The sequence below is a fragment of the Streptomyces vastus genome (assembly GCF_039532825.1).
In the GTDB taxonomy this organism is placed as follows: Bacteria; Actinomycetota; Actinomycetes; order Streptomycetales; family Streptomycetaceae; genus Streptomyces; species Streptomyces vastus.
This window is the reverse complement of record NZ_BAAASJ010000033.1, coordinates 54743-166855: the sequence shown is the minus strand read 5'-3', so window position 1 is coordinate 166855 and position 112113 is coordinate 54743. Positions and strand designations below refer to the sequence as shown.

The window sequence follows — 112113 nt, the reverse complement described above, 5'->3', positions numbered from 1 at the left end:
GCCGGAGGTCTACAAGGTCCAGGGCCAGAACCAGTACCTCATGATCGTTGAGGCTCGGGGTGTCAATGAGGACCGCTTCTTCCGCTCGTTCACGGCCTCCAGCCTGAACGGTTCGTGGACCCCGCAGGCCGCCACCGAAAGCAACCCCTTCGCGGGCAAGGCCAACAGCGGTGCCACCTGGACCAACGGCATCAGCCACGGTGACCTGGTCCGCAACAACCCCGACCAGACCATGACCATCGATCCCTGCAACCTGCAGTTCCTCTACCAGGGCTACTCCACCAACACACCGGCGGGCACTGACTACCTGAAACTGCCGTACCGGCCGGCCCTGCTCACCCTGCAGCGCTGACCCGCCTGATCCACGGTTCCTTGACACCCACGGAACGTGGTTCATCCACCCAGGGGCACCGGGTGTGGTTCAAAAGGCTCTGCCACTGATGGCTCGCACTGATTGGCCGCCCTGTGCCCCACGACGACTCGGCTGCCAATTAGTGCCCGGCCTCGGCGTCATCCTCGGCGCCGAGTTCCTGGCCGCCACCGGCGGTGACATGACGGTCTTCGGCAGCGCCCCGTAGCGCTCCTGATCGTCCTCGACATCCGCGTCCGCCCCCTGCGCCGTCACACCTGGCACCCCAGAGACGGCCCGGGCCCACCAAGAAGCCCCCTACCAGCGGAGAAACCGCGGGTAGGGGGCTCGTTCAGCTCTTCTTACTTCTTCTTGCCCTGGTTCTTGACCGCCTCGATCGCCGCCGCCGCGGCCTCCGGGTCGAGGTACGTGCCGCCGGAGTTCACCGGCTTGAAGTCGGCGTCGAGTTCGTACGAGAGCGGGATGCCCGTCGGGATGTTCAGGCCCGCGATGTCCGCGTCCGAGACGCCGTCGAGGTGCTTGACGAGGGCGCGCAGCGAGTTGCCGTGGGCCGCCACCAGGACCGTGCGGCCGGTGAGGAGGTCGGGGACGATGCCGTCGAACCAGTACGGGAGCATGCGGACGACGACGTCCTTGAGGCACTCCGTCTGCGGGCGCAGCTCCGGCGGGAGGGTCGCGTACCGCGGGTCCTCGAACTGCGAGTACTCGGCGTCGCGGTCCAGCGGCGGCGGGGGCGTGTCGTACGAGCGGCGCCACAGCATGAACTGCTCCTCGCCGAACTCGGCGAGCGTCTGTGCCTTGTCCTTGCCCTGGAGCGCACCGTAGTGGCGCTCGTTCAGGCGCCAGGTGCGGTGGACCGGGATCCACAGGCGGTCGGCGGCCTCCAGCGCGAGCTGCGCGGTGCGGATGGCGCGCTTCTGGAGGGAGGTGTGTACGACGTCGGGCAGCAGGCCGGCGTCCTTGAGCAGCTCACCGCCGCGGACTGCCTCCTTCTCGCCCTTCTCGTTGAGGTTGACGTCCACCCAGCCGGTGAACAGGTTCTTCGCGTTCCATTCGCTCTCGCCGTGGCGGAGGAGGATCAGCTTGTACGGTGCGTCGGCCATGCCCCGAGCGTAATAGACGCCCTCAAGCCGTCGTGTGGCTGCCCGGCAGCCGGACAGTCGACGGCGTTCGCTAATTGGGTGGCCGGGCGGAGCGGCGCACTTGTAAGGCACAGAAGTAGCCTAAGCCGCTTACATCCGGGGGATTCCGATGTCACGCGCCGCCATGAAACGCGCCGTCCGCGAATCCGTCTCCGGATTACCCCGCGCGTTCTGGTGGCTGTGGCTCAGCACGCTCGTCAACCGGCTCGGGGCCTCCGTCGCCACCTTCATGGCCCTGTATCTCACGCTCGACCGCGGCTACTCCGCCTCGTACGCCGGTCTCGTCGTCGCACTTCACGGACTCGGCGGGGTCGTCTCCTCCATCGGCGCGGGGGTGATGACCGACCGGCTCGGGCGGCGGCCCACCCTTCTCGTCGCCCAGTCGTCGACGGCCGCGAGCGTCGCGCTGCTCGGCTTCATGCATCACCCGGTCGCGATCGCCGCCGTCGCCTTCCTGGTCGGCGCGACCAGTAGCGTTGGTTACGGCTTCGGTCTCACCGCCTTCGCCGGGTCCGTCGGAGCCATCGCGCTCACGGTATGCGTCTGGTCCCTCGCCGAGATCGTCATCGCACCCACCCAGATCGGCCTCGTCGTCCGCCTCTCCCCGCTGCACGGCCGGGGCCGCTACCAGGGCGTCTACGCGTCGGCCTGGCCGGTGGCCAGCCTCGTCGCGCCGCTGATGGCGGGCGGAATCATCGACGGGTTCGGAACGTAGTGGCTGTGGGGGACGTGTGCGGTAGTGGGAACGGTGGCGGGTCTCGGGTACTGGGTGCTGATACGCCGGTTGCCGGAGGAGGAGCCTGCGACGGGGTCCGCCGCGTCGCCCGCGAAGCCAGGGGTCAGGGCGGCGTGAAGCACTCAGGGCGTACGACCATGGGGCTCCCGTACACCGGCAGGGGCACCCCGCGGGTCAGACACGGTCAGGTGCCCGGTGCCGTGGGGCAGCCAGGTGAAGGCCTTGCCATGTTCGGCGGAGCGGCGACTCCAGCTTGTCGGCGAGGGCTTCGGGGCCCTCTCGGAAGTGCTGTCGGCCTTCGTAATGGACCGACCGTCCTATTTCTCTAGCCGCTTCCACCAGACGTACGGCGCCACGCCCCGCGAATGGCGGCAGCTCGCTCACCATCGGGCCACTCTCCCGCCCCCTGCTGAGCTCTGGACGCAGCCCTGGACGCCCCCGCGCCCGGGACCCCTCCCCGCCCCAAACCCCCATAGTTCAGGGGCTGCTGGAAGACGGGTTGCGCCGGGTCGTCGGCGCTTACGGGAAGACGGGATGGGTGAGGGCCCATGGTCACTGAAGCTCCGGCGCGTATGCCGCTCAAGGTCAAGATCGCCGTGGTGGTGGTGTGGATTCAGGCTGTCCTCAATGGCCTCGGCGGGTTCTTCATCCTGGTCGAGGTGAACGACCGGCTCGACCACGGCCAGGACGTCGACGGTCTGATGCGGCCGCTGGCATACGCCTCCATCATCCTGGCGCTCATCCTGGTCACCTGCGCCGTGCTGGCGCGGAAGCGGTACGGCTGGGTGCGTAACACCGTGCTCGTCATCCAGGCGTTCGCGGTGCTCAGCGGCCTGATCGGGCTGGTCGCCTCGGGCGGCGCCCCCTCCTTCGCCGCCGGCGTTGCCTTCGCCATCGCGATCGCGTCCGGGTTCACCGGCGAGGGAGGGAAGTGGTTCGACCGCTGAGGGCCGGCAACGGGACCGGGGCCAGGACCTCAGGGATGCATCCGCGCCCCCTTCACCACCTTGTCCACGCCGTTGCGCGGCCCGTACACCGCGAGGCCCACCAGGTCCAACTCCCCTGCGGCGACGGCCCGTACGGCCGCGCGGTTGTCCCGGTCATTGCCGGTGGTGAACAGGTCGGATGTGAAGACCGAGCGGGGCAGGGCGCGGGTGAGGGCGCGACTGTGGGCTGCGGTCAGCGTCTCCTTGGACGCTTCGAAGATCATCACGGGCTGGCGGATCATCGGCAGGTACGGGGTTCCGTCGGCGTCCTCATACGGCTCCCCAATCACCTCGGGCAGCTCTGTCCCCAGGCCGCTGACCAGGAAGGCGGTCACATTCAGACGCTGCCAGGACTCCAGGTCGTCCCGCAGGAGTACGGCGATCTTTGTCTCGGTGGGGGTCCCCCCGCTCGAGCGAAGCCGAGAGTGGGGGCGGGTCGGTTCGTTGTTCATAGAACGAGACTCACGGCTGCCGTACGCCACCGTCTTGTACGTTTCTTGCATGGTGTCCCGGCAGGAAGTGTCCGCCTGGCGCCCGCATGTCCCGGGTGTCGTGGAGGTCTTCCACGCCCACTTCACCGAGTACGCGTACCCCATGCACGTACACGACGCGTGGACCCTGCTGATCGTCGACGACGGCGCCGTTCGCTACGACCTCGACCGCCACGAGCACGGCACCCCGCACGACACGGTCACCCTGCTCCCGCCGCATGTGCCGCACAACGGCTCTCCCGCGACCCCGCACGGCTTCCGCAAGCGCGTCATCTACCTGGACGCGACCCAGCTCGACGAGAGCTTCATCGGCCCGGCGGTGGACGGCCCGGACCTGGCGGATCCCGTGCTGCGCACCCGAGTCGGACAGCTCCACTCGGCCCTGAGGCATCCCGGTGACGAGTTCGAGGCCGCGAGCCGGCTCGCGCTCATCGGCGAGCGGCTGCGCGGGCATCTGCGGCCCCGGCTGCCCGGGGAACGGCCGCCGCCTGACCACGGCGTCGCGCACACCCTGCGCGAACTCCTCGACGCCCGCCTCGTTCCGGGCATCGCCCTGGACGAGGCCGCGCGGCTCGTGCATGCCCATCCGGCCCATCTGGTACGGGCGTTCAGCGCGGCCTTCGGTATCGCCCCGCACCAGTACCTGATGTCCCGCCGGGTCGACCGCGCCCGCCGCCTGCTCCTCGGCGGTGACCCTCCGAGCGAGGTGGCGACGGCGACCGGCTTCTACGACCAGTCCCATCTGACGCGGCATTTCAAGCGGTTGGTGGGGGTGACTCCGGGCCGGTACGCCCGTGTCGGCTCCCGTACTGCCTGATGTGGACCATGCGTCAGTCGCCGCGCGGTTTGGTGAGATGCGCGAACGCGTCCAGGTTGCGCGTCGATTCGCCGCGCGACACCCGCCAGGCGTACTCCTTGCGGATCGCGGACGCGAAACCGAGCTCGAGGAGGGTGTTGAAGCTGCCGTCGGCGGCCTCCAGGACCGAGCCGAGCAGTCGGTCGATCTCCTCGGGTGTGACGGCGGACAGGGGGAGTTTGCCAGTCACGTAGACGTCGCCGAGCGGGTCGACGGCGTAGCCGACGCCATAGAGCTTGAGGTTGCGCTCCAGGAGCCAGCGGTGGACGCCGGACTCGTTCTCGTCCGGGTGCCGGATGACGAAGGCGTTGAGGGAGAGGGAGTGTCTGCCGACGATCAGTGAGACCGTCGTGGACAGCTTGCGGGTGCCGGGGAGCTTCACCACGTAATTGCCGGGTTCGGGGCTCTCCCACTCCAGCTCGGCGTCCTTGAGGACGCCCTCGACGACCTGTGCGGCCTGCTGTACGTCAGCCATGGTGGGAGCGTACGCGACGGCGGTGGTCGTGGACCGCCGCCGTGTAGACGTCCGCCGTGGCCGAGGCCGCGGTGTTCCAGCCGAAGGACTTGGCGTGCCAGGCGGCGGCCTCGCCCATTCGCCCCGGGAGCGCGGGGTTGTCGGCGAAATCGCGCAGCACGCGCGCGTAGTCGACGGGATCGTGGCCGGGGACCAGAAAGCCCGTCTCCTTGTTGCGTACGGCGACGGGGAGTCCGCCCACCGCGGCCGCGAGCACCGGAGTGCCGGTCGCCTGCGCCTCTATGGCGACGAGCCCGAACGACTCACTGTAGGAGGGCATCACCAGGACGGACGCGGCCCGGAACCAGTCCGCGAGCTTGTCCTGGCCGACGGGTGGGCGGAACCATACGACGTCGGCTATGCCCAGGCGGGCGGCGAGTTTCTGCAGGCCCTCCGGCTTGGCGAGGCCGCTGCCACTCGGACCGCCCACTACAGGGACGACGATTTTCGAGCGGAGTTCCGGGCGCTCCTGAAGGAGGACGGCCACCGCACGCAGCAGTACGTCGGGGGCCTTCAGGGGCTGGATGCGGCCCGCGAAGAGGGGGATCAGAGCGTCCTGCGGGAGGCCCAGGCGGGCGCGGGCGGCGGCGCGGCCGTCGGCGGGGCGGAAACGGTCGAGGTTCACGCCGGGGTGGACGACTGCGACCTTGCCGGGGTCGGCGTCGTAGTGGCGTATGAGCTCGTCGGCCTCTTCGGATGTGTTGGCGATGAGGCGATCGGCGGCGCGGACGATCTGGGTCTCGCCGATGACGCGGGCGGCCGGCTCGGGGGTGTCGCCCTCGGCCAAGGCGGCGTTCTTGACCTTCGCCATGGTGTGCATGGCGTGCACCAGGGGGGCGCCCCAGCGTTCGGCGGCCAGCCAGCCGACATGGCCGGAGAGCCAGTAGTGCGAGTGCACCAGGTCGTAGTGGCCGGGACGGTGACCGGCCCAGGCCTGCATCACGCCATGCGTGAAGGCGCACAGCTGGGCAGGCAGATCCTCTTTGGCGAGGCCTTCGTATGGGCCGGCGTCGACGTGGCGTACGAGGACGCCGGGCGCGAGTTCCACCGCGGGCGGCAGGCCTCCGGTGGTCGCCCGCGTGAAGATCTCGACCTCGATGTTGATCGCGGCGAGGCGCTGGGCCAGCTCCACGATGTAGACGTTCATGCCGCCGGCGTCGCCCGTGCCGGGCTGGTGCAGTGGCGAGGTGTGCACGGAGAGCATCGCGACGCGGCGTGGCCTGCGGTGCAGCCTGAGCCTCGAGGGTGCCGCCGGGGAGCGGCGCCCGAGCCTGCTCACGTACTGGCTCACGTGGCGTTCCTCCTTGCTGCGGGCATGCCTGACCGGAGGACCTGGAGTGCCCTCCAAAGCCGGAACACCGGAGCACCCTGCTCCATTTCCTCTTTACCGAATCATTGCCGAATCTCGCTCAACCGTTCGAGGCTGCCGTGCGTAGACGTGGTGGCCGACACACTCCGGGCTCACTGTCAGAGCCGCCCCATACCCTCGTACGCATGACATCCCGCGCAGCGCCCCGCCCCTTGGGAACCGTGACGCGCGGAACCACCAACCCCAACCGGCTTCGGCGCATGGACCGCTGGATCGCCGCGGTGCACGGCGCCGAACTGCGCCGGGCCGGCGACGCGGTGGCGGTCGACCTCGGTTACGGAGCCGCACCCTGGACCCCGGTGGAGCTCCTCCAGCGGCTGCGCACCGTTGCTCCACGCGCGCGCGTGGTCGGGGTCGAGATCGATCCGGCCCGGGTCGCGGCGGCACGGCCGTACGAGCGCGAGGGGCTCGCCTTCCGGCACGGCGGCTTCGAGATCCCGCTCCCGGAGCGGCCCTCGCTGATCCGCGCGGCGAACGTGCTGCGCCAGTACGAGGAGGCGGAGGTGGCCGAGGTCTGGGCGCGGCTGTGCGCCCGCCTCGCACCGGCGTGCGCCAACTCGCGCGGGGGACTCCTCGTCGAGGGCACCTGCGACGAGATCGGCCGACGGCACGTCTGGGTCGCGCTCGGCGCCGAGGGCCCGCGCACCGTCACGTTCGCCACCCGCCTCGGCTCCCTGGACCGCCCCTCCGACCTGGCCGAACGCCTCCCCAAGGCGCTCATCCACCGCAACGTCCCCGGCGAACCGGTGCACGCCTTCCTGCGCGACTTCGACCGCGCCTGGGCGGCCGCGGCGCCCTACGCCTCGTACGGCGTCCGGCAGCGCTGGATACGCGCCGTACGCGACCTGACGGCCGACTGGCCGGTCACGGACGGCGCGACGCGCTGGCGGCAAGGCGAAGTAACTGTTCGGTGGGGGGCGTTGGCGCCACGCGGGTAGCCCCGGCTGCCATCCCGGCGCGCGATCCCGCGATCCCGCGATTCCGCGCCCGCGCCCGCGCCCGTGATCGGCGTGCGGCGATGCGGCAATGCGGCGATGCGGCAATGCGGCAATGCGGCAATGCGGCAATGGAACGATCTCCGTGAGTCGTTCGTCACATGGGCGGGGAGATCATCGTCGAGCGGGCAGTGAACCGAGGGGAGTTGCCGAGTGGGCGGTGACCCGAAGGGAGTTGGGGGAGTTCGCGTCTGCCTCTGTCGGATTGCGGGACGCCATGGCACCATCCCCCGAGGCATCCGTAAGTTACTGACGGTAAATCAGTTTGGGGAGCGGAGTATGGGAGCGGGCAAGCGGAGCCTGACCACGGTGACCATGGCCCTGGCCTGCGCGGCGGCCATCCTGGCCGCGCCCGGGGTGGCGTACGCGAATCCGACACCGAGCCCGACACCAACACCGACGCCGTCCTCAACGCCCGCGAGCACCAAGGACCTTGAGGCGATCCGCAAGAAGCTGGACAAGCTCTACCACGACGCGGCGGTCGCCACGGACGCGTACAACGCGGCGGAGGAGAAGACGGAGAAGCAGTCCGCCCAGATCGTGGAGCTGGCCCGCGCGATCGTCGAGGGGCAGGAGAAGCTGGACAGGCTGAAGGACCGGGCGGGTGCGGCGGCCCGCGCCCAGTACCGCAGCGGCGGACTGCCGCCCGAGGCGCAGCTGATGCTCAGTGACGACCCGCAGGACTATCTGGACGGCGCCGGCCGGGCACGCCAGGGCGAGCAGGCGACCAAGGGCATGCTCGCCGAAATGGCCCGTACGCAGAAGGACTTGAAGCAGTACGCGAAGGACGCCTCCGCCCAGTGGAAGAAGCTGGAGGCCAACCGCAAGGCCAAGGCCGAGGCCAAGAAGAAGGTCACGAAGCAGATCGCCGCCGCCGAGAAACTCGAGTCAGAACTGGAGAAGGAAGAGAAGGAGAAGCTGGCCGAGCTGGAGCGGGAGGCCGCGGCCAAGGCGCAGACGACCTGGCTGGATTCCGGCGTACTGGAGGAGGTCAAGGGCGAGGCGACGGCGGCGGGCAAGAAGGCCGTGGAGTACGCGACGGAGCAGCTGGACAAACCGTATGAATGGGGCGCAGAAGGCCCGACGACGTACGACTGCTCCGGGCTGACCTCGCAGGCGTGGGCGTCGGCCGGCCAGGCCATCCCGCGTACCTCGCAGGAGCAGTGGAAGCAGCTCGACCGCGTCGACATCAAGGACATGCGGCCGGGCGACCTCATCATCTACAACCCCGACGCCAGCCATGTCGCCATGTACATAGGCGACGGCGCGATCATCCACGCCCCCCGGCCGGGGCGGACAGTGACGATCGCGGGCGCGGGCTCGATGCCGATCCTGGGGGTCGTACGTCCGGCCGCGTGAGGGGACATGAGGGGATATGACGGAAGTGAGGATGCGGACGACGCCCTTGCCGCACCAACACTCCCGTGACTCATATCCCGTGAGCCACACTCCCGTAACCCCTGACACGTGACGCACACCACGTGACGTGCAGCACGTTCAGCGGCCCCGATCAACCCCGCCAACGTGACGTTCGTCATTACCGGGAGAGCCAATCGATGTCCAATTCCGTGAGGGGATGCGGCATATGACGGGGGCCGTTTTGCGCACCGGGTGTTTTTGGCCATTCCGTTGTGATGGCGGCGGACGCTATGGTCCCCGTCGGTGGGCGAGACCCCTTGTCCCACCGTGCCCTCGGGGGGAGGGAAGGAACCAAGACGATGCCCGTACCCGTACCGCGGCAGAGAGCGATCCCGGCCGTGGAAGGTGGTCAGGCTCGCGCCGCCTCCAGAGTCGGCGCCACGGCCGAAACCGCGTCCACACCGGGCGCCCCGGCCGGCCAGGCGCCACCCTCGGCCATGCGAGGTGCCGGCGACTCGGCCGGCAGCACCTCGCTGATGCTGCTCGTGATCGAGGACGATCCGGCCGGTTCGCTGAGCGTGCCCGAGCTGCTCGACTCGGCAGGCAAGCCGATCCGGGTCCGCACCGCCCGCAACCTCACCGAGGCCGAGCGGCTGCTCACCGACGACGTCCACTGCATACTGCTCGACCTCGCGCTGCCGGCGCCCGGCCGGGCCGCCGAGGGCGACGACGAGCTGGCCACGCTCAAGCACGTACTGCGGCTCGCGCCCCGGCACGCCGTCCTCGCGCTCACCGCGTCCGGAGACGCCGAGCGCGGCGCGGAAGCGGTGCGTGTCGGCGCCCAGGACTACCTCTTCCGCGATGAGCTGGACGGCCGGCTGCTCAGCCGCGCGATCCGGTACGCGGTGGAGCGAAAACGGTCGGACACCGCCGAGCGGCGGCTCGCCGAAGGCCGGGTACGCGCCCAGGAGAACCGCCGCCTGCACCGCGGCCTGCTGCCCACGCCCCTCCTGGAGGGCTCCTCACTGCGCTTCGCCGCGCGCTACCGGCCCGGCCGCTCGCGCGCACTGCTCGGCGGTGACTTCTACGACACCGTGCGCACCCCGGACGGCACCGTGCACGCCATGATCGGTGACGTCTGCGGGCACGGCCCCGACGAGGCGGCGCTCGGCGTGGAGCTGCGCATCGCCTGGCGCGCCCTCACGCTGGCCGGCCTGTGCGGCGACGAACTGCTCGGCACGCTCCAGCAGGTCCTGGAGCACGAGCGCTACAGCGACGAGATCTTCGCGACGCTCTGCACGGTGGACATCGCACCGGACGGCCGCCGCGCCGGCCTGTGCCTGGCCGGACACCCCACCCCGCTGATCGCCCGCGTCGGCCGCGTCGCCGAACTCCTCCCGTACGAGAGCGGCGGCCCGGCCCTCGGCCTGCTGCCGAACGCGCGCTGGCCGCGCCGACAGGTGGAGCTGGGCGGTGCGTGGAGCCTGATGCTCTACACGGACGGCCTGATAGAGGGCCGGATCGGCGCGGGAAAGGAGCGGCTGGGCCAGGAGGGGATGGTCGACATGGTCCGCCGCCAGCTGGCACAGGGCCTGAGCGGCGAGGAACTCCTGAGAGCGGCCGTGAACGAGGTCCGGGACCTCAACGGCGGAGAGCTGACGGACGACGTGGCGGTACTGCTGCTGGAGCGCCTGCAATAAACCCCGGACGCGTGCGGTCAGCGTCCGCCGTTATAGGGCCCGTACGGACCGTCACTGCTGCTGCCACCGCGACGGCCGCCGCCGCCCGTGACCCGCTTGAGCTCGGGGCGTACGTCCACAAAGAAGACGATCGTGGCGATGAGCCCGGCGATCTGCAGGAACAGGATCGGCACCAGCAGGTTCACGGCGACCGTGACGCCGAGGATGATCATCCAGAACATCTTGTTCTGCTTGTCCGCGGCGCGGTACGCGTCATCGCGGGCCATCGCCGCCATCACCAGCGCCACCACGGCGAGCACCAGCATGCCGAGGAAGAGCAGCGACATGAAGCCGCCGAATGCCGTCATCAACACTGTGCCCACCACCCGAGTCGAGTCGTCTCTACGCCGTCACCGTACCCGGAGAACGGGTCGGGGACTCCGATAGTGCCCGGAGTCCCCGACGGTTCTTGCTCTGGTGAATCTCTGTTTACGCCCTCCACGCCTGCTTACTTAGTGGGCGGCGTGGTCTTCTTGGCCGGGGCCTTGCGGGCGGCCGGGGCCTTCTTGGCCGGAGCCGGCTTCTTCGCCGCGGCGGGCTCGGACTTGGCCTCGGCGGGCTTCTCGTCCCTCACGTCGGAAACCGCAACCGGCTCCGGCTTCGGCTCGACGGCGACCGCCAGCTCCTCGATCTCCTCGGCGGCCTCGCCGCGCCAGGTCTTCACGGTCTGCTCGCCGTGCTCGGCGACCTTCTCGTAGGTCTCGCGCGCCTTCACGGCATACTCGGCCGCCACGCCGACGCTGCGCAGGGCGAAGTCCTGAGCGGTCTCACCGATCTTCTTCAGGTCGGTGTCGAGCGTGCTGATGAACTCCGTGACCTTGCCCTGAAGGGTCTCCTGCGCCTCCTTGGCGCGGGTGGTGGCCTTCTCCTGGACGGCGTTCGGGTCGATGTGCCGGACGGCCTCGATACGGGACGGGGCCTCGGTGCGGATCTGCTCCACGATGCTGGGCACCTTCTTGGCCTGCTGGAGGGCCAGGTCGGCGGTGCCGGCGGCGAAGTAGAGCGGGGTCGGGTCGCTGAAAGTCTTGCGCAGGTCGTGGGTGATGGTCATGGCTATGGTCCTCCGGAAAGCTGTGTGAGTGAGGGTTTTAGGTGAGGGTCTACGGGTCTGAGGGTCTACGTGTTGGTCTGCTCGGCCCCGCTGCCGTCGGCCGTGCGGGCCCTGTCAACGGCGGTGACCCGACCATCCGTTACGCCCTGAGGGTCCAGATCATCCTGAATGCCCTGGATTTCCTCGACATCCTTGATCTCGAAGCCGTTCTCCTTGCGGAACGACTCGTAGATCTGGAGCAGCACCTGTTTCTGCCGCTCGCTGAGCGTCGGGTCGGCGATGATGACGGCTCGCGTCTCCACCTCGTCCCGGTCCCGCTCGGCGTCGAGGATCCCGGCCCGCACGTACAGCGTCTCGGCGGAGATCCGCAGGGCCTTGGCGACCTGCTGCAACACCTCCGCGCTCGGCTTGCGCAGCCCGCGCTCGATCTGGCTCAGATACGGATTGGACACCCCGGCGGCCTCGGCAAGCTGCCGCAGGCTCAACTGCGCATTGCGCCGCTGTTCCCGCAGATACTCACCAAGATTGCCGACGTTGAGCGTTGCCATGCCCCCACTTTGCCCCAGCCGTGCTAACTATTGCAAGCGCCTGCTTGCAATAGTGCGCTACGCCACTGTGCCGGGTCGCTGTGGCTCGTCACGCCAAGTGTCGCGTCGGCGAGCCGAGAGACGCCGAAGCCGTGCCGGATTTCTGCTGTGCCCGATCCCGCGGTCCGCGCGGCGCTAGCGTGAGGTCACATGATCGTATGGCTCAACGGCACCCATGGCGCGGGCAAGACGACCACCAGTGCACTCGTGCAGCAGCTGATCCCGGATTCCCGGGTGTTCGACGCCGAGAAGGTCGGCGAGACACTCATGGACATCACGCCGGGGCTGCCCAGGACGGACAACTTCCAGCACTGGCCGCCGTGGCGGCCGCTCGTCGTCGAGACCGCCCGCCACGTACTCGACTACGCCGGCGGGACGCTGGTGATTCCCATGACCGTCCTGGTCGAGCAGTACTGGCGCGAGATCAGCACGGGCCTCGCCCAACATGCCATTGACGTACGGCACTTCGTCCTCCACGCCGACCAGGACACCCTCCGCGGGCGCATCGCGGGCGACACCGTTCTTGGCCCCAACTCCCCGTTCCGTCTCAAGTACCTCGAGCCCTACGCCGAAGCGGCCCGCACGTGGCTGCACGGCGAGGCCGAGGTCGTCGACACCACCCACCTCACGCCCGCCCAGGCCGCCCACGAGATCGCGGAGGCCGTCAGGAGTTGAGGTCCGCTCGCCACAGCCGGCGTGACGAGTCACACCCGTCGTGTCGGCCGGCTGCACAGCTCGTTCCGGCCAACGCAGCGGACTGGGCAGCGGCGACGGACTCCGCCAGCACTTCCATCGCGCGCTCGGCACCACTCCGGCCGCCTACCGCCGCACTTTCCGCATGCCGCACGGGGCTCCGCCCCGGACCCCGTTTCGGGGGCCGGCCCTCGAACCCCCGGTCTTCAAACGCCGGACGAGCTGATTTTCCGCCGGACGAGCTGATTTCAGCCCGTCCGGCGTTTGAGGACGAGGCCGTTCAGGCCGATGGGGGTCTGGGGGCGCAGCCCCCAGCGGGCTCCGGGGGCGGAGCCCCTGGTGGGGGTCCGGGGCAACACCCCGAGGATGGGACGGGTAGGGGCGGCGGGGGCGAAATCAACTCACTGGATCGAGGAGTCCGGCGGCGGCAATTGGACCGTGCGGTCCCGGTCGACGGCGTCGACGCCGTCGACCGCCTCCAGGGCCGGGATCCGGTCCTCCGCGACGGTCCCGGAGAGCGTGCCGAGGACCGGCTGCTCTCCGGTGACCGTCAGCCCGGCCTGCCGCAGAGCCTCGACCACCTCGGCGAACCGGTCGGGGTCGACCGCGAGGATGACCCCGACCGGCGCGGACCGGGACGGCTCGCTCACGGGGCCTGGAGCAGGCCCGAGCCGACGTCCCTGACGGGCTGCGCCAGCGGGAACGCGCCTGCCTTCAGACGGGCCACGAGATCGGCCGCGGACCCGTTGGGGTTCGCCTCGGCGAGCAGGGCGAGGACACCCGCGACGTGCGGTGTGGCCATGCTCGTGCCGTTCAGGTTCTGGTACCTGCCGCCAGGGGCGGCCGAGCGCACGTCTCTGCCGGGCGCGGCGATGTTGATCTCGCCGCCCTGGCCGTTGATGCCGCCGTTGGAGAAGAACGACGGAGTGAGTGCCCTGTCGAGGGCGGCCACCGCGAGGATCGAGGGACAGTTGGCGGGCCGGCTGACAGGGTGAATGACCGGGGGCCGCTCGCTGTCGTTGCCGGCCGCGGCGACGATCACGGTCCCGCGCTCGAGCGCGCGCTTGGCCAGGATCTCGTACGTCTGCGGGAAGAGCTCCCCCGGTCGGACCCGCGCGCCGAGCGACATGGAGATCACCCGCGCGCCGCGGGCGACGGCCCAGGCCATGCCCGCCAGGATCTGGCCGTCCGCGCCGCTTCCCCTGTTGTTGAGGACCTTTCCGGCGAGGACCCGGGCGTCGCAGGCAACACCGTACCGGGGTCCCTGCTGGGGTTTGGCCGGGCCGGCGACGGTGCCGATGCAGTGGGTGCCGTGGCCGTTGCCGTCCTCGACCGCCTCGCCGACCACGAAGGACATGGTGTCCTCGATGCACCCGACCAGGTCCGGGTGGGTGATGTCCACGCCGGTGTCGAGGACGGCGATCTTCACACCGCGTCCGGTCAGATGGGACAGGTTGGCCCGGATTGCCTGCAGGCCCCAGGTGAAGCTCTGTTCGTCCGAGGCCGGGCCCTGGGCGGCGGCGATTTCGGCCCTGGTGTGGCGGTCGACGATCTCCTCGTCACTGCGGTAGGCCGGGTAGAACTCTGTCGGCGCCTGCGTCGGGGCGGTGATCGGCATGGCGTACACCATGCGTTCCGGCTCCGCCGCGAGGATCGTCGGATCGGCCTCGGCCGCGGTCACCAGCGCGTGGCGCTGGTCGGGCCGCACCTCGACGACGGCGGCGGCGAGTTCCTCGAAGTGCACCGAGACGTCGGGGCGCTCCAGCAGTTCGGAGACGTTCCCCGCCTCGGCACCGCGGACACGTTCGACGGACGCGATGTCGGCGGATGAACGCAGTGCGTTCAGTCCGCTTTCCTGGTTGCTCGGGTCGAGCAGGACCACGTACCGACCGGTGTACTCCGCATCCTGGCCGGTGGCGGATGCGTTGGGTCGATTGGGCTGCCCGTCGAAGGCGCGCCTGTCCATGGGTCCGTTCACCATGTGGCTTTCCCGCTTTCTGTGCGCTCCCCCTGTTTCGTGGACGCACGCCGAGGCACGGGCTGTCGGACGCCACGGATCGCGGGGCGCGGTTCAGTCGTATATCGACGCGTACTGCCGTTGACCTGCAAGGTTGTCCATTGCGGGCCGTCGGCATTGCCCCCCGTTCACGGTGGCACCGGGCACGCGGACCGGCAACTCAGGACCGTCCACCGGGTCGTGGGGCTGGTTCGCAAGGCTTCGGGCGGCCTCAGTCGAACGGCAGCGCCCGACCGTGCACCACATCGAGCCGGGACACGGCCCGGGTCAGCACGACATACAACCGACGCAGCCCTCGCGCACTCGCCCCCGTGGCTCCCTCCGCCTCGGCCTCTGCCTGTGCGTCCCCCTCCGCGATCGCCGCCGGCTCCACGGCGACGACATGGTCGTACTCGAGCCCCTTGGCGACCCCGGCCCCCAACACCGCGACCCGCGCGCCCAGTTCGTCGGGCCCCGCCGACTCGATCCCCGCGGCCCCGAGCGCCTTCCGCACCCGTACGACGTCGGAGTCGGCCGTGATGACCCCGACGGACCCATCGCGGGCGAGCGCGTCCCGCACGGCCGCGACGGTCTCCCCGACGACGTCCGCGGCCTGCCGAATCCTCACCTCGCCGTCGCTCCGCAGTGATCGAGCCGCGGGCACCCGCACATCCAGCCGCGCCAGCAGCCGGTTCGTCAGCTCGACCACCGCCCCCGGCACCCGGAACCCGGTCGTCAACGGCACCACCGCCGCCTCCGGTTTCCCCAACTGCCCGAGCAGCCCGGCCCAGTCGCGCGCGGCCCACGGCGTCGTCCCCTGCGCGAGGTCACCGAGTACCGTCAGCGAGCCGAAGGCCGCCCGCCGCCCGATCGCCCGGCACTCCATCGGCGACAGATCCTGCGCCTCGTCGATCACCAAGTGCCCGTAACCCTCCGGGTGTTCGACCAGTCCCGCCACCTCGTCGAGCAGCACGAGATCGGCCGCCGACCACCGCGCCGACTTGTACGACCGAGGCGGCCGGGCCCACAGAATCGCCTTCTGCTCGTCCGCGTCCAGCACCCCGTCAGCCGCCGCAGCCAGCGCGTCCGGATCGGCGAGCAGCTCCGCGACGACCTCCTCCGGCCGCACCGCGGGCCAGGCGCCGTCGACGTACGCGCTGACGGCCCGCGCCCGCTCGATCTTCCGCACCCATGCGTTCGTCACCGGCCCCGCCCGCCGCTCGGCCTGCCGCTGAATGTGCCGCACGACCCGCGTCCTCACACGCTCACGCCCGACGGCGTACGGCGGCTCCTCGTCCCGTACGCCCGCCACGATCCGCGCCAACTCCCCACCGGATACCCGCCATCGGTACGAACCGTCCGGCACCGCGAGGTCGCCCGGACCCCCGGCCCGCACCCGGGCATGCAGCGCCCGGCGCAGCACTTCGGCCATCCGCACGTCGTGCTTCAGGACGGCCGCCGCTTCCGTGTCCGTGGCCGTCACGGGATGGCGGGCGATCTCGTCCGCGAGGGTCGACTGCCGTACGCCCGTCTCGCCGAGCGCGGGCAGCACCTGGGAGATGTACGAGAGGAAGGTGCGGTTGGGTCCGAGAATCAGCAGGCCGGAGCGCTGGATGCGCTGCGGGTGCGTATAGAGGAGGTATGCGGCGCGGTGCAGTCCGACCGCGGTCTTGCCGGTGCCCGGGGCGCCCTGCACACAGACGGAGATCGCCAGGTCGCCGCGTACGAGATCGTCCTGTTCGGGCTGGATGGTCGCGGCGATGTCGCGCATGGGGCCGACGCGGGGGCGCTCGATCTCGCCCGCGAGGATACGGCTCTGCTGCCGCGACTCCCCCGCACCGGGCCCCGCCCCGAATTGCTCGTCCTCCAGACCGGTGAGGCCGGCGGACTCGCCCAGGCTGCCCGGTGCCCAGCCGAACCGCCGGCGCACGCGGACGCCCTGCGGGTCGCGGGCGGTCGCCTGGTAGAAGGCGCGCGAGACGGGGGCGCGCCAGTCGACGACGAGGGGCGGGGCGGCGGGGTGTTCGCTGATCCTCAGCCGCCCGACGTGGTAGCTCTGCCCGGCGTGTTCACCGCCGTCGAAGTCCAACCGCCCGAAGAACAAGGGCCCTTCGGGCAACTCGCGCAACTGCTTTGCCTTGCTGCGCAGTTGATACCCGAGCACTTCGGCGTCCGCCCCGGAGGCGGAGACGTCCTCGCCGGTGACGACGTGCTCCTGGGCGTCGTCGATCATCGCCGCGAGGGCGGCTCGGCAGGTTTCGTGATGGGCGCGTTCTTGGGTGAGGGCCTGCTGGAGGGAGGGCTCAGGGGACGTCATTCCAGCAAGGATAACGACAAAAACGTTACTCGGTTAAATTTCTTATCGAGTCTCAGTGGTGGTGCCGGCAAGCCACGACCCCAATGCGCCTCATGCGTACCGCTTCAGCCCCGCCTCCAACTGCCGAAAGGCCAGCCCCGCCGCGGCGACGGCATCCGCCCGGACCTCCGCCACGCGCTCCCCCGCCGCCATCCGCCGTACGTTCTCCATCGCGAGGATCCGCCGCACGGCGACAATCTGCCCGGCGGCGAGCCGGGCCTCCAGGTCCCCGCCGAGGGCACGGGCGAGCGCCTCCTCGGACCGCTCCAGAAACCCGTACAGCCGGGCAACGAGCGAGGGCGTCCCATAGAGCAGCCGGTGAAAGGCAAGCACGGGCTCCGCGTCATTGAGCCCGGTGACGGGATCACACCGCTCCAGCCCATCGAGGAAGTGCAGCCGCAGCGCATCGAGCGGCGACTGCCCCTCGCTCCGCTCGTCAACGACCCGCGCGGCCTCCTGCTCATGACCGGCGAACCGGTGCAGGACCAGGTCCTCCTTGGCCGGGAAGTACCGGAAGAGGGTCGGCTTGGAGATCTCGGCGGCGGCGGCGATCTCGGCAACGGAGACGGCATCGAACCCCCGCTCCAGGAACAGCCCGATCGCGACCTCGGAGACGTCCTGGTACATCCGCCGCTTCTTGCGCTCGCGCAGTCCCGTGTTGCTCATGCGGACGAGCGTACGCACCAGAGGGCCGCATGCGAGCGGAGCGGCTGGGCGGCCGGTTGCGGCCCCTCGCCTCGGGCCGTCCGGCGACGTGTCATGCGCCTACAGTGAACCCGGCCCGACTGATGCCGCCATGGTCTCCGTACGGCAACGCGCGGGCAAGATAGGGGTTCGCGGTAGCGCGAGTAGGCAGTCCGAGTGACCCCTTGGCCACCGCGAGGGTCACAGCGTACGAGTCCACTGCCCTGCGGACGTTCGGTGCGTCGAGGCTGGCACCTGTGACCAGGCGGTCGAGATCCACATAGGCGGAGCGGACGCTCTCGATCCACCGGTAGACGCGCCAGTCCTGCCGCCAGTCCTCCGTGTACGTGCTGGAAAGCCCGCGCTCCCAGCGGCGGAACATGCGCTCGCGGATATCGGGCTGGGTCGGGGTGAGATGCATGTGGCGGACCAGGTCGTACAACGGGTCGCCGACCATCGCCATCTCCCAGTCGATGATGGTGAGGGCGAGCGCGTCATCGCGGCGCACGAGGTTCCAGGGGTTCAGATCACCGTGCAGCAGGGCCGGCCGGCGCGGTGTCACGCGGTGCCGAGACAGGATCTGCCTGAGCCGGGAGGCATCGGGCAGGCCGAGGTTGCGTGCCATCAGCTTCGATTCCTTGGGCAGTTCCCGGACGAGCGCCACCAGTTGCTCGCTCAGCCAGCCGTAGAACTCCGACGCGTCCGCGATCTCACCAATCGGGTCCAGAGGAAGGTAATCGACGCTGGTCAGCGCGCAGAGTTGGTCCACCAGCCCGTCCGCCTCATGAGGCAGCAGTCCGTGCACCGGATGACTGGGGGGTTTATCACCGTCTGGTGGACCGACGTAGGTGTGAATGGCGAACGGGTCGTTCTGATAGCTCGTGCCCAGGGCGAGCACCCGAGGTGCCGTCACCGCGACCTGCGACCGTTCGATGGCCCGGAGCACGGCGTGCTCGCTGAGAAAGCTGGGCTCACGGCGGCTGACCGATGCCACCTTGCGGCGTACGACGACTGGAAAGTCGACACCCGGAACCCGCACCACCGAGTTGAGGTGTGCGGTGCCCTTGAACACCCGGGTCGCGGGGGCTGCCCCCTCCGCGATCAACGCGTCGAATACCGCGGACTTCGGAAAATCGGGATGCTCCGGCACCCTCGGATCCGGATCCCAGCTGATGACGTTGACCGACCGGACACCCGAGAGCCGATCACGCCGGGACGCCTGCCACCGGAAGAGAACCCTCTCGATCTCCGTCTCGCTCGCCACACTGGCGAGCCGGAGAGGTTTCGCGGCGGCCTCCAGAGCACTGCGCACCGATGCCGTCGCCTCGTCCAGGCTCTTCTGGTCGAACGATTCCTCAAGGGACTTCGCCGCACGCATCACATCGGGATAGACGGACTGGGCCCGCTCGAAGTCGATGTAGTGGCGCAGGTCCTTGGCGAGGCCGTTGACGGCGAGAGGGCGCGTTGCCTGTACCGCCTCCGCCCACGCGTCGATGGCCTCGTCCCACTGGAACTCGGGATACCGCATGCGGACGAGGTGCGTGGCGAGATCGTGCAGAGGGTCACCGTAGGACGCGAGTTCCCAGTCGACGCAGATCAGGGGCGGGACACCGCTGTAGGTCACGATCACGTTGTCCCGGTGGAGATCCGCGTGCAGCAGGCTGTACGGGCGGCGCGCCATGGCGGGCACCCGGTCGGCCAGACGGGTCAGGGCGTCCCCGGGGATGCCCAGAGCCGTGAACAGTCCGCCGAAAGCAGGCCAATTGGCCTGACGGACCTGCCGGTCCGCCAAGCGCGCCAGCGTACGCAGGAACCCCTGGCTGTCCTTGTCGTTACGCGGCCAGGAATCGGGCAGCGGCGGCAACGCCTCTCTGCGCACCTGTGACATCTGTGCCAGCAGCTCGGCCAGCGCCTTGATCAGCAGTCTGTCGACTGGCTTGCCGTTCGGGCAGACGTTGGAGAGGGGGACGCCCTCCACATAGCTGTGGACGGCGGAGCCTCCGCGCTCGGCAAGGCACTCCGGTACGTGACGCAGGACGCCCCTGATGGCGTTCAGAATCTCCGACTCGTGCTGCCAGGTCCTGATCACGACCGGCAGTGCCTCGGGCTTGCGGATTCGCACCGTCACGGATGTGCCGGCATCACGCCGCACATGGCGGGCCATCTCCTCGGTCAGAGGCAGCACATAGTTGCGGTTGTGATAGCCACCGCTCATCGCCCCGTGCTCTTTCGCCAGGTCCACGAACTTGTCATAGGCCTGATCGGCGAACTTTTGCTCCCAGGAGAAGCGGCTGGGATCAGGCAAGGTGAGCACTGGCCGCTCCTGGCTGACGTTCGAAGGTGAGCACACACTAGCGTCGGCGGAGATCCCTCACGACCGGAGTCCGTTAAGTGTTGGTCTCAATGAGGTATACGAGCCCTCTGGGATGGGCATGCTTGAGAGATTCGGCCGGATTACGCTCACTCCGCGAGCAGATTCCAGACGGAGTTGAACCAGGACTGCATGCTGTCAACAGAGACCGAGCCCTGTGAATTCGGGTCGCTGTCCTTGACGTAGTGCGTGAGAGTAGCTCCGAAGCCGAGCACGTCGAGCGCCTCGATCTCCTCGCCGCTGTCCAGAATGATGGGGCGCTCGATCACCTCGTACGGACCGTGGAGTACCTCGACCCGATTGAACAAGTAGAGCTTGAACGTGGGGGTCAGCGGCGCATGCCGGATCTCGATGTCGACGGCAGGGACCAGATCCTCTGTCAGGAGTTGGCGTAGGACACTGCGCAGCGAAGCCGTGTGCAGACGGGTGATGCCGAGCAGGCGTTGGCGCATGGGCTCGTTGTAGGCAGGGTCCTTGGCTCGTGGATAGGGCAACTCCAGTTCCTCGGACGGCAGCAGCATGCGCAGGGCGATGCGCTGCGGCGCTATCTCTCTCGCGCGGATTCGTTCGGCCTGCACCCTGACATGGGCATCGAGGGACTCGGACGTCAGTGTGTACACGTCCAGGGTGACCTCGGACCGCTCAAACGCCTCGCCGATGAGGCTGCCCAGCGTCACAGCGCGGCCCGGATGCGCGGCTTCCGCCGTCGAGGTCTGTATCCGCTGGGTCATGATCACCCGGGTTCCACTGCCCTGGCGGGATTCGATCCAACCCTCGTCGTGCAGCGCCCTCAGGACCCGCTGCACGGTGTCCCGTGAGACATCGAATTCTTGGGCGAGTTCTCGCTGCGGCGGCAGCCGGTTGCCGACCTCATACGTGCCGTCGGTCAGGCGAGTCCGCAGCGCGTTCAGCACACGCTCGAACTCCCTGCCGCCCCGGTCTCCCGTCCAGTCCCCGCCCACACAGCGACGGTACCTCTCCCAGCCGACAAACAAACCACTTCCAGTCAACTCAACAGCCCAACAAGCCTGCCGGTTAAGGGATCAGACAAGACGGGAAGACCAATCTTAGTCAACCAGTCCAATTGGTCGACTAGTTGATCGCTTCGCTGGAAGTGGCCGAGACAAAGGGGTGGGGCCATGGTCTTCTTCCAACTGCTGTCGGTCGTAATGAGCCTAGGCATAGAGCAGTTGATCCAATGGCGGTACGGGGCCATGGGCATCGTCTGTCTGCTGCTGATCACCTGGGGGATCCGGGCCCGTAACTCGACGTGCCTGACCGTCGCCGCCGTACTGTTCGTGCTGTTGATGGCTCAGGCCTGAGAACGCTTACTCGGCAATCAGGCTCCACACCGAGTCGAACCAGTCCTGCATGCTGTTCACGCAGAAGGTTCCCGGGGAGTCCGGGTCGTCGTCCTTGACGTAGTGCGCGATGTTGGCGCCGACCCCGACGACGTCGATCGCATCGATCTCCTCGTCCTGCTCCAGAGAGACGGGGCGCTCGGTCACCTCGTAGGGCCCGAACAGCGGCCCGGTGCCATTGAGCAGGTAGAGCCTGAAGGCCGGCGCCAGTGGTGTGCGTCGAATCTCCAGGCTCACGTCCGGCACGAGGTTCTCGACGCGCAGAGTCTCCAGAACGTCCCGCAGCGAAGCCGTGGACCGGCGCGCGATGGACCGCAGACGCTCCCGCGGGCGCGTATCGGACGGGTCGTCCTTGGCGCGCGGATAGGGCAGCTCCAGTTTCTCGACAGGCAGGAGCATGCGCACGGCTATGCGCCGCGGGGCGATCTCCTTCGTACGGATCCTCTCAGCCTGCACCCGGATGTGTGCGTCCAAGGACTGGGACGTCAACGTGTATACATCGAGGGTGACTTCGGGCTCGCCGAATGCCTCGCCGACCACCGGGCCCAGCCCCATACGGCCCGACTTCGCGCTCCGCCCCGTCGTGCTCTGGATGTGCTGGGTCTTGATCACACGGGAGCCACTCCCCTGACGCGACTCGATCCAGCTTCGGTGGTCAGTGCCCTCAGGACCCGCTGCACGGTGTCCCGGGAGACATCGAAGCGAGCGGCGAGCTCTCGCTGCGGCGGCAGCCGGTTGCCGACCTGGTAAGTGCCGTCGGTCAGGCTGCTTCGCAGCGCGTCCAGCACACGCCCGAACTCCCTGCCACCCCCATCGCCGACACAGCACTCAGCCACACACCGACCGTACCTCCGCCAATCATCAAGCAAACCAACCCAATTGGACGCACAGTCGTTCGCCTCACCGCCTCTGGTCGCGGCTCGGGCCCGATTCGCGGAGCATCTTCAGGAGAGGCTCGAACGACCCCACCACCACCTCGGCTCCGGCCTTCCGCAGCACCTTCTCCTTGGCCTCGTTACGCGCGTAGCCCATGAAACGGACTCCGGCGCTCTGGGCCGCCTCGAAGTCTGTTGCCGTGTCACCGATCATGAGCGTTTCGGAGGGCTCGGCGCCCAGGGCGCTCAGGGCGCGGTTCAGGCAGTGGGGATGCGGCTTCAGGAGCGAGAGGTCCTGTGTACGGCCGTAGATGTGCGGGGCGAAGCACTCGGACAGGCCTCGGGTGGCCAGGTAACGGTTGGCTGCCAGCGGGGAGTTGTTGGTCGCGACGGCCAGCCGTGCCCCCAGCGCGTGCCAGGTCCGGATCAGCGGATCCACGTGTGCTGTGGGGTACGCAGACTCCACGGCTCTCAGCTCCTGCAGGGTGAGACGTTTTTCCAGCTCGAAAACCAGATCACTGTCAGGATGCCGACGATCGACCATCCGCAGCACGACGTGCGGATCGGGTTCTGTCTGTTCCTCTTCCGTGAGGAGCCCGCGCAGCCCTCTCTCCTCGAGCCACCGCACCTGGTCCTTGGCCACCTGCTCCGCCGTGTGTCCCGCGAACAACTTGCATATCGGGCCGTCGAAGTCGAAGAGCACAAAGCGCGCTCCGGCGATCAGTCCCCTCAGTTTCTCTGTCACTTTCCCTGTCTCTGCTGTCACCAGCTCAGTCTGCTGCCTCGTATCAGGAGTCACTAGGAGAGTGTCAGGTCAGTGGTGATGGTTTCCCAGAGGGCGTCGAACCACTTCTGGGATTGCTCGACGAAGGCCGCGTCCCGATCGCCGGCGGCTTTCTCGAAGGAGAAGAGGAGAGACTTGGAGCCCAGGGCGTCGTACATGTCGAGGGTTCCGCTGTCCCACTCTTCCTCACGCCGCGTCAGCATGTAGTAGGCGATCAGGGCCTCGACCCCGTTGAGCAGGTACAGCTTCACCGGCGGTGTGAACGGCAGCGCGCGGAACGTCACATGGACGTCGATGCCGTGGGAGGCGCGCAGGGACTGGAGGTTGTGGCGCAGGACGTGTCCCTGGGCGTTGCGCTGCTCCAGCCAGCGGCGGTGAACCTGGTCGTCGTCGCTACTGCCGTCCACCGGGACGGGGAAGGCCAGGTTGATTTTCCGGGACGGCAGCAGGATGCGTACGTCGATGGATTCCGGGCGGATGGTGCCCTCGTGGATGTGGCGCACCGGTTCGGCCAGGGCGGTCAGCAAGGTCTCGGCAGTGAGGCAGGCCGCGTCGATGCGTACGTGCTTGGCCGTGAAGGCCTCCATCAGCTGCGGGGCCAGGCCCACCATCGTCGGCTGAGGCTCGTCGGTGGGCGGGGACACCTCGGCGATACGCGGCGGGCTGCCCTTGCTGACGTTGCTGAGCAGGCCGTCTTCCTGGAGGGCGCGGAGGGCCTGGCGGACCGTGCCGCGTTCCACTCCGAACTCCTCGGCGAGTTCGGCCTGCGTGGGCAGGCGGTCGCCCGCCTTCAGTTCACCGCCGCGGATGCGGTCCCTCAGGATGTCGGCGATCTCCTGGGGCGAGAGCCTTCTGCTGCCGTTCACTGCGACGTTCTCCTGGGTCACGACCAAACGCTACAACTTTGCTCCATCTTAGGCGAGTTGTTCGGGAGTTGTTGATTAGCTCAAACCAACTCCGGGTAAGTTATTCAATGTTGGCAACCAACTAGGCCAAGATGGCGGAATGCCCCCCTCCTTTCGCAACCACTTGGCAGATACGCAGTACGCGCCCGAAGTGCCCGCTCTGCCCGCCTTGCCCCTGGAAGCCCGCCACTCCCCGAAGGAGGATCCACCATGCCCGCCATCGCCTTCATCTCCGCAGTCTTCGTCGTCGGTTTCGAGGAGCTCGTCGAGTGGCGGTACGGTCCCGTCGGCATCCTGGGCCTGCTTCTGCTCAGCATCGGGATCAAGGCCAAAAGCCCCGCCTGCAGCTCGATCGGAGCGGTGCTGCTCGCCATACTCGTGTCGGGCCCGGCTCTGTGAGCTGGGAAGACCCCGCCCCGAAAGAGCTAATGCCCGAAGATCCTCCGCTCGAAGACCCACCCGTGGGAGACCTCAGCTCGTGAGCTCCAGCTCCAAGCTGATGGTCTCCCACAGTGCGTTGAACCACAGATGCGACTGCTCCACGAACGTGGTGTCCCGCAGCGCGGGTCCCTGCTCGAAGGGGAACAGCATGGACTGCGTACCTTCGGCGTCGTACATCTCCAGGTACTCGTGGTCGATCTCCTCGCCGCGCCGCGTGAGCGTGTAGTACGCAAACAGCGCCTCCGCCCCGTTGAGCAGGTACAACTTCACCGGCGGGGTGAACGGCAGCGCGCGGAACGTCACATGGACGTCGATGCCGTGTGTGGCCCGTAAAGCCAGCAGGTTGTGGCGGAGCACCTGGCCCTGGGCGTTGCGCTGGGCCAGCCAGCGCTCGTGCACGAGGTCGTCATCGGTGCCGCCGTCCACCGGGACGGGGAAGGCGAGGTCGATGTCGCGGCTCGGCAGCAGGACGCGGACGTCGACCTTGGCCGGTTTCATACGGCCCTCGTGGATGAGTCGGAGGGGTTCGCCCATGGCGAGCGTGAGGGAGACCGCCGTCAGGCACAGGGCGTCGATCTCCACGTGCTGGGCCGCGAAGGCGTCCGCTATCCGCGGTGCCAGCGCGACCATCGTGGGCTGCGGCGTTTCCGGCCCGGGCAGGGCCTTTTCCACGTCCTGGGCGACGGTCGCCGGGCTCCCCTTGGACACGTTGGACAGCAGGTGCTCCGACTGCAGGATGCGCAGCGCCTGGCGTACGGCACCGCGCTCGACGCCGAACTCGTCGGCCAGCTTGGCCTGCGTGGGCATGCGCTGGCCCGGCTGCAGCTCTCCGGACCTGATCCGGCTGCGCAGCGCGTCAGCGACCTCTCGGTGTGACCGCTGTGGTCGCTGGGGCCGTTGAGACCGATTCCGCCCATTGACGGCGGCGTGTTTCGCGTCCACGACCAAACAGTACAACTTCGCGCCATCTTTGGGCAGTTCCTTGGAAGGTGGTTATGAGACGCTCCCAAGCGGAGATAAGTTCAGTGGAGTTGGTAGCCAACTTCAGGAACATGGCCAGACTTTCAGAGAAGTTGGTCACCACCGGTGACTGGATCGACCAGTTGGTCACCCCCGGTTACCGCGTCCCCATCCCGAAGGAGGGACCGAAATGCCGCTCATCGCCACCCTCGCCATCGCCGCCCTCATCATCGGCTTCGAGCAGTTCGTCCAGCTGAAGTTCGGGGCGATGGGCCTCATCGCATTCGTTGCCCTCTCCATCGGCATCAAGGCCAAGAACACCTTCATCGGCGGTATCGGAGCAGTGATCCTCGTGATGCTGCTCACCCAGGCCGGCTGACCGGGCGCCACCGTCCGCCAGTCCGGCTGGCCGGGCTCCCTTCCGGAGGGGAGCCGGGAGCTCGGTCAGTCCGTTCGCATCACGCTACGGAGGAGAGGAGGTGACAGGACTTCAGAAGACGTCCGGGCACCACGGTCGCCTGGACGTACGCAACAGGGCGTCGGCGGTGGTTGCGGCGCCCGCCCGCGACTCGGCCACCCGGCCGAGCGCGGCGAGCCGCACCGCCGACTCGTCCCCGAGCCAGAGCGCCGCCAACTCACCTGCGCCCAGTGTGAGTTCGGCGGCGTCCGTGGTTCGCGTACAGCTCGCCCCGTCCGGTGAGGCGTCCAGCCGGTACCGCCCGGCCGACAGCCCGTCCGAATCGGTGACCTCCAGCACGAGCGTCCCGGTACCCACGTACGTACGCGCCTCAAGAGCCCGTACGACATCCAGGATCCGTACCCACAGCCAGTCGCCCTGCGTGGTGAGCCGCGCGGCCCGCGGGTCCGGCAGCAGGTGCGGCACCAGGTCGTCCGGAGCGCGATAGCCCGTCTTCACCGCCGTGACCCAGTCCACCGAGCAGACGTGCTGCCACAGCGCGCGCTCGGCGGCCGGCGACACCGCGATCATGTCCTTCACCTTCGCCGTGTTCAGCGGCTGCTTGGCGTCGTCCCACTCGCCGTCCGAGGTGTAGGTGAGCAGGCCCTCGGCCTCGCCGTCCGCATTGCGGTACACGGCGTGGAAGGGCTCGGTCCACGCGGACCGGTCCAGCGTCAGCACACCGGTGTTGACCTGCCACCACCGCTCGTCCCGGTCGACCACGCCCGGCTGCACCCGCCTGAGCCGCTCGTGCAGCTCCGGCCCGGTCTTGCGTACGTCCTCGCCGTCCACGAGGTCGATCCGCCCGCCGTCGTCCGGGCCCGCCCACCGGGGATCCAGCCCCGCCCGCGGCACCTCGATCGTCCACTCGGTGGCGGTGGTGGCCGGCCCGAACCCGTACCGCCCGTAGATCGGATACTCGGCCGCGATCAACGTCGCCACCACGTCGCCCCGTTCCTTCGCGGCGGCCAGGTCCCGCGCCATCATCCGTGTCAGCAGCCCACGCCGCCGATGGGTCGAGGTGACGCTCACATTCGTGATGGCATCGGCGGGTACCGCGCTCCCGCCCACCGCCGTGAGCTCCTGCGCGAACGACCGGAACGTCGCCACGCACCGCCCGCCGTCGAAAGCCCCCAGCGTGCGCTCCGGCACGATGTACGAACTGCGGTCCGCGATCTCCGCCTCCGAGACGGCGGGCGGTCGCAAAAACCCGGTGTTCAACGCGCGGATCCAGTCGGGGATCTCGGTCTCGGTGATCCGGCGTACGTCGATGTCCCGTACGCCTGGGCCCTGTAGGTCCTGGTGGCGGCTCATGATTCTCACCCTAGGCACGTGGGCAGTGGCTGCCCCAGGGGTTTTCCAGCGGCAGGATCACGGCGGACGACCGACGGCAGACGCCTGGACAGCCCGGCGCCCCCAACTCCCGAGCGGCGAGCCGGAGATACAGCACGGATACGTCAAGGTCCGTGGTGGAACCATCCGTGCTGGTGAGGCACTCTGTGCAGTTGTGGGGAGCCTTCCGTATCAGAGCGGGTCCAGGGACGATGCCGCGCACATGGTGGTGTGCGGTGACGACGCGCTGGCGCACCGGCTGGCAGCCGAGTTGCGCGGGGTGTACGGGGAGCAGGTGACGCTGGTCGTACCGTCCGCCGTGCGGACCGTACGGCCGCCGGTCGTCGGCCGGGCGTCCGCGCTGCTCGACCGGGTGTCTGCGGCGGTGAACAGAGCGGCGGTGACCCGGGCTGCGGGCAGCGGCGCCAACGCCGGCGGCGGAGCTTCCTCGGGCCGAGCCGCCGGTGCAGGCTCGTCGCACCACGAGCCCTTGGAAGCCTCCGAGCTGACCGAGGCCGTGCTCGCCGAAGCCGGCGTCGAGCGGGCGGACGCGCTGGCGCTCGTGTACGACGACGACGAGACGAACATCCGGGCCGCACTCACCGCCCGCCGTCTCAACCCCCGGCTGCGCCTGGTCATCCGGCTCTACAACCGCCGCCTCGGCCAGCACCTCGAGGCCCTGCTGGACCAGGCCTCGGCCCTGGCCATGACGGGAGCAGGGACCGGGGACGGAGGTGGAGGTGGGGAGGGGAACGGTGCCGGTGAGACCCGGGAGCAGGGTCTCGTCGACGCGTCCACCACGGTCCTCTCCGATGCCGACACTGCCGCTCCCGCCCTGGTGGCGACTGCGGTGGCCGGGACCAGCAAGGTCGTGCAGACGGACGGGCTGTTGCTGCGGGCCATGGAACGACCGCCGCCCGGCTCCGGCCAGATCGCCGACCCCGGTCTGTGCACGCTGGCCCTGCTCTCGACGACGACCAACGACCCGGCCGGCGCGGATGGTTCCGACAGCAGCGGTGAACACGGCCCTCAACTTCTGCCCGACGAACGCTCCGTGGCCGCCGCGACCGGCCGCGGCACCGTCGTCCTGGACACGGTGTCGTACTCCGGCCCCACCGCCCCCACGGGCCGTGGCGTCGTGCCCGCCCTGCCCTTCGCCGCCCTGTTCTCCCGGCGACTGCGCTGGTCGCTGGCTGGGCTGGTGGGCTGTGTGGTCGCGCTCGTGATCGCGTCGGTGGTGATGACGAACGACCATCCGCTGCACGCCACGTATATGACGCTGCTCGATCTCTTCGCCATCAACGATCCCGCGCTCGACAAGTCGCAAGGCCGCCAGATCCTCCAACTCCTCACCAGTCTCGTCGGGTTGCTGCTTCTTCCCGTACTGCTCGCCGCGGTCCTGGAAGCGCTCGGCACCTTCCGCAGCGGATCCGCGCTGCGCCGGCCGCCCCGCGGGCTCTCCGGCCATGTCGTCCTGCTCGGGCTCGGCAAGATCGGTACACGCGTCCTCACCCGGCTTCGCGAACTCGACACCCCGGTCGTGTGCGTGGAGTCCGACCCCGAGGCGCGCGGGATCGCGACCGCGCGCCGTCTGCGTGTGCCCGTCGTCCTCGGTGACGTCACCCAGGAAGGCGTCCTGGAAGCCGCCAAGATCCACCGGGCCCACACCCTGCTGGCCCTCACCAGCGCCGACACCACCAACCTCGAAGCCGCCCTGTACGCCAGGACGGTGCGCCCCAATCTGCGCGTCGTCCTGAGGCTGTACGACGACGACTTCGCCACCGCGGTGTACCGCACCCTGCGCTCGGCCCACCCCTACGCACTCACCCGCAGCCGCAGCGTCACCTATCTCGCCGCGCCCGCCTTCGCCGGAGCGATGATGGGCCGCCAGATCCTGGGCGCCATCCCCGTCGAACGCCGCGTGCTGCTCTTCGCGGCCCTGGACGTCGCCGGGCACTCGCAACTGGAGGGCCGGACGGTCGCCGAGGCGTTCCGCCCCGGGGCGTGGCGGGTCGTCGCCCTGGACACGGCGGCCCCGGACGAGCGCAGCCCCGACCTGGCCACCGCCCCCGCCCCGGATGCCCCCGCACGGACACCGGGCCTGGTCTGGGACCTGCCGCCCGGCTACGTCATGGGCGCCGGCGACCGCGTGGTCCTGGCCGCCACCCGCCGCGGCCTCGCGGAACTGCTGGGCCGACGACGCCGGGAACGTACGAACCCTTAAGTGGCCGACCGCGCCTCAGTAACGCTCAACCAAGTGCTCGCGCCCCGCCGGAGGTTCGTACGGCTCGGGCCAGAAGTCCGTCATCGATATGACGCGGCCCTGGTCGTCCCCTGTGAAGAACGAGATGCCGTACATCTCCTCCAGGCCCACCGTGAAGTGAATCCATGTGACGACCTGCCCCGGCTCGGCGACTATGCGCTCGATCCGCAGGTGCCAGTCGCCGGGATACTCCCGGTTGAACCGGACGAACTTCTCCCGCCCGCGGATGCGCTCGCGCGTCTGGGGCAGGGTGTAGACGACGTCCTCCGCGAGGGTCTCCGCGAAGGCCGCCCAGTCGCGGGCCTCGGCCGTGGCCCAGAAGGTCTCAACTGTCTTGCGCAGATCGGTCAGTTCGCTCGGATCGGTCGATGAGGTCATACCGCGATGGTGCACCACGCCACTGACAATCGCGCTGACCTGCGAAACTCCCAAAAGGCCACGAGTTATCCACAGGCTGAGGACCTCGGCAGCGGATTGTCGGTGCGAGCGGGCAGTATGGGGTCATGACTGAGAGCAACGGGGCCAACCCGGACGAGGGGACCATCTCGCACCACGCGGCGATGCCGCACGACGAGGCCATGCCGGACTGGGAAAAGCGCTTCCGGGCGCCGCGGGTGTCCTTGCCGGACTGGGCGCAGGACGCACCGCACCGGTCCCTGTTCGTGTCCAACGCGACAGGGACGTACGAGTTGTACGCATGGGATCGCGCGACGGGCGCCCAGCACCAGGTCACGGACCGGCCCAACGGCACGACGGACGGGGTGCTGACGCCCGACGGCGAGTGGATCTGGTGGTTCGACGACAAGGACGGGGACGAGTTCGGGATCTGGCGGCGCCAGCCGTTCGCCAGAGACAAAGGCGCCCCGTCCGGCCCCGACGAGGCCGCGGCCCCCGGCCTCGACCCGTCGTATCCCGCCGGACTCGCGCTCGCGCGCGACGGACGTACCGCGGTCGTCGGCAGGTCGACCGATGAGGACGGTTCGACTGTCTACGTCACCCGGGCCGGTGAAGACCCCGTGGAGATCTACCGCCATCGGGAGTCGGCGGGCGTCGGCGACCTCTCGTACGACGGATCGCTGATCGCGATCGAGCACACCGAGCACGGGGACGCGATGCACTCGGCGCTGCGGGTGCTGCGGCTGGACGGTTCGGCGGTCGCGGAGCTGGACGACACCAAGGGCGGCACGGTCGAGCTGGGCCTGGAGGTGCTGGGCTTCGCCCCGGTCGACGGGGACACCCGGCTGCTCGTCGGGCATCAGCGGCGCGGGCGCTGGGAGCCGATGGTGTGGGACGTGGCGTCCGGCGAGGAGACCGACCTGGCGCTGACCGCGCGACTGGACGGCGACCTGAGCGCCGAGTGGTATCCGGACGGCTCCGCGCTGCTGGTCGTGCACAGCTACGAGGCGCGTAGCGAGCTGTGGCGGTACGAGCTGGCGTCCCGCCGGCTCGAGCGGATCCCCACGCCGAAGGGCACGGTGTCGGGGGCGACGGCCCGCCCGGACGGCAGCGTGGAGTATCTGTGGTCGTCGGCTGCCGAGCCCCCGGTGGTCCGCTCGACGTCCGGCGAGGTCGTGCTCGACCCTCCCGGGATGAAGTCACCGGGATCAGTGCCCGTTCAGGACGTATGGGTGGACGGTCCGGGCGGCCGCATCCACGCCCTCGTCCAGCGGCCCGCGGGAGTGACGGGTCCCCTGCCCACCGTCTTCGACATCCACGGCGGTCCGACCTGGCACGACAGCGACTCCTTCGCGGCGGGCCCGGCGGCGTGGGTGGACCACGGGTACATGGTGATCCGGATCAACTACCGCGGCTCGACCGGATACGGGCGGGAGTGGACGGACGCGCTCAAGCACCGGGTCGGCCTGATCGAGCTGGAGGACGTCGCGGCCGTCCGCGAATGGGCGGTTACCTCCTCGCTCGCCGACCCAGACCGGCTGATCCTCACCGGCGGCTCCTGGGGCGGGTATCTCACGCTCCTGGGCCTCGGTACCGAGCCGGACGCATGGGCCCTGGGGATCGCGGCGGTACCGGTCGCGGACTACGTCACCGCGTACCACGACGAGATGGAGGCCCTGAAGGCGATGGACCGCACCCTCCTCGGCGGCACACCGGAGGAGGTCCCCGAGCGCTTCGAGGCCTCGTCCCCTCTGACGTACGTCGACGCGGTCAAGGCCCCCGTCTACATCTCCGCCGGTGTCAACGACCCCCGCTGCCCCATCCGCCAGGTGGAGAACTACGTCACCCGCCTCGCCGCCCGCGACGCCGTCCACGAGGTGTACCGCTACGACGCGGGCCACGGCTCCCTGGTCGTGGACGAACGCATCAAGCAGGTCCGCCTGGAACTGGACTTCGCGGAGCGGCACCTGGGGAGGTGAGCGCAGCGGTCTCGTCTTCCGGGTGACCCGGCTGGGGGCCACCCCTCGCCGGGGCCGCGGGCAAGGGCACCGTAACGTGGAGGGCGTGTACCGGTTTCTGCTGACCACTCCCCGCTGGTGGGCGATCAACGTCTTCGTGCTGCTGGCCATCCCCTTCTGCATCTTCATGGGGTCATGGCAGTTGGGGCGGTTCGAGGACCGCGTCGAGAGCCACCGCACGGCCGAGGAGAAGACGTCCGAGGACCAGCGGGCAGCGGCCCGGCCTCTGGCCGAGCTGCTGCCCGTGGACAAGGAGACGTCGGGCGAGCAGGCCACGGTGACCGGCCGGTACGGGAAGCAGTTGCTCGTGCCGGACCGGGAGCTGGACGGCAAGCGCGGCTACTACATCCTGACCATGCTGCGCACGGACAGCGGCAAGGCTCTGCCCGTCGTCCGGGGCTGGCTGCCCGGTGACGCCGACACCGCGAAGACCCCGGCCGCACCGTCCGGCGAGGTTACCGTGACCGGCGCGCTCCAGGCGTCCGAAAGCCCCGGCTCGGACGGCGTGAGCGCGGCGGGTGGCCTGCCCGCCGGCCAGACGGGCGCGATCAGCGCGGCGTCACTCGTGAACCTCGTGCCGTACGACGTGTACGACGCCTGGGTCACGCTCGCCGAGGCCGATGCGGGGATGACGGCGGTGCCCGCGAAGGCGCCGCAGGACACGGGCCTGGACCTGAAGGCGTTCCAGAACCTCGGCTACACCGGTGAGTGGTTCGTCTTCGCGGGCTTCGTGGTCTTCATGTGGTTCCGGCTGCTGCGCAGGGAGGTGGAGTTCGCACAGGACGCGGAACTGGGCCTCGCCGAGGAGCCTGCGAGCGAGCCCGCCGACGAGGCGCGGGACGAGCAGAAGGCGTCGGCCTCACCTACGGCCTGACATAGGCCCTACTGCCTGACATCAGACAAGACATCAGCCTCGCCACGGTCTGACGTCAGGACGCGGCCAGCATTCCGGTCCGATACACCGTTCCCGCGCAGGCGTCGGGCACGGTCGCCGAGGTTGTCGGGGCGCCGTCCTCCGCCGTGTTCGACACCACGACGCTGCCGTCCCGGACGCCTTGCTCCGGGACGAGCTGCGTGGTCGTGCCGCCGCCGGTACCGCCCTCCGAGCCCGTGGTCGTACCCCCGCTGTCGCCACCGGTGGTGGTGCCGTCCGTGGGCGTCGGCTCGTCAGGCGGCGTGGTGTTGTCGTCGGGAACGGTCGGGCAGGTCTCCGAGGGTACCCAGGCGAACTTCACCTCGTACGCCGCCCCCGGCTGCAGTACCAGCGTGCTGACCTCGGTCGCCGGGTCGGGCAGGCCGGTCGCCGCGTCGCCCGAGGTATGGGAGACAACCTGGATCTTGGTCCCGTCCGCCGCGCCCTGCGGGAGAGCGGAGACGGTGCCGGAGCCGGTGACCGTACAGGTGGCGGCGGAGACGTTGGCGATCTGGAAGGTGCCGTAGACGGCGCCGCCGGCGTCGGGGGCACCGACGTTCGAGGTGGCGTTGCCGAGCTGCGTGGACGTACAGACGGGTGCGTCGGCGGCCGAGAGTGTCGGCTCTGCTCCGCCGGTGGATCCGGTGCTGCTGCTCTCTTCCTTGTCTTCGCCCGGCGTCTCCTTCTTGTCTTCCTTGTCCTTCTCTTTGTCCTTGCCCGGGGAGCTGCCGGGGCCGCTGTCCTCGCTGTCCTGGGCGGAACCGCCCTGGCTGGCTCCGCCTTGAGTCTGCGAGGTCTGGTGTCCGGCGATGGACGGGTCGGCGTCGGAGCCGGTGGAGTTCGAGACGTGCACGAAAGCCGGGATCGCCGTGCCGACGAAGAGCGCGGCGGCGGCCATCCCGACGACGGCCTGGCGCTTGCGGGCCCGCCGGGCCGGTACCGCCCGCCGCAGACGATCCAGCGTGCCGTCGTCATCGGCGGGCTCGAGCTCCTGTACGGCCTGGTGCAGCATCCTGCGCAGGGCCAGCTCGTCGGAGGCAAGGCCGAAGCCCTCCGAGCCCTCCGGGACCGAGCCCTCCGCTCCCCCCGAACCGGAGTCCGGCGCACTCGCTCCGTCCGGTGATGCCCCAGGCCCGCTCGACTCCGCCGCCCCGCTCGACTCCCGCAGGCCCGGATTCTCCGAGTGGCCGTGATTCACAGTTCCGTTCCCAGCGTGCCGCTCATGATCGTGCTCGTACCCATGTTCGTACTTGTTGTCGCCGTTGTTGTCGGCGCGATCGTGGTCGCTCATGCCGCCGCCTCCATGGCGATGCGCAGGGCCGCGATGCCGCGCGACCCGTACGCCTTCACCGAGCCCAGCGAGATGCCCAGCGTCTCGGCGACCTGTGCCTCGGTCATGTCCGCGAAGTAGCGCAGGACCAGGACCTCGCGCTGGCGGCGCTGCAGTCCCTTCATGGCCTTGATCAGGGCGTCGCGCTCCAGCTGGTCGTACGCGCCCTCTTCCGCGCTCGCCATGTCGGGCATCGGCTTGGTCAGCAGCTTCAGCCCGAGGATGCGGCGGCGCAGCGCGGAGCGCGACAGGTTCACGACGGTCTGGCGCAGATACGCCAGGGTCTTCTCCGGGTCGCGCACGCGTTTGCGCGCCGAGTGCACGCGGATGAAGGCCTCTTGGACGACGTCCTCGCAGGAGGCGGTGTCGTCGAGGAGGAGCGCCGCGAGGCCCAGAAGCGAGCGGTAGTGGGCGCGGTAGGTCTCGGTGAGATGGTCGACGGTGGTGCCCGCGGCCGTGGCGTCGTCAGCGCCCTCGCGCTGATCCGGAATGCGGGTGGGCCGAGCTGCGGGCATGGGCGCGATCACCGGCATGCCGCCGGGCGCGCCGGCCAAGCGGGCTCGGCGGGGCGGGCGCAGGGCTGTGCCGCGCGCCGCTGGGAATTCGAGTACCTCTGCCACGCATGTTGGACACGTTTACCCCTGTCAGGGTTGTACGCGACAGGCATCACATTTGCGTCAGGCCGCGCGACCCCCGGCGCGACCGGCAGCGCGCCCGACAGCGCGTCGTATGCCCTCATGCGTACCAGCTCTTCCTCTATGCCCATGTGATCGCGGCGTCCGGACACCCCTGAAGGGCGACCGCAAAGACGCTCCCCGCCCTCCGCACGGTTGCGGAGAGCGGGGAGGAAAATCTTCGAACGCCGAAGGCTCCGGTTCAAGGTCCGGACCAACGGGCGAACCATCAAACTGTCACAGATTCTACAAACGTTTCAGACCATGACCGGACGAATACCGCCACAGGCCCGAACTCAGGCCCCGGCCCTCCTCAGTTCCCCCGCCACCAGCTCCGCGATCTGCGCCGTGTTCAGAGCCGACCCCTTCCGCAGGTTGTCCCCGCACACAAAGAGTTCGAGCGCCGTCGGGTCGTCAAGAGCCCGCCGTACGCGCCCCACCCACGTGGGGTCCGTGCCCACCACGTCGGCCGGTGTCGGGAACTCCCCCGCGGCCGGATCGTCGAAGAGGACGACCCCGGGCGCTGTGGCGATGATCTCGCGGGCCTGGTCGACGGTGACCTCACGCTCGAAGCAGGCGTGGACGGTCAGCGAGTGCGTGGTGACGACGGGCACGCGCACGCAGGTGACGGCGACGCGGAGGTCCGGCAGTCCGAGGATCTTGCGGGACTCGTCCCGTACCTTCATCTCCTCCGAGGACCACCCGTCCTCCCGGGCGGTCCCGGCCCACGGCACCACGTTGAGCGCCACCGGCTCCGGGAACGGCCCCGTGTTGTCCCCCACGGCGCGGCGTACGTCACCGGGGGTCGTACCCAGCTCCGTACCCGCGACGAGCGACAGCTGCTGCCGCAGGGTGTCTATGCCCCGGCGCCCGGCGCCGCTCACCGCCTGGTACGAGGAAACCACCAGCTCACGCAGCCCGAACTCGGCGTGCAGTGCGCCGAGGGCTACGATCATGGACAGCGTCGTGCAGTTGGGGTTGGAGATGATGCCGCGCGGCCTCAGCCGGGCGGCATGCGGATTGACCTCCGGGACCACGAGCGGCACATCCGGGTCCATCCGGAAGGCGCCGGAGTTGTCGACCACGACCGCGCCCTTGGACGCGGCGATGGGTGCCCACCGCTCGGCCACTTCGTCCGGTACGTCGAACATGGCGACGTCCACGCCGTCGAAGGCGGCCTCGGCCAGTGCCACGACCTCGACCTCCTCGCCGCGCAGGGCCAGCTTGCGGCCGGCCGAGCGCGGCGAGGCGATCAGACGGATCTCGCCCCAGATGTCCGCGCGCTGGGACAGGATCTGAAGCATGACGGTGCCGACGGCTCCCGTCGCTCCCACGACCGCGAGCGTCGGCTTACGGGTCTGCCCCGCATCCGCGGTCATCAGCGGCCGGTGCCTCCGCGCGAGAGGCCTCCGTATGCGAGGACGGTCATCGCCCGGTGCCTCCGTAGACGACGGCTTCGTCGCTGTCGGAGTCGAGCCCGAAGGCGGTGTGCACGGCGCGGACGGCTTCGTTGACGTCGTCGGCGCGGGTGACCACCGAGATGCGGATCTCGGAGGTCGAGATCAGCTCGATGTTCACGCCCGCGTCGGACAGCGCCTCGAAGAAGCCCGCCGTGACGCCCGGGTTTGTCTTCATACCGGCCCCGACGAGGGAGATCTTGCCGATCTGGTCGTCGTAGCGCAGCGACTCGAAGCCGATCGCCGTCTTCGCCCGCTCCAGCGCGTCGATGGCCTTGCGGCCCTCGGTCTTCGGGAGCGTGAAGGAGATGTCCGTCAGGCCGGTGGAGGCGGCGGACACGTTCTGCACGACCATGTCGATGTTGATCTCGGCATCGGCGATGGCGCGGAAGATGACGGCGGCCTCGCCCGGCTTGTCCGGGACGCCGACGACCGTGATCTTGGCCTCGGAGGTGTCGTGTGCGACACCGGAGATGATGGCCTGCTCCACCTTCTGGTCCCCTTGCTGAATCGGCTCGTTGCTGACCCAGGTGCCCTTGAGCCCGCTGAAGGACGAGCGCACGTGGATCGGGATGTCGTAGCGGCGCGCGTATTCCACACAACGGTGGAGCAGCACCTTGGAGCCGGAGCTGGCGAGCTCCAGCATGTCCTCGAAGGAGATCCAGTCGATCTTCCGCGCCTTTTTCACCACGCGCGGGTCGGCGGTGAACACGCCGTCGACGTCGGTGTAGATCTCGCAGACGTCGGCGTCGAGGGCCGCGGCGAGCGCGACGGCCGTGGTGTCGCTGCCGCCCCGGCCGAGGGTCGTGATGTCCTTCTTGTCCTGGCTGACGCCCTGGAACCCGGCGACGATGGCGATGTTGCCCTCGTCGACCGACGTCCGGATCCGGCCCGGCGTGACATCGATGATCCGCGCTTTGTTGTGGACCGAGTCGGTGATCACGCCTGCCTGGCTGCCGGTGAAGCTCTGGGCCTCGTGACCCAGGTTTTTGATCGCCATCGCCAGCAGGGCCATGGAGATCCGCTCTCCGGCGGTCAGCAGCATGTCGAACTCCCGCCCGGCAGGAATCGGGGATACCTGCTCGGCGAGATCAATCAACTCATCCGTCGTGTCACCCATCGCCGACACCACGACGACCACCTGGTGGCCGTTCTTCTTGGCGTCGACGATCCGCTTGGCGACTCGCTTGATGCCTTCGGCATCCGCTACGGAGGAGCCTCCGTACTTCTGCACGACAAGGCCCACGTGCGCTCCTCGCTCATTCCGTCTCGTACCGCACACTGCGGTCGGCTCAGTCTAACGAGCGGCCGAATGCCACCCGGGTGTTACCGCATCGTGAGATGTCCCGCCCACGACGTGATCACTCGGCCCTGTCGCCGAGTGGTGCCGACGGCCCCGGTGGGTCCGGCCGCTCCAGGACCGCACATGCCCCCTCAGGGAGGGCCCACTCGGAAAAGTGCGCCGAAAGTGTGCCGAGTCACACCCGCCGATGAGCCTGAGTTTTCAAGCACTAAGGTTCCGGCTGTGCGCGTACTTCTGGTGGAAGACGACGAGCCGATCGCCCAGTCGCTCCGGCGCGGCCTGACGCGATACGGCTTCGAAGTGGAGTGGGTCACCACGGGCCGGGACGCCCTGGCCCACCACGAGGCATACGACGTCGTCCTCCTCGATCTCGGACTGCCCGACACCGACGGCCTCGACGTCTGCAAGGCCCTGCGGGAGCGCGGCGACGTGCCGATCATCGTGATCAGCGCGCGCAGCGACGAGACGGACCGGGTGGTGGGCCTGGAACTCGGCGCCGACGACTACGTCTCCAAGCCCTTCGGCGTACGAGAGGTCATCGCGCGCATACGGGCGGTGATGCGCCGCATGCAGCCGCGCGGCACCGAGGCGCCGGCGGAGGCCGGCCCCGACCGGTACGGGCCGCGCCTGACCATCGACCGCAAGGCCGCCCGCGTACGAGTGGACGACGAGGAGCTGGCCCTCGCGCCCAAGGAGTACGACCTGCTCGCGTTCCTCACCCAGGAGCCCGGCGCGCTGATGTCGCGCGAACAGATCATGGAAGCGGTCTGGGACGCGAACTGGTTCGGGCCGACCAAGACGCTGGACGTCCACGTGGCGGCGCTGCGGCGGAAGCTCGCGGACGTGATCACGATCGAGGCGGTTCGGGGGGTCGGCTTCCGGCTGATCGTGAACGACGGCGACGGCGGCAAGGGCACGTCATGATTCGTCAGCTCGTCCGCAGTTACGTCCTGCTCGTCGCCGTCGCCATCGCCCTGTTCACCGTGCCGGTGGCCTTCACGCTCACCCACCAGTTGCGAGACGACACCGCCCTGTCCGTCGAGCGCGAGGCCAACACCATGGCGTTGCTGCTGGGCACCGGCAACGAGGCCTCCTGCCAGGGGCTGGAAGAGGTGGCCACAGCGTACAGCGAGCGGTCGCCCGACGATGTCCAGGTGTTCTCCAATGAGCCGTGCGCGGGGAAGGTTCCGCAACCGGACCGGGACGCGGCCCTGACCAAGGCCCTGGAGGAGGGCGACTCCACCACCGACTGGGGCTCCAACTTCATCTGGGGCCCGAAGCTGATGGTTACCGTCCCCGCCCACGCGGTTTCGGCGGACGACGGGGGGAAGGCCGAGGGCCCGGTCGTCGGCGCCGTACGGATCGAGTACTCGACCGAGGACCTCACCAAACGGCTGTGGAACATCTGGGGCTTCCGGGCGATCCTCGCGGTGCTCGTCCTGGCCGTCGCCGCCGTGATCGGCACCGTAGCGGCCCGCCGTCTCACCCGCCCCCTGCGTCAACTCAACGACATGGCAAGCAAGTTCAGCGACGGTGACCTGACGGCCCGTTCCCCCGTGACGGGCCCCCAGGAGACACAGACCCTGGCTCGCACCCTCAACCAGGGCGCCGAACGCCTCGACACGCTGATGTCCGCGCAGCGCATCTTCGTGGCGGACGCATCCCACCAGCTCCGTACGCCTCTGACGGCGCTGCGCCTGTCGCTGGACAACATCGCGGACGGGGTGGACGACGAATTCGTCAAGGAGGACGTGGAGCAGGCGACTGCGGAGGTGGTCCGGATGAGCCGCCTGGTCAACGACCTGCTGGTTCTGGCGCGGGCCGAGGCCAAGGTGACCGCCGCGGAACCGCTGCCGCTCGGTGACGTACTGGAGGAGCGGCTCGCGGTGTGGCGGCCGGCCGCCGACGAGCGCGGAGTGTCCATCGCGCTCAGGGGGAGTGCCGACGGCCGGCTTCTTGTGCTGGCCAGTCCCGGTCATCTGGACCAGGTCCTGGACAACGTGCTCTCAAACGCCCTGGAGGTCTCACCGGACGGCGCGGCGATCACCGTCAAGGTGGAGTCCAAGGGCGACCAGGTGGTGCTGAAAGTGCTGGACCAGGGCCCCGGTATGTCCGAGGCCGAGAAGTCCCGCGCCTTCGACCGCTTCTGGCGCGGTCAGGGCCTCACCGGGCGGTCCGGCTCCGGTCTCGGCCTCGCCGTCGTCAGACAGCTGGTGACGGACGACGGCGGGACCGTTGCGCTGGAGGACGCTCCCAGGCGTGGTTTGTGCGTGGCGATCAGCCTTCGGGCAGCGTCGAAGAGTGATGGTTGACGATCTTCCACTTGCCGTCACGCTTCTCGTACTCGTACGTGTAGCGGGCCTCGACGACCCTCTTCTCACCGGTCTCGGGGTCGGTGACGTGGAAGTTGTACAGGCCGGCGTCGATCGCGGAGTCATTGTCGAGAACGTTGATGACGGTCTTGACCTTCTCGCCCCGCGGCTTGTTCTCGAGGAAGTGCTCCATGTAGTCGACGATGCCGGCGCGGTCCGTACGCACCTCGGGGGACAGGGTGGGCAGCAGCACCGCGTCCTTGGCGTAGAGGTCGGCCACCTTCTCGGCGTCGCCGGTCTGCAGGGTCGCGTTCCACTTGTCGAAGAGGGCGGCGACCTCCTTCTTCGAAGGCTTGGCGGCCTTCTCGGGAGTGGCCGCGCTGATCCCCGCGGTCACCGTGGCAACGGAGACGACGGCGGTGGCGGTGACGAGGGCGGCACGTATGTGGGTCTTGCGGGTCATCGCAACTCCAGTGCGGTCTAGGCGAGTTGCTCCCTTTCCGCTACCTCTGCGGTGGGAGTGACTCCAGACTCGCGTGGCGCTGGTTAGGACCCATGCAGCGGACGTACAGGGGTGGGTCAAGATCCGTCCAAAGACGGAGGGTGACGCTTTGATTACGCCTCCCCGAGGGCTCATCCCGAGCGCTCATCCCGAGGGCTCATGAGGGAGGATTCGGCACTGTGACGGGTGGATGGGCGGGGAACTTGCTGCTGGGCGGCATCATTCTGCTCGGGTCCTCCGTGCAGTGGCTGACCGGTATGGGCTTCGCGCTGGTCGCCGTACCCGCCCTCGTGCTCGTACTCGGCCCGACCGAAGGCGTCGTGCTCGCGAACTGCGCGGCCGGGGTCATCTGTCTCGTCGGGCTCGCGGGTGGGTCGCGGCAGGTGCGACTGCGGGCGATGGTGCCGCTGTGCGTGGCAGCGGCGTGCACCGTACCGGCCGGGACATGGGTGGCCCGGCGACTGCCCGAGCCTGTCCTGCTCGCCTTCATGGGGACGCTGGTGACGGTGGCCGTGCTGCTGGTCATGGGGGGTGCCCGGGTGTCAGCCCTGCGCGGGGGCGGGGGCGCGGTGACTGCGGGGGCACTGGGCGGGTTCATGAACTCGGCGGCGGGCGTCGGGGGACCGCCGGTCTCCCTGTACGCGGTCAACGCGGGCTGGCCGGTACGGGAGTTCGTGCCGAACGCGTTCTTCTACGGGGTGGTGGTGAACGCTTTCTCGGTCGCCGCGAACGGGGTGCCCCATCTCAGCACGCCCGTCTGGCTGTTGGCCGCGATCGGCATGGCCGCCGGAGCCGCCATCGGGCGAGTGCTCGCCCCTCGGGTTCCGGAGAAACGGGCCCGGGTGCTGGTGCTGCTGCTGGCGCTGGGCGGGGGCCTCACGACTTTGGGGAAGGGACTCTGGGGGCTGTAGAGGTTTGCACCTCAGCTCCCTCAGTCCACGAACTCCTTGAGGGGCTCGGTGTCCAGGGTGATGTCCACAGGTGCCGGGAGCTTGACGGCCGCCCCGAAGGGCAACTTCTCCTCTCGCCGGTAGCGGCAGCCCTCGGGCTGCGAGAACACGACGACCGAGCAGTCGTCACGGTCGATGAGGAGGTAGACGGGGATGCCTGCGGCCGCGTAGCCGTCGGGCTTCTCGATGCGGTCGCGCCGGTTGGTGTCGGAGTCGTACGACGTGACCTCCACAGCCATCAGCACCGTGTCCGCACTCGACCACTCGCCATGCCCCTTGAGGCCGCCTTTGGGGACCAAGATCCCGTCGGCGCGGGCACGCCCCCCCCCGGATGATCTTCGCCGTCCGCTCGTCCGCGTCGCAGGTGGCGCACGCCATGATCACGCGGGTCACACGGGCGCGGAGGGGGCGGCCAGGGCTGGTCTCGCCGGTGCTGTTCTTCTGCGGGGGCATCTTCGACTCCAATCGGTTGCGGGCGAGTCCGCCCGGGTTCGTGACGGTGGGCGGCAGCCCGTCTGTCAGCGCACGGGTCATGTCGGCCGGGGTGGCGCCTCGGGACAGCCACTCGGCGGCGCGGGGTTCGAGCGCTCGGCACTCGGCTTCGGAGAGCGCCATACGGGGGTCTGCGGTGCGGAGTTGGGCGAGTGCGAGGTATGCGGCGCTGGGCTCGGGGGTTGGTTCTGCCTCCGAAGTCGGCTCGACATCCGGGGCCGGGGCCGCATCCGGAGCGAGGGCTGGAGCCGGCGCGGCGAACTCCATTCGGGCAAGTCCCGGCTGGTAGTTCTGGGTTACGTCCCTGCCGTGGCGCTCTCGCGTGAACTCGGCCCACCACTCCAGTGACCTGGGCGTACGCGACCAGTACGTCCGCGTCACCCATCGCATCGAGTTGTCCTCGACGGTGATGTGTTCCTTGATCCAGCGGAGGTGGCCGAACTCGGTGAGGCTCCTGAGGGACGTACGGGATGCCTGCTGGCCGTAGCGGGGGTGCTCGGCCGCGATCACCTTGTGGCCCATGGCGTGGCCGTCGTCGAGGTGGTCGATGAAGATGGCGAACTCGGCGTCTCGGGGGCACAGATGCGCGAAGTCCGCGTCCGCGTGCGGGGATTCGTCACCCACGGCGCGCTTTCCGTAACCCGTTTTGGCCATGGGGTGGGTGGGGCGCGGCAGGACAGGGTTAGGCTGGGCGTAAGCCACGATCGACTCGCATTCGATCCGTAGGTCAGGCCCCGGAGCCGGTGTTGGTAGCACCGACCGGGGCCGAACTATTTGCTCGTTTGCCGCGAACCTAGAGTGACTTTACGTTCAGATGCAAGCCGATCACGGAACGTCACTCTTACGAGCTACGCGCCTTCAACTCACGTACAGGCTTGCTTGGTTGGGTTAATCCCCCACCAGACCAGAACCCAGGGGAAAAGCTCGGGTCTCGGAGCTCAAGCTCCGGGCTGAACTGCGGAGATGAAGGCGGACCAGACGAGGACGGGGATCATCAACTCCGGGCTGGTGACGGCGAGTTTGGTATCGCGTACACGGACCGTGGTCGGGGTGACAGCGACTTCGACGCAGTCGGAGCCTTCGGAGTCGCTGTAGCTGGACTTGAACCACTTCAGCTGCTCGCTCACAGGTCCTCCGTCATCCGCTCGATGAAGGTGGCCGACTCGGCAGGGCCGAGGGCCACCGCACGGATCATGCTAAGCCGCTCGGTGTGCTTCCAGACCACTTCCGCATCAGAGGTGAACTGGCTCACCGACTGGCCCTCAGATAGCGCGTAGCGCTCTCGGTCACGGGTCTCCATCAGCACCATCGGCCCCATGAGAGCGGCCGGGATCGCCCGCGCGAAGGGCAGCACCTGGATCGTGACGTTGTTGCGGTTACCTGCGGCCAGCAGATGGAGGAGTTGGTCCTTGTCGACCAGCGGGCCGCGCAATGCAGCCTCGTACAGCACGAAGCTCAGAGCCACCGGAGGCTTGCGCGTGAGTAGCTCCTGTCGTTCCATCCGCGCCGCAACGCGCTCCTCGACCGTCTGTTCTTCGAGGGGCGGGCAGTGGTCACCGATCAGTGCCCGCGCGTGAGGCTCCGTCTGCAACAGCCCAGAGATCAGCGCCACTTCGTACGACCATCGACTGATCGCCTGCTGCTCGAACAACATGAAGTCCTGAGCCCGAGCCGGAAACTTCTCCTTCTGCAGATACTCCTTCGCCGCGCTCAGCAACCCTTCCGCCCGGCACAACTCATCCGCCGCGTCCAGCACACGCGGCGTCGGCATCCGTACGCCCTGCTCCATGGACTTGATGGTGTCCGGGGAGTAGTTGGCGGCGGCGCCCAACTCCTCACGGCTGACGCTTGCCTTGATACGCCACCGCTTCATCTGGTTGCCGCTGTAACGCCAGTTGATCGGCGACGGCGTAGAGGAGTTGTACTGGACTGACGCTGCGGCCACCTCCGACTGATACAACCCGGCATGTATCCCCTCAGTCACTACCGAGCGTATCCGGGCGCTCGCCATCGTGTGACCATGACGAACGCAATCCCTCACCACCGCCCCGAGTGGGTCCCCCTCGCCGGCCACCAACTCCGCGTATCCGGCGTCCACTTCGACGCGATCCGCATCCAGGGTGTACGAGGAGAACAGGTCGCCGCCGAACTCATCGAGGCGGCCGACGGCGACGCGGGGCCCGTTGTCTGCGAGGCGGTCGGGTTCCGGTGGATGTACTTCCTGCTGGCACCCGGAGCTGCGCGGACATGCGACTGGCCGCTGGGCGTGCAGCGGTTCGGCAGGGCCGGGAGCCGTACGGTCACGTACATCGGGGTGCCGGCACTGGACGGGAACACGTGGCCGTTGCAGTGGTACAGCGAACCGACGGTCACAGCGCCTTACGTGGAGGCGGGGCGGCTTCGGGCGGTGCTCGGCCCTCGCGGAACATGACGGCGGAGCGCCTGCGGCAACTGCTCATTGCCATGTGAGGGCAGCCTCGAAGACCTCGCGATTGGCTGTGGTGTACGCGTGCTCGCGCCGAGACCAGGCGATGCGGTCGGCGATCTGTCGGCAAGTGGCCTCAACGGCCCCCGGATTGACCTGTACCTCCGCCCAGAAGCGAGCATTGCGGGCCTGGCGTTCCAGCACCGCATCGACGAGTACACCCCGCTCCGGGCCGACCAGACCATAGGCGTCAGCCAGCACACGCACCTGCGCGGCCTGGACAGCGACTGGTGGCGCCTGGGCTTTGGACGAAACGCACCACAGCCAGGCCACATAGCCGAGATCCTCCAGCGGGCTGCCTGGCGCGGCCGTGTCGAAGTCGATGAAGGCGACCGGTGTCTCGTTCTGGAAGACGGTGTTGTTGGGTCCCAGATCGTGGTGGCACACGACCTGGTGCGGCCCTGCGAGGCGGCTCCGACGGGTTGCGTCGTGCATGGCACGCACAAGGTCGCCGACTGCGGCGACCTGCCCGTCGGTCCACTGCTGGAGCTTGGGCGGAACCCAGCCCGGAAGATAGCTGAACGTGTCCCGCCCCGCTTCGTCCCGGCCCAGATAGCGCGGCGCTCCCGCGAACCCTCGGTTCTCCAACAAGCCGAGCAACGCGGCAACGAACGGCGAAGCCGCCGAAGCCGGTCTGCGGACAGTGTCGGCGACGCGGACGACACCCTTGGTGAGACGGCCTCCGGCCAGCGGAACGACGTCATCAGAGGCGTCGGCCATACCGCGAGTTCCTCCTGGGCAGGGTCAGCCTGCTCTGTTACTCCCGCATCCGGCGCTTGACCTCAGCCCAGCTGCTGCACCGGCTCACCGCGCTACTTGACCTCCCGCAACCCCAGCGGCCCCGCCAGTTCCTCCGCCATGACCTTGCCGGCCTCCTCCTCCAGGGCGTCCTCGCTGAGGTCCTGGTCGGTGTCGAGGCCGTTGAGTTCTTCCAGGGGCTGGTTCAGGCGTACGTGGGCCACCAGGGACTGGAGGGCCCGGAGGGTGGCGGAGGCTGTGGAGCCCCAGTTGGAGAAGTAGGAGAACTGCCACCACCACAGGGCCTCCGTGGTGCGGCCCGCACGGTAGTGGGCCATGCCGTGCCGGAGGTCGGTGATGACGTCGGCCAGGTCGTCGGAGATACGGGCGGGGACCCGGCCCTTGCGGTGCTCGTACGGGTCGAAGACCTCGGAGTAGACATCGATCGGGTCGAGCAGCGCGGCCAGGCGCTCGCGGAGTTCGTCCACGTCCGGCTCGGGGCCGAGGTCGGGCTCGTAACGCTCCTCGGGAAGGATGTCCTCGTGGGCGCCCAGGCGGCCGCCCGCCAGCATCAGCTGGGAGACCTCGAGGAGAAGGAAGGGCACAGCCGAGTCCGGCTCGTCGCCCTTGGCCACCTCGGTGACCGCGACGAGAAAACTCTCGATCTGGTCCGCGATCTGGACCGCGAAGTCACCCGGGTCCTGAGCGGTCTCGTGCAGCGTGGCGTCAGACATCTAGAAGCCGACCTTCCTCATGAGCAAAAACACGTTCAGACATCCAGGAGCCGCCCTCTCGCGAAGGCGCGGCCGTCTCGGTGGCGTTCATCTCAGCCATCTCAGATATCTCAGACATCGAGCAACCGCCTCCCCTCGAAGGCCCGGCCCAGGGTGACCTCATCGGCATACTCGAGGTCACCGCCGACCGGCAGACCGCTGGCCAGGCGGGTGACCTTGAGGCCCATGGGCTTGATCATGCGGGCGAGATATGTGGCCGTCGCCTCGCCCTCCAGGTTCGGGTCCGTGGCCAGGATCAGCTCCGTGACCGTGCCGTCCGCCAGGCGGGCCAGGAGCTCTCTTATCCGCAGGTCGTCCGGGCCGACGCCCTCGATCGGGCTGATCGCGCCACCGAGCACGTGGTACTTGCCCCGGAACTCCCGCGTCCGCTCGATCGCCACGACATCCTTCGGCTCCTCCACCACGCAGATGACGGCGAGGTCGCGGCGCGTGTCGCGGCAGATGTTGCACAGCTCCTCCTGCGCGACGTTCCCACAGGTGGCGCAGAAGCGGACCTTGGCCTTCACTTCGAGCAGGGCCTGCGCGAGACGCCGTACGTCCGTCGGCTCCGCCTGCAGGATGTGGAAGGCGATCCGCTGCGCGCTCTTGGGACCGACGCCGGGGAGCCGCCCCAGTTCGTCGATGAGGTCCTGGACCACGCCTTCGTACAACGGATTGCCTTCCTGTTCACGCTCTCTCGGTACGTACCGTAATCGCGCTTGTCTTCTTGGTACGTACGGTAGTTGGCGTCCGGCCTTCTTAGAAGAGACGGCCGGATTGACTTAGAACGGCAGGCCGGGGATGCCGCTGCCGCCACCCAGGCCCTGGGCCAGCGGGCCGAGCTTCTCCTGCTGGAGCGCCTGCGCGTTCTCGTTGGCCGCCTGGACCGCCGCGACGATCAGGTCGGCGAGGGTTTCCGTGTCCTCGGGGTCCACGGCCTTCGGGTCGATCTTGAGGGCGCGCAGCTCGCCGGAGCCCGTCACGGTCGCCTTCACCAGGCCGCCGCCCGCCTGACCGTCGACCTCGGTGCGCGCCAGCTCCTCCTGCGCGTTCGCGAGGTCCTGTTGCATCTTCTGGGCCTGCTGGAGCAGCTGCTGCATATTGGGCTGGCCACCACCGGGAATCACGATCAGCTCCTGGTTTCGTACGGCTGTCCGGGCAGGGGTCTTCCGCCCGCGCGGGCGTTTCCCCGTCTGGGCATGAGCCTACGTGGTCTACAGCGGCATCGCTCCAGCACTCTTTCGAGTGAGGCAAGGCGATTGCCTATACCTGATCAAGGACCACGTCCGAGCGTAAAACCCCCGATACCGGGGCCATCGCCACCCATTGGGAGGTAGTAAGGGTTGGGCGCTTCAGCAGCTTGCGGCACCCTTGCGCCACGGTACCGTCACGCAACGTAACGATGAGGGAGCGTCGGTGAGCCAGCCGGAGATGCAGCCCGAGGGGTCGGCCCAGGACGGTCGGGGTGACGGGCGGGGGGACGGTGTAGCCGACGGATACGGGAGCGGTGTTCTGCCCGGTGCGCCGGCGCCCGGTGATCTGATGGGGCGGCCGTTTCCGGTCGGTGACTGGACGGAGCCGGCTGAACGGCTCCATGAGCTGTACCGGTGGGTGGAGGCGGGGGCACTCGCCACGGCCTCCTGGTATCTCGCCGGGCGGGGGTGGAAACGGCGGGGGGCGCGGGCGCTTCGGGCCGGTACGGCTGTGGGGGCGGTGGCCGGAGCGGCGTTTCCGGTGCTCGACCTCGCAGGGGTGGTGGACGGTGCGGCCCCCTGGGGTTATCTGGCGCTCCTGGGTGGGGTCGCGTGTGTGGCGGTGGACCGTTTCTTCGGGGTCACGTCCGGGTGGATAAGGGATGTGGCCACGGCGCAGGCCGTGCAGCGGCGGCTCCAGGCGCTGCAGTTCGACTGGACGTCGGAGTGTGTGCGGGAGGTTCTCGGGCCTACGGAGGGGACGGCTGCGGATGCCGCCGAGCGGTGCCTCGGGGTGTTGCGGCGGTTCTCCGAGGACGTTACGGAGCTGGTGCGGGCGGAGACTGCGGACTGGATGGTGGAGTTCCGTACCGGGTCCGCTCCACTGGGCCTGCAGTCCTCTGTGTCCGGGGCTTCGCGGCCGGACTCTGGTTCGGGCGGGCGGCCGCCGCTCACTCCGGGGGCGCGGCCGAACATGCCTCGGCAGCGGCCGCCGGAGGCTCGGTGACGGCTACGCCTGCGGAGCCGGGAACGCCACCGGGCTCCGATACCCCCGCCCTGCTCACCGCCCGGACCCCCGGTGGGCTCCATGGCCTTGGCCTGGTGAGGGAACGCCGTAACTTGCCGTCGTTCTGCACGCGTCAGGCAGCGCAAGGGTGCCCCGGGATTCAGCCGGCCTCGTCGCTCCTGGCCTTCTCGTCGCAGAGCTTGCCCCCGGTCACCGTCTCGCACGGCACGTGCCCATGGCCGCGGATCACGCTCTGGCCGGTGCCCCGGCGCACATAGGCGAGGAAGCTGTCGGCGAGGGAACTCGCGGAGGGGCGGCGGTAGGTGTAGGCGTACTCGAGGCCGTAGTAGGGGTAGGCGGTCCCACCCTTCTCCAGGTTCTCGACGGAGGACTGGTGGCCGTCGATGGCGAGCCGACGCAGGCCGCGCCGCTCGGTGGCCTGGCTGAGCTCGCTGTAGCCGATGGAGCCGGGGATCTCGGCGAGCGTGTCGAGCACCTGCTGCGTGGAGTCGAGTTCGCAGCGCGTGACGGGGGAGGACGCGTCGTCCTTGCTGCGGCAGTCCAGCGAGGTGCTGGGCACCAGCACGGGCTTGAACGCAGTCGACCCGGTGAGCGTCAGCTCGCCCGTCTCGCATTCGATCGGCGGCGGGGTGTCGTCCCGGGCGACGATGATCGTGGCCAGGGCGATCACGCAGAGCGTGAGCAGCACGGTGATCAGCCGGGCCGCGCGGCTGAACAGCGGCGGCTGGTCGTCCGGTGTCGCACTGCGGTTGGGGTGCACCTCGCCGTCGCGGATGCCGCCGATGAGCCGTATGCCGCAGCCGACGTCCCCGCCCGACAGCAGCACGAGCATCTTGAAGTGCTCGCCGCGGTTGAGCGGGACGCGGGGGATGCGCAGGACGCCGTCCTGATAGCCGAAACCCGCGGCCGGAGTGAAGTGGTCCATGAGGTGGTCGGTGCCGGCCGGCTGCGTGACCGACACACCGCGGATCACGCGGTCGCTGAACACCGCGGTGAGACCGTGCCGTTCGCGCCCGGTGTAGTCGCTGTCCGCGATGCTCTGCGAGCCGTCGTTCTCGACGCGCAGCAGCACCAGCGTCGCATCCGACATGTCCGGGGCCTCGTCGAACAACCCGAGCCGTACGTTCGCGCGGCCCGAACGCACATCGTGGCCGATGGGGTTGTCCATCTGCACGCGGTAGCCGATCCTCCCCCACTGCCTTAAGGGCGTGGGAGGTGCCCCCACCGGCGCGGCACCCGGCGCTCGTACCAGACCATCACGGCGGACGCCACGACACCGACCACTGCCGTCGTCAGCGCGATGACATTCTCCGCGCTCAGCCAATCCTGCACGTGAGCCACTCCCCCGAGCACTACGCGGCGCGCGCCTGCCGGGGATCAAAGTACGGCTCGCGATGGGGACATTGCGGACACGACAGCGGAAGTTCAGCTTCAGTTCAGCGAGTTCACAGAGTTGTGGTCAACTCGCCCCTCAGTCCGCCTTGTTGTACGTCAGCTCGCCGCTGCCCGCCGTGTTCACACGGCGCAGGCTGCCGTCCGGGAGGATGGTCAGCTCCGTGGCCTCGCCCGGGGTGCAGGAGGTGGGCGGTTCGCCGACGGTGACCGTTGACGGGCCGATACGGAGCGGGCCGCCGGCGGTCGGGGGCTCGGCCAGTTCCGCCTGGAACACGCAGTGGTACGTACCCTCGCCGTTCGCTCCCTCCGGGCCGTCCGCCGTGAGCGAGAGCACGATGTCGCCCACCTCGCCCTGCTGGATGGTGAGCCGACGGGTGTTGCCCCCGTCGCCGGTGTCGAACACCGCCGTCCAGCTGCCGAGGTACTCGGTGGGGATCGAGCCGCCTGCCGGGGTCTCCTCCGCGGTCTTCGACGGCTGGGCGGTCGGATCCTGGGCCGGGCCCTGGTTGGTCGGGTCCGCCGTCGCGGGTGCGCTCGTCGTCGGTGATGCCGTGGGTTCGCCACCCGCGCGGTTGTTGTCCCCGCCGCCGCTCATCAGCGCGTAGACCGAGCCTCCCGCGGCGAGCGCGACGACCAGGGCCACCACGATCAGGAAGGCGGTGGAGCGACCGCTTCGCTGGGGTGGCTGCTGCGGGGCGCCGGCTCCCGGCCCGTACGGAGGCCCGTACGGGAGAGTCGAGCCCGGCGCGGGCGCGTACGCCGGCGTCGCACCCCAGGTGCCGGGCTGCTGCGGATAGCCGTATCCGGCGGGCTGCGGGTGCTGCTGCGGATAGCCGTAGGCCGGGCCCGGCGGATGGGGCGGCGGAGTCGTCGGACCGGAGCCGCTCACCGCCGTGGGCAGGTGATCCAGCGGGGCGCTGCCCGGCGCGCCGGGCCGGGGCGGGGCGGAGTCGTCGGAGGCGGGGGCGTGTTCGGGGGCGGCTTCGGGGACGGGGGCGTGTTCGCGGCGGCGGGCGTGGGGCTTGGCGGCGGCCGCCGCGGCAGCGGCCGGCCCCGCCGCACCTCCCGCGGAGCCCGCCGGACCGGCCGGCCCCGCCGTCTCCTCGGCGCCCGCGTCGGCCTCGACCGCCTTGCCCGGAAACCCCGGATTCTCCGTCTCCTCCGGAGCCTCAGGGTTCTCGGTGTCCAGCAACTGCACGGCATGCCGCCCCAGTTGGGCCACCAGCATGCTCGGCAGCCAGGGGTCGCGGCTACGGCCGTCGGCGACGGTGTCCTCCGCACCGGTACGTTCAAGGATGTCGTCGAGACTCGGGCGGGCGGCCGGGTCCTTGCGCAGACAGATCCGTACGAGATCGGCGAGGCCCTCCGGCAGCCGCTCCAGGTCCGGTTCCTCCTGCGCGATGCGGAACATCAGGGCGTGCACCCCGCTGTTGGCCGCGCCGAAGGGAAGCTCGCCGGTAGCCGCGTACGCGAGGATGGAACCCAGGCAGAAGACGTCGCAGGCGGGTGTGATGCGGTCGCCCCGCACCTGTTCGGGAGCCATGAACCCGGGCGAGCCGACGAGCGCGCCGGTACGCGTCAGTCCTCCGTCGGTCACCGTCTCCAGGGCGCGTGCGATGCCGAAGTCGATGACGCGGGGGCCGTCGATCGTGACGAGTACGTTCGAGGGCTTGAGGTCGCGATGGACGATCCCGGCGGCGTGAATGTCCTTGAGCGCGTGGGCGAGTCCGGCCGCGAGGATGCGTACGGAACGCTCGGGCAGCGCGCCATGGTCGTGCCCGACGACGGTCTGGAGGGAGGGCCCGGCGACATAGCCGGTCGCCACCCACGGAATCGCGGCTTCCGTGTCCGCGTCGAGCACGGGCGCTGTCCAGTACCCCCCGACCCGCCGCGCGTTCTGCACCTCCTGCCGGAACCGCGCCCGGAACTCCTCCTGCTCGGCGAGCTCCTGCCGCACCAGCTTCACGGCGACGGTACGGCCCCGGTCGGAACGCGCCAGATATACGTTCCCCATTCCGCCGGACCCCAGCCGCGCCAGCAGCCGGTACGCGCCGATCCGCCCCCCGCCTCCGGCCTGGGGGATGCCCATCGGCTCCCCCTGTCCCAGCTTCTCCATGGCCGGCGCCCTCCCCTGCGTGTGCGACAGAGTGAGGATAGTGCGGACATACGGGGAAGAACGTCGGGCGGTCTCTACAGGTCCGTAACAGCCGACGCAGGCGACGAGACCTGGTCGAGCGCCTGTGACAGGCGTTCCAACACGCGTACGGTCTCGTCGAAGCCCTCGTCTGTGAGGGCGTCCGCGAGGCGGTCGGCGAGGGCCGCGTGGCCGGGGTGGATCTTCGCTATGGCGGTGCGGCCGTCCTCGGTCGGAGTGAGCAGCTTGGCGCGGCGGTGGGCGGGGTTGGGTGCGTACTCGGCGAGGCCTCGCTCGACGAGGAGGTCGGCGATCCGTTGCACGCTCTGGCGGGTGATGCCCATCGCGCGGGCGATCCCGGAGACGGGGAGGGGTTCGGTCAGTACGGCTCCGAGGACCTGCCACCAGGCGGCGGTCAGTCCGGCGGGCCGGGCCAACTCGTCTGCCACGGACAGGAATTGACCGTTGAGCCGGAAGACGCCGAGGGCGCTGCGGCTGAGCAGGTCCTGACGCTCGCGGCTCACTGACCGGCCGCCTCGAGGACGGCGTACGCCTCCGGGTCCGAGTCGTGGAACAGCCGGTACCAGGCGTCGAGCACGTCACCCTCGTACACGCCGAGCAGCCGGAACACCTCGCGGGCGAAGGCGACGGGTTCGGTGGGCCCGGCGGTGATCAGCTTCCCGTCGGTCACGGCGTCGGCGTCGACGTACCGCTCGCCGCCCTTGTATCCCGTGGCGGCCAGATAGAAGGAGACGGCGCTGGTGTGCTTGCGGTCGTCGAGCAGCCCCTCGCGGGCCAGCCCGGCGGTGGCTCCGCAGATGGCTGCGACGGGGACGTCGGCGTCCTGGAACTCCCGCGCCTTGCGGGCGAACGGCACGAGATCGTCGCCCGTCTCCCAGAGGCCGGCGCCGGTGAGGATCAGCAGGGAGCTGTCCTCGGGGCGAAGGCCGGAGAGGACGAGATCCGGCTGGATGCGTACGCCGCCGATGGTCTTCACGAGCTCACGGTCGAGGCCCACCGTACGGACCTCGTACCCGGCACGCGCGAGATACGCGATCGCGTGACCGGTCTCCCAGTCGGCGAAGGTGTCGTAGACGGCGAGATGGACGGGCTTGCGGGGTGTCGTGGCGACCATGGCTCCTCCTTGGGCGGCCCTGAGCCCATGTAAGCATGCTGTCATTTCGACAGTGTGCTGTCAATAAGTGATCCTCGCAAACCCGAACGCGTATGGTGACGTGCTCGTAGATATAAGCGAGTACTGACCCGATCGGGGAGGACCTGGACCATGCCCGGCACCGGCGGCAACGGCGCCGTGACGCGCAGCACGCTGCGGCAGCAGATCGCGGACGCGCTGCGTGACGAGGTGCTGGCCGGGCGTCTCCAGCCGGGCCAGGAGTTCACGGTGAAGGAGATCGCCGAGCAGTACGGTGTCTCCGCGACCCCCGTCCGCGAGGCACTGGTCGATCTGTCGGCGCAGGGGCTGCTGGAGGCGGACCAGCACCGTGGTTTCCGGGTGCACGAGTACTCGCTCGCCGACTACCGGGGCATGATCGAGGCCCGCGGCCTGGTCACGGACGGCCTGTTCCACCGGTACCTGGACGAGAAGTCCGACATCAGCCGGGCCGCCCGCGCCGCCCTGGAAGCGCGGGCCGACGATCCTCGCCCCGCCGCCGTCCTCGCCGGAGTACGGCGCCGGGGCGAGGAGGCCGAGCGGGCCGCCGCGGCCGGTGACCTGAACATCCTGATCGGCTACGACCTGCGCTTCTGGCGTGAGCTCGGCAATCTCTTCGGCAACCCTTACCTCGCCGACTTCCTGCACCGGCTGCGCGTCCAGTCCTGGGTGTGCGCGGTCCAGTACCTGCGTACGGTGGATCTGCGGGGCCGGCTCTGGGCCGAGCACACCGCGCTCGTGGACGCCCTGGCGCGCCGCGACGCGGATGCCGCGCACGAGATCGTCACCGCGTACAACGCGCACTCGCTCGCGCTCATCGAACGGCTGGCGGCGGGATGAGCGGGTTTCGTACGACAGGGGCTGACCGCGCTTGACACCCATTACGCTGCTTTGACCATCGTGCTATCCGAGGAGTCATCTGTTGGCCTGTGACCTGTGGCTGGTCCCACTCGTCGACGTGTTGTGCCACACCCCCGACAATCCCTTCGCCGAGGAACTCGCGCTCTACGACAAGGTCCTGGGCGAGGCCGGACTCCCACCGGTGCCGGTGTACCAGTACATGCCGGGACTGTCCGGCGACGTGGCCCCCGTCGCGGGCTTCGACTACGACGCGCTGCACTTCCTGCGCCGTGCGTATCTGCTCCAGGTCTGCCAGCTCGCCGTGACTCCGGTGGACGAACTGGGCGGCGACTACGAGCAGTTGCTGGAGATGTTCGAGGGGACCGCCCAGCAGTCGCACCTGGTCTGGCACTACGACCACGCGGGCGCGTACGTCCCCGTCGACTTCCCGCACCCGCTCTCGAACGACGAACTCCTCGCGGGCGGCGGACCCTTGGGCTCCTCCCAGACCCTGCTGCGCGAGCTGGAGTTCGTGGCCCCGTCGATCGGCATCGACCCCGCGAACCCGCCCCTGCCTCCGGAACCCCCCATGGCCCCCACGTCATTGGAGGAACCGGCGTCTCCCGCCCCCTTCGACGCGAGCCCGTTCGCCCGCGAGCGCCATGTGTGGCTGGGCCTGCACGCGGCGGCGACGCGAAGCCTGGCCCAGGGCTCGATGATCGTCTTCAGCTGACGGGGGACTTACTGCTTCCCCAGAGCCGACAACCCCGACTGCAGGTCGTCGAGGTTCATGACCGGGAGCACCTCGACCTTGGCGCCGAGTTCCATGAAGAAGGGCTCGGCGAGCGGCGGCAGGTCCGAGCTGTCCTGCATGTCGAAGACGAACACGCAGGAGCGCTGCCCTTCGTCGGGCATGAAGTAGGCAGCCTCCGGCTTGATCCTGTCCATGGTCCCCTTGATCAGCTCCGGCAGCTTGCCCTGCCGGATGGCCTCGCTCGACTTCTCGGTGTCCAGGGTCGCCTTGAGCATGACGCGCATCGCATGCACCTCTCCTCGGGGATTCGAGCTGGTCAACTTCTCAGCTTTTGTCCAGTATGTTCCGTGAACGAAGATGAGGCATGTGGACCATGCGGCGTACCCGGGCTCAGCCGGACGGACGCCTGAGGCCGACGACCGCGAGGACGCCGAGGGGCGAGATCGGGGCGCCGGAGAACCGATGCCCGCGCCCGTGCAGGCGCCGTCCGCGGGCATCTCTCTGCGAGGTTCAGCGGCGGGTCGCGCACACGCATAGCCGGGGATCGTCCCTCTTCCGGGGACCCTCAGGAGGCGAGGTCTCCCATCCACACCCGCCGACCCAGTTCATCCAGCTCGGACTTCAGTCGACGGCATTCCGGCAACGCCCTGCCCAGCAGCCGCCAGTACTCAGGTCCATGGCCGGAGACGCGTACATGCGCCAGCTCGTATGCGACAACGTAATCGACGAGGTGGATGGGCAGTTGGAAGGTCGCCCAGTGCAGTAGTGCTCGAGTATGTCGACCGCCTTGCGCCGGATCAGTGGCGGCGACTCGGCCACGTCCCGCGCGGAAAGCGCACCGTACTTCTTCCGCACCCATTCCTGCTGGTCCTCGTCCAGCGGCTCGATGAGGTCCTCGAAGCACTCGTCCAGCCGCTCCTTGTCGCGCACCTCGGCAGTGGTGGCGCGACCTGCATAGCGGACGGGCACGACGACCTTGTCGCGTTCGGCCTCGGTCATGCGGTACGTGTCGAGAAACTCGGGGTTTCCGCCGGGTTCGGTGCTCGGCTCCAGGCCGAAGATGCGCTCGGTGTCGGTGAGCCGGCCCTGCATCAGGGGGGTGCCGGTGAAGCCGATCCGGGCCGCGTTGGGCAGGGCCTTGCGCAGGCAGGCGTGCAGGACGGAGGTGTGCGAGCGGTGCGCCTCGTCGACAAGCACCAGGACCCGGTCCTCGTCGCTGCACTCGGGGAAGATCCGCTCGGCCCGGCTCAGCGTACGGGCGTCCGGCGCGGGGTCGGCGACCTCCTCGGCGCTCTCGCCCGCCTCGACCCGCCGCCGGGCCTGCTCGAAGTCCTCGGCCAGTGCCCGGTCCTCGCCGTCGGCGGTGTCGTTCCCCTCGCCCGTGCCGGGCGCCAGGTCGCCGAGGAACTTCTGGATCGTCGCGAAGATCACCGCCCGCCCGCCGGGACGGCCCCGCCCGGCGGAGCAGGCTCTCCAGGTCCGTACGGGAGGTGGCCTGCCGGATCTCGGAGTCACTGAGCGCCACGGCCCGCCGCAACTGCCGCTGGAGGTCGGTGCGGTCCGTGATCGCGACCAGCGTGATCCCGTTCAGCTCGGGGTCCCGGCTCATGTGCAGCCGCCGGGCCAGGAACTGCATGGTGAAGCTCTTGCCCGCGCCCTGCGTGTGCCAGATGACACCTCCCCGTTCGTCCCGTTCCCCGCCGGTGACGCGGCGACTGGGGCGGGTGCGTAGCCGTGCCACGATCTTCTCGGTGGCGCGGTACTGCTGGTGGCGGCAGACCACCTTGGCCGTCTTGGGCTCGGCGGCGCGGTTACGACGCTTCGTGGCGTCCCCGCTGTCCTCGTCGACGGGCTTCTCGAAGACGTAGTGCCGGACGATGTTGAGCAGGTTGCCGGGCCTGAGGACGATCGCGGTCAGCCGCTGCTGGAGCGTGGGCGCCTCCTCGGGGCCGAGCAGCCCCCAGCCGCGCAGCTCACGGCGCAGCTCCTCCACCCCGTCGTCCCCCGGCCGCGCCGGATCGCCGTAGTCCGGGCTGACGCTGCGCCACAGCGCATAGTGCTGCTCGGCCGAGGAGTACGTCCCGAGCGCGGCATGTGTTCCGTCGGCGGCGACCAGCAGCTGCGCAGGGGCGAACAGGTGCGGTATGCCGCGCGGGGCGCCGGCGCCGTGCCGGGTGTCGTCGTCCAGCGGCCGTCCGGTATAGGCGCGCAGGTCGCGGATGGCCTTGCCCAGCGGGTCGCGTACGTCCGGTGACTTGCACTCGACGACGACCAGCGGAACGCCGTTCACGAACAGGACGAGGTCGAGCACGGACGGCCGCCCGTCCGCGTCGCACACCCGCAACTGATCGACGACAAGGTAGTCGTTGCGAGCCAGGATCTCCTCACGAGACCCCTCCAGCGCCTCGCGCGACCAGTCGAAGAACGGCGTCTTCACGTCCCGTTCGTCCGGCCCCTGCTGCATGACCCCGTGCAGCAGGAGCGTAGTGGCGTCGCGGTTGGCCCCCGGCAGGGACTGGGCGGACACATGGCGCGCGGCGGCGCGCAGTTGCGAGACGGCGTGAGCAGTGTGCGCGTCGTTCTTCATCCAGGCCGAGGTCCGGCGCAGGGCGGCCCGCAGGCGCCGCTCCAGCAGCACCTCCCGTGGTCGCCGCGCTCCCCCGCGTCCCTCAACCGGGCGCCCTCGATGTGCTGCCACCCCATCGCCTTGAGGTGCTCCAGTAACGGCCGCTCCGCCTCGACCTGCTCGGTCGCCCCCCGACCGCCCCGGCTGCCATGCCTGCGCCTCCCCTGCGTCACGGTGATGCGTACGAGGGATCATTGTGCGCCAGCGGCACGCAGGGCGTGAGTGCTATGCCAGATGCAGGATCACGCGAATGCGCTCTTCCACGCGTCGCATCTCGCCCGGAGCCAGCAGGCCGAGGCGTCTGCGGAGCCTCGACACCGACCTGATCACATTCATCCGTTCCAGACGATGTTGCAGATGTAGACGCACTCGTGCCGGGGAACGGCGAGGAACTGGATGAAGCCGCGTCCACCGAAGAGAGGAAAGTTCCTCAGCCCTCCTGGCTTGTCCTCGGGCCTGCTGCCTGCCGTCTCGGCGTCACGTCCGAGCGCGGCAAGTTCGGTGGCAATCCGCTCCACCTCTGCGATCACTCCGACGGGAAGCCCGTCGGTCAGATACTCCTCGCTCGGGTTGTAGTCCCACTTCCAGTCGGTCACAGCCCGGCCTCGGCCTCGGCATCCGCGTGGATCTTCCTGATCTCGGCGATGGCGGCCGTAGGGTCCGTCTCCCCGGCACTCACCACATCTTCCAAGTGGCGCAGGCGGGCAGCACGCGAGGGATACCTCTGGATCGCTACGAACACACCCCAGGTATGGACGAACGAACGCAGCGGTGCGAACGACTGGAGCTGTTGTGCCCTGGTGGTCGCGTCGACAAGATCGCTTATGAACGTCGGCATCCGGCTCGGCGTCAGGCTTTCGACGGCGGTACGCAGGGCACCAGGGGTGAGCGCGGGCATCGGGATGAGCGGCTCGTCGGCCTGCAGATCTGCGGGCAGGGCGGTCACGGTGTGCTCCCGGTCGGTGGGCGTTCGCTGTGTTCTCGACGGTACCCGCAGGCGTCGGCCATACGAAGGGGACGAGTCGACTACGGTCCGCGTGGGCGGCACGTTCGCGTTCGTGCCGCCCACGCGAGAATCCGTTCCTACGGCCAGTGGACTCCCTGGCTGCCCACTGCGGACTTGCGGCAGTCGGGCAGCTTGGACACCGGCGTGATCACCGACGCCGTCGCGTCTTCGAGTGCGTAGCAGAGCTGGGCGTGCAGGACCTCCGCCTCGGCGGGCGTGAGGCGCAGCGCGAGGTCCGACTCAAAGGCACCGTCCCTGCGCAACCAGAGATCGATGGCGAGCATCCCGTCCTCCTCGCGCCGTACGGGCTTGCTGGGTACGCGACTTACCTGCATGCGGGGTGCGCTCATCAGGCCGCCACCCCCACGGGCACCGTCATCCGTCGCCCGACCGGCTCGCCGATCCGATGCCCATGGATCACCTGGGGCCCGACGTCGATCCCGTCGAGCGCGAGCACCAGCGCTCTACGGCGCATGCGCTGCTCGTGCGCGATCAGATAGGGACGGACGCGGGAGGCGGGACGGCGTGCGGGCGCGGTCGCCGTTCTGCGGGACCGCAGCAGGTACGGCGGCAGCGCGGGGATCTCGGCACCGGCGACGAGGAGCCGGTAACCCGGCGGTCGCCGGACCACATCCGACGCCGGGACGGGGACGAGCACGCGCAAGAGGCACGCGAGGAAGAGAACGGCGGCATGCACGAGTGCTCGCGCGAGGCCAGGCCGGATACGGTTGGACATGCTGACGCTCCTACGAGGCGTTGGCCAAGCCCCGGGGTGCCGCAAACACCGCCGGGGCGCTCGACGTTCAGACGGTGACCAATCGACTACCGTCCGACACCAAGGTAGCCGCAATCATGCTGCCGCATCAACATTGATGCGCATTTACCGCGAGTTGGCATGTGTCAACGCCTGCGGACGCCACATGAGGTCGTCGAACTCCCCGGCCTTGACGACTCTTCGAAGTTGAGCGGTGCGGCGGCTTTGTGCGCCTCAGACCTCTGCGCCTAGACCCTCGCGCAAAAACAGTGAGCACGAGGAGAAGAAATGCCACATGGGCGCTCACCTGAGCGGCAAGTGAGCAGGGAAGTCGAAAGTGTGCACCGTTTTCGCGCAAGCATTCCCTCTGAGCCGGACGCCCACCTCATCCGTCTTACCCCCGAGGTCCGTGGACACCCCGCACCGCTCAACTTCGAAGACCCACCTTGACCCCTGCCAGGAACGCCGCGAGCTCGGCAGGAGTCGTGCTGACGATCACGCCAGGATCGTCGCTCTCCCTGACGAGTATCTGGCCGTCGACCACCGCCAGTTCGAGACAGTTGCCCGACTGCTCGGAGTACGACGACTTACGCCACTGAATCTCCAACGTCCTCACGCCCTTATAGCTCGTGCAGCACTTTGCGGATGAAGTCACGCGAGCGTCCCGGGTCCAGGGACCGCTGCTCCATGCGGTCAAGTACAGCTCGGTAGTTGGTGAGGTGGGTCTCGGAGTCCAGGAACGTGACCCCGTACGGGACGTCGATCTGCACGGTGTCGAGCTGACGGACCGGACCACTGGCGTACATCGTGGAACTGCCCGCGCTCGGGAACCCGCCGACCGAGAACGGCACCACCCGTAGGGTCACCGACTCCCGCTCGGACTGCTTCAGCAGCTCTTCCAACTGCCGCCTCACGACGGCACGGTCACCGAACAGCATCCGCAGTGCCGCTTCGTGGAGAAGGAACGAGCAGGCCGGAGGCTCAGGCCGATCGAGCAGAGCCCGGCGCCGCAACCTGAACTCGACCTGGAGGTCGAGTGCTTGCGGCGTCAGCGGCGGGACAGCCTCGCTGAAGACCGCCCTGGCGTAGTCCTCGTGTTGCAACAGCCCCGGAAGGTGCGTGATCTGCACGTGCCGCAGGCTGACGGCGTGATGTTCCAACTCGACCAGGTCGAGCATGAACGAGGCCATGGAGTCCCGGTACTCGTCCCACCAGTTGGAGCCGGTCCGCTCCCTGGCCATGTCCGCGAGCGCGTCGACGTAAGCCTGGTCCGGGCACGAGTAGTTGGCCGCCCATACGCGTACTCGGTCCGCGCTCACCCCGAACCGGGCGGACTCGGTGTTGCTGATCGCCGTCTTGTCCACCCGATGCAACGCGGCGGCCTCGGTGAGGGAGAGTCCGACCTGCTCACGCATCCGTCGCAGCTCAGCCCCGAGCCGCCGCTGGCGGGCGGTGGGTGGCTTACGGATGGGCACGAAGGGCCTCCCGGTAGTTCGCGCCGACGCCGTTCCTACGCGGCTGCGGTGGTGAGCTTTCCACTGAGCAACTTGGCAGCCAGGCCTTGTTTCATCGTGCGAATCTTCTCAAGGTTGTCCATCTCCGCAGCGATTTGCTGATCACAGGCATCCAGCTCGGTGGCCTCGCCCTCGGTGAAGACGTGGACCTGGCGGGGTCTGCTGGATCGGCCCTTCGTCCCTCCTTCGCCCTTCCTCCGCCCGCAGGGACCGGACGTTCGCCACCCGAAATCTCAGCAGCATCCTGCCTCCTTCATGGCGGACAGATTAGTCACACCATGCGGCCGGCGTGGCCTGGTGCGCGGCGTGCGACGGCCGACGTACACAGGGTCGGCCGTCGCACGGCTGCCTCTTGGAAGCAGCGGATGGCGTCCTAGATGAACGAGTTGATCTCGATCGTCTCGTCCCGCCCCGGGCCCACGCCGATCGCCGAGATCGGCGCCCCCGACATCTCCTCCAGCGCCTTGACGTAGTCCTGCGCGTTCTTCGGGAGGTCCGCGAACGTCTTGGCCTTGCTGATGTCCTCCGACCAGCCGGGGAGCATCTCGTAGACCGGCTTCGCGTGGTGGAAGTCGGTCTGGGAGTACGGGAGTTCCTCTACTCGCTTGCCGTCGATCTCGTACGCCACGCAGACCGGGATCTGCTCCCAGCCGGTCAGGACGTCGAGCTTGGTGAGGAAGAAGTCGGTGAGGCCGTTGACGCGGGTCGCGTAACGGGCGATCACCGCGTCGAACCAGCCGCAGCGGCGGTCGCGGCCGGTGGTGACACCGCGCTCGTGGCCGATGCGGCGCAGCGCCTCGCCGTCCTCGTCGAAGAGCTCCGTGGGGAACGGGCCCGCGCCGACGCGGGTCGTGTAGGCCTTCAGGATGCCGATGACCCGGCTGATCTTCGTCGGGCCGACGCCCGCACCCGTGCAGGCGCCGCCCGCGGTCGGGTTCGACGAGGTCACGAAGGGGTACGTGCCGTGGTCGATGTCCAGGAGCGTGCCCTGGCCGCCCTCGAAGAGGACCACCTTGTCGGCCTCCAGGGCCTGGTTGAGGACCAGGACCGTGTCGGCGACATACGGCTCGAGCTTCGCGGCGTAACCCAGCAGCTCCTCGACGACCTGGTCCACGGCGATCGCGCGACGGTTGTACAGCTTGGTGAGGACCTGGTTCTTTATGTCGAGGGCCGCCTCGACCTTCTGGGTCAGGATCGACTCGTCGTACAGGTCCTGGACCCGGATGCCGACACGGTTGATCTTGTCCGCGTACGTCGGTCCGATGCCGCGGCCGGTCGTGCCGATCTTCCGCTTTCCGAGGAAGCGTTCCGTCACCTTGTCGACGGTGACGTTGTACGGCGTGATGATGTGAGCGTTTCCGCTGATCAGCAGCTTGGACGTGTCGACGCCTCGCTCGTTCAGACCGCTCAGCTCGGAGAGCAGGACCGACGGGTCGACGACGACACCGTTACCAATGACCGGCGTGCATCCGGGCGAGAGGATTCCGGAAGGGAGGAGATGCAGGGCGTACTTCTGATCGCCCACGACCACCGTGTGGCCGGCGTTGTTGCCGCCCTGGTAGCGCACCACGTAGTCCACGGATCCACCGAGCAGGTCGGTGGCCTTTCCCTTGCCTTCGTCACCCCACTGAGCACCGAGCAGCACAAGTGCGGGCACAGGCGTACACCCCTTCCGGGTGGGGCATGTCCAAGGTCAGGGGCGTACGCTGCACGGCTTGTGCCGCGTACACCGGCGACCTTCGTTGGCCGCGACCCGTCGGACCGGATGCCCCGGAATAGACGAAGCCCCTGGCGCAATAGCGCAAGGGGCTCTTGCACAAAGATGCTACCCGAGGAAGCGAGGCATGACCGAGGTGGCGGCTTCCGACCAGCTCCTGGTGGTCATCGACCCGGTCGCCCGTCGCGATGACGGTGAGGCGGTACGGATCGCAAAAGACGTGCTCAGCGCGGGTGCGACCACCAAAATATGCCTCCCCGACGGGCCAGAGGAATTCGCCAGGGCACTGCGCCGGCGAGGGTCCCGGCGGCCCGTTGTGGTGGGGGACGATCGTGCCCTGCTGCGGGCGGTGTCCGTTTTGCACCGGCATCGGGAACTGGCTGGATGTGCGCTGTCGGTCGTACCGGTGGGCGGCGCGCTGTCGCTCGTACGGTCGCTGGGGGTGCCCACGGGTGCGGTGGCGGGGGCTCGGGCGGTGCTGGACGGAGTCGAGCGGCGGCTGGACCTGCTCGTCGACGACAGCGACGGGGTGGTGCTGGGCGCCCTGCGGATCCCGCCGCTCGCCGTGCCGCGGGGAGCGGGGCCGGACGAGGGGAACGAGGAGGACGCGGCGTCGGAGTCCGAGAAGGACCCGGCGACGTCCGGCCACCCCTGGCTGCGTACATGCCAGTCCCTCGTCCGCACGCTGGTGCCCGTACGCCCGCCCCGGACCACCTCCGCGAACGGCAGCTCCGGGCCGTCCCGGCTGCGGGTCGAGGTCGACGGGGTGACGGTGGTGGACCTGGACCAGCCGGTGGAGGGCGTGTCGGTGGCGCCGGGAGACGCGGGCGTGGCCGAGGTCGAGGTACGTCCGGTGTCGGTGGGCGCGGAGGCCTCACCTCTCATGGCCCGGGGCAGCACGGTCACCGTGTCGGGCGCACACTTCCGGTACCGAGCGGACGCGCTGGTGTCGGGGCCGGTACGGACACGGACGTGGACGGTGCGGGAGGGGGCGTGGGGGCTCACGCTGCCGGTGCCGTGAGCGGCACGGTTACCGCGTTCAGCCGGCGCCGAAGCGCTCTTCCCGGAGGATCCGCCAGCGGTCCATCATCTTGATGAGCTCGCCGTCGAGGAACTCGAAGAAGGCCAGGGTCTCGGCGAGCCGGCGGCCGGCGGGGGTCTCGGGGCCGAGACCGTCGACTCCCTCCCGCAGGGCGTACTCCCAGCGCTTGAGCACCGCGTCCCGGTTGGTCACCGCCTCGTACCACTGGTTGCTGTGTACGCGGTACCGCTCGCGCCGGGAGCCGGGTTCACGCTCGCGGGAGACCATGTGCTGCTGCGCGAGATAGCGCACCGCTCCGGAGACGGCGGCCGGGCTGATCTGCAACTGCTCGCCGAGTTCGACGGAGGTCATCGCTCCGGAGTCGGAGGCGAGCAGCGCCGCGAACACCCGGGCCGCCATGCGCTGCATCCCGGCCTCGACCAACTGCGCGGCGAAGCTCTCGACGAACTTCGAGACCGCCTCCGGGTCCCGCCCCGCCTCACTCGGCTCGCTCATCTCTCGATCCTCTCCCCTGCTCAGCGCCGCTCAGTGCTGTTCTGCGCGCCGTTGTCGATTCTAGACGCCGGTTTTAACGCTTCCTTAACTTCACAAATTTGTGAAACTAGCGTAGGTTCAAAACCATGACGAAGGCAATCACTGTCTCCGGACTGCACAAGTCGTTCGGCAAGACACACGCGCTGGACGGCCTCGACCTGGACGTCGAGACCGGTGAAGTCCACGGCTTCCTCGGCCCCAACGGCGCCGGGAAGTCCACCACCATCCGCGTCCTGCTGGGCCTGCTGCGCGCCGATGCCGGCTCCGCACAGGTGCTCGGCCGGGACCCGTGGACCGACGCGGTCGAACTGCACCGCCAGGTCGCATACGTCCCGGGCGATGTGACGCTCTGGCGCAACCTGTCCGGGGGCGAGGTCATCGACCTGTACGGGCGGCTGCGCGGGGGACTCGACAAGGCGCGGCGGGCCGACCTGATCGAGCGGTTCGAGCTCGACCCGACGAAGAAGGGGCGCACGTACTCCAAGGGCAACCGCCAGAAGGTCGCCCTCGTCGCCGCCTTCGCCTCGGACGTCGACCTGCTGATCCTGGACGAGCCGACCTCCGGCCTCGACCCGCTGATGGAGGAGGTCTTCCAGCGGTGTGTGGAGGAGGAGCGGGAGCGGGGCCGAACGATCCTGCTGTCCTCGCACATCCTCAGCGAGGTCGAGGAACTCTGCGACCGCGTCAGCATCATCCGCAAGGGCGTCACCGTGGAGAGCGGATCACTCGCCGAGCTGCGCCATCTGACCCGCACGAGCGTCACCGCCGAACTGGCCGGTGAGCCCAACGGGTTGGGGCGGCTCCCCGGAGTCCACGACCTGGACATCCAGGGCCGACGAGTAAAGCTTCAGGTCGAGAGCGACAAGCTGGACGCGGTTCTGCGGTCGCTCACCGACTCGGGCGTACGGTCGCTGACCTCGACGCCGCCGACGCTGGAGGAACTGTTCCTGAGGCACTACCAGCAGGACGTACGCGGCGAGAGCAGGGAAAGCAACGGCAGCAGCGAAAACGAGGCGATGGCGCGATGACTGCCGTCACGACTGAAAAGTTCGCGCCCCGGGTCGGCGGGGGACGTCAACTCGCGGGTACGGGCACGCTGCTGAGGTTCGCGCTGCGACGCGACCGGGTCATGATCCCCGTATGGATCGCCGTGAACGCCCTGATGGTGCTGTCCATGCCGAATACCCTCGAGGGCCTGTACGGCACGGCGGCCGAACGGGCCGATCTGGTCCGGCAGATGGAGACGAACACCTCGCTGCGCGCCATGGTCGGGCCGATCTTCGACGACTCGATCGGCGGGCTCACCGCCTGGCGCGTCGGCGTCTTCGCCGGGCTGCTCGCGGCGGTCATGAGCCTGCTCGTCGTCGTCCGGCACACCCGTGACGAGGAGGAGAGCGGGCGCCAGGAACTCATCTCGTCGGCGATGGTGGGGCGGCGCGCCCCGCTGACGGCGGCCCTGCTGGCGGCGGCGGTCGCCAACGGCGTCCTCGCCCTGATCGTCACGGGCGGGCTCGCGGGCCAAGGGGGCGTCGGAGCGCTGGCGTTCGGGCTCGGGATCGCCGGCGTCGGGATGGTGTTCGCCACGATGGCCGCGATCGTCGTCCAGCTCACGGAGAGCGCACGGCTGGCACGGGGGCTGACCTCGGCGGTGCTCGGCGCGGCGTTCGTGCTGCGGGCGGCGGGCGACTCGGCGGCGGACGACGGTTCCTCGGTGCTCACCTGGCTCTCGCCGAGCGGCTGGCTGGAGAACCTGCGCCCGTACGGGCAGGAGCGGTGGTGGGTGCTGCTGCTGTTCGCGGGGGCCGCCGTGATCCAGGGCGCGATCGCGTACGAGCTGGCCGGGCGGCGTGACGTCGGGATGAGCTTCCTGCCCACCCGGCCGGGCCCGGCGGAAGGCAGGCTCGCGACGGCCGGCGCGCTGGCGTGGCGGCTTCAGCGCGGCAGCGTGCTCGGCTGGAGCATCGGCTTCTTCCTCGCCGGAGTCGTCTACGGCGCGATGACGGAAGGAGCGGCGGACCTGGTCGGCGACAACGACAACGCCCGCGAGATCTTCCAGCGGATGGGCGGGCAGGCTGCTCTGACCGACGCGTTCCTCGCTTCGATGATCGGCATCATGGGGCTGATCGCCGCCCTCTACATTGTCGCGTCGGTGTTGCGGCTGCACGGCGAGGAGACCTCGCAGCGGGCAGAACCGATCCTGGCCAACGCGGTCGGCCGGCTGCACTGGGCCTCCGGCCACCTGCTGATCGCCTTCGGCGGAGCCGCCCTGATCATGCTCCTCAGCGGCCTCGGCTTCGCCGTCGGCTACGGCCAGGAGCTCGGCCCCATCCTCGGCGCCTGCCTCGTCCAACTCCCCGCGATCTGGACCATCGGCGGCCTCGCGGTCCTGCTGCACGGCGTCTCGGCGCGGGCGGCCGTGGCGGCTTGGGCGGTCGCGGGTGCGGTCCTCCTCATCGGCTGGATCGGCCCGGCGCTCGATCTTCCTCCGGCTGTGCTGGACGTGTCCCCGTTCGGGCACCTGCCGAAGCTGCCGGGCGGGGACATGGCGTGGACACCGGTACTCGTCCTCACGGCCCTCGCGGCCACACTGGCCACGGCGGGCCTGACGGCCCTGCGGCGACGGGACATCTCCACCTGACCGTCGGGGCAAGGAGGCACTTTCGCCCCCACCGCCCCTACCCGTCCCATCCCTGGGGCTCCGCCCCAGACCCGTCCAGGGGGCTCCGCCCCCTGGACCCACGATCGGCCTGAACGGCCTCGTCCTCAAACGCCGGACAGGCTGACGGTGCGCCCCCGTCAGGGGCGAAGGGGGAGCCCTAGTGAAAGGGACGAGTAGGGGCGGCGAGGGCGCAAACCGTCAGAGCTCCACGAGGAGTTCGCTCAGCCCGCGGATGACGAAGTTCGGCTTGCGCCTCGGCTCGGCCGCGAGCCGGAGCGTCGGGGCTCGGTCGAGCAACGCGCCCAGGGACGCCGCCAGTTCGATACGGGCCAGGGGTGCGCCGATGCAGTAGTGGATGCCCGCACTGAACGAGATGTGCGGATTCTCCTGCCGGGCGAGGTCGAGTTCCTCGGGCCGGGTGAACACCGCCGGGTCGTGGTTGGCGGAGCCGAAGAGCAGCGCCACCTCGCTCCCCCGCGGGATCACCGTGCCGTCGATCTCGATCTCGTCCAGCACCCAGCGCTCGAAGAGCTGGAGCGGGGTGTCGTAGCGCATCAGCTCTTCCACAGCTGTGGACAACAGTCCGCGGTCGGCGCGCAGCGCGGCCAGCTGGTCGGGGTTGCGGAACAGCGCCCACCAGCCGTTGACCGTGGCGTTCACCGTCGCCTCGTGCCCCGCGTTGAGGAGCAGGACACAGGTCGAGATCATCTCCTGCTCGGTCAGCCGGTCGCCCTCCTCGTACGCCACGATCAGGCCCGAGATCAGATCGTCCCCCGGCTCCTTGCGCCGAACCGCGATCAACTCCCGCAGATACTCGGTGAATTCGACCGACGCCCGAACCGCCTTCGCCGCCGTCTCCTGCGACGGGTTCAGCTCGTACATCCCGCAGATGTCCGCCGACCAGGGCCTCAGCGGCGCCCGGTCGGACTCCGGGATACCCAGCATTTCGGCGATCACGGCGACCGGCAACGGCTCGGCGACCGTCGTCAGCAGATCGCCACCGCCGTCCGCGACGAGATCCGCGACCAGCTCGTTCGCCAGCTTGTGGACGTACGGGCGTAGCCGCTCGACCGTACGCGGCGTGAACGCCTTCGACACCAGGCGCCGGATCCGCGTGTGGTCCGGCGGCTCCAGATCGAGCATGCCGTGGTCGTTGAGCACATGAAACGGCTCGTGCTCGGCCGGCGGCGCCGTCCGCCCGAAGTCCTCATGCGTGAACCGGTGCTGATACGTCCGCCCCAGCCGCCGGTCCCTGAGCAAGGCCGACACATCCGCATGACGCGGCACGAGCCACTGGTTCGTGGGCTCGAAATAGTGCACCCGCCCCCGGGCACGCAGCTCGGCATACGCGGGATAGGGATCGGCGACGAACCCGTGATCCCAGGGGTCGAACGCGTCGAGGGCACGGTCGGAGTCGGAGGAGTCGGAAAGGTCTGCCATGTCGGGACGCTAACCTGCGGCGTCTTGGCCCGCCAGAGCCGCCCCCTCCGTGGAACGGCACACCCGCCTCTGAGCGGCACGCGCCCCCATCCCGACTTGCCCCCTCATCCCAGGGTGACTCCTCACCCCGGTGTGACCAGCCTCGCCTCGTACGCGAACACCGCCGCCTGGGTCCGGTCCCGCAGGCCCAGCTTCACCAGGATTCGGCTCACATGGGTCTTGATCGTCGACTCGGCGACCACGAGACGCTCGGCTATCTCGCCGTTGGACAGGCCCTGGGCGATGAGTACCAGCACCTCCGTCTCCCGCTCGGTCAGGTCTACGTACGCCGCCCGCGCGGTGGCCGACAGCCGGGGTGCCTCCGACAGCTTCGAGAACTCCGTGATCAACCGCCGGGTGACGGAGGGCGCGAGCAGGGCCTCGCCCGCCGCCACCACCCTGACGCCGTCCGCGAGTTGGCGGGCCGAGGCGTCCTTCAGGAGGAAGCCCGACGCCCCTGCGCGCAGCGCCTGGTACACGTACTCGTCGAGATCGAACGTGGTCAGCACCAGCACCTTGGCCCCGCCGTCCGCGGCGACTATCTCCCGCGTCGCCTCGATACCGTTGAGCTCGGGCATACGGATGTCCATCAGGACCACGTCGGGAGCGAGCTCCCGCACTCGGTCCACCGCATCCCGCCCGTTGACCGCCTCGCCGACGACCTCGATGTCCGGCATTGCGCCGAGCAGCACCGAGAACCCTTCGCGGACCATCATCTGGTCGTCGGCGATCAGCACCCGGATGGTCATACGGAGTCTCCCGAGTCCCTCGAGGTCTCCGTGTCGGAGACGGGCACCGGCAGGAAGACCGTCACCTCGTACCCCCCGTCGTCTATCGCCGCCGCCGTCATCTCGCCGTTCAGCATCGTCACCCGCTCCCGCATCCCCGTGATCCCGTGCCCCGCGCCGGGCGAGGGCTTCACCAGCCCGGTGGCCGGTCCGTTGACGATCCTGAGTCCGAGGCCGCCCAGCACATAGCCGATCTCGACGCGGGCCGAGGCGCCCGGCGCATGCCGCAGGCTGTTGCTGAGCGCCTCCTGGACTATTCGGTACGCGGACAGCTCGATGCCCTGCGGGAGTTCGCGCACCGCGCCGGTGACCACCTTCTCGACGGTCAGGCCCGCGTCGCGCACATTGGCCAGCAGCCCGTCCAGGTCGGCGAGGGTCGGCTGCGGGGCGTCGGGAGCCTCGTAGTCCTCCGCACGTACGACGCCGAGAACCCGGCGCAGTTCGGAGAGCGCGATCACCGCGTTCTCCCGTATCACCGCGAAGGCGTGCTCCAGCTCCGGCGGCGGGTTCTCCACCCGGTACGGCGCGGCCTCCGCCTGGATCGCGACCACCGACATGTGATGGGCGACCACGTCGTGCAACTCGCGGGCGATGGTGGTGCGCTCTTCGAGGAGAGTGCGCTTGGAACGTTCGTGCGCGGTGACGGTCTGCTGGGCGGTGACCTCCCGCTCGGCCGCGTTGCGTATCTGGCGGACGGCCACGACCAGGAGGACCATGCCTGAGGTCACCAGCATCGCCGGAGTGTTGTTGCCGCCGTGGCCATCCCCGAAGAGACCCACGGCGAAGATCCCGTAGACCGCCGTCAGGGCCCACATCCACAAGGCGGTGCGGAGCCGCGTGCGGATCGCCACGACCGTGAGGACCACCAGGTGAGTCGCGAAAGCGCCGGGCAGCCACGGCCACTGGACCCAGCTGCTGCCGAGCCCCGCGGTGATCGGTGTCACCGCGCAGGAGACCCAGAAGGCGCCGGCCGGCCTGACGAGGGTCAGCAGGACCGCGGTCAGCGAGAGGAGGCCGGTGAGCAGTCCTCCGAAATCCCCTGCGTCGTTCTCGGTGTCCGCGATGAGCCACGCCAGGACGCCGGCGAACGCCACCGCGGCGTGCGGGGCCCACCCCGCGTACTCCCGCAGGCGCCCGGGCAGCCGCCGGGCGATCGGGCCGTCCACGCTCATGCGCGGCAGCGGGCGGTAGGCGAACGCGTCCTGGAACAGGTCCTGCCGCAGCCCGCGCAGGGCGTCCACGGCCAGCCGGTACTCAGGACTGTGCGGCTTGTCTGCGCCCTGCGAGGGCGTCGAGTGCGTCTGGGTCGTCTCGGTCACGTACAAAACGGTAAGTGGGCACCAGGGTCGCGGTCGTCCCCAGTGAGAGGGGTTCTTCGGCATCCGCCTCAGGTACTACGGGTAGCCCCCTGGCCTCCACGATCAGTACCCGGAGGGCCGTACCAGACCCGACTCGTACGCGAACACCGCCGCCTGCGTCCGGTCTCGCAGCCCCAACTTCACCAGGATCCGGCCCACATGGGTCTTCACCGTCTGCTCGGCGACCACCAGCCGCTCGGCGATCTCGGCGTTCGACAGCCCCTGCGCGATCAGGGCGAGGACCTCCGTCTCGCGCTCGGTCAGCTCACCGACACGTTCCTTGAGCGGGGCGCGCGGCGCCCCGTCCAGCTGGGAGAACCGGGCGATCAGGCGCCTCGTGATCCCCGGCGCGAGCAGCGCGTCCCCCGCGGCGACCACCCTGACCGCCTCCGCCAGCTTGTCGGCAGACGCGTCCTTCAGCAGAAACCCGGAGGCACCCGCGCGCAGCGCGTCATACACGTACTCGTCGAGATCGAACGTCGTCAGCACCAGCACCTTGACCTGCGGTGTCTTGCCGACGATGCGGCGGGTGGCCTCGATGCCGCCGAGTTCGGGCATGCGGATGTCCATCAGGACGACGTCCGGGGCGAGTTCGGCGACCTGGGCGACCGCGTCCAGGCCGTCGACCGCCTGGCCGATCACATCGATGTCGGGCTGGGTGTTGAGCAGCACCGAGAAGCCCTGCCGGACCATCTGCTGGTCATCGGCGATGAGTACGCGGATGGTGCCGCTCGTCATGGTCGTTCCCCTGGGAAGCCTGTGGAGTCTGTGGAGTTGTCGGAGACAGTGTGGGCGGAGGCGTCGAGGGAATCCGTTCCGGCGCGGGGCAGGAAAGCCGCCACCGTGAAGCCGCCGCAGGCCGCCTCCGTCGCCATGAGGGTGCCACCGAGCATCGCCGCGCGCTCCCGCATGCCGAGCAGACCGTGTCCCGCGCCCGGCGACGGCGGGGCGGGGCGCCGGGGCCTAGAGTTGACGACCCGTATCTGCAGGCCGCGCGGGAAGTGCGTGAGCTCCACACGCACCTCCGAACCGGGCGCGTGCCGCAGCGCGTTGCTCAGCGCCTCCTGGATGATCCGGTACGCGGACAGCTCCACACCCGGCGGCAACGGAAGCACCTCGCCGCTGATCTCGGTGTTCACCTTCAGACCGGCAGCGCGAGTGTTCTCGACGAGCACGTCGAGGCGGTCGAGGGTGGGCTGCGGGGCGTCGGGGGCCGCTCCACTGCCGGGAGCGCCGATGCCGTACGGATCCTCGGGGTTCTCCGAGCGCAGTACGCCCAGGACGCGGCGCAGTTCGGTGAGCGCCTCCACTGCATTCTGCCGGATGCCGTCGAGATTCTCCCTGAGCTCGTCGGAAGGGTTCTCGACCAGGTGAGGGGCGACTTGCGCCTGGATGGAGATGACCGACATGTGGTGGGCGACCACGTCGTGGAGCTCGCGGGCTATGCGATTGCGCTCCTCGAGGACCGTACGGCGGGCGCGCTCCTCGGCGGTGATACCGGCCTGCTCTACGAGTTGGGTGCGGGCTTCGCGGCGACCGCGCTGGGCGCTGCCGAGAAGGACGACTCCGGCGAACACGGCCACGGCCAGCGCGCCCGTCGACGAGTAGTTCGCGGCACCGATGAGGCCCTGCACCACCCACGTGACCAGCGCGGTCAGGGCAAAGACCTCGGCGGCGACGCGGGTGGGTACCCGCAGCGCGAGCAGGAACAGCACCATCGCGTGTGCGACCAGGCCGGGCGGGCCCCACGGCCAGGGGCTGTTGAACGCAGTGTGATCGGCGAGCAGTTGGGTGCGGGCCCCCATGGCCACCACGACCGTGGTCACCATCGACAGCTGCCACGCCGGAACCGGCCACCGCAGCGCCATCGCCACCGCGGCACCCTGGGCCAGCGCGCACACCAGGCCGTACTCCGTACCCAGGTTGTAGCCGTCACCGAACTGGTCCCCGTTGGCGATGGTGGTGCCGATCGCGACCAGGACCACCAGCCCATGCGGCAGCCAGCGCAACCACATCGAGGGCGGCAACGGGTCCGCCTTCCCGGTCCACAGGTCCTCGCGCAGCACCCGCAGTCCCCGCGCCAGACGCTTCTCCACCGCGCTCATCCGCACAACTCTATGCACGGCGAACCGCCTTCGACCCCGCCCTGCCACGGTGTACGTGAACCACGCGCGACAGGCGCCCACCGAGACGGCGGTGCCCCTGTTCGTAGGAGCGAAACGCAGCCCAGCACACCATGAGGGCGAGGGCGAAGACCGGGAGCCAGGCGAGGCGGGCCAGGACCCACGCGAGATTGTCGGGGATGGTGTGCAGTCCGGGGAGGCGGCCCGCGAACAGGCCCGTCGCGGTGACCGACATCAACGCCGTCTGGTGCCACAGGAAGATCGTCATCGCGGAGAGATTGACGAACGCCACCGCCGCCCACGCCACGGGCCGCCGCATCGCCCGGCGCAACGGCTCCCGGAGCAGCAACGCCAGACCGCACTGCGCGAGACCGAAGGCGACTGCGGCCAGGGTCGGCGGGTTGAGGTTGGAGACCGCGGAGCCAGGAACGCCGACCATCGACGCCGGGTAACCGGCCCACCCGACGAGTGCCGCGGTCGTCGCCGCACCGCCGATCAGCAGCACCCACCCGGAACGCCGGGTCAACTCACCCCGCATCCAAGCCGCGCCCAGCGTGTACGGGACGAGCCAGCCCGCCGCCACATTGACCCAGCCCAGCCAGGCCGGACCGCCGAAACCGAACCGTATGAGGTCCACATGGAGGACGACGGCCAGCGGCCACAACGGGTTGACCCGCGCCACCAGCGGGGTCAGCGCCGTCAGCACCGCGAAGACCAGCAGGAACCACAGGGGCGACAGGACGAGCTTCAGCAACGCATGCACCGTCGACATGCCCGTCCCCGTCACGAGCAGACAGACCGCGGCCACCGTCCACAGGCCCAGCACGGCGGCCACCGGCCCGAAGAGGCGCGACAGCCGCGTACGCAGCCACCTCCCGTACGTCGTGCCACGGGCCCGCGCCGACTCGTAACTCCTGGCCGCCACATGCCCGCCCACCAGGAAGAACACCGCGAGCGTCTGGAAGACCCAGGAGACCGGGGCCAGCCATGGCATATACGCCAGCGGGCTCGACGTACGCAGTGCGCCGCCGTCCGCGACCAGCGCCGTGACCAGCCAATGGCCGAGCACTATGCCGAGTATCGCGAAGGCGCGCAGGGCGTCGAGGGAGCGGTCGCGGTGAGGCGGGGTTGCGGCGTCGATCTGGTGGGTGGCTCGGTGGAGGCGGCGGAGGGCTTCCCGGAAGCCTTCCCGGACGAGCGGGCGGGGGCGGCTGGTGTTCTGCGGATGGCTGGGCCGGGCGGCGTTCCGCGTGGAACCCTTCGGGGGGCCCTCCCCCTCCCCCACCCTCCCCCTCAACTTCAGCTCACGCATGGGTCACCTCCGAAGTCTCCCCGAGGACGATCCGGGCGAGGTTGTCCAGGGACACTGAGCCCGGCTTGAGGTAGTCGCTGTGGCCGCCGTCGCCGGCCGCGAAGACGCGCGCGCCGAAGTCCGGCGACACGGGGTCGGTGCCGAAACCGACCGTTGTGCCGAAGAGGTCCGCCTTGGCGTGCGGGACGTCCGCGATCCAGTCGTCGGCGCCTCGGCCCGCCCAGACGCGGGCGTCCGTGTGCAGCCCGGCGACGGAATCGACGCCGGTTCCGGGGCTGCCGAAGAGCGCGATGTCGGAGACATCGAGGCCGCCCATGGCGCGGCCCTCGCCGCTCGGGGTACGCGAGGCACCGGCGGCATGAGATGCACCGGCGGACCCGGAGGACCGTACGGAACCGGCGGCCCGGAACGCGCTCTCGGTCGCCTCCGCGCACACAACGCTTCCGTACGAGTGGCACAGGAGCGAGACCCGGGCCTGCTGATTCAGGGCCTCCAACTCCCGTATGAAATCTCGCAGTTCAGGTGCCGCACCCTTCGCCCGCCCCGTGGTGAGGACCTCGGGGCTTATGGTTCCGGGCGTCTCATAGCCGAGCCAGGCAACGACAGCGCCACGTATGCCGAGCCGTTTGTGCAAGGCGTCAGCTCCCGCGCGGAAGCGCTCGTACGTGTCCAGGTTCGTGTCGGAACCGGGCACGAGTACGGCCACGCGTTCGGCCTTCGCCAGGTCGCCGAAGACCTCGATGGCGCGGCCGGAGCCGCGGGCGTCGAAGGTGAGGAAGTGCCGCCCCGGGTTGGCCATAGAGCGGACCGCGGACGCGCGGCCGTGGTCACCGTGATCGGCGGCCATGCGGGCCGCCTCGGCGGCGTTCGCACGGTTCGCTGCGTACGTCTCATCCAGGTCGGCCGGGCGCACCGCCACGAGGCGGGCCGGTGCGGGGGCCGGGATCTCCGGGCGTGCGGCAGCGGCGGAGACGGGGACGACTATCGCGGCCGTGACCAGCGCAGCGAGCAGACCGCGCAAAGGCCGGCCGCGCCGCCCCGGCCGCCGCGCCCGAGCTGAACCAGCATCCGGACCAGCCGAACGAGCCGACCCAGCCGTCTCCTCCGCCCCTGCCGCCGAATCCGGCCTCGCTCCAGGCTCCGGCAGCCTCAGCCTCCCCCGTACCCCCATGCCGTCCGTGCCCTCACTCCCAGCTCACCGACCCGCTCATCGGGCCTCACGGGAAAGGAAGTTACGGACGCGACCTCGTGGTCGGCGTCCCGCCAGGGAGCTCACCTGAGACGTAGCTCTCAGGTATTAGGGGTATGACCGGGGGCGGTCGGATCGGTGTAGGCGCAGTGGCGGCCGTGCTCGTACGTGAACTGACCGGGCACCGTGCGCCACCGCCTGCAACAGCGTGACAGCCCCATGTCGGCCCACGTCAAGGGGCTGATACCGTCCCGGCCAACGTTCGAACACCGCTGAGAGGTTGGAGCATGCCGGATGACGACGAAGCCCGCGTAGCCGCTGAACCGGAGGCCGCCGTCGCCGCCCGTGCCGCGGCCGAGGAGCGGTCGGCCTTCTCGCATCCGCCTGTCGATCCCGACACCACCGCCGCGTACGGCGACCATCCCGACCAGGTGATCGACTTCTACGCCCCGCGCGGAGGCGAGGAGTCGGCCCCGTTCGTCGTCGTTCTGCACGGGGGCGCATGGCGGGCCGCGTACGACCGTCGGCACATCACCCCGTTCGCGGACTTTCTGGCCCGGCGCGGGTTCGCGGTGGCCAATGTCGAGTACCGGCGTGGCGGTGGCGGGTCTGGGGAGGGCGATGACGGTTCCGCCGCGGGGCGTTGGCCGGACACCTTCGACGACGTCGCGGCGGCGCTCGACGCGCTTCCCGGTCTCGTACGGGAGGCCCTTCCGCAGGCCGATGCGCGTCGCATGGTGATCACCGGGCACTCGGCGGGCGGGCAGCTCGCCCTGTGGGCCGCCGCCCGACATCTGCTGCCGGAGGACGCACCCTGGCGTACGGAGCGGCCTGCGCCGCTGCGGGGTGTCGTCGCGCTGGCTCCGATCGCGGACTTCGCCGTCGCCGAGAAGCTGGATGTGTGCGCTGGTGCGGCTCTTCAACTCCTGGGCGGGGAGGGGCTGTTCGGCGAGCGGCAGCCGTACGCCGATCCCGCTCTTCTGCTGCCCACCGGAATCGCCACGACCCTGGTGCAGGGCCGGACCGATGTCGTCGTGCCCCAGGCCGTCGCCGAGTCGTACGCGGACGCGGCGGCGAAGGCCGGCGAGGTGGTGGGGCTCACGCTCCTCGAGGATGTGGGGCACTTCCCGCTGATCGATCCGGCGGCGGACGCGTGCGCGGTGGTGGCGGAGGAGATTGCACAGTTGGGTTGGTGAGCCGGTGGGCGATGGTGGCTGTCACCGGGCGCGAGTGTGCCTGCTGCGGGCGGCGTCGCACGGCACGGCACGCGGATCCTTTCGGTGCTCGGGCGCACCTCCAGCTGATGTCGTACTCGTCTGCAACGGGCCTCATCTCTCCCTCCTGCGAAACGGTGGCCTACAAAATGTAGGATTCGGTTCATGGATGCCTCTTACACGCTCACGGATGCCCGGAACAACCTGGGCAAGGTCGTCAACGAAGTGCGGCACGGTGGTAGGACCGTCGAGATCACGGACCATGGCACCCCCGTGGCGGCAGTCGTCCCCATAGGGCTGCTCGACTATGTCCAGCAGCTCGAGGACGAGCGGGATTTGGCGGCGGCCGAGGACAGTAAGGCCGGTACGACTCGTTGGGTGCCCCATGCCGACGTGGCTGCACGCTTCGGCCTGAACCCTGATGGGACGCGCAAGAAGTGACCTACGAAATCGTCTGGTCAGACAGCGCGATCGACCAGCTGGCCGCGCTCAATGACCGGTATGCCGATGCGGCCATGCTCATCACCGCAGCGGTATACGACCTTGCGGACAATCCCCGCCCCACGAATGCTTCTCGCCTGGGCAACAGCGACATGTACCGACTGCTCCTCGGCTACTACCGGATCATGTACGGCGTCGAGGAAAAAACCATGACCGTGCAGGTACTGACGGTGGGACGTAGTGATCGTCCACGCTGACCCTGCGAACCGCGGGCTACACCGTGCACCTCGTCGACCCGATCCCGCGCCACATCGAGCAGGCTGAGCAGACCGGCGCCACGGTCGAGCTGGGGGACGCACGCCGGCTCACCGCAGAGGACGCCTCGTACGATGTCGTCCTTCTGCTGGGCCCGCTCTACCACCTGATCGAGCGCGCCGACCGGGACCGGGCCCTCGCCGAGGCGTACCGCGTCCTCAAGCCCGGCGCCCTCATCGCGGCGGCCGGCATCAACAAGTACGCGTCGCTCTTCGAGCACACGGCGTTCGCGCACCTGCACCGCGAGCCGGTACAGAAGAGCATCGGCAAGATCCTCGCGACGCAGACCCACGACGGGAAGAAGGCCTTCACCGCCGCGTACTTCCATGGCGCCGAGCAACTGCGCGACGAGGCGGCCGCGGCCGGTTTCACCGAGGCCGAAGTGTTCGGTATCGAGGGCCCTGCCTGGTCGCTTCTGGCGGCGACCGAGCGGCACACCGGACAGTCCCTGATCGGATCCGAGATGTTCGAGTCCGCCCTGACCGCGGCACGCATGGCCGAGCCGTACCCCGAGCTGCTCGCGGCGAGCTCTCACCTCCTGGCGGTGGGGCACCGACCGGGCTGACTCCGGGCATGCCGAAAGGACTTCCGGAGGCCCAGCCCCACCCCGCCGCAGACCACCTCAGCCCACCACCCCCGCCAACACCCTCACCGCCCTCTCCACATCCCCGAACCCCACATACAACGGCGTGAAGCCGAAGCGCAGGATGTCCGGTTCGCGGAAGTCGCCGACCACTCCGCGGGCGATCAGGCGGCGCATCACCTCCTGCGCGCCGTCGCAGCGCAGAGCGACCTGGCTCCCCCGGTCCGCGTGGACCGACGGGGTCACCGACTCCACCCGGCCCTCGGAGACGTACGCCGCGACGCAGTCCAGGAAGAAGTCCGTGAGCGCGAGGGACTTGGCGCGGACCGTCTCGATCGACACCCCTTCCCACACTTCCAGCGCCGCCTCCAGGGCCAGCATGGAGAGGATGTCCGGGGTGCCGACGCGGCCGCGCGGTGCGCCTCCCGCCGGTTCGTACTCCGAGCGCATGCCGAAGGGGTCCACGTGGGAGTTCCAGCCGGGGAGCGGGGAGTCGAAGCGGTCCTGGAGGTCGCGGCGTACGTACAGGAATGCCGGTGAACCGGGGCCGCCGTTCAGGTACTTGTACGTGCAGCCGACCGCCAGATCCACCCCGTGCTCGTCGAGCCCCACCGGCAGGGCGCCCGCGCTGTGGCACAGGTCCCAGACGGCGACCGCTCCCGCCTCATGCACGGCCGCCGTCAGGGAAGGCAGATCGTGCAGGCGCCCCGTGCGGTAGTCGACGTGGTTCAGCAACACCGCCGCGGTACGCGGACCGAGTGCCGACGGTACGTCGCCAGGGGCCACCGCACGCACCGTACAGCCGGTCATACGCGCCGCCGACTGGGCGATGTAACCATCCGTGGGGAATGTGGTGGCGTCGACGACGATCTCGTCCCGGCCGTCCCCGGCCAGCCGCACCGCCCCCACAACCGCCTTGAAAACATTGACACTTGTCGAGTCACCCACCACGATCTGCCCGGCCGCCGCCCCCACCAGCGGAGCGATCCGGTCGCCGATCCGTTCGGGTGCCGTCCACCAGCCGCTCTCGTCCCAGGAGCGGATCCGCAGCTCACCCCACTGCCGCCGTACGACGTCCTCGACCCGGCCGGGCACGGCCGTCGGGAGCGCGCCGAGCGAGTTCCCGTCCAGGTACACAACGTCGTCGAGTACGAACTGCGTGCGCAGCTTGGCCAGTTCGTCGGCCGCGTCCAACTCCGCAGCTTTTACGCTCAGTTCAGACATAGGACCGCGCCGTCCACAGCTCGGGGAACACGTTCTTCCGCGCCCGCTTCTCCAGCCAGGCCACACCCGCCGAACCCCCGGTCCCGGCCTTCGCGCCCATCGCGCGCCGGGTGGCGACCAGGTGATCGTTGCGCCATCGCCACACCAGCTCGGCGACGTCGGTCAACGCCTCCCCGAGGCGGGTGAGTTCGGAGCTGTCGTCGCCCGCGTACAGGGACGCCCACACTTGCTCGACCTCGGGCGACGGCTCGTACCTGAGCGAGACGTCGCGCTCGAGCACGGCAGCGGGAATCGCATACCCGCGCCGGGCCAGGAGCCTCAACACCTCGTCGTACAGGCTCGGTTCATGCAGTGCCTTCTCCAGCTCGGCGTGTACGCGGGGCGCACCCCGGTGCGGTACGAGCATGGACGAGGACTTCTCGCCGAGCAGGAACTCCATGCGCCGGTACATCGCGGACTGGAAGCCGGAGCCTTCCCCGAGGGCGTTGCGATACGAGTTGAACTGGGCCGGGGTCAGCTGGCCCAGGGGCTTCCAGGAGGCGTTCAGCGCCTCAAGCTCCCGTACGGACCGCTTCAGCGCCGCCACCGCGACCGGCACGTCGTCCTGCCGCAGCGCCATTGTCGCGGTCTCCCACTCGTGGACGATGACCGTGAACCACAGCTCCATCACCTGGGTCGTGACCAGGAAGACCATCTCTCCGGGATCGTCGGAGAGGGTGTGCTGGAGGTGGGTGAGCACATCCGCCTGTACGTAGTCCTCGTACGGGGTCGTGCCCTGGAAGTCGAGATGCGGGGTCTCGGGCTCTTCAGCCTCGTGGGACATCGCTGTCTCCTGTTGTGTACTCCGGGTAGCGGTCCGCCCCTGCCGTTTTCGACACGGGGGCCCCGGTCCCCACCTCGCATCTTCCGGGTCGCCTCGCGGGTCCGCAAGGGCGACCTGGTCACACCGGTCAGGCGCGCAGGCTCCACCGGGAACATCGCAAATACAGCAGCCACACAGCTTGTGAGGAGTGTGTGACGACTCGCTTCTCCCCTGCGGGCGTCCATTTCGGCTTCTAGGTTGGGCAGTTGGAGTTGAACGTTCGACATGGGGGAACCGTGACGAACTCTGTCTCGGGCGCATGTGAAGGCGCCGGGAACGAGAGCACGACCGAGAACGGCGACATAGCCGGGTCCTCGGCCGAGACCTCGGCCGAGGACAGCCGCACGACCGGGACCGCCGCGGAGACCGGCAGCACGCCCAGGTCCGCATCCGAAGCCACAGCCGCATCCACACCCACATCCACACCCGCCTCCGAGAGCGACCCGGTCTTCGTCGACTCCAGCGGGCGTCGCCCGCGCTGGGTCCGCCGTGTCGGGTGGGGTATGGGGGGCGTCTGCGTCACCTACTGCCTGACCCTCGGGCTGAGCCTCGCCGGGGCGGCACCCTTCGCTCCCGAGACGCTGATGCCGATGCGCGACCGGGACCGGGAACCGTCCATCGGCGCCGCCGACGGGCGGGACCAGGACGCGTCGGAGTCCAGCAAGAGCGGGCGTAACGATTCAGCACGGGTCGGGGCGGCGGACCCGTCGGCCGCCCGCCCGAGCGAGCGGACTTCACCTGGGGGGACGGCGATGCGGTCACCGAACCGGTGAGCGTGATCATCCCCGCGTACAACGACAGCGAGTGCATCGCCGACACCGTGCGCTCGCTCGCCGACAGCGGCCATCCCATCGAGATCATCGTGGTCGACGACGGTTCGACGGACGGCACCGCCGAGATCGCCGCCGCGCTCGACCTGCCGAACGTCACGGTCCTCACCCAGCGCAACAGCAGGCCCTGTGGTCGCTGGGCTTCGTCCTCCTCCTGATGCGGTTCCGGCCGCGCTCGCTGCCCCGGTGGCCGTGGCTCGACGGACTGGTCTGTCTCTTCAACGCCCGTGCCGTCACGATCTACCTGTGGCACGAGGTCGCGCTGATCCTCGCCGTGGCGCTGACCGACCGGATGTGGCAGGTGCCGTTCCTGGAGCAGTATCTGCCGCTGGGCTCGGACTGGTTCCTGTTCCTGCTTGTCTGGCCGTTGACCGCGGCGGTGATCGTGACGGTCGGCTGGACGGAGGATCTCGCCTCCCGGAAACGGCCCCACCCGTGGCCCACAAAACCACCGAAGAAGGCCCCGATCGCCGCCCCCGTGCGATCGTCGGCCGGCGCAGAGGAGGCTGCCCGAACGCCTGACCGCAAAGTGGCAGACTGCATGCATGACGACTCACAAGAACCTGCTCGGCGGCCCTGACCCGACGCACCTGCCGGAGAACGAAGACGCGTACCGCATGCTGGGCGAGGAGTCCCTGGCGCCCGCCGAAGTCGCGGCGAAGCACCCCACGTTCTCGCTGGCCTGGGCCATGCTCGCCGATGACGCCTTCGAGGCGGGACGCGTGGTCGAGTCGTACGCGTACGCACGTACCGGCTACCACCGCGGCCTCGACCAGCTCCGCCGGTCCGGCTGGAAGGGCCACGGCCCCGTCCCCTGGGACCACCGCGCCAACCGCGGCTTCCTCCGCTGCCTCGCCGCGCTCGCCCGCGCGGCCGACGCGATCAACGAGAAGGACGAAGCGGAGAGGTGCTGGCAGTTCCTGCAGGACAGCAGCGCCGAGGCGTACGCGGCGCTCAGGCGGTAGCAGTCGGGGCTGCGGCCCCTCAGGGGCGCCCCTCCCCACCGCCCGCAGATCTTCCGACCAGTAGGGTCATGCCGTGCATAACGAAGACATCACGCTGACCGCGGGTGACGCGGAAGTGGTCGTGCGGCCGGGCAACGGCGGGCGGGTCGGTGGGCTGCGGGTCGGCGGGCTTGAACTGCTGCGCCAAGGCGGGAAGTTCGGGTCCTTCCCCATGGTGCCTTGGTGTGGGCGCCTGAGGGACGGGCGCTTCCTCAACGGGGCCACCGTGCATCAACTGCCCCTCAGCTCCCCGCCCCACGCCATCCACGGGACCACCCGTGACGCAGCCTGGCGGACGGCTCGTACGAGCGCGAACGAGGCCGTGATCACGTACGACCTCGTCGAACCCTGGCCGTACGCGGGACGCGTCACGCAGGTCTTCTCGCTGGGCGAGGACGCGCTGACGCTGACCATGTCCGTGGAGACGTACGACGACTCCTTTCCGGCGCAGATCGGGTGGCATCCATGGTTCAACCGGAACCTGGGCGGTGACGACGTACGTATCGACTTCTCGGCCGCCTGGCAGGAGGAGCGTGGCGACGACCACCTGCCCACGGGGCGGCGGCTCGACCCGAAGCCGGGGCCGTGGGACGACTGCTTCGGGATGCCGGGGGGCGTCGACGTGACCCTGACCTGGCCGGGGCAGCTGGAGCTGAAGGTGGCCAGCCGCGAGGAGTGGGTCGTCGTGTACGACGAGCAGGAGGCGGCCGTGTGCGTGGAGCCGCAGACCGGTCCGCCCAACGGGCTCAACACCCTGCCCCGCCTGGTCACACCGATCGAGCCCCTGGAAGCCACGACCACGTGGTCCTGGCGGCGGCTGTGAGCCAGGGCATCTGGACCCGGTGGCGGGCGGCTCCAGAGCCTCGAACAGAATGGGAGTCCGATCAGCTCGCGGCGTCTGGTGCGTGCGATCGCAAGGCGCCGGAAGGCCCTCGTAGCGGAGCTACTAGGGCCTTTTGGCAACGCGGCGAGCGTGCGTGCCAGGCGTCGCGAGCCGGGCGCCCATTCTGTTCGAGGCTCTAGGCTGGCGGGCATGACGGACGTACGCGGCGCGCTGCTGCAGCAGATCAAGGACAAGGCCGTGGTGCACGGCAGGGTGACCCTCTCCTCGGGTCTGGAGGCCGACTACTACGTCGACCTGCGGCGCGTCACCCTCGACGGGGAGGCCGCCCCGCTGGTGGGCCAGGTGCTGCTCGACCTCACCGACGGCCTCGAGTTCGACGCCGTGGGCGGGCTGACCATGGGTGCCGACCCGGTCGCGGCCGCGATGCTGCACGCCGCCGCCGCGCGCGGCAGGCGGCTGGACGCCTTCGTCGTGCGGAAGGCCGCCAAGGCGCACGGTCTTCAGCGGCGGGTGGAGGGGCCGGACATCAAGGGCCGGCGGGTGCTGGTGGTCGAGGACACCTCCACCACCGGCGGCTCCCCGCTGACCGCCGTCGAGGCGGTGCGGGAGGCCGGGGCCGAGGTGGTCGCCGTCGCGACGATCGTCGACCGGGCCACGGGCGCCGCCGAGAAGATCCAGGAGGGCGCCGGGGTGCCGTATCTCTTCGCGTACTCGAAGGACGAACTGGGCCTGGACTGAACTGAGAGGTGTCCACGGGGAGTTGTCCACAGGTTCCCGAAGCCCGTGACAGGAGTTGTCCACAGGCTGGGGCGGCGTGGCTGGATCGTCCGGCCAAGTCTGGAAAGATGGGGACGACGATGACGTCGCCCCCTAGGTCAGGGCTGTAAAGCAGAACTCCACCCGCACATACAAGGAGCGGACAATGCCCATCGCAACCCCCGAGGTCTATAACGAGATGCTCGACCGGGCGAAGGCAGGCAAGTTCGCCTACCCGGCCATCAACGTGACCTCGTCGCAGACCCTGCACGCTGCGCTGCGCGGCTTCGCGGAGGCCGAGAGCGACGGCATCATCCAGATGTCCACCGGTGGTGCGGAGTTCCTGGGCGGCCAGCACAGCAAGGACATGGTCACCGGCGCGGTCGCGCTGGCCGAGTTCGCGCACATCGTCGCCAAGAAGTACGACATCACGGTCGCCCTGCACACGGACCACTGCCCCAAGGACAAGCTCGACGGGTACGTACGCCCGCTGCTGGCCGTCTCCGAGGAGCGCGTGGCGCGCGGTGAGAACCCGCTGTTCCAGTCCCACATGTGGGACGGCTCCGCGGAGACTCTCGCCGACAACCTCACGATCGGCCAGGAGCTCCTGGAGCGCGCCCGCGCCGCGAAGATCATCCTCGAGGTGGAGATCACCCCGACGGGCGGCGAGGAGGACGGCGTCTCGCACGAGATCAACGACTCCCTGTACACGACGGTCGACGACGCGATCCGTACGGCCGAGGCCCTGGGCCTGGGCGAGAAGGGCCGCTACCTGCTGGCCGCGTCGTTCGGCAACGTGCACGGCGTGTACAAGCCGGGCAACGTCGTCCTGCGTCCCGAGCTCCTGAAGGAGCTGAACGAGGGCGTCGGCGCCAAGTACGGCAAGACCTCCCCGTTCGACTTCGTCTTCCACGGCGGCTCCGGCTCCACGGAGCAGGAGATCGCGACCGCGCTGGAGAACGGCGTGGTCAAGATGAACATCGACACGGACACGCAGTACGCCTTCACGCGCCCCGTCGCCGACCACATGTTCAAGAACTACGACGGCGTCCTGAAGGTCGACGGCGAGGTCGGCTCCAAGAAGCTGTACGACCCGCGGACGTGGGGCAAGGCCGCCGAGGCGTCGATGGCGGCGCGTGTCCTGGAGGCCTGCAACAACCTCCGGTCGACCGGCACGAAGATCAAGTAAGGCGCACGGAGATCAAGTAGGGACGCGTCGGCCAAGTAGGCGCCCTTTCCGGACGGTCCGGTACCCCTGTGGGGCGCCGGGCCGTTCCGTATGCTCCGAGGTATGGCTGCCCTTGAGCAGGAGAACCAGGAGAACCAGCAGAGTTCGGGCGTCAGGATCGGCAGCCCCACGGGGCGATGGATCCTGTTGACCACGGTGCTCGGTTCGAGCATGGCGATGCTGGACTCGACGGTGGTGAACGTCGCTCTGCCGCGCATCGGCCGTGACCTGGACGCCGATCTCGCCGCCCTCCAGTGGACCGTCAACGCGTACATGGTGACCCTCGCGGGTCTGATCCTCCTGGGCGGCGCCCTCGGCGACCGCTTCGGACGGCGGAAGGTCTTCGTCGTCGGCGTGATCTGGTTCGCGGCGGCGTCCCTGCTGTGCGGCATCGCACCGAACGCCCCTGTGCTCATCGCGGCCCGCGCCCTCCAGGGCATCGGCGGCGCGCTGCTCACCCCCGGCTCGCTCGCCCTCATCCAGGCCTCCTTCCATCCCGACGACCGGGGAAAGGCCGTCGGCCTGTGGTCGGGGTTCGGCGGTATCGGCGCCGCGATCGGCCCCTTCCTCGGCGGCTGGCTGGTGGACGGCCCAGGCTGGCGCTGGGTGTTCCTGCTCAACGTCCCGCTCGCCCTGCTGTGCGCACCGATCGCCCTGCGCCACGTACCGGAGTCGAAGGACGGGCGGGAACACGGCCGCGGCTTCGACGTACTCGGCGCGGCCCTCGGCGCGCTCGCCCTCGCCCTGGTGACGTACGCCCTGATCGAGGCCCGGAGCGGCGCGCTGGTCGTCACCGTGACGGCGGGCGTGGGTGTGGTTGCGGGCATCGCCTTCGTGTACGTCGAGCGGCGACGGGCCGATCCGATGATGCCGCTCGACATCTTCGCGTCCCGCCAGTTCACGGCGGTCAATGTGGTGACCCTGTGCGTGTACGCGGCCTTCGGCGGCTTCTTCTTCCTCACCGCACTCCAGCTCCAGGTCGTCTCCGGCTATTCGGCGCTCGGCGCCGGTACGGCGCTGCTGCCCATCACCGTCCTGATGCTGCTCCTGTCGGCCCGCGCCGGAGACCTGGGCCGTCGGATCGGCCCGCGCATTCCGCTCACGGTCGGCCCGCTGCTGTGCGCGGCGGGGATGGTGCTGATGCTGCGGGTGGGCACGGACGCGTCATACGTCCTGGACGTCCTGCCCGCGCTGCTGGTGCTGGGCCTCGGCATGGTCACCCTGGTCGCACCCCTGACGGCGACGGTACTGGCCTCCGTGGACGCCTCCCGTGCGGGGCTGGCCAGCGGCATCAACAACGCGGCGGCCCGCGCGGCGGGCCTGGTGGCGGTCGCGGCGCTGCCGCTGGCCGCGGGGATGGGAGCGGAGGCGTATCGCTCGCCTGCCGCGTTCGACGACGCGTTCACACGGGCGATGCCCATGTGTGCCGCGGTCGTCGTGGTCGGCGCGATCGTCGCCTTTACAACCGTTCGCCAGCCGGCGCCGGACTGCCGGCGGCCCGAGTGCCGGACACACGGCAGCGTCACGGCTCCGCCGCTGGAGCGGGGTTCCGGCAAGTCCGGCGCGTGAGGGGTGGACGTCGGGGGTGAGCCCCGGGGCGCGCCCCGTCAGGGGCGCGGGGAACTGCGCGCCCAGCCACAACGGACCCGCGGCCAAGAAACGACCTGTCAAGGGGGTCTGGGGGCGCAGCCCCGGGAACGCCCACACCCGCACCGGGTGACCGGCTCACAGCGCGCCCCGCGGAGCGGCTAGCGCCGTCGGCGCAGGACGCGGCCCAGCACGATGGCCGAGGCCACCACAAGCGCGGCAGCAGGCGCGGCCCAGCGCAGCGCCGCGCTGCCAGACACGGCCTCGGGCGCCGGCACCGGCGCGTACCGCCCACGCGGCGGCGCGTGATCGACCTCCTCCGCGCTCCGCCCGATCATCGTCCGGCGAGCGTGCGCGGCCTCGGCCGGAGGCTCCCCGGCCTCATCCTCCTCCTCGAAACCACCCTCGAAGTGGTCCTCGGCGAACGGGGCGAGCGAGGGCGGCGGAACGTCCGTCTCGAAGACGGAGGGTTCCTCGGCAGCCGCTGCCTCGTCATCCTGGGCCCCTTCGGGCAGCGCGATCGGCGAGTCGGAGCCGGCGGCCGGCTCGGCCGCAGCTTCCGGCGCGTCCGGCGCGTCGTCCACGTCTGCCGCGTCCGGCGCGCCAGACGCGGACGCCCCGTCCGCCTCACCAGGAGCCTCCGGCTCAACAGAGGCTTCAGCTTCACCAGTTGCCTTGGCGTCACCAGAAGCCTCAGCGGTACCGGCTGATGCCTCAGCTTCACCAGAAGCCTCAATAACTCGAGAAGCACCCGCTGAACCTCCGGAGGTCTGCGCCAGGTTCTCCGCGAACCGGTTCAGCAACCGCGTCCCCGCCGACGCCACCGCATCCGAAGGAAACTCCGTAACCCGCCCGTCCCCCGAAGCCGTCCCCCCAAAGGCAAGCACCGAGCCCCCCTCAGCCGAGCGGAGCGACAGCGTGAGCGCGAGTTTCACCGAGCCGCTCCCGCGGGCCTCGGTGCCGTCGCCTTCGACGGCGTACGAACCGTCGTCCTGTCCGGCGACCCGGAGCGTCCCGCGATAGGTGATGCTGTGACTGCCGACGCGTACCTTCAGGCGTCCGGAGACGGGCTCCGTCCCCGCGTCCTGCTGGAGCCCGGGCACCGCCCGGGCCACCCGCGCGGGATCGGCGAGCGCCTCCCGGAGACGTTCGACGGGAACCGGAACGAACACCTCATGCTCCATGTCGGCCGAGCCTACCCAGCGTGGCCCGTTCCGCACCCACGTATCAGCGCATTCGGTTCAGCCTGCGTACCGCGGATGCACCAGCGTCGACGGGGGCAGGCCCGGCAGCCGGGTGCGTTCCGCCGCCCGCGCCGCCCCGGGGAGGGACAGCACGGGTGTCGTACGGGACGCAAGGACGAAGCCCCAGTCGCGCGGCGCCCCCGCCGGGCCCCTCGCACGGTCGGGCCCTGCCGCGAAGCCGGAGTCGCGACCGCCCACCCGGTACGGCACGGTCCGCAGCCCCGCCGCCCGCAGTGTCGCGTCGACCGTCCAGAACACGCGCGGCCGGGATGCGACAGGCCCCGCGTGCACGACGAGCCGTCCGCGCTCGGCGAGCACCCGCCGCGCGAGCCCGTAGAACTCCTGCGAGTACAGCTTCGTACTGGCCGTGATCCCGGGATCCGGCAGATCCGAGATCACGACGTCGTACGTGTCCCGGGTCTCGCGCAGCCAAACGAACGCGTCGGTGTTGACGACGCGCACCCTCGGATCCCCGAACGCGTCCTTGTTCAGCGCGGACAGCGCCGGGTCGGTGCGCGCCAACCGCACGACGGCCGCGTCGAGTTCGGCCACATCGACCTGCCGTACGCCCGTGTGGCGCAGCACTTCGCGTACGGCGAGCCCGTCCCCGCCGCCGAGGACGAGCACGCGCGCGCGGGGCCCCTTGTGCATCACCGGGTGCACCAGCGCCTCGTGATAGCGCCGCTCGTCACGACCGCTGACCCGCAGCCGCCCGTCGAGGAACAGGCTGAGCGGACGCCCGTCGGAGCCGCCGATGAGGACGATCTCCTGTACGTCCGTCTGCAGCGCCACCCGTACGCCGTGGCCGTACACCGCCTGCCGTGCGGCCCGTTCGAAGTCGTCGACGTGGACGGCGGCGGAGGCGAGCAGCCCCAGGACGACGAGGTTGGCGGCGACGAGCAGCCGGCGCCCGCGGCGGGTCAGGTCCTGCCGGAAGAGGCCGAGTACGAGGGCGGCGCCCGCGATCGCGTTGACGGTTCCGGTGATCAGTGTGCCGGTCAACTGGCCGAGCAGGGGCAGGAGCAGAAAGGGGAAGGCGAGTCCTCCGACCAGCGCGCCCACGTAGTCCGCGGCGAACAGGTCCGCGACCGCGCCGCCCGCGTCCTGCCGCCTGATCCGCTGGATCAGCTCCATCAGCAGAGGCACTTCGGCGCCGATGAGGAGTCCGATCACCAGCGAGAAGACGACGAGCAGATGACGGGAGCCGCCCTCCCACACCCCGCCCCAGGGGCCGGTCCAGGCGAAGGTGGCGTACAGGGCCATGGCGCTGCATCCGCCGACGAGCGCGAGCAGCGCCTCGATCGCCCCGAAGCCGGCCGCGGCGTGGGAGCGCAGGCGTTTGGCTATGAGTGAGCCGAGGCCCATCGCGAAGACCATCACGGACAGCACGACGGAGGCCTGGGTGACGGAGTCGCCGATCAAGTACGAGGCGAGGGCGACGAGTTCCAGTTCGTAGACGAGTCCACAGGCTGCGCAGACGAAGACGCCCGCGAGCACCAGGAACCGGCCTGTGGCTGCCCTGACGGGCAGCCGTGGCCGTTCGCCTGGAGCGCCCTCCAGGGGCGGCGCGCCGGGCGGGGCCGGGGCGTGCGGGTCGATCACCCCGGTCACAGTACGTCACGCCTGCGGCGGGCTGTGTCACTCACAAGTGTGGAACTTGTTGGGAGTGCGCATACCTATGCCGGAGCCGCCACCCGTACCCCAACTCTCGTGCGCGTCGCGACCAGTTGGCCGTCCTGGGGATATGCGTGCCAGGTGCGCCAGTGGACCTGGCCCTCGTGGTGTTGGGCCAGCAGGGCTGTGAAGGCGTGGGGGTTGCCGGGGAAGACTCCTGCCAGGCCGTGGGGGTGGTCGGAGACCAGGGCCAGGAGTTCCTGGGCGCGGCCTGCGAACGAACCGTGTGACAACGTTTCTACTCGGGCCGCGAACTCGTACTCCCACTCGCCCACGCGCTTGGCCACGCCCAGCGGCAGGGGTGTGCTGCTGCCGGGGATGCAGGCGACGGTCTCCGAACAGGTGCCGTTCCGTTCTTCCAGGAGTACCTGGTGGGACGCGCCGAGCAGTCTCAACTGGAGCTTTGTGCCGGACAGTTCGAGGTCGAGGGCCGCGAGCGCGGGGAGCGGCTCGCGTCCCAGGGCCCAGGCGAGGTCGGCCGCGCGCGTGTCGGTATAGGCGGTGTTGAGATTCGTGAGCATGGGTCGGCTCCGCTGGCACGCAAAAGGGTGAGTGGGTCCGTCGCACCCCGGGCCGGCGCCGGGGAATCGCCCGGTCTGCCTGCTCAGAAGGATGTGTCGGGGGCTGCGTCGGATTAGCAGGGAATCATGAAAAGCGCTTCTGCCAAAGCAGTTTTACCCATGTTCGTGCGGTTTCCATCCATCCGAGGGCTCCCCAGCTCACCAGTTCAACCGGGTAGTGCGCCCCCGGCTCACGAGTGCGCCGCGAGCGCCCCAACTGTCAAGCGCCCGGCGGTAGATGCCCCACGGATATCCCTACAGCGAGGCGTCCGCCGGAATGTGACACTCTCACGGAGAGTTGTCACATTCCGGCGGACGCCTCATGGTGCCGGACGGCCCGGATGCGGTTCCCCCCAGGACCAGCTGCCCCGTGTCAGCTGCCTCCGCCGCCGCATCCTCCCCCGCCGCCCCCGCAGGACGACCCGCCTCCGCAGGACGACCCGCCTCCGCAGGACGAGCCACCGCTGCACGAACTGCCCCCGTGGTAGCCGCCCCCACCGGAGGTCCACCAGCTGCCGCCGCTCCTGGAGTGGCTGCGCGAGCGCGACGTCCTGCTGTCGCTCTTCGCGGCGATCACAACACCGATGACGACCACTGCTGCGACAACCGCCAGGATGATGCCGATGTTCATGGCGTCACCCTCCTTTCGTTCCCCCGAAGCGACCCCCCGTGGGCGTTGCTTCTCGCTTGTGTTTCTGTGTTGTGTTTCTGGATGCTTCCTTGCTGTTCCCGCTTGCTTCTTTCCGGCTTCCTTCTTGCGTGAGAGGGGGATGCCCCCGGCCGTCGGAGCTCAAAGCAGAGTTGAGCAACTCCAGAGGTTGCGCGCAGGATGGCCGCCATGACCTCCACCGCGCGCCCGCTCCTCAACCGCCGTCTCGCCGAGTTCGGGACGACGATCTTCGCCGAGATGTCGGCCCTGGCCGTGAGCACCGGCTCCATCAACCTCGGACAGGGCTTTCCCGACACCGACGGCCCCGAAGAGGTCCGCGAGGCGGCCGTACGGGCGCTGCGCGACGGCCGCGGCAACCAGTACCCGCCGGGCCCCGGCATCCCCGAGCTGCGTACGGCGATCGCCGCGCATCAGGAGCGCCGGTACGGGCTCACGTACGACCCCGACACCGAGGTCCTCGTCACGGCGGGCGCGACGGAGGCGATCGCGGCCGCGCTGCTCGCCCTGCTGGAGCCCGGCGACGAGGTGATCGCGCTGGAGCCGTACTACGACTCGTACGCGGCCTGTATCGCGATGGCGGGCGGCACCCGCGTCCCCGTGACGCTGCGCCAGGACGGGGCCGGCGGCGGAGCCGCTGACGGACGCAGCTTCCGACTCGATCTCGACGAGCTGCGCGACGCGGTCACCGACCACACCCGTCTCCTGTTGATCAACACCCCGCACAACCCCACGGGTACGGTCCTCACCCGCGAGGAACTGACCGCGATCGCGGCACTCGCCGTCGAACGCGACCTCCTCGTGGTCACCGACGAGGTCTACGAGCACCTGGTCTTCGACGAAGCCGAACACATCCCGCTCGCGACACTGCCGGGCATGCGCGACCGCACGGTCACCATCGGGTCGGCAGGCAAGAGCTTCTCCTTCACCGGGTGGAAGGTCGGCTGGGTGACGGCATCACCCGCGCTGGTCACGGCAGTGCGCTCGGCCAAGCAGTTCCTGACGTACGTCGCCTCCGGGCCCTTCCAGTACGCCGTGGCCGAGGCCCTGCGCCTGCCCGAAGCGTACTTCGAGGAGTTCCGTGCGGACATGCGCGCCAAGCGGGACCTGCTCGCGGGCGGCCTGGAGCAGGCGGGCTTCAAGGTCTTCCGCCCGGCCGGCACGTACTTCATCACCACCGACATCCGGCCCCTCGGCGAGAGCGACGGCTTCGCCTTCTGCCGCTCCCTGCCGGAGCGCTGCGGGGTGGTCGCGATCCCCAACGCGGTCTTCTACGACCACCGCGAGCGGGGCGCCCCCTTTGTCCGCTTTGCGTTCTGCAAGCGGACAGGCGTGTTGGAGGAGGCGGCCTCCCGACTCAAGACGCTGGCCGCCTGACAGCCACAGACGTACCAGCGTATGTACGGGCCACACGGCCTGGTTGCTCCGAGCCGCCGCGCACCCGCGCCCGACTGCCGCCTGGTCGAGTCGGGACACCGGTGCTCGGCAGTCATGTCACGCAACCCGCCTGTCGGCGTACACGCTTCCATCAGCGATCAACCGGCGCCGCCAGGCCCGCTGAACAGCGCCCCCGGATCATGCAGGACAGGGGCAGCAACGAGTCATACCGGCCCCGAAGGGTACGAAGTCGAGCTGGGCTCTACGAAGAAGGTGATGTGCGGGCAGTAGCCCTCCTCGGCCAGCCAGGCGCGGGCCCGTCCGCGCTGTCGCTCATCGCGGAACCGGTGGTACCGGCTCCAGGAGCGCTCGTCACCAGCGAGGACGTCCTTGAAGCGCCGGAAGGTACCCCGCCCGCCCATGGCGATCCGCAGCCTGTCGGTAAGGGCGACATCCTCGACCTCTTCGATGAACAGCTCCATGTCCCGGTAACCGGCCCGGGACCCCAGAGCCGGCACGTACAGCCATCGCTCGGGATCGTCGTCCTCCTCAGCCTCGGGCCCAGGCCCCAGCTCATCGGTGAACGCAGGCCAGCACTCCCCGGTGGACAGATCGATCCGGCCACCGGACTCGGCCGGGTCGCCTTCCAGCAGCATGGCGAGCATCTCCAGATCGACCGCGAGCGGGCGCAGGAGGGGCACCGCCGCGTCTCCCGTGGCCGCGCGCAACCGGTCCGCCAGCTCCTCATCGCCCCGGAAGCCGCGCTCCTGGAGCGCGCCGAGAAACAAGGCCGCCATCTCCGCAGTCCCCGGCAGGCCCTGCGCCGCGGCCCCGGCCACACCATCGCCGGCCAGCTGCAGCACCTCACGCACGGGTCCACGACGCAACGCCGCAAGCAACGCCACTCCGTCCTGCGCGTGGAGCGCGCCACGCAGGGCCCGCAGCCCGTCCTCGCCCCATCCCTCAACCACGATCCCGACGGTAACGCGCCACCGAGGAGTACGACGCCGGGACCCATCGGTTTCCCTCCGCCCGGCTCCGTGCCAGTGCCGGCGCACCCGGCGCCTGGGGGCAGGCGGTGTTGCCCGGTCAGCGGCGCCGCTTGCGGCCGCTCTTGCAAGGGAATCCTGGAGTGAGGGGGCCGCGCGGGTCCGCCAACTGCACGGCGTGCAGATAGCGCAGCAGCGTGCGCAGGGTGCCCGGGGCGTCGCCGCGTTCCTCCCCGGGAAGCTCGGTGACCTGCCGGGGAAGCCAGGAGAGCAGTAGCTCCTCCACATGGCGCGGCTCCCACAGCCCCAGTCGGCCGTCGGCAGTCGCCCGGTGTCGGTAGTCCAGGGCCGTCTCGGCAGTGAATCCGTCCACCGGCAGCCCCTGCTCTCCGGCCCACCGGACCAGGCGGTCGACCAGCAGCCCGCACGCCGCCTCGAACTCATCCTCGGCCTCGGATTCGAACCGAGTCCGCATGAAATCCGTCCAACCTGTCAGCAGTAGTCGTTGCCGTGCCACGCTATCGGCGAACCGGGGCCGGCAACTCGGCCGAGGACGAGCGGGCCCGCTACCTCAGGGCAGCACGTGGTGGTGGTCGCCCGCAGCGAACGCGGCTTTGGACCTCCTTGCGGCGAACCGGACTCGTCGCACGCGCACGCGCTCGCGGCACGGCACGGGCCTGGCCGGCGGGGAGTCCCTCTTCAGCGGCCTTCCGCCTCGGACTCCGGGCGCGGGAGTTCGTCGAGGTCGAGGGTGAAGGTGCGGCCGTCGGCCAGGGGGATGGGGAGCTTGCCCGTGCCGTACTTGTGGGTGTGGGCCGCGATGTAACCGGTGGCGGTCGGCTGGGTGTGGAGGACGACTTCCTGGGCGTAGGGGTCCACGACCAGGTAGATCGGGATGCCGTAGCGGCCGTACTTCGCGGTGCAGTCGTCGTAGTCCTTGCGCGCGGAGGAGGTCGAGACGACCTCGGAGATCAGCAGGACGTCTTCGAAGCTGTAGCGCTTGCCTTCCCGGCGGGCGTCTTCGCGAAGGATCGCCAGATCGGGGGCGGAGTTCTCGTCGGCCGGGAAGTCGATGTAGACGTCGGAGGTGACCTTCGCGTGGCGGCCGAGGGCAAGAGCGGAGTCGATCTGCATCGACCTGATGGTGGTGGAGTGCTCGAAGCTCCGCGGCGTCATGATCACCTTTCCGTCGGCCCCGAACAGGACCGTGTACCCCTTGGGGAACTCGGTGTGCGCGATTGCGTCGACGCTCATGGACGGCTCCTTCCCGTGTGTGGTCAGGATACGGACAGTGCCGCGTCACCGAGCCCGTCGGGACGGCCGGCAGACCGGTCCGAACAGACCCTGCGGCCAGTCCACCGCCGGTGCCGGAGACCACAGCCGGGCCTGTCGCACGACAGAGGAACAGGTAGGCCAACGAGGTGTCGCCTGGGTGACCGGTACCCAGGAACTCGTGACCGCCGTCCGGACAGCCAAGCAGTACCTGACCTACGTCAGCGCCGGCCCCTTCCAGTACGCGATCGCCGAAACGCTGCGCCTGCCGGACGCGTACTTCGACAGCTTCCGCACCGACCTCCGCCGCAAGCGCGACCTGCTCGGCGACGGCCTGCGCGCGGCCGGGTTCGAGGTCTACCAGCCCAAGGGCACGTACTTCATCACCACCGACATCACTCCCCTCGGCGAGAAGGACGCCCACGCTTTCTGCCGCGCCCTGCCCGAGCGCTGCGGCGTCGTCGCCATCCCCAACTCCGTCTTCTACGACGACCCGGACGCCGGCCGCAGCCAGGTCCGCTTCGCCTTCTGCAAGAGGGACGACGTTCTCCACGAGGCGGCCGGTCGGCTACGACGCCTGACTGTCTGAACTCAGCGAAGAACTACACAGCCATGAGTCCGCGAGCAGCGCAGAGAAACCGCCCGGCTCTGGGCACGGTATGAAACCACCCGGGGATGGCTCCACGAGGTCGGCCTGCCGTCGTACCGCAACACCGAAAACGCGCGGACGCTCTCGGCTGCCGCTGGGGTCGCGTACCGCCCGCAGCCAGCGCCACGGGCCATGTCCCGGGGCCTGGGCGCCACTCGGATGCCCGGCCCCAGGGACGCACTACTTGCTGACAGCGAAGCGCATCAGAGCATGCTCGTCACCCTGCTTGATCTTCCCCGTCACATTGATCACTTCGAGCTTCCACGTCTCGCCGACCCGCATCGCCTTGGCTACAACGCAGCCGTTGTCCTGGGTGAGCAGGCTGGGCCAGATGTCCGCGACCTGCTGAGAGCTTCCCCCCGTCGCGTCGTAGACCTTGAAGCTGATGTTGCGCGCCTTCTGGAAGGAACTGCCCTTCTTGTACGCGGCGGCGACGAACACGATCGACGTGATGTTGGGCGGCATCCGGGCGAACTCGACGGTCACGGTCTCGTCGTCCCCGTCCCCGCGTCCGGTCTGGTTGTCGCCGCTGTGCACCAGCGAGCCGTTGCCCATGGGGTCCAGCGAGTCGAGACCCGCGAGGCGCACCGGGTCCCCGCCCTGCACGGCGATGGCGATCAGGTCGAGGTCGGTGCCGGTCTTGCGGCGCAGCTTGCCCAGCACCCCGCCACTGCTGCCAGCCGTGGGATCCCAGGAAACCCCGATGGACAGGTGGGTCACTCCGTCCAGGTCTGCCGGGCCGTCTTCCTTGGTGAGCGTGATCATGCGTGGGTCATCCTTTTGTCAAAGGGACTACAACACGCAGAGTCTCCCTGGTGCCTTGGTGGTTCCATGCGACGGGTCCCCATGGGCGCGCACGATCGGATCGGGACGAGAACGGGCTTGGTCGCCCGGGTCGCCGAGAAGCTCGCGGGAGGGCGGAAGCCCCTGCCCGACCGAGCGCAGCAGGCCGAACTCCACGGCCGCCGCCGACCAGGCCCGGCCACGTCCGACGACGGAGGTGCCGACGGCACGGCCGCACCGGGAGTCCTTCGTCAGCGGGCGTCCGCCTCGAGCTCCGGGCGCGGGAGTTCGTCGAGGTCGAGGGTTGTGGGTGTGCGCCGCGATGTAACCGGTGGCGGTCGGCTGGGTGTGGAGGACGACTTCCTGGGCGTAAGGGTCCACAACCAGGTAGATCGGGATGCCGTAGCGGCCCTACTTCGCGGTGCAGTCGTCGTAGTCCTTACGTGCGGAGGAGGTCGAGACGACCTCGGAGATCGGCAGGACGTCTTCGAAGCTGTAGCGCTTGCCTTCCCGGCGGGCGTCCTCGCGAAGGATCGCCAGATCGGGACTTGAACGGCACGGTCATCGGCCGGAACGTCGGAACGCTCACGGAACCCCCTTGCATCCGGGTGAAGACCCGGCCTGCGAGGCGGGATGCCCCTACAGGGAGCGTGGCGCTTGTGGGTCTGCCCTCCACGAAGTGAGTGCGTTAAGCGCCGTGCTCATGTCTTCACCGGCTGCAAGCGCACGGAGGTGCTGCAGGCCGACTGCGGAGCGACTGCTCAAGCTGCGGCAGTAGTGAGCTGCGGCTTTGCCGAAGTCCGGTGCTGTACCGCGCCCCCGTCAAGGCGGCAGCGAAAAGCCCGGTCAGGCGCGCGACCTTGCTGGTCGCGCCCCTGACCGGGCTCTCGTACGCATACGGGGCCGAGGCCCCGGGCAGAACGCGGAGGCTACTCCGCGTCGTCCTCGGGCTTCTCGGCGTCGTTTACCTCCTGCTCGAGGCCGAGCTGCTCGACAAGCCACTTGTCGAACTCGATGGCGGCCCGCACCCAGCTGACCGTCGAGGACACGAAGTGCTCCAGGCTGACACCGGTACCGATCAGCATCTGCGCCTCGCCGATGAGGCGGACGGTGCCGTCGTCGTGCGTGTGGCTGTAGACCTTGGGCCACAGCGTGCGCCGGTTCCAGTCGTCGATCGACTCGAGGAGCTGGGGCTTCTCGTCGATCTTGTGCGGCCGGTCGTAGAACGTCCGGACCGAGAAGACCTGCTGGTCCCCCTCGCCACGGAACATGAAGTACGTACGGAACTGCTCCCACGGCGCAGCGAGGTCACCCTCGTCGTCGACGACGTACTTCAGCTCCATCTGGTCCAGGAGCTGCTTCACGAGGTCCTGATCCGGGACGACGGGGCCCGCCGGTCCGCCGCTCTGCGGCTCTGGCTCGGGCTGGCCCCCGAAGTTCGGAATCGAGGACGGGTCGATGGACATACTTGGACACTCCTGTGCTCGTCTGGCTCGTCCGGCCATAGCTGAGACCAGACGTACACAGCCCACCCTCTCTCTCTTGCCCCGTGACCGGCAACCGCCCCAGGCGAAGGGCTTGGGAATGTGGCCGAATGAGCCCTGCTCCTGCGGTCTGCGCTCAGAACAGGCCGAGCTTGAGCATGAGGGCCCGGTCGACGTCCACCAGCTCGTCGGCATCAAGAGAGCCTTTGAAGTGGCCGAGTCGCTCGGGCGTGACCGAGTGGATCTGGTCGGTCAGGATGCGTGTCGACTTCCCGTCGAGTTCTATCTCCGGGCGGTACACAGCGGGACCGGCGCTCGCCGACGTGAGCGCGACCGTTACCGTGCTCGTCGAGAAGCGGTCGGACTGGATGACGACCGCACAGCGCCGCCCCTGCTGCTCGTGGCCCCGCGCATCGGGCGCGGCCTTGATCTCGTAGATCGCCCCCCGGAAGATCACTCGGCGACACCCATGTACCGCTGGATGGCGAGCATCTCCGCCTGGTCGTCCGGGTCGTTGGCCAGGCGCTCGGCGTCAGCCTTCGCCTGCTCGATCAGCTTCTCCTTGTACGTGTGCAGAAGCGCGTAACGCACCGCTTCCGTACGCGAGCCGTACTCCTCCGCCAGTGTCCTTATAGCTGTCTCCATGGCGTCGTCCGTGCGGACGTTCAATGTGCCCATGGAGACAGCGTATCGCAAAACGTATTACAGCGTCTTGCCCGTCGCCGGCCCCACGATCAACCCGTCCCCGAACGAGTCCACCCGTACCGTGTCGCCGTCCTTCACCTCGCCCGCGAGGATCTCCTTGGCGAGGCGGTCGCCGATCGCGGTCTGGACGAGGCGGCGGAGAGGGCGGGCGCCGTAGGCCGGGTCCATGCCCTCGTCCGCGAGCCAGGTCAGGGCCTCGTCGGTGACCTCGAGGGTGAGGCGGCGTTCGGCGAGGCGCTTGGTGAGGCGGTCGATCTGGAGCCTGGCGATGCGTTCCAGTTCGGGCTTCGTCAGGGCCGAGAAGACGACCAGGTCGTCGAGGCGGTTCAGGAACTCCGGCTTGAAGGAGGCGCGGACCACTTCAAGGACCTGCTCCTTCTTCTCCGCCTCGGTGATGGTCGGGTCGACCAGGAACTGGCTGCCCAGGTTCGAGGTGAGGATCAGGATCGCGTTGCGGAAGTCGACCGTGCGGCCCTGTCCGTCTGTGAGGCGTCCGTCGTCGAGCACCTGGAGCAGAATGTCGAAGACCTCTGCGTGCGCCTTCTCGACCTCGTCCAGGAGCACCACGCTGTACGGGCGGCGGCGCACGGCCTCGGTCAGCTGGCCGCCCTCCTCGTAGCCGACGTAGCCGGGCGGGGCGCCGACCAGCCGCGCCACGCTGTGCTTCTCGCTGTACTCCGACATGTCGATACGGACCATCGCCCGCTCGTCGTCGAAGAGGAAGTCCGCGAGCGCCTTGGCCAGTTCGGTCTTGCCGACACCCGTCGGGCCGAGGAAGAGGAAGGATCCGGTGGGACGGTCGGGGTCCGAGATACCCGCACGCGTGCGGCGTACGGCATCCGAGACGGCCCGTACGGCCTCGGTCTGGCCGATCAGCCGGCGCCCCAACTCCTCCTCCATGCGCAGCAGTTTCTGCGTCTCACCCTCCATGAGCCGCCCGGAGGGGATACCGGTCCACGCGGCGACGACGTCCGCGATGTCGTCCGCGCCGACCTCCTCCTTCACCATCGTGTCGGACTTCGACGCCTCCTCCTCTTCCTCAGAAGCTGCCTCCAAGTCCCTTTCCACGGCGGGGATCTCGCCGTACAGCAGCTTGGAGGCGGTGTCGAAGTCGCCGTCGCGCTGGGCGCGTTCGGCCTGCCCGCGCAGTTCGTCGAGCTTCTCCTTCAGCTCACCGACCCGGTTGAGGGACTGCTTCTCCTTCTCCCAGCGGGCGGTGAGGCCGCGCAGCTCCTCCTCCTTGTCGGCGAGGTCGCGGCGCAGCTTCTCCAGGCGCTCGCGGGAGGCGGGGTCGGTCTCCTTGCTGAGGGCGAGCTCCTCCATCCGCAACCGGTCGACGGCGCGCTGGAGTTCGTCGATCTCGACGGGAGACGAGTCGATCTCCATACGAAGCCGGGAGGCGGCCTCGTCGACGAGGTCGATCGCCTTGTCGGGCAGGAAGCGGGAGGTGATGTACCGGTCGGAGAGGGTGGCCGCGGCGACCAGCGCGCTGTCCGCGATCACCACCTTGTGATGGGCCTCGTACCGCCCCTTGAGTCCGCGCAGGATCGCGATCGAGTCCTCGACGGTCGGCTCGGCGACCAGCACCTGCTGGAAGCGCCGCTCCAGCGCCGCGTCCTTCTCGATGCGCTCGCGGTACTCGTCGAGGGTCGTGGCACCGACCATGCGCAGCTCACCGCGCGCGAGCATGGGCTTGAGCATGTTGCCCGCGTCCATGGCGGAGTCTCCGCCGGCGCCCGCGCCCACGACGGTGTGCAGCTCGTCGATGAACGTGATGATCTGCCCGTCGGACTCCTTGATCTCCGCGAGCACGGTCTTCAGCCGCTCCTCGAACTCACCGCGGTACTTGGCGCCCGCCACCATCGCGCCCAGGTCCAGCGCGACCAGCCGCTTGTTCCTCAGGGACTCGGGCACATCGCCCTTGACGATGCGCTGGGCCAGCCCTTCGACGACGGCGGTCTTGCCGACGCCGGGCTCGCCGATGAGGACGGGGTTGTTCTTCGTACGCCGGGACAGCACCTGCACGACGCGCCGGATCTCCTGGTCCCGCCCGATGACCGGGTCGAGCTTTCCCTCACGCGCGGCGGCCGTGAAGTCGGTGCCGAACTTCTCGAGTGCCTTGTACTGGCCCTCGGGATCCGGTGTGGTCACGCGGCGCCCTCCCCTCGCTTCCTGGAAGGCCTCCAGCAGCTTCTTCGCACTGGCGCCCTGCTGGGAGAGTACGTCGCCCGTCTGGCCGCCCTTCGCGGCGATGCCGATGAGCAGGTGCTCCGTGGAGAGGTACTCGTCGCCCAGCTCCTTGGCCCGCTCCGTGGCATCGGCGATGACGGCGAGCAGCTCGCGGTTGGGCTGCGGCGGCGCGACGGTCGAGCCGGTGACGCTGGGCAGCGCGCTCAGTACGCGCTCGGCGCCGGTCCGTACGGCCGCCTGGTCCGCCTCCACCGCGGCCAGCAGGTCGGTGATGTTCTCGTTCTCCTGCCCCTCGAGCAGCGCCAGCAGCAAGTGCGCGGGGGTGAGATCCGGGTGCCCCTCGGACACGGCCCGATTGCTGGCCGCGTTGATCGCGTCCCGGCTCCTGTTGGTCAGCTCGGCGTCCACGTCCGCTGTCTCCTCCTTGCGTATCAGCCGTCGTCAGCCGTCGTTCGGTCGTCACTCAACGCTGACTTCAGCAACGTACACAAAGTTGAGTCTATTCCACTCAAGGCGGTACGGGAGGCCGGTCAAGAAGGCCGGTGCGCGCGGCGACGGAAGAGCGACGGGAATCAGCCGCGCTTCACAGCGCCCAGAACAGGCCCAGACCAGGAGATTCCGCGCAAACGACAGCGGCGTCACCGTGTTCAGGTCACGGTGACGCCGCTGCGGGGGGAAGCACCTGAGCGATTTACTACGACGGGGGAATCGCGTCAGGCACTGCGGGGGGTGGCTGAGATTGTTCGTACGTCCGGGGCTTCCGGCTCGACCAGCCGGTGGTCGCGCTGGTCGAGGTTCACAAAGATCATTCCGTACCGGATGGCACACCGCACGGGCTGCGGCGCTCCTCGCGGGCGCCGTAGACACCGGTACGCCCGCACGTCGTCGTCCTCGTCCCGGGTGACGACGACCGGCTCTCCGAAGACGGTCACCATCAGTGAGTCGCCACTGTGGGGGATGGCGGTGACCAGGTCGATGAAGTGCCAGCCGGAGCGGTAGGCGGTGGCCATTTCTCTGCGGAAGGAGCGGTCGTCGGGTGGGGTGGTCATGACTCGACGGCCCACGAACTGTCGTCTCCGGACCAGGAGCTGTCATCGTCGCCGCCGGTGGACGCCGGACTGACCCAGCTACTGTCGCCGGGATCGGCGGCAGGCGCGGCATTCACGCTCCAGGAACTGTCGCCTGCCCTAGCATCAACCTTGGTACCGTCGAGGCCACTCAGCACCCCGAAGGCCACAACGGCGGAGAAGGCGGCGGCAAGCGCCGAGCGAAGCATTCTCTTATGCATAGTCGGCTTCGTCCTCATTTGAAGGTCACCTCTCCCCCGTCGATTACGACGATGGCGCATTCAGGCACGTCATGGCCACCGAATGGATGCATCATGTTCCTGCACGTTCAGGACCCTGGGGGGTGGAGATTTGGGGACAAGCGAGACTAAGCAGACACATCCTCATGCGGTGACTGAGCTGTGCGAGGAGGGTCGCCGTCTCTATGGGAACGCTCTGCGTACGGGACGCATCGCCCGCGCGGACGTGGAGTCCGCTCCCTGTCTGATGGAATTCACGCTGCTTCACCCCGACCCCGACGATGCGAACTGGCTGCGCCCGGTGCCCCCGTCGATCGCCCTGGCTCAGCGGCTGCACCCCATAGAGCGCGAGATCAGCAAGCGAAGGCAGCTGTCGATCGAGCTCGCCGACGCTTTCGAGCCGTTCATGGCCCTCAGCGCCCAGGCGACGTCGACCACTCACTCGATCACGGTGCTGGAGGGCATAGAGCGGATCAATGCGGCACTCGATCTGGCCACGGCCCAGTGCCAGTCCGAGATGCTCACGGTCCAGCCGAGCCGCCGCCGTCTCGAGCACACCCTCACTCAAGCGCTGGAGCGCGACAGGCCGTTGATCGAACGGGGTTGCCGCATCCGGACGCTCTACCAGCACACGGCCCGCCACAGCCCCGAGACACTGGCCTACGTGGCCCAGTTCTCCAGCGGCAAGGTGGAGTACCGCACCATCGACGAACTCGTCGAGCGACTCATCATCTGCGACGAGACCGTCGCCTTCATCCCCACGCGCGACGACGGGCAGGTCGCCCTCGAACTCCGTCAACCCGGACTCGTCCGCTACCTGATCAAGGTCTTCGAATTCATGTGGGCCCGTTCAGTCCCCCTGGATGCCAACGCCCCCTACGAAACCGCCCCCGACGGCATCACCGACATCCAGCACTCCATAGCGAAGCTGCTCATCGAGGGCTACGTCGACGAGGCGATAGCCAGGCGCCTCGGCATGAACGTACGCACCTGCCGAGCCCACATAGCCAAGCTCGCCACGGCTCTGGGCAGCGGCAGCCGAGCCCAACTCGGCTTCCTCATAGCGCAGTCGGGGATTCTGGACCAGGATCACTGATTGCCGAGGGAAGAGAGTCACAGGTGACCACCGGGCCGCACGGACACAGAGCCGACGAGCCATGCCAGGCAGGCCTGGAGCTGTATGCCCGCGCGCTGCGCGAGGGCGGTGTTCCCCATCAGGATGCGGACCCCGTCCCCTGTCTGATCGACTCCTGCCTGCTTGAGCCGGACCTCCAGGACATCCTCTGGCTGCGTCCCGTCGCCCCTGCCATAGCCCTCCCTCGGCTTCTGCACACCACTGCTGAGGACATCGCACGGCAGCGACAGCGCGAGGCACGCCTGGCCGAAGCGTTCGCACCGCTCATGCGGATCGACGGCCGTCATACGGCAGCAGCGGAAACCCCAACGATCAGCATCCACAGTGACAAACAGCGGATCAACCTGGCCATCACGCAGGCCATGGCCGACGGGCACGAGGAACTCCTCGCCATCCAGCCCCACATCGGCCGACCCTCCAAAACCCTGGCCGCCATAGACCGTGACCAGGCACTGCTGGACCGGGGTGCCCGAATCCGCACCCTCTACCAGCACACCGTCCGCCACTCGCCCCCGGTGATCGCCCGCTACGAATTACTCAAAGGCGACGTCGAAGCGCGCACACTCGACGAAGTCACACAACGGCCGATCATCATCGACCGCACCGTGGCGTTCATCCCGGCGAACAAGGACCGCACGCTCGCACTGGAAGTCCGCAACCCGGCCCTGATCACCTTCTTCGTCACGACCTTCGAACGCCTGTGGCGCCTGGGCACGCCCATGTACCCCGAGGCGGCCAGGCAACCCACCCTGAATGGCATCACCCCCCGCCAGCGCGCCATCGCAAGTCTCCTCATCGAAGGCCGCACCGACACAGCGATAGCCGCACGCCTCGGCATGAACGTCCGCACCACCCGCGTCCACATCGCCAAACTCGCCGAGACCCTGGGCAGCGAAAGCCGCGCCCAACTCGGCTACCTCATCGCAGAATCAGGGATTCTCAAACAGGAGGGAGCAGCGGAGTGACCACAGCGCCGCACCCGGTCCACGGCGTGGACGAACTGTGCGCGGCGGGATCAGAGCTGTACGAACGGGCTCTGCGCGAAGGGCGCGTAGGCATCGCGGACGCCGACGAAGTCCCCTGTCTCGTCGACTTCGGACTGCTGCACCCGGCAGTCGGGGATCCGAGCTGGCTAGAACCCATCGCCCCAGTCGTTGCCCTGCACCGGTTACTGCGGACCTCCGAGGAACGCATCGCGGATGAACGGCGGCGCGAGGCCCGGCTGACCACGGTGTTCGAGCCGCTCATGCGGATCGACGGTCGTCATACGTCAGTGGCCCCGACGATCAGCATCCTCAGCGGCAGACAGCGGATCAATCGAGCCATCGCCGAGACCATGGCCGACGCGAACGAGGAACTCCTCGCCATCCAGCCCCGCGCCAATTACGGCGATCCGCACGAGGTGCCTCGAGCCGACGTCATGGATCGTGACCAGGCCCTGCTCGACCGCGGCGGCCGCATACGCACCCTCTACCAGCACACGACGCGCTACCTGCCCTTCGTCCTCGCCCGCTACGAAGAGCTGAGGGGTGACGCAGAGGCCCGTACGCTCGACGAGGTCACCGACCGCCTCATCGTCGTCGACCGCGCGGTCGCCTTCATCCCCGCAAACAAGGACGGCACCCTCGCCCTGGAAGTCGGCCACCCCGCGCTCGTCGAGTACTTCGCCACCACCTTCGACCGCCTCTGGCGCCTGGCCACCCCCATGTACCCCGAAGCCGTCCAGCGCCCGTCACCCGATGGCATCACCCCCCGCCAACGTGCCATCGCAAGCCTCCTCATCGAAGGCCACACAGACACCGTGATCGCTGAACGCCTCGGCATGAACGTCCGCACCACCCGAGTCCACATAGCCAAACTCGCCAAAACCCTCGGCAGTGAGAGCCGCGCCCAACTCGGCTACCTCATCGGCCAGTCGGGGATTCTGGAGTAGCGGGGCCGGGTGCGATGAGGGGCTGAAGGTCCGGGGAGCGCGGAGGGCCGTCGAGACCCACCTGGGCGATGCGGACGCCGAGCTGCGTGCGGCTGGCGGCGCCCAGGGTCTCCGCGAGACGGGCGATGTGGGCCCGGCAGGTACGAACACTGATGCCCAGTCGCTCCGCGACCACCGCGTCCTGGTGGCCCTCTGCCAGCAGCGCCGCGATGGAGCGTTCGCGGTGGGTGATGCCCTCAATTCCGGTGTCCGGGAGGGGCGCGGTGAGGGGGATCGCGAGGCGCCAGAGCCGTTCGAAGACGGTGACCAGGTAGTCGACCAGCGCCGGGTGCCGCAGCTCCAGCGCGATCGTGCGGTCGGGGCTTGCGGGGATCAGGGCGACCGTCCGGTCGAAGACGATGAGCCGCTCAGGGACCTCGTCGAGGGTACGGGCCTCGGCCGCGTCGCCCATCAGCTCCATGTAGTTGAGCAGTCCCTGACCATGCCGGGCGACGTGCGTGTACAGGTCGCGCATCTGTACGCCCCGCCGGCGCAGCGCGAGCGCCCGGTGCAGCCCTTCGGACAGTTCGTCCTCGCGACGGATGCCACCCGGCTGCACGGCCAGCACCTCGGACGTGCACGCCTCGGTCGCCTCGTCCATGGCAGCACGGATCCGGGGCAGTCCGTCGAGCACCCGGATCGCCACTCCCTCGGCAGGCGACCGCTCGTCGCCGCCCAAGGAGGCGTACCACTCGAAAGCGGACACGGTCGCACCCACACGCGACTGCGCCGCAACGACGTCCGCGTGCATCTCCCGCAGCAACCGCGTCATGACCTCCTGCGGCGAGGTCGGCACCAGGTATCGCATGTCGTCGGGGTCGGGATGCAGCAGCGCCAGCTCAACCAGACAGGGCACGGTCTCGGCATCCTCACGGGACACCCGGCCACGCCGCACGGCCCGGGAGTACACCCGGTCCCCCGCATCGCACAGACGGTCAGCACCGTGCGGATGCGCCTGCGTCCTGTGCCCGGCCATCTCCCCAACCCCCGGTTCCAGCCTCTTCGGAGCGCAACTATGCGCGGCAGACCCGGCCTCCGCAACACGGCTCGACCGCACCCGCGCTCCCTATCGACACACTAGATCCGCATTTGTCCACCCCTACGGCTGGCTGGTTGCAACAAGCTGATGGCCGGAGCGGCACGCACCCTCAGCGCATGATGGAACCGCTTCCCTCGGCTACCAAGGCACCCTGAGCGACCTTGGCCGAATACCGACCCGATGGGTGCCCCACAGTTTGATAGCGCATGGGCTATGGACTGATTCATCCCGCGCTTCCACGCGGACTGCCGTCCGCAGGTGATGACGTAGGCAAGGAATGCATCTGACCTGCAAGATTGAGGATTGCCCAGTCCCGTACACACTCATCAGTCGACGGCACTGTCCATAGCCGCGAGGGGGCCACAGAGGAGACCCGGGCTCAGCTGCTCCTCCAGCTGTAACTCCATGCACTACGGGCCACACCGCGATGACCCATATAACCCTATTGAGACGATAGTTAGAGTATGCACCCCCTCCTCATGCAACAAGATGAGGGTGTATCCGAGCAGTCAACGGTGCGATCGTGGGCGCAAGGGAAATGCGACCAAGTACTACAGCCTCAGATCTTGAGCTTGTAGTACTTGGGTCGGCAGGCCCTCCCGCGCCGCGAATTGGCACGGTTTATTCCGCATCCATCGGCTGCCTCGGCAGCTGAGCCACCATTCCCCCCACGCACAGGCAAGTGGCAGTCACAGGGCGGCCAACCCAGTTGACGCCCCTTTCACGTCGCACCCACGGGCAGTTCGGCCTGCCCGAATGAGGGGAATGATTTTGCGCAGATACCGATGGATCGCAAGATTGATCGTGGTCATCGCATTGACATTGGCGTCACTTCCGGCGAGTGCCGCGGCAGACGACTCACGCGAATTCACCAAAACCAGATTCACCACCCTGGAAGGTACTCCATTCCCTCAACCTAGGGCGGGGAAGCAGAGGAATGTGAGTCCGGAGAGCCCGGCAGAAGCGCAGCGTCGTACCGACTACGTGAAGACGCTGCCTGAAAGAACCCAAGCCGCGGACGCGGTTAATATGAGCGAATGCTGGGATGCAGTCGCCCCCGATACCGGCGGCGAGGAGACTCTCACTCACTTCACATGGTGCAAAGTCGGGCTTCTTACCGTCGACGATGTACGGTGCGACCCCGGCTGTAAGACGGTGGGATCCGTCTCCTTCCGAATGTCCATGATGGGGATGGGGAATCAAGGGTCGAGCGCAACGGAGGATCGGAAGGTTCGCATTTGGGTCATGCTCGACCAGGCGAGGATATCAACGCCTCCCCCTAATATGAGTCGGCAGCTTCGGTTCGTCCCGGAGTGCAGCACAACGAACAACAAGAAGATGAGAGTGGCTCGCGTCAAGGGAAGCAACATTGCCGACTCCAGCAAGTGGCAGTACCTCAACGCCGAAAAAAGTGCGTGGATGTACGGCGAGACCGAAGGCAACGATTTGACGAACGGTATCGCCAACGAGTACAGCGTCACCCCGCATAAGGGAAACTTCATTCTGGTCAGCCAGGACAGCACCGAGGCGTTCAGCGGAAAGATCAGGATGTGGCATGGCTGCGACCCTTACGGGCCATTCGCCTCATGGGTGGGTCATGACGTGGTATATCAGATGCCGGAGCCAGGCCCTTACGGGACATGCGAAGACGGAAGATGTTTCTCATATAATGCACATGCGCATCCGTCCCTATCGTCCGGAGACCGTTGGACGTTGTCCTACAACGTCAACAACTTTGACACCAGAGTTTCGACGGAGGGTGCTCACTTCCGAGACCCCACCATCTACAGACCGCGCTTTGTTTCCTTCAAACTGGTATCCACCGGAACACTCAGATCGCAAGCCAAGCTGTCCTACTCGGCAGGTGGTTCCAGTAACGCGGCAGCATCGCCATGCCGCCCCAAGGAGCCTCCAATAGCTGGAACCTTCGCAATGAAGGCAGGTACACCCTGCCCGTAATCTAAGCCGCTCGTGTGCATGGCGCCCGTCAAACGAGGTGCCATGCACACGGAGTTCGGGAGCCGACTCATCGCCAATAGCTGAATTAACCGGAAGGGAAGCTGCACGGGCCGGCAGTCCTGGACAGCATCCCCTCTGCGAGGTCGGATGGACCCGAGTGGCGGTAGGCGCGTGCCTGGCCCCCCTCCCTTGCGGGGCGGGAGCCAGTACGCCACGATGCTGCCATGACCATTTCTGACGCCTGGTACAGCATCGAGACGTGGCTGCAGAGTCGAGCGCCCGCAACCTACGCTTCACTTCCCGATCCAGCTAGTAACGAGGAACTCGAAGCACTTGAGCGCGGAATTCAAATGGAATGCCCGGACGCGCTGAGAGAATCTCTGCTGCGGCACAACGGATCAGAGGAATGCACCCTTCCTGTCTTTTATCGTTTCAGCAGCATTCGACAAATTGAGTACGAATACAAAGAAATGGTGAAGGCGGATGAGCGTCGGGCTAAAGAGCTCCGAGAACGACATCGTGAACGCCCGAACCAATTTCCCGCCCTGATGCCAGGCGAACATCCGTTTTGGAGCCCCGGCTGGATCCCCTTCTGCTACAACGAGGGCGGTGACCTGCTCTTCCTCAGCCAGACGGAGGGTGAAACCCTTGGTAGAGTCGGTAAGTTCGGAGTGGACAGTGGCGCTTCCTTCGACGATAACTCAGCATTCATGTCGCTAGCTCATCTCTTGGAAGCCACCGTGAACGCCTTGCACGCCGGACGCTTCGAAATCTGGGGTGAGTGGCACCCTTACGTTGACAGCAAGGGTTTCCTAGATTGGCGAGACGCTGAAGAGTTCTGAATCGATGTCCGTACGGGATCCTTTGCCATCTCAAGCACCCAATTTCCCCCGTCCGGCTCACCGGCCCCAGTACTACAGCCTCAGATCATGTGACTGGTGGTCGGTGCTGACCGTTGTCCGGTCATGCTGATGAATGTGAGTGTGGAGCGCGTCGGGGACTGGGCGGAGGAACTGGGCGCTTTGACGGGCGGGTTGGGGCATCTGTTCGCCCGGCCAGAGTCGCGGGAGGTGTTCGCCGATCTCATCGAGGGGCTGCTGTCGGACCTGGGCTGCAAGAACGGCTGGACGATGGCCGAGCGGGCCACTCCGCACCGGATCCAGAAGTTCCTCGGCGAGGCAGGGCCAATGACATGCGCTTCCAAGGCGCCTGAAAGACCGCACGCTCGCAAGCGCTTCAAATGAAGCTTTCCTTGGAGAGCGCTGAGGCGCACATCGAGCAGCCACTCTCCGCAGTCCACGACGGCTATCGCGGCAATCCTCGGATCTGACATCACCACGATCTCGGCCATGGGTGGATCACGCCGTACGCCTCCATCGACTGCCCGACCCTCTCAGCCCCGCCTGGGTCCAGTGATCGCCACGCCGATCACGAAGCCCTTGGCAGGACCCTCGGGAATGGTTACTTCGGTGCCGTAGAGGACGCGGTGGATGTCGTCCCAGTCGGCCTTGTCGGGGCGTGGCCCGGTGAACAAGGTGACGGAGCCCTGGTCATCGAAGTCGTCGATGAGGACGTAGACGGGGATGCCGGCGCGGGCGTACTCCCGGCGCTTCCGCACTCGGTCCCGGTCTCGGTTGCGGCTGCCCGGCGAGACGACTTCGACGATCAGGCACACGGACTCGGCCGTGACTCCGAGGTCGTCCTCGTCACCGCACTGCTCGGTGTCCTCCGGCGCGACGAAGGCATCCGGAATCCATGCCTTGCGCTTGTAGATCACATTCACATCCTGGTGACAGGCGTACTCGCCGCCGTCCAGGAACCTGTCCAGGGCCCTTCGCACACGGTTGGTGATCAGGCCGTGCGAACGGCGGGCGGTGGGCGACACCTCGATGGCTCCCTCGATGATCTCAGCGCGGTAGCCCTCGGGGAGTTCCATGGCCTTCCATGCCTGCCACAGGACCTCGTCCAGTTCGGGGCCGTTCTCGGCGGGGGACACGGACTCGGTCCTGATCTCAGGCATGGTCTCGGGCCTCTCGTGCGCAAGAGCGGTCATGGCGGCACCTCCTCCTCAAGTGTGGGCTTGGCGTACTAGAGGCACAAGCAACGCGATCACGGTAGGTACGGCGATGGGGGCGGCCAGGGGAAAGGCCCCTGCGTCACCCGATGCGGTGAGGATGGCTCGGGCCGCCAGCTGCCGCCTCCCCCAGCTCGAACCAAACGCCCTTCGCGTACCGACCCGCCCGGTCCGTCGCTACGCCCCACGCCTCCGCAACCCCGGCAACGAGGGCGAGGCCTCTGCCCCAGCAGGCAGTCGCCCCGGCTGCGGGCGCGACTGGGGCGTCGTGGCTCTCGTCGTACACGCTCACCCGGAGCCGGGCCGGTGTGAGCTGGACACGGAGCATCGTGGTGCCCTTCGTGTGCAGATGAACGTTGGTGACCAGCTCCGAGGTGCAGAGGGTGGCCGGCAGGACGAGGGGTTCGCGGTCGAGGGTGAGGAGGACCGCGCGTACGAAGTCGCGGCAGACCTTGGGGTCAGTGATATCGGCGGGGGCGAAGAGGCTGTAGTCGTACGAGAGTTGGACGGGCCTGTGCGGCGCCCGGCGGGCGGCATCCATGGGACATCGGCTCCTGTCGGAAGGGTGCGGGTGGATTGGCGGGAGACGTTGGAGCCCGCGATGGCAGTGTCCGGGTCCGACTGGATGGCGGTTCGGATGCGCTTTCGCCGGTGGGCAGGGGGAGTTGAACGACTCCGGCTACGATTTCGGAGCGTCGCCACCACCGCACTCAAAGTAGCGAATACGGGTTACCGCGTGCAACCTATTCGCTGGATAGCGGTGGACCACACAGCCCGAGCGGGGCAGACTGGCGCCAACCCACCGGAAAAGGAACCACGTTGGCACTTCGCACCAGCACGACAGAGCGACAGCGGCGCCTCGGCGCAGAGTTGCGCAAGCTGCGCGAGGAGTCCGGCCACTCCGTGACGGAGGGCGGGGAGTTCATCGGCATGGGCCGCGCTCACCTCGGGCACGTCGAGGCAGGCCGGACGGCAATCCCGACGGACAAGCTGCGTACCCTTTGCCACGCATATGGGTGCACACGGGAACCCTTGATCGAGGCCTTGGTCGCGATGAGTGAGGACAACGGGAAGGGTTGGTGGACCGAGTACCGCCGCACGCTGAGTCAACCCGTTCTGGATCTGGCGGAACTCGAAGCGGCGGCCGACGCTCTCTTCTCGTACGAGTCCCTGTTCATCCCGGGCATCCTGCAGACGCAGGAGTACACGCGCTCCATCTTCCGGTCCAGCGAGCGCCCGCACGAGGACTTGGACAAGGCGGTTCAGTTCCGCATGAACCGGCAACAGGTCCTGCTACAGGCGGAACCCCCCTCCCTGCACGCCGTGATCCACGAGGCTGCCCTGCACGTACGGTTCGGCGGCGCGACTGTCATGCGCAGGCAGCTGCTGCATCTGATTCGCATGGCGGAACTGCCGAACGTCACGATCCAGGTGCTGCCTTTCACGGCCGAGGGGCTGCCGGCCTTCAGCACCCCGTTTCTGCTCACCGAATCCCACAAGTCGGCCCTGCAGACGGTCCTCGTCGAGAACCCGGCGGGCTCGCTCTACATCCATGAAAGCGAGGCGCTCGTGAAGTACCAGGCGCGTTTCGACCGTCTTCGCTCGGCATCCCTGCCGCCTCTGGACCCCGCGGTACCCGCGGTTGCACACGAGTCGCGCGATTCCCTGACCCTGGTGCAACACCTGCTCTACAGCCTTCAGGAGGCCTGATCATGCACGAACCGGCCTGGCAGAAGTCGTCGTTCAGCGAGGACCAAGCGAACTGCATATACCTCGCCACCTCCTCCGACGGAACGATCCGCCTCCGCGAGAGCGACGACCCCGGCACCGTACTCACCACCGCCCCGCAGGGCCTCGCCGCTCTGCTCGACAACCTCCGGCGAAGCGCTACTTGATGGGGTGTCGCCGGAATGAACTCGCGACCGTAGGCGGGGGTGCAGCACTTAAGACTTCAATGAGGAGTGGACCTGTTATAGATGTGCTTATTACGGGTCCCTACAGCCGTCAGCGCAGTGGGCCCCACTTTCCATGAGATTCCGAACGGCACCGTCGGCCCGGCCGGGCACTCCCCATCCGTCACGTCCCCGCGCCTACCCCACGCCCCGCGATCACTCCCGTGAGCTGCCCGAAATCACCAAGTGATCACCCCGTTACCTGCCGCACCTACCGTCAGGCCATGGCGGACATATTTGACGCATACGCGTTGGCCGACGCGTGGGACGAGATGTTTGAGCGGCCGGGTGAGGTCAGGACCGCCTATGAGCCGGTGCTGGCAGCACTTCAACCGATGGAACCGGCCGAACTCCGGTTCAAGGCCGACCAGATGGCCCGCGCGTTCACGGACCGCGGCGTGACCTACGCCTTCGCGGGCGAGGAAAGACCCTGGCCGCTGGACCTGGTGCCCCGGGTCCTCGACGCCCTCGAATGGGATCTGATCCAGCGCGGGGTCGCACAACGGGTCAGGGCCCTTGAGGCCTACCTCGCCGACGCGTACGGGGCGTGCCGGGCCTTCGAGGACGGGGTGGTGCCCTGGAGACTCCTCCTCAACTCCGGGCACTTCCACAGAGCCGCGCACGGCGTGGAGCCGCCGGGCGGGGTACGCATCCATGTCGCCGGCATCGATCTCGTACGCGACGAGGCCGGCGACTTCCGCGTCCTGGAAGACAACGTACGGGTGCCGTCCGGGGTCTCGTACGTCATCGAGAACCGGCGCGCGATGACCCGGATCTTCCCCTCCCTCTTCGCCGAGCAGCATGTGTGCCCGGTCGACGGCTACGGGCAGCGCCTGTTCGCGGCGCTGCGCGCGGCGGCGCCCGACGGGGTCGGCGACCCGCGTGTCGTCGTCCTCACGCCCGGCCCGAGCAACGCCGCCTACTTCGAGCACGCCCTGCTGGCCCGGCTGATGGGCGTGCAACTCGTCGAGGGTCACGATCTCGTGTGCCGCGGAAACCGCGTCTGGATGCGGACGACGCGCGGCGAGATGCCGGTCCATGTCGTATACCGGCGGCTCGACGACGACTTCCTCGACCCGCTCCACTTCCGCCCCGACTCGGTGATCGGCTGCCCGGGCATCATGAGCGCGGCCCAGGCGGGGAACATCACGCTTGCGAACGCCGTGGGCAACGGCATCGCGGACGACAAGCTGCTCTATACGTACGTCCCCGATCTCATCCGGTACTACCTCGCCGAGGAACCGGTCATCCCCAATGTCGAATCGTTTCGCCCCGAGGAACCAGGGCAGTTGGAGGCCGTACTCGACCAGCTCGACCAGCTGGTCGTGAAGCCGGTCGACGGGGCGGGCGGGCAGGGCATCGTGATCGGTCCGCACGCGGACAAGGCCACGCTGGATCGCGTACGCAAAGAGGTCATCGCCGATCCGCGCGGCTGGATCGCCCAGCGTCCCGTCGCCCTGTCCACCTCGCCCACCCTCGCGGGCGACCGGATGGCGCCGCGCCACATCGATCTGCGGCCTTTCGCCGTGAACGACGGCAGTGAGGTGTGGGTACTGCCCGGAG

The 112113-nt window shown here is 68.9% G+C and carries 113 protein-coding genes and 8 pseudogenes (2 of these 121 only partly in view); 47 read left to right on the top strand and 74 right to left on the bottom strand.

The annotated features are described in order from the left end of the window. Window positions 1-352, top strand: partial view of a non-reducing end alpha-L-arabinofuranosidase family hydrolase gene (locus tag ABD357_RS17375; protein ID WP_344391093.1) — the final stretch only. The gene continues 1082 nt to the left of window position 1, outside the view; 352 of the gene's 1434 nt are visible here — the last part of the coding sequence; its start codon lies off the left edge, out of view; its stop codon occupies window positions 350-352. 359 nt (window positions 353-711) lie between these two features. Here the strand turns inward: ABD357_RS17375 and ABD357_RS17370 are convergent, their stop codons facing one another. Beyond that, window positions 712-1473, bottom strand: coding sequence for a phosphoglyceromutase (locus tag ABD357_RS17370; protein WP_344391092.1), 762 nt, complete (start codon window positions 1471-1473; stop codon window positions 712-714). A 148-nt stretch (window positions 1474-1621) separates the two neighbouring features. Between ABD357_RS17370 and ABD357_RS17365 the strand changes: the two are divergent. Both ABD357_RS17365 and ABD357_RS17360 read left to right on the top strand, forming a co-directional pair. Then, window positions 1622-2365 (top strand): annotated as a pseudogene (locus ABD357_RS17365) (MFS transporter). 431 nt (window positions 2366-2796) lie between these two features. Further along, a complete protein-coding gene (locus ABD357_RS17360; protein WP_344391090.1) occupies window positions 2797-3195 on the top strand; it encodes a hypothetical protein in 399 nt (132 codons plus the stop codon). 29 nt (window positions 3196-3224) lie between these two features. Here ABD357_RS17360 and ABD357_RS17355 read toward each other — a convergent pair whose 3' ends face one another. Then, window positions 3225-3686, bottom strand: a complete 462-nt coding sequence (locus tag ABD357_RS17355; RefSeq protein ID WP_344391089.1) for a DUF2000 family protein — start codon at window positions 3684-3686, stop codon at window positions 3225-3227. A gap of 49 nt (window positions 3687-3735) precedes the next feature. Between ABD357_RS17355 and ABD357_RS17350 the strand changes: the two genes are divergently transcribed. Beyond that, window positions 3736-4542 (top strand): helix-turn-helix transcriptional regulator, encoded by an 807-nt coding sequence (locus ABD357_RS17350; RefSeq protein WP_344391087.1) that lies wholly within the window; start codon window positions 3736-3738, stop codon window positions 4540-4542. 13 nt (window positions 4543-4555) lie between these two features. Here ABD357_RS17350 and ABD357_RS17345 read toward each other — a convergent pair whose 3' ends face one another. Then, window positions 4556-5056, bottom strand: coding sequence for a type III secretion system chaperone family protein (locus ABD357_RS17345; RefSeq protein ID WP_344391086.1), 501 nt, complete (start codon window positions 5054-5056; stop codon window positions 4556-4558). Beyond that, window positions 5049-6386, bottom strand: coding sequence for a D-inositol-3-phosphate glycosyltransferase (gene mshA / locus ABD357_RS17340; protein ID WP_344391082.1), 1338 nt, complete (start codon window positions 6384-6386; stop codon window positions 5049-5051). Before mshA ends, ABD357_RS17345 begins: the two co-directional genes overlap by 8 nt. 203 nt (window positions 6387-6589) lie before the next feature. Between mshA and ABD357_RS17335 the strand changes: the two genes are divergently transcribed. The 3 genes from ABD357_RS17335 to ABD357_RS17325 all read left to right on the top strand — a co-directional run bounded on the left by ABD357_RS17335 (window position 6590) and on the right by ABD357_RS17325 (window position 10518). Then, complete coding sequence (locus ABD357_RS17335; RefSeq protein WP_344391081.1) at window positions 6590-7402, top strand: class I SAM-dependent methyltransferase; 813 nt, start codon at window positions 6590-6592, stop codon at window positions 7400-7402. Between the two features lie 336 nt (window positions 7403-7738). Continuing rightward, on the top strand, window positions 7739-8818 hold the full coding sequence (locus ABD357_RS17330) for a C40 family peptidase (RefSeq protein WP_344391080.1): 1080 nt from the start codon (window positions 7739-7741) through the stop codon (window positions 8816-8818). Window positions 8819-9177: 359 nt separating this feature from the next. Further along, window positions 9178-10518 carry a PP2C family protein-serine/threonine phosphatase gene (locus ABD357_RS17325; RefSeq protein ID WP_344391078.1) on the top strand — a complete coding sequence of 447 codons (1341 nt, stop codon included), beginning with the start codon at window positions 9178-9180 and terminating at the stop codon, window positions 10516-10518. Window positions 10519-10535: 17 nt separating this feature from the next. Here the strand turns inward: ABD357_RS17325 and ABD357_RS17320 are convergent, their stop codons facing one another. The 3 genes from ABD357_RS17320 to ABD357_RS17310 all read right to left on the bottom strand — a co-directional run bounded on the left by ABD357_RS17320 (window position 10536) and on the right by ABD357_RS17310 (window position 12156). Then, window positions 10536-10865, bottom strand: a complete 330-nt coding sequence (locus ABD357_RS17320; RefSeq protein ID WP_425584896.1) for a DUF2516 family protein — start codon at window positions 10863-10865, stop codon at window positions 10536-10538. A gap of 140 nt (window positions 10866-11005) precedes the next feature. Next, window positions 11006-11608, bottom strand: a complete 603-nt coding sequence (locus ABD357_RS17315) for a hypothetical protein (RefSeq protein ID WP_344391076.1) — start codon at window positions 11606-11608, stop codon at window positions 11006-11008. Between the two features lie 65 nt (window positions 11609-11673). Further along, window positions 11674-12156: a helix-turn-helix domain-containing protein gene (locus ABD357_RS17310; protein ID WP_344391075.1), complete on the bottom strand. Its 483-nt coding sequence runs from the start codon at window positions 12154-12156 to the stop codon at window positions 11674-11676. Between the two features lie 189 nt (window positions 12157-12345). On the opposite strand from ABD357_RS17310, the gene ABD357_RS17305 reads away from it, so the two are divergent. Beyond that, window positions 12346-12870: a P-loop nucleotide/nucleoside kinase family protein gene (locus ABD357_RS17305; RefSeq protein WP_344391073.1), complete on the top strand. Its 525-nt coding sequence runs from the start codon at window positions 12346-12348 to the stop codon at window positions 12868-12870. 419 nt (window positions 12871-13289) lie between these two features. Here ABD357_RS17305 and ABD357_RS17300 read toward each other — a convergent pair whose 3' ends face one another. The 6 genes from ABD357_RS17300 to ABD357_RS17275 all read right to left on the bottom strand — a co-directional run bounded on the left by ABD357_RS17300 (window position 13290) and on the right by ABD357_RS17275 (window position 21257). Next, on the bottom strand, window positions 13290-13538 hold the full coding sequence (locus tag ABD357_RS17300) for a hypothetical protein (RefSeq protein WP_344391072.1): 249 nt from the start codon (window positions 13536-13538) through the stop codon (window positions 13290-13292). Then, window positions 13535-14869, bottom strand: coding sequence for a S8 family peptidase (locus ABD357_RS17295; RefSeq protein ID WP_344391071.1), 1335 nt, complete (start codon window positions 14867-14869; stop codon window positions 13535-13537). Before ABD357_RS17295 ends, ABD357_RS17300 begins: the two co-directional genes overlap by 4 nt. A 247-nt stretch (window positions 14870-15116) precedes the next feature. Continuing rightward, the gene (locus ABD357_RS17290) at window positions 15117-17201 is read right to left on the bottom strand and encodes a HelD family protein (RefSeq protein ID WP_344391070.1); all 2085 of its coding nucleotides are present in this window, start codon (window positions 17199-17201) and stop codon (window positions 15117-15119) included. A 90-nt stretch (window positions 17202-17291) separates the two neighbouring features. Beyond that, window positions 17292-17906, bottom strand: coding sequence for a TetR family transcriptional regulator (locus ABD357_RS17285; protein ID WP_344391068.1), 615 nt, complete (start codon window positions 17904-17906; stop codon window positions 17292-17294). Between the two features lie 91 nt (window positions 17907-17997). Next, entirely contained in the window at window positions 17998-20139 is a 2142-nt protein-coding gene (locus tag ABD357_RS17280) for a phosphotransferase (RefSeq protein WP_344391174.1), read from the bottom strand. 245 nt (window positions 20140-20384) lie between these two features. Further along, complete coding sequence (locus ABD357_RS17275) at window positions 20385-21257, bottom strand: winged helix-turn-helix domain-containing protein (RefSeq protein ID WP_344391066.1); 873 nt, start codon at window positions 21255-21257, stop codon at window positions 20385-20387. Between the two features lie 177 nt (window positions 21258-21434). Between ABD357_RS17275 and ABD357_RS17270 the strand changes: the two genes are divergently transcribed. Next, window positions 21435-21617: a hypothetical protein gene (locus ABD357_RS17270; RefSeq protein WP_344391064.1), complete on the top strand. Its 183-nt coding sequence runs from the start codon at window positions 21435-21437 to the stop codon at window positions 21615-21617. A 6-nt stretch (window positions 21618-21623) separates the two neighbouring features. Here the strand turns inward: ABD357_RS17270 and ABD357_RS17265 are convergent, their stop codons facing one another. The 4 genes from ABD357_RS17265 to ABD357_RS17250 form a co-directional block, all read right to left on the bottom strand. Then, window positions 21624-22268, bottom strand: coding sequence for a GntR family transcriptional regulator (locus ABD357_RS17265; protein WP_344391063.1), 645 nt, complete (start codon window positions 22266-22268; stop codon window positions 21624-21626). Continuing rightward, window positions 22265-22492 (bottom strand): GntR family transcriptional regulator, encoded by a 228-nt coding sequence (locus ABD357_RS17260; protein WP_344391062.1) that lies wholly within the window; start codon window positions 22490-22492, stop codon window positions 22265-22267. The genes ABD357_RS17265 and ABD357_RS17260 overlap by 4 nt, the downstream gene beginning before the upstream one ends. Before the next feature lie 64 nt (window positions 22493-22556). Continuing rightward, the gene (locus tag ABD357_RS17255) at window positions 22557-23276 is read right to left on the bottom strand and encodes an HAD family hydrolase (RefSeq protein ID WP_344391061.1); all 720 of its coding nucleotides are present in this window, start codon (window positions 23274-23276) and stop codon (window positions 22557-22559) included. Window positions 23277-23329: 53 nt separating this feature from the next. After that, window positions 23330-24208, bottom strand: coding sequence for a winged helix-turn-helix domain-containing protein (locus ABD357_RS17250; RefSeq protein WP_344391060.1), 879 nt, complete (start codon window positions 24206-24208; stop codon window positions 23330-23332). A 222-nt stretch (window positions 24209-24430) separates the two neighbouring features. Between ABD357_RS17250 and ABD357_RS17245 the strand changes: the two genes are divergently transcribed. Further along, a complete protein-coding gene (locus tag ABD357_RS17245; protein ID WP_328769913.1) occupies window positions 24431-24619 on the top strand; it encodes a hypothetical protein in 189 nt (62 codons plus the stop codon). Between the two features lie 72 nt (window positions 24620-24691). Here the strand turns inward: ABD357_RS17245 and ABD357_RS17240 are convergent, their stop codons facing one another. Further along, entirely contained in the window at window positions 24692-25609 is a 918-nt protein-coding gene (locus ABD357_RS17240) for a winged helix-turn-helix domain-containing protein (protein ID WP_344391173.1), read from the bottom strand. A 202-nt stretch (window positions 25610-25811) separates the two neighbouring features. Here ABD357_RS17240 and ABD357_RS17235 point away from each other — a divergent pair, with 202 nt between their 5' ends. Next, a complete protein-coding gene (locus ABD357_RS17235) occupies window positions 25812-26000 on the top strand; it encodes a hypothetical protein (protein ID WP_344391058.1) in 189 nt (62 codons plus the stop codon). A gap of 111 nt (window positions 26001-26111) precedes the next feature. Here ABD357_RS17235 and ABD357_RS17230 read toward each other — a convergent pair whose 3' ends face one another. Then, window positions 26112-27392 carry a GNAT family N-acetyltransferase gene (locus ABD357_RS17230; RefSeq protein ID WP_344391056.1) on the bottom strand — a complete coding sequence of 427 codons (1281 nt, stop codon included), beginning with the start codon at window positions 27390-27392 and terminating at the stop codon, window positions 26112-26114. Between the two features lie 241 nt (window positions 27393-27633). Between ABD357_RS17230 and ABD357_RS17225 the strand changes: the two genes are divergently transcribed. Continuing rightward, a complete protein-coding gene (locus ABD357_RS17225; protein ID WP_344391055.1) occupies window positions 27634-29634 on the top strand; it encodes an NAD-binding protein in 2001 nt (666 codons plus the stop codon). 15 nt (window positions 29635-29649) lie between these two features. On the opposite strand, the gene ABD357_RS17220 is transcribed toward ABD357_RS17225, so the two are convergent. Next, on the bottom strand, window positions 29650-30051 hold the full coding sequence (locus tag ABD357_RS17220) for a nuclear transport factor 2 family protein (protein WP_344391054.1): 402 nt from the start codon (window positions 30049-30051) through the stop codon (window positions 29650-29652). A gap of 125 nt (window positions 30052-30176) precedes the next feature. Between ABD357_RS17220 and ABD357_RS17215 the strand changes: the two genes are divergently transcribed. Both ABD357_RS17215 and ABD357_RS17210 read left to right on the top strand, forming a co-directional pair. Further along, window positions 30177-32048 (top strand): S9 family peptidase, encoded by a 1872-nt coding sequence (locus ABD357_RS17215; protein ID WP_425584895.1) that lies wholly within the window; start codon window positions 30177-30179, stop codon window positions 32046-32048. An 85-nt stretch (window positions 32049-32133) separates the two neighbouring features. Further along, window positions 32134-32961 (top strand): SURF1 family protein, encoded by an 828-nt coding sequence (locus tag ABD357_RS17210; RefSeq protein ID WP_344391053.1) that lies wholly within the window; start codon window positions 32134-32136, stop codon window positions 32959-32961. Between the two features lie 55 nt (window positions 32962-33016). Here ABD357_RS17210 and ABD357_RS17205 read toward each other — a convergent pair whose 3' ends face one another. The 4 genes from ABD357_RS17205 to ABD357_RS17190 all read right to left on the bottom strand — a co-directional run bounded on the left by ABD357_RS17205 (window position 33017) and on the right by ABD357_RS17190 (window position 37707). Beyond that, a complete protein-coding gene (locus ABD357_RS17205) occupies window positions 33017-34291 on the bottom strand; it encodes a hypothetical protein (RefSeq protein WP_344391050.1) in 1275 nt (424 codons plus the stop codon). Then, the gene (locus ABD357_RS17200; RefSeq protein WP_344391048.1) at window positions 34288-34950 is read right to left on the bottom strand and encodes a SigE family RNA polymerase sigma factor; all 663 of its coding nucleotides are present in this window, start codon (window positions 34948-34950) and stop codon (window positions 34288-34290) included. The genes ABD357_RS17205 and ABD357_RS17200 overlap by 4 nt, the downstream gene beginning before the upstream one ends. A 350-nt stretch (window positions 34951-35300) precedes the next feature. Then, on the bottom strand, window positions 35301-36383 hold the full coding sequence (locus ABD357_RS17195; RefSeq protein ID WP_344391047.1) for an aspartate-semialdehyde dehydrogenase: 1083 nt from the start codon (window positions 36381-36383) through the stop codon (window positions 35301-35303). Between the two features lie 46 nt (window positions 36384-36429). Then, on the bottom strand, window positions 36430-37707 hold the full coding sequence (locus tag ABD357_RS17190) for an aspartate kinase (RefSeq protein ID WP_344391046.1): 1278 nt from the start codon (window positions 37705-37707) through the stop codon (window positions 36430-36432). 279 nt (window positions 37708-37986) lie between these two features. On the opposite strand from ABD357_RS17190, the gene ABD357_RS17185 reads away from it, so the two are divergent. Both ABD357_RS17185 and ABD357_RS17180 read left to right on the top strand, forming a co-directional pair. Beyond that, the gene (locus ABD357_RS17185) at window positions 37987-38688 is read left to right on the top strand and encodes a response regulator transcription factor (protein ID WP_344391045.1); all 702 of its coding nucleotides are present in this window, start codon (window positions 37987-37989) and stop codon (window positions 38686-38688) included. After that, window positions 38685-40076 (top strand): HAMP domain-containing sensor histidine kinase, encoded by a 1392-nt coding sequence (locus tag ABD357_RS17180; RefSeq protein WP_344391044.1) that lies wholly within the window; start codon window positions 38685-38687, stop codon window positions 40074-40076. Before ABD357_RS17185 ends, ABD357_RS17180 begins: the two co-directional genes overlap by 4 nt. On the opposite strand, the gene ABD357_RS17175 is transcribed toward ABD357_RS17180, so the two are convergent. Further along, the gene (locus ABD357_RS17175; protein WP_344391042.1) at window positions 40042-40539 is read right to left on the bottom strand and encodes an SgcJ/EcaC family oxidoreductase; all 498 of its coding nucleotides are present in this window, start codon (window positions 40537-40539) and stop codon (window positions 40042-40044) included. The genes ABD357_RS17180 and ABD357_RS17175 overlap by 35 nt on opposite strands. Window positions 40540-40757: 218 nt before the next feature. Here ABD357_RS17175 and ABD357_RS17170 point away from each other — a divergent pair, with 218 nt between their 5' ends. Then, window positions 40758-41489 (top strand): TSUP family transporter, encoded by a 732-nt coding sequence (locus ABD357_RS17170; RefSeq protein WP_344391041.1) that lies wholly within the window; start codon window positions 40758-40760, stop codon window positions 41487-41489. Between the two features lie 20 nt (window positions 41490-41509). Here the strand turns inward: ABD357_RS17170 and ABD357_RS17165 are convergent, their stop codons facing one another. From ABD357_RS17165 to ABD357_RS17150, 4 genes and pseudogenes are all read right to left on the bottom strand, one after another. Further along, window positions 41510-41827, bottom strand: a complete 318-nt coding sequence (locus ABD357_RS17165; RefSeq protein ID WP_344391040.1) for a Uma2 family endonuclease — start codon at window positions 41825-41827, stop codon at window positions 41510-41512. A gap of 25 nt (window positions 41828-41852) precedes the next feature. Beyond that, window positions 41853-42674 (bottom strand): annotated as a pseudogene (locus tag ABD357_RS44730) (hypothetical protein); the annotation flags it as partial. 284 nt (window positions 42675-42958) lie between these two features. Continuing rightward, window positions 42959-43147 (bottom strand): DUF397 domain-containing protein, encoded by a 189-nt coding sequence (locus ABD357_RS17155; RefSeq protein WP_344391037.1) that lies wholly within the window; start codon window positions 43145-43147, stop codon window positions 42959-42961. Next, window positions 43144-44031 (bottom strand): helix-turn-helix domain-containing protein, encoded by an 888-nt coding sequence (locus ABD357_RS17150; RefSeq protein WP_344391036.1) that lies wholly within the window; start codon window positions 44029-44031, stop codon window positions 43144-43146. Before ABD357_RS17150 ends, ABD357_RS17155 begins: the two co-directional genes overlap by 4 nt. Before the next feature lie 3 nt (window positions 44032-44034). Here ABD357_RS17150 and ABD357_RS17145 point away from each other — a divergent pair, with 3 nt between their 5' ends. Next, window positions 44035-44451: a hypothetical protein gene (locus ABD357_RS17145; protein WP_344391034.1), complete on the top strand. Its 417-nt coding sequence runs from the start codon at window positions 44035-44037 to the stop codon at window positions 44449-44451. A gap of 24 nt (window positions 44452-44475) precedes the next feature. Here the strand turns inward: ABD357_RS17145 and ABD357_RS17140 are convergent, their stop codons facing one another. From ABD357_RS17140 to ABD357_RS17125, 4 genes are all read right to left on the bottom strand, one after another. After that, window positions 44476-45225: a phosphotransferase family protein gene (locus ABD357_RS17140; RefSeq protein ID WP_344391033.1), complete on the bottom strand. Its 750-nt coding sequence runs from the start codon at window positions 45223-45225 to the stop codon at window positions 44476-44478. Between the two features lie 92 nt (window positions 45226-45317). Further along, complete coding sequence (locus ABD357_RS17135) at window positions 45318-45977, bottom strand: DUF5063 domain-containing protein (RefSeq protein WP_344391032.1); 660 nt, start codon at window positions 45975-45977, stop codon at window positions 45318-45320. Between the two features lie 110 nt (window positions 45978-46087). Continuing rightward, window positions 46088-46687 carry a recombination mediator RecR gene (gene recR / locus ABD357_RS17130; protein ID WP_165339967.1) on the bottom strand — a complete coding sequence of 200 codons (600 nt, stop codon included), beginning with the start codon at window positions 46685-46687 and terminating at the stop codon, window positions 46088-46090. 111 nt (window positions 46688-46798) lie between these two features. Continuing rightward, window positions 46799-47143 (bottom strand): YbaB/EbfC family nucleoid-associated protein, encoded by a 345-nt coding sequence (locus ABD357_RS17125; protein ID WP_165339968.1) that lies wholly within the window; start codon window positions 47141-47143, stop codon window positions 46799-46801. 289 nt (window positions 47144-47432) lie between these two features. On the opposite strand from ABD357_RS17125, the gene ABD357_RS17120 reads away from it, so the two are divergent. Beyond that, entirely contained in the window at window positions 47433-48215 is a 783-nt protein-coding gene (locus ABD357_RS17120) for an SLATT domain-containing protein (protein WP_344391030.1), read from the top strand. 160 nt (window positions 48216-48375) lie between these two features. On the opposite strand, the pseudogene ABD357_RS17115 reads toward ABD357_RS17120, so the two are convergent. From ABD357_RS17115 to ABD357_RS17100, 4 genes and pseudogenes are all read right to left on the bottom strand, one after another. Beyond that, window positions 48376-49568, bottom strand: a pseudogene (locus tag ABD357_RS17115) (hypothetical protein). 139 nt (window positions 49569-49707) lie between these two features. After that, on the bottom strand, window positions 49708-51747 hold the full coding sequence (locus ABD357_RS17110; protein WP_344391029.1) for a serine/threonine-protein kinase: 2040 nt from the start codon (window positions 51745-51747) through the stop codon (window positions 49708-49710). Between the two features lie 74 nt (window positions 51748-51821). Next, complete coding sequence (locus ABD357_RS17105) at window positions 51822-52289, bottom strand: MarR family winged helix-turn-helix transcriptional regulator (protein ID WP_344391028.1); 468 nt, start codon at window positions 52287-52289, stop codon at window positions 51822-51824. Continuing rightward, window positions 52286-52900 carry a type 1 glutamine amidotransferase family protein gene (locus ABD357_RS17100; RefSeq protein WP_344391027.1) on the bottom strand — a complete coding sequence of 205 codons (615 nt, stop codon included), beginning with the start codon at window positions 52898-52900 and terminating at the stop codon, window positions 52286-52288. The genes ABD357_RS17105 and ABD357_RS17100 overlap by 4 nt, the downstream gene beginning before the upstream one ends. A 150-nt stretch (window positions 52901-53050) precedes the next feature. Here ABD357_RS17100 and ABD357_RS17095 point away from each other — a divergent pair, with 150 nt between their 5' ends. Together ABD357_RS17095 and ABD357_RS17090 are read left to right on the top strand one after the other, a co-directional pair. Further along, a complete protein-coding gene (locus tag ABD357_RS17095) occupies window positions 53051-53776 on the top strand; it encodes a GntR family transcriptional regulator (protein WP_344391026.1) in 726 nt (241 codons plus the stop codon). Window positions 53777-53858: 82 nt separating this feature from the next. Continuing rightward, window positions 53859-54509, top strand: coding sequence for a hypothetical protein (locus tag ABD357_RS17090; RefSeq protein ID WP_344391025.1), 651 nt, complete (start codon window positions 53859-53861; stop codon window positions 54507-54509). 8 nt (window positions 54510-54517) lie between these two features. Here the strand turns inward: ABD357_RS17090 and ABD357_RS17085 are convergent, their stop codons facing one another. The 11 genes and pseudogenes from ABD357_RS17085 to ABD357_RS17035 all read right to left on the bottom strand — a co-directional run bounded on the left by ABD357_RS17085 (window position 54518) and on the right by ABD357_RS17035 (window position 62087). After that, window positions 54518-54814 (bottom strand): DUF3303 family protein, encoded by a 297-nt coding sequence (locus ABD357_RS17085; RefSeq protein ID WP_344391023.1) that lies wholly within the window; start codon window positions 54812-54814, stop codon window positions 54518-54520. 281 nt (window positions 54815-55095) lie between these two features. Beyond that, complete coding sequence (locus ABD357_RS17080; protein WP_344391170.1) at window positions 55096-55389, bottom strand: M48 metallopeptidase family protein; 294 nt, start codon at window positions 55387-55389, stop codon at window positions 55096-55098. Between the two features lie 14 nt (window positions 55390-55403). Then, a pseudogene (locus tag ABD357_RS17075) lies at window positions 55404-55961 on the bottom strand (DEAD/DEAH box helicase family protein); the annotation flags it as partial. A gap of 37 nt (window positions 55962-55998) precedes the next feature. Next, window positions 55999-57351, bottom strand: a pseudogene (locus tag ABD357_RS44725) (type I restriction endonuclease); the annotation flags it as partial. A gap of 137 nt (window positions 57352-57488) precedes the next feature. Next, window positions 57489-57752: a hypothetical protein gene (locus ABD357_RS17065; protein ID WP_344391021.1), complete on the bottom strand. Its 264-nt coding sequence runs from the start codon at window positions 57750-57752 to the stop codon at window positions 57489-57491. Further along, window positions 57749-58054, bottom strand: a complete 306-nt coding sequence (locus tag ABD357_RS17060; RefSeq protein ID WP_425584904.1) for a hypothetical protein — start codon at window positions 58052-58054, stop codon at window positions 57749-57751. Before ABD357_RS17060 ends, ABD357_RS17065 begins: the two co-directional genes overlap by 4 nt. Window positions 58055-58239: 185 nt before the next feature. Further along, window positions 58240-58512, bottom strand: coding sequence for a hypothetical protein (locus tag ABD357_RS17055; RefSeq protein WP_344391019.1), 273 nt, complete (start codon window positions 58510-58512; stop codon window positions 58240-58242). Then, a complete protein-coding gene (locus ABD357_RS17050; RefSeq protein ID WP_344391018.1) occupies window positions 58512-58898 on the bottom strand; it encodes a hypothetical protein in 387 nt (128 codons plus the stop codon). Before ABD357_RS17050 ends, ABD357_RS17055 begins: the two co-directional genes overlap by 1 nt. 445 nt (window positions 58899-59343) lie before the next feature. Then, window positions 59344-59532: a DUF397 domain-containing protein gene (locus tag ABD357_RS17045; protein WP_344391017.1), complete on the bottom strand. Its 189-nt coding sequence runs from the start codon at window positions 59530-59532 to the stop codon at window positions 59344-59346. A gap of 4 nt (window positions 59533-59536) precedes the next feature. Beyond that, a complete protein-coding gene (locus ABD357_RS17040; protein WP_344391016.1) occupies window positions 59537-60391 on the bottom strand; it encodes a helix-turn-helix domain-containing protein in 855 nt (284 codons plus the stop codon). A gap of 412 nt (window positions 60392-60803) precedes the next feature. After that, window positions 60804-62087 carry an adenylosuccinate synthase gene (locus ABD357_RS17035; protein ID WP_344391014.1) on the bottom strand — a complete coding sequence of 428 codons (1284 nt, stop codon included), beginning with the start codon at window positions 62085-62087 and terminating at the stop codon, window positions 60804-60806. Between the two features lie 187 nt (window positions 62088-62274). On the opposite strand from ABD357_RS17035, the gene ABD357_RS17030 reads away from it, so the two are divergent. Further along, entirely contained in the window at window positions 62275-63168 is an 894-nt protein-coding gene (locus ABD357_RS17030) for a diacylglycerol kinase family protein (RefSeq protein WP_344391013.1), read from the top strand. Between the two features lie 18 nt (window positions 63169-63186). Here the strand turns inward: ABD357_RS17030 and ABD357_RS17025 are convergent, their stop codons facing one another. Then, a complete protein-coding gene (locus ABD357_RS17025) occupies window positions 63187-63684 on the bottom strand; it encodes a GbsR/MarR family transcriptional regulator (RefSeq protein WP_344391012.1) in 498 nt (165 codons plus the stop codon). A gap of 125 nt (window positions 63685-63809) precedes the next feature. Here ABD357_RS17025 and ABD357_RS17020 point away from each other — a divergent pair, with 125 nt between their 5' ends. Both ABD357_RS17020 and ABD357_RS17015 read left to right on the top strand, forming a co-directional pair. Continuing rightward, window positions 63810-64751 (top strand): ABC transporter ATP-binding protein, encoded by a 942-nt coding sequence (locus ABD357_RS17020; protein ID WP_344391011.1) that lies wholly within the window; start codon window positions 63810-63812, stop codon window positions 64749-64751. Then, window positions 64748-66361 (top strand): ABC transporter permease, encoded by a 1614-nt coding sequence (locus ABD357_RS17015; RefSeq protein ID WP_344391010.1) that lies wholly within the window; start codon window positions 64748-64750, stop codon window positions 66359-66361. Before ABD357_RS17020 ends, ABD357_RS17015 begins: the two co-directional genes overlap by 4 nt. Before the next feature lie 219 nt (window positions 66362-66580). Here the strand turns inward: ABD357_RS17015 and ABD357_RS17010 are convergent, their stop codons facing one another. The 7 genes from ABD357_RS17010 to ABD357_RS16980 form a co-directional block, all read right to left on the bottom strand. Further along, a complete protein-coding gene (locus ABD357_RS17010; RefSeq protein WP_344391009.1) occupies window positions 66581-67822 on the bottom strand; it encodes a cytochrome P450 in 1242 nt (413 codons plus the stop codon). Between the two features lie 122 nt (window positions 67823-67944). Continuing rightward, window positions 67945-68610: a response regulator gene (locus ABD357_RS17005; protein ID WP_344391008.1), complete on the bottom strand. Its 666-nt coding sequence runs from the start codon at window positions 68608-68610 to the stop codon at window positions 67945-67947. Next, a complete protein-coding gene (locus tag ABD357_RS17000) occupies window positions 68607-69968 on the bottom strand; it encodes a sensor histidine kinase (RefSeq protein ID WP_344391007.1) in 1362 nt (453 codons plus the stop codon). Before ABD357_RS17000 ends, ABD357_RS17005 begins: the two co-directional genes overlap by 4 nt. A 102-nt stretch (window positions 69969-70070) precedes the next feature. Then, entirely contained in the window at window positions 70071-70745 is a 675-nt protein-coding gene (locus tag ABD357_RS16995) for a response regulator (RefSeq protein ID WP_344391006.1), read from the bottom strand. Continuing rightward, window positions 70742-72112 carry a sensor histidine kinase gene (locus ABD357_RS16990; RefSeq protein WP_344391004.1) on the bottom strand — a complete coding sequence of 457 codons (1371 nt, stop codon included), beginning with the start codon at window positions 72110-72112 and terminating at the stop codon, window positions 70742-70744. The genes ABD357_RS16995 and ABD357_RS16990 overlap by 4 nt, the downstream gene beginning before the upstream one ends. A gap of 10 nt (window positions 72113-72122) precedes the next feature. Further along, window positions 72123-73442, bottom strand: a complete 1320-nt coding sequence (locus ABD357_RS16985) for an acyltransferase family protein (RefSeq protein WP_344391003.1) — start codon at window positions 73440-73442, stop codon at window positions 72123-72125. After that, entirely contained in the window at window positions 73435-74463 is a 1029-nt protein-coding gene (locus ABD357_RS16980) for an alpha/beta hydrolase (protein ID WP_344391002.1), read from the bottom strand. Before ABD357_RS16980 ends, ABD357_RS16985 begins: the two co-directional genes overlap by 8 nt. A gap of 455 nt (window positions 74464-74918) precedes the next feature. On the opposite strand from ABD357_RS16980, the gene ABD357_RS16975 reads away from it, so the two are divergent. From ABD357_RS16975 to ABD357_RS16960, 4 genes and pseudogenes are all read left to right on the top strand, one after another. Next, window positions 74919-75827 carry an alpha/beta hydrolase gene (locus ABD357_RS16975; RefSeq protein ID WP_344391001.1) on the top strand — a complete coding sequence of 303 codons (909 nt, stop codon included), beginning with the start codon at window positions 74919-74921 and terminating at the stop codon, window positions 75825-75827. Between the two features lie 183 nt (window positions 75828-76010). Next, entirely contained in the window at window positions 76011-76286 is a 276-nt protein-coding gene (locus tag ABD357_RS16970) for a type II toxin-antitoxin system Phd/YefM family antitoxin (protein WP_344390999.1), read from the top strand. Next, window positions 76283-76543: a type II toxin-antitoxin system RelE family toxin gene (locus tag ABD357_RS16965; protein WP_344390998.1), complete on the top strand. Its 261-nt coding sequence runs from the start codon at window positions 76283-76285 to the stop codon at window positions 76541-76543. Before ABD357_RS16970 ends, ABD357_RS16965 begins: the two co-directional genes overlap by 4 nt. Window positions 76544-76557: 14 nt before the next feature. After that, window positions 76558-77166: pseudogene (locus tag ABD357_RS16960) on the top strand (class I SAM-dependent methyltransferase); the annotation flags it as partial. 57 nt (window positions 77167-77223) lie between these two features. Here the strand turns inward: ABD357_RS16960 and kynU are convergent. Then, the gene (gene kynU, locus ABD357_RS16955) at window positions 77224-78408 is read right to left on the bottom strand and encodes a kynureninase (RefSeq protein ID WP_344390997.1); all 1185 of its coding nucleotides are present in this window, start codon (window positions 78406-78408) and stop codon (window positions 77224-77226) included. Continuing rightward, a complete protein-coding gene (locus ABD357_RS16950) occupies window positions 78401-79231 on the bottom strand; it encodes a tryptophan 2,3-dioxygenase family protein (RefSeq protein WP_344390996.1) in 831 nt (276 codons plus the stop codon). The genes kynU and ABD357_RS16950 overlap by 8 nt, the downstream gene beginning before the upstream one ends. Window positions 79232-79506: 275 nt before the next feature. Here ABD357_RS16950 and ABD357_RS16945 point away from each other — a divergent pair, with 275 nt between their 5' ends. From ABD357_RS16945 to ABD357_RS16910, 8 genes and pseudogenes are all read left to right on the top strand, one after another. Next, window positions 79507-80043 (top strand): hypothetical protein, encoded by a 537-nt coding sequence (locus ABD357_RS16945; protein ID WP_344390994.1) that lies wholly within the window; start codon window positions 79507-79509, stop codon window positions 80041-80043. Further along, window positions 80004-80222, top strand: a pseudogene (locus ABD357_RS16940) (glycosyltransferase family 2 protein); the annotation flags it as partial. The gene ABD357_RS16945 and the pseudogene ABD357_RS16940, both read left to right, overlap by 40 nt. 35 nt (window positions 80223-80257) lie before the next feature. Continuing rightward, window positions 80258-80680, top strand: a complete 423-nt coding sequence (locus ABD357_RS16935) for a hypothetical protein (RefSeq protein ID WP_344390992.1) — start codon at window positions 80258-80260, stop codon at window positions 80678-80680. Then, window positions 80646-81065, top strand: coding sequence for a DUF3151 domain-containing protein (locus tag ABD357_RS16930; protein ID WP_344390991.1), 420 nt, complete (start codon window positions 80646-80648; stop codon window positions 81063-81065). The genes ABD357_RS16935 and ABD357_RS16930 overlap by 35 nt, the downstream gene beginning before the upstream one ends. Before the next feature lie 73 nt (window positions 81066-81138). Then, entirely contained in the window at window positions 81139-81927 is a 789-nt protein-coding gene (locus ABD357_RS16925; protein ID WP_344390990.1) for an aldose epimerase family protein, read from the top strand. A 210-nt stretch (window positions 81928-82137) separates the two neighbouring features. Next, window positions 82138-82686, top strand: coding sequence for an orotate phosphoribosyltransferase (gene pyrE, locus ABD357_RS16920; RefSeq protein ID WP_344390988.1), 549 nt, complete (start codon window positions 82138-82140; stop codon window positions 82684-82686). A 184-nt stretch (window positions 82687-82870) separates the two neighbouring features. Then, window positions 82871-83893: a class II fructose-bisphosphate aldolase gene (fbaA, locus tag ABD357_RS16915; RefSeq protein ID WP_344390987.1), complete on the top strand. Its 1023-nt coding sequence runs from the start codon at window positions 82871-82873 to the stop codon at window positions 83891-83893. 102 nt (window positions 83894-83995) lie between these two features. Further along, window positions 83996-85501, top strand: a complete 1506-nt coding sequence (locus tag ABD357_RS16910; protein WP_344390985.1) for an MFS transporter — start codon at window positions 83996-83998, stop codon at window positions 85499-85501. 179 nt (window positions 85502-85680) lie between these two features. Here ABD357_RS16910 and ABD357_RS16905 read toward each other — a convergent pair whose 3' ends face one another. The 4 genes from ABD357_RS16905 to ABD357_RS16890 all read right to left on the bottom strand — a co-directional run bounded on the left by ABD357_RS16905 (window position 85681) and on the right by ABD357_RS16890 (window position 89628). After that, window positions 85681-86703 carry an SRPBCC domain-containing protein gene (locus tag ABD357_RS16905; protein ID WP_344390984.1) on the bottom strand — a complete coding sequence of 341 codons (1023 nt, stop codon included), beginning with the start codon at window positions 86701-86703 and terminating at the stop codon, window positions 85681-85683. Between the two features lie 57 nt (window positions 86704-86760). Then, window positions 86761-88365 carry a polyamine aminopropyltransferase gene (locus ABD357_RS16900; RefSeq protein ID WP_344390983.1) on the bottom strand — a complete coding sequence of 535 codons (1605 nt, stop codon included), beginning with the start codon at window positions 88363-88365 and terminating at the stop codon, window positions 86761-86763. A gap of 74 nt (window positions 88366-88439) precedes the next feature. Beyond that, the gene (locus ABD357_RS16895) at window positions 88440-88958 is read right to left on the bottom strand and encodes a DUF2617 family protein (RefSeq protein WP_344390980.1); all 519 of its coding nucleotides are present in this window, start codon (window positions 88956-88958) and stop codon (window positions 88440-88442) included. Between the two features lie 412 nt (window positions 88959-89370). Further along, the gene (locus tag ABD357_RS16890; protein ID WP_344390978.1) at window positions 89371-89628 is read right to left on the bottom strand and encodes a hypothetical protein; all 258 of its coding nucleotides are present in this window, start codon (window positions 89626-89628) and stop codon (window positions 89371-89373) included. A gap of 198 nt (window positions 89629-89826) precedes the next feature. On the opposite strand from ABD357_RS16890, the gene ABD357_RS16885 reads away from it, so the two are divergent. Further along, window positions 89827-91041, top strand: a complete 1215-nt coding sequence (locus tag ABD357_RS16885; protein WP_344390977.1) for a pyridoxal phosphate-dependent aminotransferase — start codon at window positions 89827-89829, stop codon at window positions 91039-91041. Window positions 91042-91265: 224 nt separating this feature from the next. Here ABD357_RS16885 and ABD357_RS16880 read toward each other — a convergent pair whose 3' ends face one another. From ABD357_RS16880 to ABD357_RS16870, 3 genes are all read right to left on the bottom strand, one after another. Next, window positions 91266-92012, bottom strand: a complete 747-nt coding sequence (locus ABD357_RS16880; protein ID WP_344390975.1) for a UPF0158 family protein — start codon at window positions 92010-92012, stop codon at window positions 91266-91268. A gap of 118 nt (window positions 92013-92130) precedes the next feature. Further along, window positions 92131-92505: a hypothetical protein gene (locus ABD357_RS16875; RefSeq protein WP_344390974.1), complete on the bottom strand. Its 375-nt coding sequence runs from the start codon at window positions 92503-92505 to the stop codon at window positions 92131-92133. Window positions 92506-92729: 224 nt separating this feature from the next. After that, the gene (locus ABD357_RS16870; RefSeq protein ID WP_344390973.1) at window positions 92730-93284 is read right to left on the bottom strand and encodes a Uma2 family endonuclease; all 555 of its coding nucleotides are present in this window, start codon (window positions 93282-93284) and stop codon (window positions 92730-92732) included. Window positions 93285-93453: 169 nt separating this feature from the next. Here ABD357_RS16870 and ABD357_RS16865 point away from each other — a divergent pair. Next, window positions 93454-93891, top strand: a pseudogene (locus tag ABD357_RS16865) (aminotransferase class I/II-fold pyridoxal phosphate-dependent enzyme); the annotation flags it as partial. A gap of 240 nt (window positions 93892-94131) precedes the next feature. Here the strand turns inward: ABD357_RS16865 and ABD357_RS16860 are convergent. The 6 genes from ABD357_RS16860 to ABD357_RS16835 form a co-directional block, all read right to left on the bottom strand. Continuing rightward, window positions 94132-94716: a TerD family protein gene (locus ABD357_RS16860; protein ID WP_344390970.1), complete on the bottom strand. Its 585-nt coding sequence runs from the start codon at window positions 94714-94716 to the stop codon at window positions 94132-94134. A 947-nt stretch (window positions 94717-95663) separates the two neighbouring features. After that, window positions 95664-96200 carry a YbjN domain-containing protein gene (locus ABD357_RS16855; RefSeq protein ID WP_344390968.1) on the bottom strand — a complete coding sequence of 179 codons (537 nt, stop codon included), beginning with the start codon at window positions 96198-96200 and terminating at the stop codon, window positions 95664-95666. 154 nt (window positions 96201-96354) lie between these two features. Further along, entirely contained in the window at window positions 96355-96675 is a 321-nt protein-coding gene (locus tag ABD357_RS16850; RefSeq protein ID WP_344390965.1) for a type II toxin-antitoxin system PemK/MazF family toxin, read from the bottom strand. Beyond that, complete coding sequence (locus tag ABD357_RS16845; RefSeq protein WP_344390964.1) at window positions 96672-96896, bottom strand: hypothetical protein; 225 nt, start codon at window positions 96894-96896, stop codon at window positions 96672-96674. Before ABD357_RS16845 ends, ABD357_RS16850 begins: the two co-directional genes overlap by 4 nt. 24 nt (window positions 96897-96920) lie before the next feature. Beyond that, a complete protein-coding gene (clpB, locus tag ABD357_RS16840) occupies window positions 96921-99521 on the bottom strand; it encodes an ATP-dependent chaperone ClpB (RefSeq protein WP_344390963.1) in 2601 nt (866 codons plus the stop codon). Between the two features lie 305 nt (window positions 99522-99826). Next, window positions 99827-100162 (bottom strand): Rieske (2Fe-2S) protein, encoded by a 336-nt coding sequence (locus ABD357_RS16835; RefSeq protein ID WP_119101612.1) that lies wholly within the window; start codon window positions 100160-100162, stop codon window positions 99827-99829. Between the two features lie 408 nt (window positions 100163-100570). Here ABD357_RS16835 and ABD357_RS16830 point away from each other — a divergent pair, with 408 nt between their 5' ends. The 3 genes from ABD357_RS16830 to ABD357_RS16820 are packed head-to-tail and all read left to right on the top strand — an operon-like array spanning window position 100571 to window position 103487. Beyond that, window positions 100571-101515 carry a helix-turn-helix transcriptional regulator gene (locus tag ABD357_RS16830; protein WP_344390961.1) on the top strand — a complete coding sequence of 315 codons (945 nt, stop codon included), beginning with the start codon at window positions 100571-100573 and terminating at the stop codon, window positions 101513-101515. A gap of 23 nt (window positions 101516-101538) precedes the next feature. After that, window positions 101539-102519 carry a helix-turn-helix transcriptional regulator gene (locus tag ABD357_RS16825; protein WP_344390959.1) on the top strand — a complete coding sequence of 327 codons (981 nt, stop codon included), beginning with the start codon at window positions 101539-101541 and terminating at the stop codon, window positions 102517-102519. Beyond that, window positions 102516-103487: a helix-turn-helix transcriptional regulator gene (locus ABD357_RS16820; RefSeq protein ID WP_344390957.1), complete on the top strand. Its 972-nt coding sequence runs from the start codon at window positions 102516-102518 to the stop codon at window positions 103485-103487. Before ABD357_RS16825 ends, ABD357_RS16820 begins: the two co-directional genes overlap by 4 nt. On the opposite strand, the gene ABD357_RS16815 is transcribed toward ABD357_RS16820, so the two are convergent. Beyond that, the gene (locus ABD357_RS16815) at window positions 103459-104502 is read right to left on the bottom strand and encodes a helix-turn-helix transcriptional regulator (protein WP_344390955.1); all 1044 of its coding nucleotides are present in this window, start codon (window positions 104500-104502) and stop codon (window positions 103459-103461) included. The two genes, ABD357_RS16820 and ABD357_RS16815, sit on opposite strands and share 29 nt — an antisense overlap. A gap of 1047 nt (window positions 104503-105549) precedes the next feature. Between ABD357_RS16815 and ABD357_RS16810 the strand changes: the two genes are divergently transcribed. From ABD357_RS16810 to ABD357_RS16800, 3 genes are all read left to right on the top strand, one after another. After that, window positions 105550-106524, top strand: coding sequence for a hypothetical protein (locus ABD357_RS16810; RefSeq protein WP_344390954.1), 975 nt, complete (start codon window positions 105550-105552; stop codon window positions 106522-106524). A gap of 224 nt (window positions 106525-106748) precedes the next feature. Next, the gene (locus ABD357_RS16805) at window positions 106749-107366 is read left to right on the top strand and encodes an SMI1/KNR4 family protein (RefSeq protein WP_344390953.1); all 618 of its coding nucleotides are present in this window, start codon (window positions 106749-106751) and stop codon (window positions 107364-107366) included. 96 nt (window positions 107367-107462) lie between these two features. Continuing rightward, window positions 107463-107768 (top strand): hypothetical protein, encoded by a 306-nt coding sequence (locus tag ABD357_RS16800; RefSeq protein ID WP_344390951.1) that lies wholly within the window; start codon window positions 107463-107465, stop codon window positions 107766-107768. A gap of 149 nt (window positions 107769-107917) precedes the next feature. Here ABD357_RS16800 and ABD357_RS16795 read toward each other — a convergent pair whose 3' ends face one another. Both ABD357_RS16795 and ABD357_RS16790 read right to left on the bottom strand, forming a co-directional pair. Beyond that, window positions 107918-108577: a Uma2 family endonuclease gene (locus tag ABD357_RS16795; RefSeq protein WP_344390949.1), complete on the bottom strand. Its 660-nt coding sequence runs from the start codon at window positions 108575-108577 to the stop codon at window positions 107918-107920. A gap of 103 nt (window positions 108578-108680) precedes the next feature. Continuing rightward, the gene (locus tag ABD357_RS16790; protein WP_344390948.1) at window positions 108681-109139 is read right to left on the bottom strand and encodes an ATP-binding protein; all 459 of its coding nucleotides are present in this window, start codon (window positions 109137-109139) and stop codon (window positions 108681-108683) included. Between the two features lie 278 nt (window positions 109140-109417). Between ABD357_RS16790 and ABD357_RS16785 the strand changes: the two genes are divergently transcribed. From ABD357_RS16785 to ABD357_RS16775, 3 genes are all read left to right on the top strand, one after another. Beyond that, window positions 109418-110308 (top strand): helix-turn-helix domain-containing protein, encoded by an 891-nt coding sequence (locus tag ABD357_RS16785; protein WP_344390947.1) that lies wholly within the window; start codon window positions 109418-109420, stop codon window positions 110306-110308. Between the two features lie 2 nt (window positions 110309-110310). Then, window positions 110311-110493 (top strand): DUF397 domain-containing protein, encoded by a 183-nt coding sequence (locus tag ABD357_RS16780; protein WP_344390945.1) that lies wholly within the window; start codon window positions 110311-110313, stop codon window positions 110491-110493. 281 nt (window positions 110494-110774) lie between these two features. Beyond that, a protein-coding gene (locus ABD357_RS16775) for a circularly permuted type 2 ATP-grasp protein (protein WP_344390943.1) crosses the window boundary here: on the top strand, window positions 110775-112113 show its 5' portion. It continues 206 nt past the right edge of the window; the window shows 1339 of its 1545 coding nt (coding positions 1-1339); the start codon lies at window positions 110775-110777; its stop codon lies beyond the right edge, outside the window.

Bases quoted from the DNA above. Each gene is read 5' to 3' on its own strand.
- ABD357_RS17295 (WP_344391071.1), bottom strand. From the start codon at position 14,869: ATGGTGAACGGACCCATGGACAGGCGCGCCTTCGACGGGCAGCCCAAT.
- kynU (WP_344390997.1), bottom strand. From the start codon at position 78,408: ATGTCTGAACTGAGCGTAAAAGCTGCGGAGTTGGACGCGGCCGACGAA.
- ABD357_RS16780 (WP_344390945.1), top strand. From the start codon at position 110,311: ATGCACGAACCGGCCTGGCAGAAGTCGTCGTTCAGCGAGGACCAAGCG.
- ABD357_RS16885 (WP_344390977.1), top strand. From the start codon at position 89,827: ATGGCCGCCATGACCTCCACCGCGCGCCCGCTCCTCAACCGCCGTCTC.
- ABD357_RS17055 (WP_344391019.1), bottom strand. From the start codon at position 58,512: ATGAGCGCACCCCGCATGCAGGTAAGTCGCGTACCCAGCAAGCCCGTA.
- ABD357_RS17230 (WP_344391056.1), bottom strand. From the start codon at position 27,392: ATGAGCCGCCACCAGGACCTACAGGGCCCAGGCGTACGGGACATCGAC.
- pyrE (WP_344390988.1), top strand. From the start codon at position 82,138: ATGACGGACGTACGCGGCGCGCTGCTGCAGCAGATCAAGGACAAGGCC.
- ABD357_RS17015 (WP_344391010.1), top strand. From the start codon at position 64,748: ATGACTGCCGTCACGACTGAAAAGTTCGCGCCCCGGGTCGGCGGGGGA.
- ABD357_RS17005 (WP_344391008.1), bottom strand. From the start codon at position 68,610: ATGACCATCCGGGTGCTGATCGCCGACGACCAGATGATGGTCCGCGAA.
- ABD357_RS17315 (WP_344391076.1), bottom strand. From the start codon at position 11,608: ATGACCATCACCCACGACCTGCGCAAGACTTTCAGCGACCCGACCCCG.
- ABD357_RS17280 (WP_344391174.1), bottom strand. From the start codon at position 20,139: ATGAGCGGTGGCTATCACAACCGCAACTATGTGCTGCCTCTGACCGAG.
- ABD357_RS16790 (WP_344390948.1), bottom strand. From the start codon at position 109,139: ATGGATGCCGCCCGCCGGGCGCCGCACAGGCCCGTCCAACTCTCGTAC.
- ABD357_RS17330 (WP_344391080.1), top strand. From the start codon at position 7,739: ATGGGAGCGGGCAAGCGGAGCCTGACCACGGTGACCATGGCCCTGGCC.
- ABD357_RS16985 (WP_344391003.1), bottom strand. From the start codon at position 73,442: ATGCGTGAGCTGAAGTTGAGGGGGAGGGTGGGGGAGGGGGAGGGCCCC.
- ABD357_RS17150 (WP_344391036.1), bottom strand. From the start codon at position 44,031: ATGGCGAGCGCCCGGATACGCTCGGTAGTGACTGAGGGGATACATGCC.
- ABD357_RS17020 (WP_344391011.1), top strand. From the start codon at position 63,810: ATGACGAAGGCAATCACTGTCTCCGGACTGCACAAGTCGTTCGGCAAG.
- ABD357_RS17080 (WP_344391170.1), bottom strand. From the start codon at position 55,389: ATGGGTGCGGAAGAAGTACGGTGCGCTTTCCGCGCGGGACGTGGCCGA.
- fbaA (WP_344390987.1), top strand. From the start codon at position 82,871: ATGCCCATCGCAACCCCCGAGGTCTATAACGAGATGCTCGACCGGGCG.
- ABD357_RS17030 (WP_344391013.1), top strand. From the start codon at position 62,275: ATGACCGAGGTGGCGGCTTCCGACCAGCTCCTGGTGGTCATCGACCCG.
- ABD357_RS16860 (WP_344390970.1), bottom strand. From the start codon at position 94,716: ATGATCACGCTCACCAAGGAAGACGGCCCGGCAGACCTGGACGGAGTG.
- ABD357_RS17350 (WP_344391087.1), top strand. From the start codon at position 3,736: ATGGTGTCCCGGCAGGAAGTGTCCGCCTGGCGCCCGCATGTCCCGGGT.
- ABD357_RS17310 (WP_344391075.1), bottom strand. From the start codon at position 12,156: ATGGCAACGCTCAACGTCGGCAATCTTGGTGAGTATCTGCGGGAACAG.
- ABD357_RS17290 (WP_344391070.1), bottom strand. From the start codon at position 17,201: ATGACGTCCCCTGAGCCCTCCCTCCAGCAGGCCCTCACCCAAGAACGC.
- ABD357_RS17355 (WP_344391089.1), bottom strand. From the start codon at position 3,686: ATGAACAACGAACCGACCCGCCCCCACTCTCGGCTTCGCTCGAGCGGG.
- ABD357_RS16905 (WP_344390984.1), bottom strand. From the start codon at position 86,703: ATGGAGCATGAGGTGTTCGTTCCGGTTCCCGTCGAACGTCTCCGGGAG.
- ABD357_RS17305 (WP_344391073.1), top strand. From the start codon at position 12,346: ATGATCGTATGGCTCAACGGCACCCATGGCGCGGGCAAGACGACCACC.
- ABD357_RS17320 (WP_425584896.1), bottom strand. From the start codon at position 10,865: ATGACGGCATTCGGCGGCTTCATGTCGCTGCTCTTCCTCGGCATGCTG.
- ABD357_RS17100 (WP_344391027.1), bottom strand. From the start codon at position 52,900: ATGGTCGCCACGACACCCCGCAAGCCCGTCCATCTCGCCGTCTACGAC.
- ABD357_RS17025 (WP_344391012.1), bottom strand. From the start codon at position 63,684: ATGAGCGAGCCGAGTGAGGCGGGGCGGGACCCGGAGGCGGTCTCGAAG.
- ABD357_RS16875 (WP_344390974.1), bottom strand. From the start codon at position 92,505: ATGCGGACTCGGTTCGAATCCGAGGCCGAGGATGAGTTCGAGGCGGCG.
- ABD357_RS16995 (WP_344391006.1), bottom strand. From the start codon at position 70,745: ATGACGAGCGGCACCATCCGCGTACTCATCGCCGATGACCAGCAGATG.
- ABD357_RS17225 (WP_344391055.1), top strand. From the start codon at position 27,634: ATGGTGGTGTGCGGTGACGACGCGCTGGCGCACCGGCTGGCAGCCGAG.
- ABD357_RS16890 (WP_344390978.1), bottom strand. From the start codon at position 89,628: ATGAACATCGGCATCATCCTGGCGGTTGTCGCAGCAGTGGTCGTCATC.
- ABD357_RS16795 (WP_344390949.1), bottom strand. From the start codon at position 108,577: ATGACCGCTCTTGCGCACGAGAGGCCCGAGACCATGCCTGAGATCAGG.
- ABD357_RS17140 (WP_344391033.1), bottom strand. From the start codon at position 45,225: ATGGCCGACGCCTCTGATGACGTCGTTCCGCTGGCCGGAGGCCGTCTC.
- ABD357_RS17245 (WP_328769913.1), top strand. From the start codon at position 24,431: ATGCCCGCCATCGCCTTCATCTCCGCAGTCTTCGTCGTCGGTTTCGAG.
- ABD357_RS16855 (WP_344390968.1), bottom strand. From the start codon at position 96,200: ATGTCCATCGACCCGTCCTCGATTCCGAACTTCGGGGGCCAGCCCGAG.
- ABD357_RS17370 (WP_344391092.1), bottom strand. From the start codon at position 1,473: ATGGCCGACGCACCGTACAAGCTGATCCTCCTCCGCCACGGCGAGAGC.
- ABD357_RS16870 (WP_344390973.1), bottom strand. From the start codon at position 93,284: ATGAGCGTCGACGCAATCGCGCACACCGAGTTCCCCAAGGGGTACACG.
- ABD357_RS17270 (WP_344391064.1), top strand. From the start codon at position 21,435: ATGGTCTTCTTCCAACTGCTGTCGGTCGTAATGAGCCTAGGCATAGAG.
- ABD357_RS16805 (WP_344390953.1), top strand. From the start codon at position 106,749: ATGACCATTTCTGACGCCTGGTACAGCATCGAGACGTGGCTGCAGAGT.
- ABD357_RS16930 (WP_344390991.1), top strand. From the start codon at position 80,646: ATGACGACTCACAAGAACCTGCTCGGCGGCCCTGACCCGACGCACCTG.
- ABD357_RS17325 (WP_344391078.1), top strand. From the start codon at position 9,178: ATGCCCGTACCCGTACCGCGGCAGAGAGCGATCCCGGCCGTGGAAGGT.
- ABD357_RS17360 (WP_344391090.1), top strand. From the start codon at position 2,797: ATGGTCACTGAAGCTCCGGCGCGTATGCCGCTCAAGGTCAAGATCGCC.
- ABD357_RS17175 (WP_344391042.1), bottom strand. From the start codon at position 40,539: ATGACCCGCAAGACCCACATACGTGCCGCCCTCGTCACCGCCACCGCC.
- ABD357_RS16835 (WP_119101612.1), bottom strand. From the start codon at position 100,162: ATGACCACCCCACCCGACGACCGCTCCTTCCGCAGAGAAATGGCCACC.
- ABD357_RS16935 (WP_344390992.1), top strand. From the start codon at position 80,258: ATGCGGTTCCGGCCGCGCTCGCTGCCCCGGTGGCCGTGGCTCGACGGA.
- ABD357_RS17180 (WP_344391044.1), top strand. From the start codon at position 38,685: ATGATTCGTCAGCTCGTCCGCAGTTACGTCCTGCTCGTCGCCGTCGCC.
- ABD357_RS16990 (WP_344391004.1), bottom strand. From the start codon at position 72,112: ATGAGCGCGGTGGAGAAGCGTCTGGCGCGGGGACTGCGGGTGCTGCGC.
- ABD357_RS16815 (WP_344390955.1), bottom strand. From the start codon at position 104,502: ATGGCCGGGCACAGGACGCAGGCGCATCCGCACGGTGCTGACCGTCTG.
- ABD357_RS17335 (WP_344391081.1), top strand. From the start codon at position 6,590: ATGACATCCCGCGCAGCGCCCCGCCCCTTGGGAACCGTGACGCGCGGA.
- ABD357_RS17060 (WP_425584904.1), bottom strand. From the start codon at position 58,054: ATGCCCGCGCTCACCCCTGGTGCCCTGCGTACCGCCGTCGAAAGCCTG.
- ABD357_RS16895 (WP_344390980.1), bottom strand. From the start codon at position 88,958: ATGCTCACGAATCTCAACACCGCCTATACCGACACGCGCGCGGCCGAC.
- ABD357_RS16950 (WP_344390996.1), bottom strand. From the start codon at position 79,231: ATGTCCCACGAGGCTGAAGAGCCCGAGACCCCGCATCTCGACTTCCAG.
- ABD357_RS17215 (WP_425584895.1), top strand. From the start codon at position 30,177: ATGACTGAGAGCAACGGGGCCAACCCGGACGAGGGGACCATCTCGCAC.
- ABD357_RS17050 (WP_344391018.1), bottom strand. From the start codon at position 58,898: ATGTCCAACCGTATCCGGCCTGGCCTCGCGCGAGCACTCGTGCATGCC.
- ABD357_RS17220 (WP_344391054.1), bottom strand. From the start codon at position 30,051: ATGACCTCATCGACCGATCCGAGCGAACTGACCGATCTGCGCAAGACA.
- ABD357_RS16975 (WP_344391001.1), top strand. From the start codon at position 74,919: ATGCCGGATGACGACGAAGCCCGCGTAGCCGCTGAACCGGAGGCCGCC.
- ABD357_RS17095 (WP_344391026.1), top strand. From the start codon at position 53,051: ATGCCCGGCACCGGCGGCAACGGCGCCGTGACGCGCAGCACGCTGCGG.
- ABD357_RS16970 (WP_344390999.1), top strand. From the start codon at position 76,011: ATGGATGCCTCTTACACGCTCACGGATGCCCGGAACAACCTGGGCAAG.
- ABD357_RS17345 (WP_344391086.1), bottom strand. From the start codon at position 5,056: ATGGCTGACGTACAGCAGGCCGCACAGGTCGTCGAGGGCGTCCTCAAG.
- ABD357_RS16845 (WP_344390964.1), bottom strand. From the start codon at position 96,896: ATGGGCACATTGAACGTCCGCACGGACGACGCCATGGAGACAGCTATA.
- ABD357_RS16910 (WP_344390985.1), top strand. From the start codon at position 83,996: ATGGCTGCCCTTGAGCAGGAGAACCAGGAGAACCAGCAGAGTTCGGGC.
- ABD357_RS17235 (WP_344391058.1), top strand. From the start codon at position 25,812: ATGCCGCTCATCGCCACCCTCGCCATCGCCGCCCTCATCATCGGCTTC.
- ABD357_RS17135 (WP_344391032.1), bottom strand. From the start codon at position 45,977: ATGTCTGACGCCACGCTGCACGAGACCGCTCAGGACCCGGGTGACTTC.
- ABD357_RS17205 (WP_344391050.1), bottom strand. From the start codon at position 34,291: ATGAGCGACCACGATCGCGCCGACAACAACGGCGACAACAAGTACGAA.
- ABD357_RS17010 (WP_344391009.1), bottom strand. From the start codon at position 67,822: ATGGCAGACCTTTCCGACTCCTCCGACTCCGACCGTGCCCTCGACGCG.
- ABD357_RS17085 (WP_344391023.1), bottom strand. From the start codon at position 54,814: ATGCGCGTCATGCTCAAGGCGACCCTGGACACCGAGAAGTCGAGCGAG.
- ABD357_RS17195 (WP_344391047.1), bottom strand. From the start codon at position 36,383: ATGACCGCGGATGCGGGGCAGACCCGTAAGCCGACGCTCGCGGTCGTG.
- ABD357_RS17285 (WP_344391068.1), bottom strand. From the start codon at position 17,906: ATGAGCAACACGGGACTGCGCGAGCGCAAGAAGCGGCGGATGTACCAG.
- ABD357_RS17110 (WP_344391029.1), bottom strand. From the start codon at position 51,747: ATGGAGAAGCTGGGACAGGGGGAGCCGATGGGCATCCCCCAGGCCGGA.